We start from the raw sequence: 115,343 nt of genomic DNA, 5'->3' as shown, positions 1-115,343 counted from the left end.
CCGCGCCGCCGACGGGCGATCGCGCAGGAGAAGCGCGATATTGGTCAGCGGCCCGAGCGCGAGGATATCGAGCGTGCCAATCGGCGCGGCCTCGAGCTGCTCCGCGAGCCAGGTGACCGCATCGCCCCTGGCGGGGACGAGCGGCTCGGGAAAGCCGACGCCCCCGAGCCCGTCATCTCCGTGAATTTCCGCGGAATCGAAACCTGTCCGCGACAGGGGAGCAGATGCGCCGGCCACCACGGGGATGTCGCTTCTTGCCGCCAGGGCGAGAATGCGCCCCGCATTCCTCGTGGTCGTCTCGATGCCGATATTGCCCGCCACGGTGGTGAGTCCGACGATGTCGAAGGCAGGCGATGCGAGCGCGTAAAGGATCGCGACCGCGTCGTCTATGCCCGGATCGGTGTCGATTACGGCGCGAATTGCGGCGTCGGTCATTGCGGCTATTCCACTCATCGTTGCTGCTTCGCTTCGCGACTAGGCCGATCTTAGATCGTCGCCGCGTCTATACGCGCCATCTCCGCCTTGAAAGCGCCGGCGATCTGCAGCGCGTCGCGCATCACCTTCTTGCGTTCGAGCGTCAGCACCTCGCGCTCGCGCATGACCCAGCGCCCGGCCACCATCACGTCGCGGACATCATCCGGCATCGCCGAGAAGACCAGCGTGGCATAGGGATCGTAGACAGGCTGCATGCGTGTCGCCGCAAGGCTGATACGGATCAGGTCCGCCTGCTTGCCGGGCTCGAGCGAGCCGATGCGGTCGTCCATGCCCAGCACCCTCGCCCCCTCCAGCGGGCACCTCGCGGCCGGGCATCGGCTTGCGACTGTGTCCGAGAAGCTTCTGGAGCATGCTGACCGGCGCGAATTGCGAGATCAGATCGAGCGTGTTGCCGCTCATCGGCCCGTCGGTGGCGATGCCGACCGGAATTCCGGCCGCACGCATCGCCCCCACCGGCGCTATGCCGCGTCCGGCCTTGGCGTTGGAGCGCGCATTGTGCGCGACGCAGACCTGCGCATGCGCCATCTTCTCGATGTCGCTGCCACTGACGTGCAGGCAGTGCGCACAGATCAGCCCCTTGCGCAGGAGCCCGGCCTTCTCGACCACTTCGACCGGCCGCAACCCGTGGTTCTTCGCGCACCATTCCATTTCCGAATCCATCTCGGCGAGATGGATCTGCACCGGCACCTCCGGATGGTCGTCGGCGAAGCGTGCAACGCGCTCCATGACCGCTATGTCGGTGGAATAAGGCGCATGTGGCGCGATCGACGGCGTCACGCGCGGATGGCCTGAAAATTCCGAAACGAGCTCGTCGACGAGCGCGAAGCCGGCGTCGATCGTCTTGTGGTCGGGCGGGTCGAAATCGGCGATCGTCTGGCCAACGACGCCGCGGATCCCCGCCCGATCCAGCACCCGGCCGACCTCCGTTTCGAAGTAGTACATGTCCGCCACCGCGGTCACGCCCGCCTCGATCAGTTCGAGCGTGCCGAGCGCTGTTCCGACCCTCACCATTTCCGGCGTGACGAATTTGCGCTCCATCGGAAGCACGTAGCGGTAGAGGCGGTCGTCGACGTCCTCACCAAGCCCGCGAAACAGCGACATGGCGATGTGGCAATGCGGATTGACCATGCCGGGCATGACGATATCGCCGCCGGCATCGAGGATTTCGGCTCCCTCGATCCGCGGCGGCTCGCCGGCGCCAATCTCGGCGATCGTCTCGCCCTCGATGCGGACATAGCCGCCTTCGATCACCTCCATGTCCGGCGTGCAGGGCAGGAGCGTCGCGTTGGTGACGAGAACGGTCATGATCTACATCCGCTTGTCTTCATTCCGGACGCAGGATGCAGCACTGATCCGGCACCGGGACCAGCCTCGCGGTCGAACCGGACTCGAGCGGCGCGGAAAGCGCGCCATTGGCAAGCAGATGGCCGGCCGGCGTCTCGCATTGATATTGATAGGCGCGGCCGAGATAGGTGCGCAGGCCGAGTGTCGCCGGAATGCCATCGGCCTGCGGATCTGCATCGACGACGAGGCCGTCGGCACGCGTCCCCAGCACGAATTCGTCCGGGATTTCGCCGAAGCGCGCCTGCGACAGCGTCAGCGTCACGCCTCCCGCCGCTTCGGCCGTCACGTTCTCGCCCTCGCGCCTCGCGACCTTCATCGCAATGAGGTTCTCGAAGCCGACGAAGCGCGCGACGAAGGCATTGGCCGGACGCTGATAGAGCGCTTCGGGCGTGTCGAGCTGCATGATGCGGCCCTGGTTCATGATCGCCACGCGGTCGGAGATCGAGAAGGCTTCCTCCTGATCATGCGTGACATAGACCGAGGTCGTGCCGTTGGCACGCTGGAGCTGACGGATCTCGACCCGCATGTCGATGCGCAGCTTGGCATCGAGATTCGACAGCGGCTCATCGAACATCAGGAGCGGCGGTTCGATGACCAGCGCGCGCGCCAGCGCGACGCGCTGCTTCTGTCCACCGGAAAGCGCGCCCGGCAACCGGTCCGCAAGCTCGGCGAGGCCGACGCGCTCCAGCATGGCGCCGGCGCGCCGGTTGCGCTCCTCGCCGGCTACGCCGCGCTGCTTCAAGCCGAAGGCAACATTGTCGCGCACGCTCAGATGCGGAAAAAGCGCATAATTCTGGAAGACGAGTCCGATATGGCGCTTATGGGCCGGCAGCTTGGTGAGGTCGCGTCCGCCCAATGTGATCGAGCCCGAGGTCGGTTCCAGGAAGCCGGCGATCAGGCGCAGCGTCGTGGTCTTGCCGCAGCCCGACGCGCCGAGGAGGGAGACGAGCTCACCGGCTGCGACGTTCAGCGAGAGATCGTCCAGAACCTTGGAGGTTCCGTAATGGGCGGTCAGGTGTTCGACAGTCAGCGGATAGGTCATGGGCAGAAAATCTACTTGGCGAGGAAGGTGAGGCCGAGCGTGCGCTCCACGATCGCCATGACGGCGACCGTCAGCAGCATCAGGAGCACCGACACGGAGGCGATGGTGGGATCGAAGAATTGCTCGACATGGGCGAGAATCTGGATCGGCAGGGTCGAAATGCCCGGCCCGGTCAGGAAGAGCGATACCGAGACGTCGTTGATCGAGGTGATGAACGCCAGGATGAAGGCGGCTATCACACCCGAGCGCACATTCGGCAGGACGATCGTGAAGAATGTCTTCGCCGGTGGACTGCCAAGACTGACCGCCGCCTCCTCGATGGAAAAGTCGAAGCTCGCCAGGCTCGCCGAGATGACGCGCACGCAATAGGGCAGGACAAGCAGCGTATGGCCGATAAGCAGCGCGAGGAAGATCGGCACCGATGCGTCGACGGCGACCGAGCGCAGCAACGAGAAGCCGAGCACGATCTCCGGCACCAGGATTGGTAGCACGAAGAGCGTCGACAGCCACGCCGGCAACTGGATGCGGTAGCGGTTGAGCGCATAGGCGGCGGGAATGCCGATGACGAGCGCGATCGCGGTTGCCAGGAAGGCGATCTGCAGGCTGGTGACGATGGTGCGTCGGAAGGCGCTGATCTCGAAGATGTTCTGGAACCAGTGCAGCGTCAGGCCCTGCGGCGGGAAGGTCAGATAGGTGGTATCCGACAGCGCCGCACCGAAGACGATGACGAGCGGCCCCATCAGGAAGAGATAGACGAGGATCGTAAACCCGATGAGGGCTGGGTGGAGGCGGTTTGTCATGTCAGGTCGCCATCGGGTTCAGGCGGCGCGCGGTGCGCGTCATGATGAGGACGACGGCGACCGTCACGGCCACCATGATCGTCGCGATCGTGGAAGCCCCGACCCAGTCGAACGCCACCATGGCGCGTTGGTACATCAGTGTTCCCATCACCATCTGCCGCTCGCCGCCGAGAAGCTGCGGCGTGGCGTAGGAGGTGAACGAGCCGGTGAAGACGAGTACCGCGCCGACGATCAGGCCGGGCACGGCGAGCGGGAAGATCACTTGGCGGAAGGTCGCGAAAGGCGAGGCGCCGAGCGAAGCGGAGGCCTGGACCACGTCGTCGGGAATGTTCTCCAGCACGCCGACGAGGGTCAATACCATCAGCGGCACGAACAGGTAGACCATCGCAACCACCACCGACCATTGCGTGTAGAGCATGGCGAAAGGCTGGTCGGTCACTCCGATCCAGACCAGGAAATTGTTGAGTATGCCGTTGCGACCGAGAATGATCAGCCAGGCGAAGGAGCGAACGACGACACCGGTGAGCAGCGGGAAGACCGCGGCGATGATGAGCAGGCTCTTGATCCTGCCGGGCGAGCGCGACACGACATAGGCGGTCAGGAAGCCGACGACGACCGAGATTGCAGTCGTGGCAAGCGAGATTTCGAGCGTGCGCCACAGGACGGCACGCCGGAAGCCGCTGGAGAAGAACGCCACATAAGGTGCAAGCACACCGCCGTCTTCGGCGAATGTCGAGGCGATCGTTATGGCAACCGGGACGATGAGAAACAGAACGACGGCCAGCGTCGCGGGGGTCGAGAGCCCCCATCCGGCAAAGCGTTTCAAAGCATTTCGCACTTGCATACCCTGTGTAGGATCGGGTCCGGCGGTACCGGGCACGTTTTTTTCGGCGCATCGCGCGGCATCAACCGCGGACTGCCTCCAGTGGCCGAAAGCGGCGGAGTTGTCGACGCCGCCGCTTTCCCGAAGGCATTGTTGGCGCCGGCTTCACGCCTGGCGCAACACCTTTACATGCCGAACACTTCGCTCCAGCGTTCCAGCCATTCGTCCTTGGCCGCGTTCATTTTCTCGTAATCGATGCGCTTCAGCTTCGAGATCATCTCGGTGCCGTAGGTCCATTGCGCGGCGGCTTCCGGAGCGAGTTCCAGATTTTCGACCACCGGGGCGTCGACGCCGTTCTCGGCCAGCTTCTTCTGCACCTCGGGATCGAGGATGAAGTTGATGAACTCGTGCGCCAATTCGACATTCTGCGCGTTCTTCGGGATGTTGACCGTGTTGAGGACGGCGATGTCGCCCTCATCGAGATCGGCCCAGGCGATGCTCGGCACAGCGGCCCGCAACTGCGCGAGCGTGAAATCTTGGGTGATCGACGTGGTGATTTCGCCGGTGGAGAAGAGATTGATCATCTCCGAGCCGGTATTGTAGTTCTTCACTACGTTCGGGCGCAAATCCTCGAGCGCCGAGAAGGCCGGATCGGCGTTTTCGAAGGCATCGGTTTCGGCCTTGTCGCCGGCGATCATGACGACCATCGGCCCGGCGGTGGTGGTTATGCCCGGCAATGAGATCGAACTCGCCAGATCCTCGCGCCACAGATCGCTCCACGAAGTAATTGCCGGGTCGACCTTCTCGGCATCATAGACGATGCCGATGCGGCCGATCGTGTAGGCCGGTCCGAAATCACCCTGCGGCGCCTTGGCGATATCGTAGAGACCCTCGATGTTCGGCACCTTGGCGCGGTCGACCGGCTGGAACAAATCCTCGGCGACGCCGATCTGCGAGAAGGCGTCGGTCAGATAGATGACGTCGACGCCGCCGCGCATGCGCACGCGATTGAGGCGATCGGCATTGTTGCCGGTCTCGAATACGAGCTCGCAGCCGCATTTTTCCTGAAAGGGCTGGACGACATATTCGTTGAGCTTGTCGCCGTTGAAGCCCCACCAGGAAACGGTGAGCGTCTCGGCGCCGGCCGATGCCGTGGCTACGAGGCCGCAGACGGCTGCCAGGATCAGGGTGCGGATGGGTTTCATTCGGATGTGCCTCTTCATTGGCGTTTGGCTGCCGCGCAGGCGCGCGAGTTAGCCGGAACTTATTTTCGCGGCACCAAAGCCGCAAGTTCAAAGAATCGGCAAATCTCACACAATATGGGCAGACCACAGGAAAAAACGGCGAGGCGAGCGCCTCGTCGTCGTGTTTTCAGACGTTTCCGAGCCACCGGCACCGGCAGGCCGGGCAAAAATCAGACGGTAGGATATAAACCGGAACGATCGGAGATAAGCCTTGGCCCCTCCCTTCCCTAACGTGATCTGCCGGCCGCGGGTTGTCTGGTTTCCTGCCGACGCACCGCCGGCAGTTGTCATGGGAGGATTGACATCATGAAATTGAAACTGATCTGCACAGTCGCGGCGCTCGCCATTTTGGCGCCCGCGGCAGCCATGGCCGCGGATACGATCAAGATCGGCCTGATGGCACCTCAGGAAGGCGTTTTCACCGAACCCGGCAATGACGGCATTCGCGGCTTCAAGCTGGCGCTCAACAAGTACAATGGCGAGATCAACGGCAAGAAGATCGAATGGGTGCTCGGGCCCACCGACGCCACGCCCGACACGGCCAGCCGCATCGCGCGCAAGCTGATCGAGCAGGACAAGGTCGATTTCATCATCGGACCGCTGTCGGGCTCGGAAGGCATCGCATTGCGCGACTACGCCAAGACCATTCCCGAAAAGACGATCATCAATTCGGCGTCAGGCGCGCTGGAGACGACCTATGTCGATCCCGCGCCGAACTTCTTCCGCTTCCATCCCGACGGCGCGCAGTGGGGCTATGGCCTCGGCAGCTACGTCGTCAACGAAAAGGGCTGGAAGCGCGTGGCGACGATCGCGGCCGACTATTCCTTCGGCTACACCAATTTCATGGGCTTCGCCGTCGATTTCTGCAAGGCGGGCGGCGAGATCGTCGAGAAGTTCTGGCTGCCGCTCGGCAGCGGCGATTTCGCCTCGATCATCGCGGCTCTTCCCGACGACGTCGACGCCATCTATCTCGGCGTGGGCGGCACCGACGCGATCAACTTTCTCAATCAGTATGAACAGGCAGGCGGCGACACCAACATCATCGGCGGGACGATCATGGTCGACCAGACCGTGCTGACGGCCCGCGGCCGCGCCAAGGAAATGCTGGTCGGCACGCCGAGCTCCGGCCCGCAGGCCGACGATTGGGAGGACGCCGGCTGGCAGGCCTACGTGAAGGACTACCAGGAGACGTTCCCTGAAAACGAGCGCTTCCCCTCCCCGTCCCTGTTCGCGACCAATTATTACGGCGCGACGCTCGCGGCGATGATGGCACTGGACAAGATCGGCGGCGAGTTCGACGAAGGCCAGAAGAACTTTCATGCAGCGCTCGCCGGGCTCGAATTCGATACGCCGAACGGCCATATCAAGCTCGACGACAACCGCCAGGCGATCGGCTCCATCTTCATCACCGAAGTGGTCGAGGAAGCAGACGGCGGCCTCCACAATACCTTCAAGGCCAAGGTCGACGACGTCAACCAGACACTCGGCATGTCGAAGGAGGAATTCGACAAGATCGGGCTGCCCTCACGCGACACGCCGGACTGTGCGGCGCTTCAGCCCGGCTAGGCGCCATCACGGAGGCACGGTCGGACGACGCAGGGCCCCGGCCGAGCCGTCGCACAATGCCCCGATCAGTGGTGGGCGGCGGTTCCGTGGAACGGCCGCCCAGCGAGAGGATGTTGTGATGTCGCTGATCAGCTATGTGACAAAAATCCACTTCGCCGAAAACCTCCTCGAGGATGCGATCGAGGTGGAGCTGGAGCTTCTGGGGCTGCGCCGCCCGTTGATAATTTCGGACAACGGCGCAGGCCGTCGCGGCATCGTCGACCGGTTGCTGGAGACGATCCCACGTTCGGTATCGGCGCTGCTGTACGAAATCCCCGCCGGCCGGGCCACCGAGGAAGCATGCCTCGAGGCAGCGACGCTTTTCGCCGACTGGGAGGCGGACGGGGTGATCGGCTTCGGCGGAGCGTCAGCCATCAATCTCGCCAAGGCCGTCACGCTCTGCATCGGCCATTCCGGCCCGCCGCATAAATATGCCGGGTTGGGCGGAAGAAGCGCAAGCACTCGCCAGACGGTGCCGCCCGTCATCGCCGTTCCGACGATCGCCGGCTCCTGCTTCGAAACGGTCAGCGTCGCCATCCTGTCGATGCGCGACGGACGTGTCATGTCGCTCGTCAATCCGCTGATCATGCCCCGCGTGGTCATCTGCGATCCGACCCTGACGCTTGACCTGCCGGCGCGACAGACCGCCGGAGCGGGCATGGACGCCCTGACGCATTGCATCGAGACCTACATCGCCACGGCCTACAATCCTCCGGCCGACGGCATCGCTCGCGACGGGCTGCGACGCGTGATCGCCCACATCGAGCGCGCCGTGGCGGACGGCTCCGATCTCGCGGCGCGACGCGAGATGATGGCCGCAGCGCTGAACGGCGCCCTCGCGCACCAGAAAGGCCTCGGCGGCGTGCATGCGATGAGCCATGCCCTGGGCGGGCTGGCCGGCAAGAGCCTCGAGCACGGCGCCGTAAATGCCGTCCTCCTGCCACTGGTGCTCGAGTTCAACGCGCCCGCCGTCGCCGCGCGCTACGACGAGATCAAACAGGAATTCGGCCTGCCGCCCCGCGCCGATCTCTGCGAAGCCATCATCCGGCTTCGCGAACGCATCGCCCTGCCCGCCTGCCTTGGAGACATGGGGATCGAGGCAGGCGACCTGGAACGCGCGGCGGTCAGCGCGGAAGCCGACTATTCCAACCGTACCAATCCGCGGCACGCGGCGGCCTCCGACTACCTCTCTATGCTTCAGGCAGCCTTGTGATGGGAAGAAAGAGAAGAGAAATGAAAAGCTTACAACAAGACTGGACAGGACCAATGGCTGGGTTAGACTGAAAAAATAAACCGCATCTTCAAGAATTGCGGAAGGGGAGGAGAATGAGTACTGCGCTCGCGGTGCATCACGGCCCCTTTGGGCGCGTGACCTTGTACAATCTCGATCGCTCGATGGCGCTCCATGCGCACAGGGAAGGTCACCTGATCTTTCACGTGCAGGGCCCGGAGGCTTCGATCAGGATCGACGACGACATCTATCCGATGTTCGGAAGGCAGGCCGTTGCCATAAGCCCCTGGCAACTGCACAACTACATGTCGCTTGATCCTGGTCAGCCGTCGCTTTTTCTCACCCTCTACATAAAGCCGTTCTGGTTTCTCGAGGCGAGCCGGCAGCCGAACGCTTCGCTGCGTTTCGGACGCAACCAGATCGAGGTGACGGAGCCGATCGCGCGGCTGGTCTATCTGCTCGCCTCCGGCATGCTGGAGGATGCCGACGATTCCTTCATCGCCGGGTATCTCTGCGAACTGACCCAGGCCTGTTTCGATCAGTCGTGGCAATGGGTGGCCGACGGCGCGACCTTTACGCGCTGCGCGCCGCCGGTGCGGGATTTCCGCGTGCGCAACTCGGTGAAGCTGATGCAGAACCGTGTGAGCGAACGCATCGTGCTCGACAACATCGCGCGCGATTCCGGCCTGTCGCGGCCGCATTTCTACAAGCTCTTTCGTCAGCAGATCGGCATAACGCCGAACATCTACCTCAACACGCTGCGGATGGAGACCGCGATCGACCGGCTGACGACGACGCACGATCCGGTGACCGACATCGGTCTGGACCTGGGCTTCTCATCGCAGGCCAGCTTCACCCGCTTCTTCATCGCGAATGTCGGGATAGCGCCGAGCGATTATCGCCGCGTCGTGCATTTCACCGGCACCGCCTGATCGCGGTCGGTGGCCGCGGCACGCGTTTTTTGGCGATGATCGGCGACGGCATGAGACTGTCGGGTATGCGCAATCGTCGGCAATGCGATTAGCTTGCAAATGATGGGCGGGATCGTCGCACGTTCCACCCCGTCGCGATGCGGCTTCGACGGGAGGAGTGAGCCGGCATGATCGACAATGTAACAGGCCCTGGAGCATCGGACCGAAAAACGGGATACGGTTTTCGGAGGGCAGTGTGAACGGTTTCGTTCATCGCCATCCGGTCTGGACGCTGCTTGTGGTGCTGGCGGCCGCACTTGTCCTGTGGGCCCTCATTGCGCCGTGGCCCGACGGCATGGAGGCCGTGTTCGGACGCAAGCGCATCTTCCTCAACGCCGTCTTCAACGGCATCACGCTCGGAGCGCTTTATTTCCTGGTCGCGAGCGGCTTCACGCTGATCTTCGGCCTGATGAAGAACGTCAACCTGGCGCACGGCTCGCTCTATCTGCTCGGCGGTTATCTCGGCTACGAGGTTGCCGAGGCGACGGGCCTCTGGCTCGGCGCGTTCGTCGTCGTCTTCGTCGCGGTGGGATTGCTGGGAATCCTCCTGCAATTCTTCGTCTTCCGCCGCATGGAAGGCGAAGACCTGCGCCAGACGCTGGTGACGATCGGCATTTCGATCGTGCTCGCCGACGTCATGCTGTGGATATGGGGCGGCCAATCCTATCAGATCCTCACGCCCGAGTGGCTGAGCGGCCCGGTCAGGCTGCCGTTGGTCACCGGCATGCGGGGAGAAGGCGAACTCGTCTATCTCACCTTCCCGGCCGTGCGTATCGCCATTCTCGTCGCTTCCATCGCGCTCGGCGTGCTGATGTGGCTGGCGCTGAACCGGACACGGATCGGCATGCTGATCCGCGCCGGCGTCGATGACCGCGACATGCTGGCCGCCTCCGGCGTGCGCGTTCAATATGTCTTCGTCATGGTGTTCGCGTTCGGCGCGGGGCTCGCCGGCATGGCCGGCATCGTCGGCGGCACGTTCCAGTCGATTGTGGCCGGCGAGGACATGCGCTTCCTGCTCGCCTCGCTCGTGGTGGTGATCGTCGGCGGCATGGGCTCGATCCTGGGAGCCGCGCTGGGCGCGGTGCTCATCGGGTTGGCCGAGCAGCTCGGCTCCGTCTACGCACCGACCTATTCGGTCGTGCTCACCTTCCTGATCATGGCGCTGGTGCTGGCTTTCAGGCCGCAGGGTCTGCTGGGGCGCTGAGCGATGGCGGCCGTCGATCATCCAAGCGCTCGAGACGGATTGGCCGGCAAGGCACGGCCCGCCTCCGACGTGCCGGCCTGGCTGGTCGGAATGCCGCTGAGCTACTGGGTCGTGGGCATCGTCCTCCTTTTCATGCCCGTCCTCGCCAACGATTTCGTGCTCTTCCAGATTCTCGGCTGGTCGTTCATCCTCGGCATGATCGCGCTCAGCCTCATGTTCCTCGGTGGCTATGGCGGCATGGTCAGCCTGGCGCAGATGTCGATCGCCGCACTCGCCGGCTACATGGTCGCCATTCTGGGAACGAGCGGCGTGCAGGCCATCAGCCTGCACTGGCCCTGGTGGCTCTATGTTCCCGTCGCCATCATCGTCGCCGCGATCTTCGCCACCATGATCGGCGCGCTGGCCGTGCGCACCGAAGGCATCTACACGATCATGATCACGCTGGCGATCGCCGCCGCCTTCTTCTACTTCACGCGCCAGAACTACACGATCTTCAACGGCTACAGCGGCTTTGCCAACGTTGTCCCGCCGGAACTGTTCGGGATAAACTGGCGACGACCGATCCCGTTCTACTATCTCGCGCTCTTCTGCGCCGCGATCTCCTATCTCGTGGTGGTCTATGTCTCGCGCTCGCCCTTCGGGCTGGCGCTGCAAGGAGTTCGCGACAATCCCCGCCGCATGGCCGCGCTCGGCTTCAACGTGGTGATGCACCGCGTCGTCGCCTACACCTTCGCCAGCGTCATCGCAGCCGTCGCAGGCATCCTTCTCGTCTGGCAGAACGCGCAGATATCGCCCGGCACGGCGGGTCTGCCGGCGGTGATCGACATTCTCGTCATAGCCATCGTCGGCGGCCTCGCCAGGCCGATCGGGCCGTTCATCGGCGCGCTGATCTACGTGCTGCTGCGCACCTTCTCGCCGGATGTGCTGCTGACGCTCGGATTGCCCGGCGACCGCTTCAAGCTCATGATCGGCCTCGGCTTCCTGGCGGTGGTCTATTGGTCGCCCGACGGTGTGCTCGGACTCTGGGATCGCTGGCGCACGCATCGCCGCAAGGCCGCCGACCCGCTGACCGGGCAAGGAGGCGCACCGTGAGCCTGCTCGAAGCCCGCCGCAACATAGGCGACATGCTGGGCGCAGCCGGCACGGGCAACGCGTTGGAATTGCGCGGCGTCACCCGCATGTTCGGCGCCCTCGCTGCCCTTACGGACGTCACCTTGAGCGTGAAATCCGGCGAGAGGCGCGCCGTGCTCGGCTCCAACGGCGCCGGCAAGACCACGCTGTTCAACTGCGTGACCGGAGATTTCCTGCCAACCTCGGGCACCATCCGTCTGTTCGGCGAGGACGTGACGAAGTTTCCGCCATACGAGCGCATCAGGCGCGGCCTGCGGCGGACCTATCAGATTTCGCTGCTCTTCAACGGGCTCTCCGTCCTGGACAATGTTTATCTTGCCTGCCGCGGCGTCTCGCGCGGCCGCTATTCGCTGATCCGGCCGCGCCGCAACGACGCGCTGATGCAATCGGCCTTCGAGCTGATCGAGGCGGTGCATCTCGGCGAGGTCGCCGAGACGAAGGTGGCCGAGCTCTCCTACGGCCAGCAGCGGCAGCTCGAAATCGCCCTGGCGCTCGCGGGCGCGCCGCGCTTCATCCTCTTCGACGAACCTGCTGCCGGGCTGTCGCCGACGGAGCGCTCGGAACTTGTGCAGATCCTCACCAGCCTGCCCCGCCATATCGGCTACATCATCATAGAGCACGACATGGACGTGGCGCTGCGCGTCGCCGACAGCGTTTCGATGATGCACAACGGTCGCATCTTCAAGGAAGGTCTGCCGAGCGAGATCGAGAACGATCCGGAGGTGCAGCAGCTCTACCTCGGAGGCGGCCATGGCTGAGCGCAGGCGCATCGGCTCCCCCGCCCTCGAGGTTCGCGGCCTCAACGTCTATTACGGCGCCTCGCATGCCCTGCAGGGCGTCGACCTGACGCTCGACGGCGGCGTTATTTCGGTCGTCGGCCGCAACGGCATGGGCAAGACGACGCTGTGCAAGGCGATCATGGGCCTCGTGCCCGTCTCCAGCGGTTCGATCACCTTCAACGGCGAGCAATTGGTGGGTCGCTCGCCCGCCCAGATATCGCAACTGGGCATCGGTTATGTTCCGCAGGGACGCAGGCTGTGGCGCTCGCTCACCGTGGACGAGCATCTGCGCATGGTCGGCGCCGGCCATAAGGGCGCGTGGACGGCCGACCGCATCTACACGACATTTCCGCGGCTTGCCGAACGCAGGAACAATGGCGGCGGCCAACTTTCCGGCGGCGAGCAGCAGATGCTCGCCATCGCCCGCGCGCTCCTCGTCAACCCGAAGCTGCTCGTCATGGACGAGCCGACCGAGGGCCTCGCGCCCGTCATCGTCGCCCAGGTGGAGGAGCTCCTCTTGAGGATCGGCGAGGAGGAAGGCATCGACGTCCTCGTCATCGAGCAGAATATCGGCGTGGCAACGACCGTCGCCACCCAGGTCAGCATCATGGTCAACGGCCGCGTCAACCGGGTGATCGAATCCGGCCAGCTCGCCGCCGACCGCGACCTGCAGCAGCGCCTTCTCGGGGTCGGACGCCATTCGGAGGACGACGGCAGGAGGCAGGACGTCTCCGCGGAGCAACGTGGAGAACGAGCGGCCGCGCCCGCGCAGAATGCCGTGGGCAAGATCTACATGTCCAACCCGACGCCGCCCACACGCTGGTCCAAGCCCACCCCGATGCGACAGATCCTCCAGTCCGCGCGCACGATGACGAGCGGTAGCGCGGGCGCGGCGACGCCGATCAGCATAGCCAATCCGGAATTGCGCCCACTTTCCTCATCCGGGGAGCAGGTGGTGCTTGTCGCCGGAACACTCGACACCAAGGGCGAGGAGCTGCGCTTCGTCCGCGACATCATCCGCAATGCCGGCCTTGCCGTGCGCATCGCCGACCTGTCGACATCGGGCAGCCATTCGGGCGCGGAAATTCCGGCTCATCAGATCGCCGCCTATCACCCGCGCGGAGCGAGCGGCGTCTTCGTCGGCGACCGCGGCGAGGCCGTCGCCGGCATGACGCTCGCCTTCGAGCGATGGACGAGCCGCCAGAGCGGCATTGCCGGCATCATCGCCGCCGGCGGCTCGGGCGGCACGGCGATAGCGGCGCCCGCCATGCGCGCGCTGCCCGTCGGCGTGCCCAAGCTGATCGTCTCCACCATCGCGTCCGGTGACGTCGGAGCCTATGTCGGCCCTTCCGACATCACCATGATGCACTCGGTCGCCGACGTTCAGGGACTCAATTCCATAACCCGCGAGGTGCTCGCCAATGCGGCCAACGCGATGGTTGGCATGGTGCGGGCAAGGCGCGACGCCGGCCGGCAGGGCATCGGCGCCCAGGAGAGGCCGACCGTTGCCCTCACCATGTTCGGCGTGACCACCCAATGCGTGCGCCAGATCACCGGCGCGCTGGAAGCGGATTACGACTGCCTCGTCTTCCACGCCACCGGCATCGGCGGCCGTTCGATGGAGAAGCTGGTCGACTCTCGGCTGGTGCAAGGCGTCATCGACATCACCACGACTGAGATTTGCGACATGCTCGTCGGTGGCATTTTCCCGGCCACCGAGGACCGTTTCGGGGCGATGATCCGTGCCCGCATGCCCTATATCGGCTCCTGCGGCGCGCTCGACATGGTCAATTTCGGCGCCTACGAAACCGTGCCGCAGGCGTTCCACGCGCGCAATCTCTACCGACACAACCCGCAGATCACGCTGATGCGCACCACTGCGGAGGAAAACGCGGCTATGGGAAAATGGATCGGCGACCGGCTGAATCTTATGGAAGGTCCGGTACGCTTCTTCCTGCCGGAAGGCGGTGTCTCCGCGCTCGACGCACCGGGCAAGCCCTTCCACGATCCGGCAGCCGACGATGCGCTCTTTCGCGCGCTCGAATCCACCGTGCGGCAGACCTCGGCGCGCCAGCTCATCCGCCTGCCTCACAACATCAACGATCCCGAATTTTCAGCGGAGATCGTCAAGTCGTTCATCGCGCTCAACGGCGGCGGCAGGCCGCGGCGCCGAGCATCGGGGAGATAGAGCCATGGCGATCGCCCGGGCGGCAATCCTTGAAAAGTTCCGAACGATGATCGCGCGCGGCGAGCCCATCATCGGCGGCGGGGCGGGCACCGGCCTCTCCGCCAAGTGCGAGGAGGAAGGCGGCATCGACCTCATCGTCATCTATAATTCCGGCCGCTACCGCATGGCCGGACGCGGCTCGCTCGCAGGCCTCCTCGCCTATGGCGACGCCAACGGCATCGTGGTCGACATGGCGCGCGAGGTGCTGCCGGTCGTCAGGCACACACCGGTGCTTGCCGGCGTCAACGGCACCGACCCGTTCCGGATCATGGACGTGTTTCTCGACGAGTTGAAGCGCATCGGCTTTTCCGGCGTGCAGAACTTCCCGACCGTGGGGCTCATCGACGGCACTTTCCGCGCCAATCTCGAGGAGACTGGCATGTCCTACGGGCTCGAGGTGGACATGATCGCCAAGGCGCACGCCAGGGACATGCTGACGACGCCTTACGTCTTCAACGAGGGCGAGGCGGAAGCGATGGCGAAGGCCGGAGCCGACATCGTCGTCTGCCACATGGGTCTCACCACCGGCGGCTCGATCGGCGCCGAGACGGCGTTGAAGCTTCAGGATTGCCCGGCGCTGATCGACGCCTGGGCGGAAGCCGCGCTGAAAGTGAACCCGGACGCGATCATCCTCGCCCATGGCGGGCCGATCGCGATGCCGGACGACGCCGACTTCATCATGAAGAACACCAGGAACTGCCACGGCTTCTACGGCGCCTCCTCGATGGAGCGGCTACCGACGGAAGCCGCGCTCACCGAGCAGACCCGGCAGTTCAAGCGGATCAAGGGAAAATGACATGCCGAAGCACTTCATGACATCGGCGACTTCGCGGGAGGGACGCAAATGACCGGGCAGATCATCGGCCAGCTCATCCTATGGCTCATCGCGGCCGTCATCGTCATCGCCATCATCTATTGGGTGATGACATGGCTCTACCGCCGCTCCACCAAGGAGATCGCCTTCGTGCGAACCGGCTTCCTCGGGGAGAAGGTGGTGATCGACGGCGGCGCTTTCGTATGGCCGATCGTCCACGATATCACGCCGGTCAACATGAACACGCTCGCGCTGGAGGTCGTGCGCAACAAGGATCAGGCATTGATCACGCGCGATCGCATGCGCGTCGACGTCGAAGCGGAGTTCTACGTCCGCGTGCGCCCGGCCCGCGAGGCGGTCTCGATCGCCGCCTCGACGCTCGGCCGGCGCACCCTCGACGCCAAGAACCTCAACGAGCTTCTGGTCGGCAAGTTCGAGTCCGCGATGCGCGCCGTCGCCGCCGAGATGTCGATGGGAGAGATGCATGAGCAGCGCGGCGTCTATGTCTCGCGCGTTCGCGAAGCGGCACAGGAGGACCTCTCGCGCAACGGGCTGGAGCTCGAATCCGTCGCCATCGTCGACATCGACCAGACCGCGCTCGAATATTTCAACCCTTCCAACCGTTTCGACGCGGAGGGTCTGACGGCCCTGATCAAGGACATCGAGGAACGCCGCACGCTTCGCAACGACATCGAGCAGGAGGCGATGATCCAGATTCGCGCCCGCAATCTGGAGGCCGAGAAGCAGTCGCTGGCGATCGAGCGCGAAAGCGAGGAGGCCCGGCTGGAGCAGGAACGCGATGTCGAGTTCCGCCGTGCCCAGCAACGCGCCCAGCTCGCCCGCGAACGCGCCGAGCGCGACACGGAAGCGGAAAGCGCCCAGATCACTGCCCGCGAGGCGATCGAGCGCGCTCGCATCGTCAACGAGCAGTCCATCGCCGAAAGCCGCATCGCATCGGAGCGCGAGATAAGGCAGCGCGAGATCGAGCGCCAGAAGACCATCGATGCCGTCGAGATCGCCACCCGGGAGGAGATCGAGAAGGCACGCATCGCTCAGGAACGGGCGGTGAAGGAAGCGCGCATCGCCAACGAGCAGGAAACGCAGACGCGCGAGATCGAACGCCAGCGCGAGGTCGAGCATGCCGAGATCGCCGCAAAGGAAGCGACCGAAAAGGCACGCATCACGCAGGAACGCGTGATCGCCGAGAGCCGCATCGCCAACGAGGAAGAGATCCGTCGCCGCGAGATCGAGCGCAGCCGCGCCATCGAGGAGGCGGAGATCGCCTCGCGCGAGGCAACCGAGAAGCTGCGCATCCTCGAGGCCGCCAACACCAATGAGGAGCGCATCCAGAACGACCGCAAGATTCGCGAGATGGAGATCACCAAGCAGAAGGCGCTGGAAGAGGCCGAGATCGCCGCCGGCCAGGCAACGGAAGCGGCGAGGATCGCGCGCGAGAAGAAGATCGCCGCGGAGCGCATCGCCTACGAGCAGGAAACCCGCGAGCGCGAGATCGCGCGCAACCGCGCCGTCGACCAGGCCGATATTTCGGCCCGCGAGACGATCGAGAACGCGCGCATCGAGGTCGAGGCCAAGCTCGACCGCGAACGCATCGCGGCGGAACGGGAAACGCGCGAGCGCGACATCGAGCGCCGCCGAATGCTGGACGAAGCACAGGTTGCAGCCGACGAAGCCGTCGAGGCGGCACGCATCGCGCAGCGCAAGATGCTCGACTTCGAGCGCATAGCCGCCGAGCAGGAGACCCGCGAGCGCGAGATCGATCGCGAGCGCGCGGTCGACGAGGCGAGCGAGGTAAGGGCTATCCGGCTTGCGGCGAAGAAGAGCGAACGCGCCGAAGCCGACGCGAAGGTCAAGCAGACCGAGATCGCGGCGCAACGCGACGTCGAAAAGACGGATATCTCCCGTCAACAGGCGCTCGACGCCGCCAAGCTGGAGCGCCAGCGCGCGCTCGAACAGCTCGAGATCGCCCGCGTGCAGACGCTGCGCGAGGCCGAGATCGCCTCGAAGGAAGAGATCGAACGTGCCCGCATCGCCTCCGAACGCGGTCTCGACGAGGCCCGCATCGGCCACGAAACGGAACGCCGCCGACTGGAGGTGGATCGCGAGCGCAATGTCGAGATCGCCCAGATGGAGAAGGCGATCGCACTCTACAGGAAGTCGCTCGAGGAATCGGCGGCCCATGCCGAGGCCGACCTTGCCCGCGCCCGTGCCGCCGAGGCGGAAGAGCGCGTCAAGACGGCGCGCGAGACCGAGGAGGCGAACCGGCGCAAGAGCGTCGACGTGCTGATGGCCGAGAAACGGGCACAGGAGGAGCGCATCGCGGCCGAGGCCGAGAAAGTGCGTCGCGCCGTCGAGGCCGAAGCACAGAAGCTGCTCAACGAGGCCGAGAACGTGCTTACCGATCCGGCGCGCCATTCGCTGTTCCGGCGCAAGCTGCTGGAACATGTCGAGGGCATCGTCTCGGCATCGGTCAAGCCGTTGGAGAAGATCCAGGACATCCGCATCATGCAGCTCGACGGCATTTCCGGCGGCAATGGCGGCGAGCGCGCCAACATGACCGACGAGGTGATCAATTCGGCGCTGCGCTACCGGGTGCAGGCGCCGCTGGTCGACAGCCTGCTTGCCGACATCGGCATCGAGGGTGGAAATCTCACCAAGCAGGGCGGATTGATCCGCGAGGCGTCGGACATGACGCGGATCGCCGGAGAGCTATCCAAGCAGCAGCACTCGGGCGGCGAATCCGGCGGAGGCGGAGCAAGTGACGGTTCCAAGCCCGCCTCCGGTTCGCGCTCGAAGAAATAGAGGAACGCCATGCCGAGAGTCTTCGTTTCCAGCGTCATCGACGCGCCGGCCGCCAAGGTGTGGGAGCGCGTCCGCGACTTCAACGCGCTGCCGCGCTGGCATCCCCGCATCCGTGAGAGCCAGATCGAGAACGGAGAGCCTTCCGACAAGATCGGCTGCGTTCGCGACTTCACGCTGCAAAACGGCGACCGCCTGCGCGAGAAGCTGCTCGGCCTGTCGGATTACGACACGTTCTGCACTTATGCGATGCTCGAAGGGCCGATGCCGCTCACCGACTATGTGGCGACACTGCGGCTGACGCCGATCACCGACGGCGATCGGACATTCGCCGAATGGAGCGCGGAGTTCGAGTGCGCCGACGAGGTGGCGGACGATCTCGTCAGCGGCATCGGCACCAATGTCTTCCAGGGCGGCTTCGACGCGCTCAAGCGGCATTTCGGCAGGTAGGCCATGACACCCGTGATAACCCTCCCCCCTCCGCCATGCTTCGCATGGCCTTCCTCTCCCACTTCGCGGGGGAGGAACCGGGGTCGTGGCCGGCCGCAAGGTCCGATCCTCCCCTGTTCGCGAGGGAGGAGGATCGCCGAAGGCGGTGGAGGGAGCGCCGCCTCATGGTGAAGATCGCCAAGAGCACCGTCGTCGAAGCCCCGGTGGAAGCCGTGTGGGAGGTGCTGCGCGATTTCAATGGCCACGACCAGTGGCATCCGGCCGTCGCCGACAGCCATATCGAGCGCGGCCAGGCATCGGACCGGATCGGCTGCATCCGCCGCTTTCATCTTGCCGATGGCTCGGAGCTGCGTGAGCAGTTGCTGACGCTGTCCGACATCGACATGGCGTTCAGCTATTGCCTGCTCGACACCCCGATCCCGCTTTTGAACTACGTCGCCCATGTCCGCCTGATCCCCGTCACCGACGGGGACATGACGTTCTGGCAATGGGAATCGCGCTTCAACACACCCGCCGGCCGCGAAGCGGAACTGAAGAAGCAAGTCGGCGAGGAAATCTACGAGGGCGGCTTTCGCGCCGTCCGCGAGTTCATGGGGCTCGCCCCGTCACGGATCGGAGGCGGATGATGCCGGTGAGAGTGGAGACTTATGAAAGGCTGGACGAGGCGGCGCGCGCGCTGGCGTCGAGTCGAACGGCCAGGTTCCTCGGCGGCGGCACGCTGATCATGCGCGCGGTCAATGCCGGTGACCAGTCTTTCGACACGATCATCCGCGCGCGGGACGCCAATTGGAGCGCGATCCGCGCCGAGGGCGACGGCTTCGTCATCGGCGCGGGCGTGACGATGGCAGCGGTCGTCGCCAGCCGCGACCTTGTCTTTCTGGCGCCCGTGGCGCGCTCGGTCGGCGGGCCGGCGATCCGCAACATGGCGACCATCGGCGGCAATCTCTTCGCGGCCTCGCCCTACGGCGATTTCGCCGCCGCTCTGCTGGCGCTGGGCGCCACCGTCAATCTCGCCGGCAGCAGCGGCCGCGGCATTCCGATCGACGATTTCCTGCGCGACAGGGAGCGTCACGCGACCTCGCTGGTGCAGTCCGTCAGCGTGCCCCGCCCGCGCGACGCGTCGGCCTTCCGCTTCGTCAAGGTAAGCCGGGTCAAGCCGAAGGGCATTTCGCTGATGTCGATCGCCGCGCTCCTGCCGCAGATGGGCGGGCGGCTGCAGGGCGCACGCATTGCCTATGGAGCGATGGCACCGACGCCGATCCGCGTTACTGCCGTGGAACGCGCACTCGAGGGCCAGTCGCTCGACATCGCGACGATCGAGCGCGCGGCGGCCGTGGCGACCGAGGGCATCGATCCGCCCACCGACGCCCTCGCCTCATCCTGGTATCGCCGCGAAGTGGCGGGCGTGCATCTGAAACGTCTCCTGTCGGCCGAACGGAGGTAGCAATGGCAAAGAAACCCGTTCGCTTCCATCTGAACGGTTCCGAGAAAGCCGTGTTCGTCGAGGACGGTCAGAACCTGCTCGACATGCTGCGGCGCGGCATCGGCGACCTGACCCCGAAATATGGCTGCGGACAAGGCACATGCGGCACCTGCACGGTGCTGATCGACGGCGAACCGCATCTGTCTTGCCTGACGCTGGCGGAAACCGTCGAAGGGCGGCAGCTCACCACCACCGCCGGTCTTGCCAGCGGCAACCGGCTCCACGCGCTGCAGGCGGCTTTCATGGAGGGCTTTGCCGCGCAATGCGGCTATTGCACGCCGGGCATGCTGATGGCGGCGAAGGCGCTCCTCGACCGTAATCCCAACCCGTCGCGGCAGGAAGTGGTGGAGGCGATCTCCGGCAATATCTGCCGCTGCACCGGTTACGAGCCGATCATCAACGCGATCCTCGAAGCCGCCAAGTCCGGCGATGCGCGGCACTATGGGTGAGGTGAGGTCATGATCGAGTTTCGCAAGGAATACTTCGCCGACGAACGCGACGACAATCTCAACGAGATCGGCAAGCCGACCCAGCGGCAGGACGCGCTCGGCCACGTCACCGGCCGCTCGCCCTATTACGACGACCATCTCTTCGACGGCCTCCTGCACATACGCTGCGTCCGCAGCCCGCATCATCATGCTCGCGTGCGCCGCATCGACACCAGCGAGGCCGATCGCATGCCCGGCGTCGTGCGCATCGTGCTCGGCAAGGACGTGCCCCAGAACTTGAACACGCTTCTGAGCCTGCTCGATTTCGGTCTCGACGACGAGCCGTTGATTTCCGAGAAGAAGGTCTCCTACAAGGGCGAGCCGGTGGCAGCCGTGATCGCCGAGAGCGACCGCGCGGCGCGCGACGCGGTCGCCAAGGTCCGCGTCGACTGGGAGGAGCTGCCTGCCGTCTTCGACGTGGAGGACGCCGTCAAGCCGGGCGCCCCGGTCGTCAACGAGATCTATCCCGGCAATCTCTTCGTCTACCACGGCAAATATGACCACCAGAAGCTGCGCTTCGGGGACGTGGAGGCCGGCTTCCGCCAGGCCGACCGCATCATCGAGGGGCGCTACCAGATGTCGCCGATCGAGCAGGCGCCGACCGAGACCTGCGGCGCGATCGCCGCGCCCGAGACCAACGATCGCTATGTCGTCTACACCTCGACGCAGGCGCTGTTCTTCTCGCTCGACACCACGTCCAAGCTGCTCAAAATGCCGTCGAACCGGCTGCATTTCATCGGCGGCACCGTGGGCGGCGGCTTCGGCGGCAAGGTGGATTCCCTGCACGAGCCGATGGCGGTGCTCGGCACCGTGCTGACCGGCAGGCCCTGCAAGTACATGTTCGATCGCGAGGAAGAGATGCAGGTCGGCGCGCCGCGCGGGGCGGAGCGCTGGTACATCAAGGATGGGGTCATGAACGACGGCCGCATCGTCGCGCGCAAGTTCATCGGCTATTTCGATTCAGGCGCCTACACCCGCCTTTCGAGCTACGCCATCATCAAGGGCGTCGGCCATCTGCCCGGTCCCTACACCATCCCCAATGTCTATGCCGATGTCTATTGCGTCTTCACCAACCGAACGCCGGCAACCGCCATGCGCGGCTTCGGCATCACCGGCGTCGACTTCGCCATCGAGGCGCATATGGACAAGATCTCCTACGAGGTCGGCGTCGACCCGATCGAGCTGCGCATCCTCAACGCCTATCGCGACGGCGATATGAAGGCGCATCGCCGCCTCGCCAAGAACACGGCGCTGATCGAATGCTGTCAGGTGGCTGCGGAAAAGGCGAAATGGCCGCTGAGCCGCCAGGCGCAGCAGGCCTCTTCCCTTCGCGATGGCGGGGGAGCGCGCGCCGAAATGCCCCCGCATACCGCGATCGATCACAATGGCGCGGTCACCGGCTTCACCGCCGGGAGCTATGCGCGCGGCAACAAGAAGCCGGGTCAGGCGCAGCCCGTTTCCATGCCGCAAATGCCGCGACACGAGACGGCGCCGGTCACGCCGCGCTACGAGCCGGCGGCAAGACCTCAGCCGCAACCCGCCCCGGTCGCCACGCAGCCCGCGCCTCCGCCACCCGCGCAAACCGCCGCCGACGCACGACGGACCCGCTTTTCTTCCATCTCCGGCCTGAGGAGACGCTGACATGGCCCTGCATCGTGGACGCGGCTTCGCCTCGATCAATTATCCCATCGGCATGAATCTCGGCGGCGACCCCAGCCAGGCGCTGGTCCATTCCAATCCCGGCGGCAAGTTCATGGTGGCGCTCTCATCGATCGACCTCGGCCAGGGCATGAAGTCGGTGACGCGGCAGATCGCGGCGGAAACGCTCGGTGTTCCGGTCGAGGACGTCTATGTCGATACCGCCGATTCCGACACCGGCCCGCACTGCATGGGTTCCTTCGCGTCGCGCGGCACGCATCGCGTCGGCAATGCGGTCATCCAGGCCGCGCTGGAGGCGCGGTCGGTCATGCTGGAGGCAGCGGCCGAGGAGCTCGAGGTGGATCCTGCCGACCTCGTCACCGACGGCAAGGGCAACATCCACGTGAAGGGCGCGCCGTCGAAGTCGATCACCACGGCGGAGGCCTGCGGCGCGGCGCAGTTCAAGCAGGGCCGCACGGTTTCGGGCCGCGGCATCTTCCTGATCCCGCTTTCCGAGGTGGACCCCGAAACCGGCGAGATGACACCGGTGTCGTGCTTTGCGCATGCCGCGCTAATCGTCGACGTCGATGTCGACGACGAGACAGGCGAGATCGACGTCGTGCAGATGAACAGCGCCTATGAACTCGGCCGCGCGCTCAATCCGCGTCTCGTCGAGCAACAGCTCATCGGAGGCGCCTGGATGGGCATGAGTCATGCCGCCTGGGAGACGACGGAACCCTACTATCCCGAACGCAGTCACGGGCCGCTGGACTTCAATGAATATCTGATGCCGGGGCCGGGCGACATCGCCCCTCACGACATCGCGATCCTCGAGCGCCCGGCCCCCGACGGTCCCTTCGGCGGCAAGGGACCGGGCGAGATGTGCGCGAACCCGGTTCTGCCCGCGATGGTGAATGCCGTCTTCAACGCGGTCGGCGTGCGCATAGACGAGTTGCCGATTACGCCGGAAAAGATATTGCGGGGGATCAGGGCCAATGGCGGCGCGCGGCCGCCGGCAAGGCGGAATTGAGGGGATTCAGCAGGATGAAGGTCCGGCGCGCCACCTCCTCCACCATGCTTCGCATGGTCCCCCTCCCCCGCTCCGCAGGGGAGGAACCAACGTTGCGGCCGGCAGCAAGCCGGGTCCTCCTCCGTTTACGGAGTAGGGGGACCACCGAAGGCGGTGGAGGGGGCGTGCTTTGGGACTTCCACTGGAGCGCCCGATGCCCATAAGGCGCTCGATCGTTGGCATAGACAGCCCGGACCGGCTCGCGACCGCGCTGCGCGACGCGCAATATCTCGCCGATGACAGCCTTTCCACGGCCGCCTATCTGGCACTGGCGCTCGGCAAGCCGCTGCTTCTGGAAGGCGCGCCGGGTGTCGGCAAGACCGAGGGCGCGAAAGCTATCGCCTCGATCCTCGGGCGCCAGCTCGTGCGGCTGCAATGCTACGAAGGCATCGATTCGGCGCACGCGCTCTACGAGTGGAACTATCCACGCCAGATGCTGGCGATCCGGCAGGCCGGCGACGAATACGTCAACATCTATGCCGACGATTTCCTGATCTCGCGGCCGATGCTGGAGTCTTTGCGGCATCCGCGCGACACCGTGCTGCTGATCGACGAGATCGACCGCGCCGACCATGAATTCGAGGCTTTTCTGCTCGAATTCCTCTCGGATTTCTCGATCTCGATCCCCGAGCGCGGAACGATCCGCGCCGAGGAACACCCGGTCGTGGTGCTCACTTCCAACCGCACCCGCGAGCTGCACGAGGCCCTGCGCCGCCGCTGCGTCTACCACTGGATCGGCTACCCCGATCCAGCTCGCGAGGCGGAGATCGTGATGATGCGCGCCAGCCAGGTCGCCCGCGACACGGCCTACAAGGTGGTCGCGGCGGTCGGGGCGCTGCGGGGCGAGCCGCTGGCGAAACCGCCGGGCGTGGCGGAAACGGTCGAATGGGCCGAAGCCGCCACCCTTCTCAACGCTCAGGGAGCGCCATGGCCAACGGCCTTCAAACGGGCGATCGGCGTCGCGCTGAAGGACCAGGACGATCTGATGTTCATGGAGCCCCGACTCGACGAAATCCTGCGGGAGGCCGCAGCATGAGCAGTTCCATCACGAAAAGGCTGAGGACGGATACTCCCACTCCTTACCGCTCGCTGGGAGGGGGAGGGGAATTCTGCATCGCCGCCGCTCTTGATCAGCCGGTTTTCGATCATGTTGCGGCAACGTCGGTGTCCCCCCTCCCCCTTGTGGGAAGGGGTAAGGGGTGGGGGTACTGTTGGAGTCGAGCGGAGAGAGAGGTCCGATGACCCCGCTCCCCCGCCCTCTCCTGCCCTTCATGGAATTCTCCGCTCTTCTGCGCGCCAACGACTTTTCGGTCGCGCCGGAACAGACGCAATCCTTTATCGCCGCCGTGGGCCTCCTCGGGCCGCGCACGATGGAGGACATTCACCGCGCCGCGCACGCCACCATCGCGCCTTCGCCGGAACGCCGCGACGAGTTCGATGCGCTGTTCCGTCTCGCCTTTCTCGGACAGTCGCTGCCGGCATCCGCGCCAGGCGAGCCCGACCAGGACGAGGTCGAGGCTTTCGACGACCGCGACGGCGGCGCCGAGCCGCCCGAGACGGAGGAGGCGGAAGAGTCCGGCGGCGCGCCGACCGGTGCCGAGCGCCTCTTTGCCCGGCAGTTCGCCAAGGCCGGCGAAAGCGAGGCGTTACGCCGTTTCCGCCGCGCGGCGCCTCGGTCACTGCCCCGCCGCAAGTCGCGCAGGCTCATGCCGGCCAAGGGGCGAGGACGGCTCGACATGCGCCGCGCCCTGCGCGACGCGGTCAAGCGCGATGGCGAGGTCATTCGCCTGCCCGCGCTGACCAGACGCGAGCGACGCAGGCGCATCCTTCTGCTGATCGACATCTCGGGCTCGATGAAGAACCAGACCGATACATATCTGCGTTTCGGCCACACGCTCGCGCAGGCGAGCGATCGGGTGGAGGTCTTCACGCTCGGCACGCGGCTCACCCGCATCACCCGGGCGCTCCGCCGCCGCAACCCGGATCAGGCGCTCGGCCTCGCCTCGACGCTCGTCGCCGACTGGGACGGCGGAACGAGGCTGGGCGATGCACTCCAGGCTTTTCTTTCCGTGCCGCGCTTCGCCGGTTTTTCGCGCGGCGCCCTCTGCGTCATCCTATCCGACGGGCTGGAGCGCGGCGACCATGTCGCCATGACCGACGCCGTCGAGCGCCTGTCGCGGCATGCCTGGGCGCTCCTGTGGCTCTCGCCGCTGGCGGGAGAGAACGGTTACGCGGTCGAGACGGCCGCGCTGCGGTCGGTCCTCGGCCATATCGACCGGCTCGGCGACGGTTCCAGCGCGGCGCGCGTCTGCGCCGAGGTTCTCGGCTTCGAACGGAGAATTGCCTGATGAAGATCATCGACGCCCATCACCATATCTGGCGGCAGACCGACCTGCCCTGGCTGTTGGGGCCGACACAGCCGCGCATCTTCGGCGCATATGACGCTATCAAGCGCGACTATCCGATCGAGGAATTTCTGGACGACATCAAGGGCACCGGCGTCGAAAAATCGGTCTATGTGCAGGCCAACTGGGCACCGAACTGGGCCGCGGACGAGGTGGCCTGGGTGCAGGAAACCGCGAACCGCACGGGCTGGCCACATGCCATCGTCGGCTATTGCGACATGACTGTTCCGGATGCGCGGCCCGCTCTGGACAGGCTGGCAAAACATCCCCTCATGCGCGGCATTCGCCAGCAGTTCCACTGGCACGAGAACGAGCTCTATCGCTTCGCCAAGTCGCCCGACCTCTGCCGCGAGGGCAATGTCCAGCGCAACATCGGCTATCTCGCCGACTATGGCTGGAGCTTCGACCTGCAGGTATTCGCCGGTCAGATGGAAGGTGCCTGCGAGCTTGCCGACGCCTGCCCCAAGGTGACTTTCGTGCTCCAGCACGCGGGCATGCCGGAAGACCTTTCCGACGAAGGACGCGCTCATTGGAAAGCGCGGATGAAGGAGCTGGCGAAGCGCGAAAACGTCGTCTCCAAGCTCTCTGCCTTCGGAACCTTCATCCACCGCAACGACGAGGCGCATATCGAGCGCATCCTGCACGACACGATCGCTATCTTCGGCGCCCGGCGCTGCCTGTTCGGCTCGAATTTTCCGATCGAGAAGCTGTGGACGAGCTATGGCGAGCTGATCGGCGCGTTTCTCAAGGCGGCGGGAGACCTCAGCACCGGCAGGCAGCAGGCGATATTCCACGACACGGCAAAGCGGGTCTACCGGCTCTGAGGCAACCGGGAACGAAGCGGGCAACCAAGGAGGGAGGTGAGCATGGCGCTCGAGATCAAGATACTGGACTATGGCGACATCGAGCTTGAATCGAGCTTCCTGGTGCTCGGCCGCAATTGCGGCCGCACGGCGCGCGTCTACACCTACGGCTTCCTGATACTGGGCGGACAGTATCCGATCCTCGTCGACACCGGCTTCCGCGACAATGCGATCATGGAAACGCTCGGCATGCGCGGGCTGCAGTCCCACGACCACATGATCGAGAATCAGCTCGCCCGCCATGGCGTGAAGGTCGGCGACATTCGCTACATCTGCCACACGCATCTGCATATCGACCACGCCGGCAAGGACGACCATTTCCCGATGAACACCACCGTGGTGGTCAACCGACGCGAGATGGAGTGCTCGGTGTCGGGGCTCATGCACCCGCAATATCCCAAGCCCGACATCATGCATCTGGTGGAGCGGCTGCACACTCCCGGCGCGCTGCGCTTCGAGGATCTGGAGCTTTCAGGACCGGTCGAGCTCATCCCCGGAGTGGTCCTGGAAGCGGCCAATGCCCACACCGAGGGCTCGATGAACATCCATGTCGAGACGGAGGAAGGCCGCGCCACCATCTGCGGCGACGTCATCTACGACATCCACAACCAGGTGCTGGAACCATTCCACCAGATTCACGCCGACGAGCCGCAGGTGACCGGCAATCATGCCGGATCGAAGCGTTCCGAGAAGGCGGCTATCAAGAAGCTGCTGAACTCTTCGAAATTCCTGCTGCCCGTGCACGACAAGCCGGCAAAGGTGGAGAATGGTCAAGTCGTCGGGCGACTCGACATGGCGGTGCCCGGACCCGTCAGCCAGAGCGTTCCGCGGCGCAACTGGTTTCCGGCTTGAGCATCATGGCGCCGATGGATTGAGGGGAGGATAACATGGCCCATGAAGCGCTACGGCCCGAATTCCGCGACCTGATCGACGAGAACGCTCCTGTTCGCGAGATCGGTTCGGGATTCATCTTCACCGAGGGGCCGATCTGGCATCCGGTCGAGCACTACCTTCTCTTCTCCGACATGCCGGGCGACGTGCGCCGGCGCTGGGACCAATCGGGCATAAGCGAAGTCGCGCGGCCTTCCAACAAGGGCAACGGCATGACTTACGATGCCGAGCTCAACCTGATCGTGTGCGAGCATGCCACCTCCAGCCTCGCGCGCCTGAAGCCGGGCGGCGCGCGCGAGGTCCTGGCCTCGCATTTCGAGGGCAAGGAGCTGAACAGCCCGAACGACGTCTGCGTCCGCTCCGACAGCTCGATCTACTTCTCCGACCCCTGGTATGGCCGCATGCCGCATTACGGCGTCGAGCGCCCGCGCCAGCTCGGCTGGCAAGGCGTCTTCCGCGTGCGGCCCGGCGCGACGAACGCCGGGCCGCAACTGCTCGTCGACAGATATCTCTTCAGCCAGCCCAACGGGCTCTGCTTTTCGCCCGACGAGCGGCTCCTCTACATCAACGACACCGAACAGTGTAACATCCGCGTCTTCGAGTTGCGCGACGACGGCACGCTCGGCAACGGCCGCGTCTTCGCCTCCGGCATCAGGGACACCCTCAAGCCGGGCGTTCCCGACGGGATGAAATGTGACGCGCTGGGCAATGTCTGGGTCACCGCGCCGGGTGGATTGTGGATCTACAACCCATCGGGCCAGCTCGTCGGCAAGGTCGCCATACCCGAATTGCCCGCCAATCTGCATTGGGGCGGCCCGGACTGGCGCACGCTTTTCATCACCGCTTCCACCTCGATCTACGCGATGGACGTGAAGGTCGGCCCGCGCACCGAACCGTTCATGCGGGCCGACGCCCGCGCGCCGGGCAAAACCGCGGGTTCGGCAGGGACCTCCCACGACGGCTTCAGGCTCGAAGCAGGCCGCTGCGCGCTGATCATCCAGGACATGCAGAACGACGTGGTGATGGAAGGCGGCGCCTTCGCCGCTTCCGGCTCGCCCCAGCATTGCAGGGAGCAGAACGCGATCGAGAACGTCCGCCGTCTGGCCGAGCGCTGCCGCGCGCTCGGCATACCGGTCATCCACGTCTGGTTCGAGGTACCGGAAGGCGGCAAGGGCGTTACCCTGAACGCGCCGCTCTTCGAGAACACGCTTCAAGTCAACGCATTGATCAAAGGCACATGGGGGGCAGAGCCGGTTCCGGGGCTTGACGCCAAGCCTGGCGACCATGTCGTCTCCAAAATGCGCATGAGCGCCTGGGAGGGCACCAATCTCGAGACGATCCTCAAGGCGGAGGGCCGCGACATCGTCATCGAGACAGGCGCCTGGACCAATATGTCGATCGAACACACCGCACGCACCGGCGCCGACAAAGGCTACATCATGATCGTTCCAGAGGACGGATGCTCGACGATGAATGCCGATTGGCACCGCGCCTCGGTCGACTACGCGATGCAGAACGTGGCGGCGGTGACGACCACCGACGATGTGCTCCGGGCGCTCGGCTAAGGCTCATTTGCCGGTACGCGCATCCGCACGCCATGGCTCTCGTCCCAGCCGGCTGCGACATCTTCCGGGATACCGTGGCGAATGAAATCCACGAAGGCGCGCAGCTTCGGCAGCGCCTGCGTCCGGCTCGGATAGTAGAGGAACAGTCCCGGCGAGGCCGGCCAGTACTCCTCCAATACGCCGACCAACCTCCCTTGTCGCAGATGATCCGCGACCAGCGGCTCGGCGGTGTAGGCAAGACCCGCTCCGCGCAGAGCGGCGGCTAGCATGAGCGCGGTGTCGTTGACGATCAGCGAGCCGTCTACGTCGATCTCGAACTGCCGCTCGCCCTTCTCCAGTTCCCATCGATAGATGGTGCCCGACGTGGCATGGCGGAAACGGATGCAGTCGTGCCGGCGCAGTTGCTCGGGCGTGCGCGGCTTGCCATGCCGCGCGAGATAGTCCGGCGCGCCGACGACGGCGAAGCGGAAGGGCGGCGTCAGCCTGAGCGCGATCATATCCGGGCGAAGCAGTTCGCCGAGCCTGATGCCGGCATCGAACCCGCCCTCGACGATATCGGCGAAACCGTCATCGGCGAAAAGCTCGATCTTCACCTGCGGGTGAATCTGCCGGAAACCCTGGAGAATCGGATCGAGCAGGAAGGGCAGAACGCCGCGCGAGGCGTTGAGCCTCAGAAGGCCCGAAGGCGCGCCGCCATATGCCTCGATGGAGGCGAATGACGCCTGCAGCGCCTCGATCGCCGGCCGCGCCTGCTCCAGGAAAAGGCTGCCCGCCTCGGTGAGATTGACGCTGCGCGTCGTGCGGGCCAGCAGCGCGACGCCAAGGTCCTGCTCCAGCGCCTTGATCGTCTGGCTGAGCGCCGAAGGCGACACGCCGAGCGCGGCGGCGGCCGCACGGAAGCTGCGCCGCTCCGCCACGCAGAGGAAGGCGAGGACGCCGTCGAGCCGCCGTCGGGTGATTGTGAAGTTATGCTTCATTGGTCGTCGCGATAATAGGATATTATCTAAACAATCTAGCCCGCTTACCTTGTTCTGCACAAGCGTTTGCAAAGCGAGGCAGCTCATGGCCAGCATGACATTGAGGGTGAACGGCGAGGCGATCGATGTCGAGCTCGACCCCGCGAAGCCATTGCTGTGGGTGCTGCGCGAGGAGCTTGGGCTGACCGGCACCAAATATGGCTGCGGCGTCGCAGCATGCGGGGCGTGCACCATCCATCTCGACGGCCGGGCGGTACGCTCCTGCATTCTGCCGGCGGATGCGGCCGAAGGCGCCGAGATCACGACGATCGAAGCCGTATCGGGAGGAGCGGCAGGGGTAGCGGGCCAGCTTGCGCAGCAGGCATGGATCGAGATGCAGGTGCCGCAATGCGGCTATTGCCAGTCCGGCATGATCATGGCGGTCGCCGCGCTGCTCGGCGAAAACCCGAACCCTTCCGACGACGAAATCGACGCAGCGGTCACGAATATATGCCGCTGCGGCACCTATCCGCGCATCCGCAAGGCCGTGCATGCTGTCGCGCGCCATATGGAGACGGCATCGTGAGACGGCGCACCTTCCTCCTCGGTGCGGTCGCGACGGCAGGCGGCGTCATGATCGGCTATCGCTCCTGGTCAGGCAGTTTCGAGCGGGCGGCGCGAAGCCAGGTCGAGGGACCCGGCGAACATCTGCTCGCAGGCTGGATCAAGATCGGGGCCGACGACATCGTCACCGTCCAGGTGCCCCATATCGACATGGGACAAGGCGTGCATACCGCGCTGGCGATGATGGCCGCCGAAGAGCTCGACGCCGACTGGTCGAAAGTACGCACCGAACGCGCGCCCGGCGAAAAGACCTTCGCCAACCGCTTCCTGGCGCGCGGCTGGATCATGCAGAACCGTGCCGTGCCGGCCTTCGCCGACGGTATCACCGACATGGTGTTCACCGAGGCCGCCCGCTTCATCGACCTGCAGATCACCGGCGGGTCGACGGCCGTTCGCTTTACCGGGCGCGCAGGCATGCGCATCGTGGGGGCCGCCGCCCGTGGCATGCTCGTCGAAGCCGCGGCACGGCGCTGGAACGTACCGGGCGTAAGGCTGGCGGCGCGCGACGGCGTCGTCACCGACCCCGCCACGGGCAGGTCAGCACGTTTCGGCGAGCTTGCCGAGGAAGCGGCACAGCTTTCCGTGCCTGCCAATCCACGGCTGAAGGAGCCGCGCGAATGGCGCATCGTCGGCACCTCGCCGACGAGGTTCGACATTCCGGCCAAGACCGACGGCAGTTTCGCCTACGGCATCGACCTCGCGCTGCCCGGCATGGTGCATGCCGCGATACGCGTCGCGCCGGTGCATGGCGAACGCCTGCTTCGGGTCGATACCGGCCCTGCCGAAGCGATGACCGGCGTGGAGCGCGTCCTGCCGCTCGATCACGGCGTCGCGGTCGTGGCGAAGAGCTGGTGGCAGGCTAACGAGGCCATGCTCGCGCTGGAGCCGGAGTTTTCGACGGAGGGCCAGATGGTGCTCTCGCAGGCGGACCTGGAGCAAAGACAAGATCAGGCGCTCGGTTCGGAAGGTTCGTCCGCCCATGCGCAAGGCGATGCCGACGCGGCGCTGGAAACGGCCTCCGCCGAGCGGATCGTCGAAGCCGTCTACCGCGTACCCTATCTCCACCACGCGGCGATGGAGCCTATCAACGCCACGGCGCAATTCGCCGACGGCGTCCTCACCTTGTGGGCGGGCGAGCAGGACGCGCTCGGCGCCAAGGCGCTGCTGGTCGAGCTTTCCGGGCTCGGTGCCGACAATGTGATCGTGCGCGGCCTTCCCGCGGGCGGCTCGTTCGGCCGCCGCATCGCGCCCTCGGCGGACTATCTGCGCCGTCTCGTGCCGATCGCCCTTGCGATGTCGCCGCGTCCGGTGAAGCTGATCCTCAGCCGCGAGGAGGAATTCACGCACGGCGCATACCGTCCCGCGCTTGCCACGCGCGTCAGGGCAGCGCTGGGCGAGAACGGCTTGCCGACGGCATGGTCGCAACGCTTCCTCGCAGCACCGACCCGCAACGAGGCGTTCGTCCTCCCCTACGCGATCGAGAACCAGTCGCTGCGCTCGATCGATTTTGCGACGCATGTCCACACCGGCACATGGCGCGCGGTGGCGCATACCCAGCATGCCTTCTGGACCGAGAGCTTCGTCGACGAGCTGGCGCATGCCGCCGACCGCGACCCGTTCGTATATCGGCGCGACATGCTGCCGGAAGGCTCGCGTCAGCGCAGGGTGCTGGAAACCGCGGCCGAGCGCGCCAGCTGGGGTACGCCCCTGCCGGCCGGAACGGGCCGCGGCATCGCGCTCCATGAATGCTACGGCACCTGGGTGGCCGAGGTGATCGAGGCTTCGCTTGGCGAGGATGGCGGGCCCCGTGTCCACCGTGTGGTGGCGGCGGTCGATTGCGGCGGCCTCGTCCATCCGGATACCGCCCTGCAGCAGGTGGAAGGCGGCATCATCATGGGCCTGAGTGCTGCCCTGCGCGAAAAGATCACGCTGGAGGACGGCCGGATCGTTCAGACCAACTTTCACGACTACGACGTGTTCAAGCTGGAGGATACGCCGAAGATCGAGGTCCATTTCCTCGAAAGCGATGCGCCATGGGGTGGCCTTGGCGAACCGGCGCTGCCGCCGGTGGCACCCGCCCTTGCCAATGCGCTTTTCGCCGCCACCGGCAGGCGCATCCGCCGGCTGCCGATAGCCGACGCACTCGCGGAGACGGCCTGAGCCATGGACCCGCTCGCCACCCTGCTCGCTTCGGCCGCGGTCCACGGATGCCTCGTACTGTTCGGGCTTGCCTTTGCCGAGCGGATGATTCCGGTGCTTCCCTCTTCCGCCCTGCTTGTCTCGATGGGCGCGGGCGCGGCGGCTGGAGCCTGGACGCTGCAGGCCGCACTGCTTGCGAGCATTCTGGGCGGGATGGCCGGCAGCGTGTCCTTCTATTGGCTGGGCGCCAGGGTCGGAGAAGCACGACTGATGCGTGTTCTCGGCCTCATGCTTGTACCTCCGGCATTATCCGCGAGGTTGAAGGCCAGCCTGGCCGCGAACGCCGGCGCACTGGCATTCGGAGTACAGCTCGTGCCGACCGCCCGCCTCATCGCACCGGCGGTCGCGGGGATGCTCGCCATCCGACTTCCGCTGTTCCTGCTTACGACGACCGCGGGCATCATGCTGTGGAACGCCGCTTTCATCGTGCTCGGCTACTCGACCGTGTCCGGATTCGCCGCCGGGACAAATGCGACGCTCATCGTGATGGCCGCGCTGGCGGGCGTCGGCTGCCTCCAGATGATTGCCCTGACCATGCTGGGACCGCGAAGGGCTCAGGGAAGCCGAACCGCGAGAGAGCAATAGAGATTGCCGATATCCGATTGGGATGATAGACAGCCGCCTCTCAGCACAACAGTCATTGCCGGAAAGACCCATGGGAACGAAATCGTCAGACAGATAAGCCGCAACGACCTCGTCGTTGCGGCCGTCTGCCCGTTTCAATCCCATAGTCGATAGGAAGGCAGATCGCCGCCGAATGTCATTCATTTGAGCGGATATTTTCCTATGCCTTCTCGAAACCCCCGGGCGTGGAGTTACGCCCTGCCGGCAGCACTGCTGCTGATGGCACCCTTCAACATACTGGCCTCGCTGGCCATGGACATCTACCTTCCGATCGTGCCTGCAATGCCCGGCCTGCTCGGAACGACGCCTGCAGTCATCCAGCTCACGCTGAGCCTCTACATGATCGTGCTCGGCGTCGGCCAGATTCTGTTCGGCCCGCTTTCCGATCGGATCGGCAGGCGACCTGTCCTGCTTGGCGGGGCGATCCTGTTCACCGTCACCTCGCTGCTGCTGGCCGCCACTTCCACGGCCGCGATCTTCGTGGCGATACGCCTGCTGCAGGCGATCGGTGCCTCGGCGATGCTGGTCGCGCTCTTCGCGACGGTCAGGGACGTCTATGCCGACCGACCGGAAAGCGCGGTGATCTACAGCCTGTTCAATGCGATGCTGGCTTTCGTGCCGGCATTGGGGCCGATCGCCGGCGCGGTCATGGCCGACCTGTTCGGCTGGCGGGCAATCTTCATCGCGCTTGCCGTTTCGGCTGCGGCCGCCACTCTCTACGCCACGCCGAAATGGCACGAGACACGGCCGGACGGTGATGCGGTTCGCGGCGCATCCTTCGTCCCGGTCCTGAAGAGCCCCGTCTTCTGGACCTATACGCTGGCCTTCAGCACGGCGATGGGAGCATTCTTCGTCTTCTTCTCGACGGCGCCGCGCGTCCTGATCGGCCAGGCCGGTTTTTCCGAGCTCGGTTTCAGTCTCGCCTTCGCGACGGCCGCGCTGGTGATGATCGTCACCACGCGTTTCGCAAAGCGCTTCGTGGAACGCTGGGGCATCGCCGGCAGCGTCGTCCGCGGCATGGCGATGCTGCTTTCCGGTGCGGCATTGCTGGCCGCCGGACAGGTGTTCCTCGACCCGTCGTTCTGGAGCTTCGTCCTGCCGATGTGGGTGATCGCGGTCGGCATCGTGCTCGCCTCGTCGGTGACGGCGAACGGCGCGCTCGAAGAGTTCGGCGCTATCGCCGGAACGGCGGTGGCGCTTTACTTCTGCATCCAGAGCCTCGTTGTCGGCATCGTCGGAACCCTGATGGTGGTCTTCCTCGACGGCGAGACCGCCTGGCCTCTGGCCGGCTTCTGCACGCTGATGGCAACCGTGACGCTCGTCGCCTTGCTGCACCTGCGCAAGCGCGGCAAGGCGCGCTGATGTTGGAAGCCGCCCGCGCAAATGCGGGCGGCTGCCTATTGCAGCCGCGTCAAGAGCCCGGCGACGAACTTCGCCCGCTCGACCAGGCTGTCGATCTCGATATGCTCGCCGAGCGTGTGCAGGCCCTTGCCGCGCACGCCGATAGAATCGAGTGTCGGGATGCCGAGCGCGCCGGTAAAATTACCGTCCGATCCGCCCCCGGCGCTGCCATGGGTCAGGTCGAAGCCGATCTCCTTCGCGATCTCACGGGCGATTTCGTACATGGCCATCGTGCCCGGCTGCTCCGGCTTCCATACCGGACGGGTGACGCCGCGCGTCACCTCGAAGACGACCTCGTTCTCCTCCCCGGCGAGCGCGAACATCGCTTCCACGCCGCGATCGAGATCCTCTTGGCGCTTCGCCATGCTCAGCGCTTCCGCATGACAGGTCGAGGAGACGCAATTGACCCACTGGCCGGCGCGGATGACGCCGACCGAGAAAGTACAGTCCTCGGTGGTCATCTTCTCGATTTCGAGCACCTTCCTGGCCATGGCGGCGATGGCCGAACGACCCTCCGAAAGCGCCCAGCCGGCATGGCTCGGTCGTCCTTCGGTCTTGAGATTGAAGCGCGCGATGGCGTAGCGGCCGGTCACCGCCCCGCCATCCGGACGGGCAGGCTCCGGCACGAGCACGTATTTGTGCTGGCGCGCCTCCATCTCGATCAACTCGCGCGTGCTCGGCGTGCCGACCTCCTCGTCGGGCGTGAACAGGACGGTCACCGGCAGCGGCGTCTCGATGCCCGCCAAAGCGAGCCGGCGGATCGCTTCGAGGCTGACATAATTGCCGCCCTTCATGTCCATGATGCCCGGCCCGTAGCATTTGCCGTTCTCGATCCGCCAGGGAAGCACATCGAGCGTGCCGACCGGATGGACGGTATCCATATGGCCGGCGATCAATATGCCGGGCTTGCCCTGATCCTTGTGCGGAAAGCGCGCGCGGACCGATCCGCCGAACCCCATGCGGCCAGGAATGCGCTCGATCGTCGCCCCCGCCGCCACCAGATCATAGGTTGCGAGGTCCATCATCCGGTTGACGGCGGCCGCGTCGAAGGTCGGACTTTCGCATTCCACCCACGGCTTCAGCCCGGCGAGCATTTCCTCGGTGTCGAAAGGCAGACTGTCGATATTCATGGAAACTGTATCCTTGTGGTGTCGGGCGGGGATCAGAGCGGCAGGCGCTTCTCGACGATGCGGGCCATGATGCTTGCCCCCACGGGCAGGATCGCGTCGTCGAGGATGAAGCCGGGATTATGCAGCGGCACGCCGCCCGAATGGCCGAGCGTGCAGTGGGCGCCGGGCACGACCTTCAGCATGTCGGCAAAATCCTCGCTGCCGGTGAAGACTTCCTTGGTCTCCGTCACGCTCTCCTCGCCGACGATATCGCGCGCCGCATCGAGATAGGCATTCGCAAGATCGGGATCGTTGACGAGGACGTCGAAGATTTCGCGCAGGTCGACGTCGATCTTGACGCCGTAGCTCTTCTCGAAGCCTGCGCACAGGTCCTTTATCCGCTCGTGGATGAGGTTCTTCACCTCTTCTTCGAAATAGCGGATGGTCCCGCCGATCGTGGCCCTCTCGGGAACCACGTTGTAGGCGGAGCCGGAATGGATCTGCGTAACCGACAGGACGGCCGGCTTCGTGGGGCCGACATTGCGGCTGACGATCGACTGCAGGTTCTGCACCAATGAGGTGACGATGACGATCGGGTCTTTCGACTGGTGCGGCATCGCGCCGTGGCTTCCGACTCCGTGGACGACGATGTCGAAGAAGGTAGCCCCCGCCATGGACGGCCCCGGCTTCACGCCGACCGCATTCGGCTTGTTCATCGGGTCGTTGTGCATTCCATAGATCTCGTCGCACGGGAAGCGCTGGAAAAGCCCCTCGGCGAGCATCCTGCGCGCACCGCCCAGCCCCTCCTCGGCCGGCTGGAAGATGAAGACGGCGCGGCCGTCGAAATTGCGCGTCTCGGCGAGATAGCGGGCGGCTCCGAGCAGCATCGTCGTGTGCCCGTCATGACCGCAGCCATGGAACTTGCCGGGAGACGTCGAACGGTAGGGCAGGTTCGTCATCTCCTCCATCGGCAACGCGTCCATGTCCATGCGCAGGCCGATCGCGCGCGTCTTAGAGCCCTTTCCCTGCAGGACGCCGACCACGCCGGTTCCGCCGATGCCGGTATGGACCTCGATTCCCCAGGATTTCAGAAGATCGGCGACGATCTTCGATGTGCGCTCCTCCTCGAAGCCGATCTCGGGATGGGCGTGGAAATCATGGCGGATCGCGATCAGCTCGTCGCGATATTCTTCAATCTTCGGCATCACCGGCATGGTCGTCTCCTTTATCTGTCCGGAAAGCTCAGACGGCTTCCAATTCGCGGAAATTCGCAAAGTCCCATGCGCGGCCGGGCGCGGCCTCGATGAGCGAGCGTGTGTAGTCGTCCCTGGGTTGGGAAAGCACGTTGGCGGCGGTATCGTGCTCGACGACGCGGCCGCGCTGCATCACCACGACATCGTCGCAAATCTGGGCCGCGACCCTGAGATCATGGGTGATGAAAAGGATTGCAATGCCGAGCTTCTGCTGCAGCTCGTCGAGCAATTGCAGCACCTGCGCCTGAACCGAGACGTCCAGCGCCGAGACCGCTTCGTCGGCCACCAGCACATCCGGCCGCATGGCGACGGCGCGGGCAATCGCGATACGCTGGCGCTGCCCACCTGAAAACTGATGAGGATAGCGACCGAGCGCGTCCTTCGGCAGTCCGACGAGTTCGAGCAGCTCCGCGGCATGCGCGAGGGCTTCCTTGTGCGGCATGCCGTAGTTGATCGGACCTTCCGTCAGGCTCTTGCCCACCGTCCAGCGCGGATTGAGCGATCGGAACGGGTCCTGGAAGACGATCTGGATGTGCTTGCGGTGAGGTCGCAACTCGCCACGCGACAGGCCGGCGATCTCCGTGTCGGCGATGCGTATCTCGCCCGCTGTCGGATCGATCAGGCGCATGATGCAACGGGCGACGGTCGATTTGCCGGAGCCGCTTTCGCCGACGATGCCCAGCGTTCGTCCGCGTGGAATGACGAAGTTCACATCCTGCGCGGCATGAACCGACGGCGTGCGCGTGAAGATGCCGGTGCCATGGTAGAGCTTGTCGAGCCCCGAGACGGACAACGCGTCCTTCGTCGCATCCATCGGGCGCGGCGGCCGCGGCACGAGGCTCGGGACCGCCCGCAGGAGCCGGCGCGTGTATTCCTCCTTCGGTTCGCGCAGCAAACGCTCGACCGGCGCGTTCTCCACCACCTGACCTTCCTTCATCACATAGACCGTGTCGGCGATCTCGGCGACGACGCCCATGTCGTGCGTGATGAACAGCACCGCCGTGCCGTGGTCTTCCTGCAGCTTGGCGATCAGGCTCAGAATCTGCTTCTGCGTGGTCACGTCGAGCGCGGTCGTCGGCTCGTCCGCGATCAGCAATTGCGGCTCCAGGACGAGCGCCATCGCGATCATGATGCGCTGGCGCTGGCCGCCCGAAAGCTGGTGCGGATAGGACCGGTATATCCGCTCGACATTGGGGAGCTGGACCTGTTCCATGATGTCGAGCACGCGTTGCCTGGCTTCGCGGCTCGATATCTTCGTGTGCGTGTTCAGCACCTCGGCGATCTGGTCGCCCACCCGCATGACCGGGTTGAGCGCCGTCATCGGCTCCTGGAAGATCATCGAGATGCTGCGCGCGCGCATCGCCCTTATGCCTTGCGGCGAAAGGCCGATCAGGTTCTTGCCCTGGAGCTCGATCGAACCATTGGTCACCTCCAGCGCGCCCTTCGGCAAAAGCCCCATGATCGCCAGCGAGGTCACGGATTTGCCCGAGCCGCTTTCGCCGACGAGGCAGACCGTCTCGCCCTTGCGGATGCGGATCGACACCTTGTCGAGAACCTCGAGCCCGTTGCTGGCGAGGCCGACTGAAAGGTCGCGTATCTCGAGGATCGCCGGCGCGTCGTCGAAGCTGCGTTTCTTGAACAACATGCTCAAACCTCCCGCTTCTTCAGCCGCGGATCGAGCATGTCGCGCGCAGTGTCGCCGAGCAGGTTGATGGAAAGGATGCAGAGCGACAGCATCAGCCCTGGCCAGAAGATCAGCGAGGGCATGAGCTGGAAGTAGTTGCGGCCCTCGGCCATGATGTTGCCCCAGGTTGGAATTTCGGTGCTCACCCCAGCTCCGAGGAAGGAGAGAATAGCCTCCGTCAGGATCGCCGAGGCGCAGATATAGGTGCCCTGGACGATCAGCGGCGCGAGGGTATTGGGCATGAGATGGCCCCACAATATCTTCGGCATGCTGGAACCGACAGCGATCGCGGCCTCCACATAGGGCTCCTCGCGGGCGGAAAGCACGACCGCGCGCACGAGGCGGACGACACGCGGGATTTCGGGAATGGTGATCGCGAAGATGACCGACCAGATGCTCGGCCCGTTGAGAGCGACCAGCGCGATCGCTAGCAGGATGGCGGGAATCGCCATCAGGCTGTCCATGATGCGCATGATGATGGCGTCGGCCCAGCGGAAGAAACCGGCCACCAGGCCGATCAGAAGGCCGATGAAGACGCTGATGATGGCCGCGCCGATGCCGATCAGCAACGACACCTGCCCGCCGACGAGGACGCGCGAAAAGAGGTCACGCCCGTAAGCGTCGGTACCGATCCAATGTTCGGCGCTCGGTCCCTTGAGGCGCTGCAGCGCATTCATTGCGAGTGGATCGTGCGGAACGATGAGATAGGCGCATGCGGTGACGAGCACGATCGCGAAAAGCACGCCCGCCGCGATCATCGGTCCGATACCGACGCGCAGGTTCCGCGGCAGGGAGAAAATGCCAAGCACCGTCTGCATGGCCGACATGGGCTGCGGGGCTGCGGCCATCAGTAACGGATCCTCGGATCGATGAAGGTGTAGGACAAGTCGATGATCAGGTTGACGAAGACGTAGATGAAACTCGTGAGCAGGATCATTCCCTGAATGACCGGATAGTCGCGGGCGAGGATCGCGTCGACCGTCAGGCGACCGATGCCGGGAATGTTGAAGACGCTTTCCGTCACCACCACGCCGGAGATGAGAAGCGCGAAGCCGGTACCGATGATCGTCATGATCGGCACGGCCGCGTTGCGCAGCGCGTGACGGAAAAGCACGACCTTCTCCTTCACGCCCTTGGCCCGGGCGGTGCGAACATAGTCCTCGCCCAGGACCTCGAGCATGCTTGCGCGTGTCATGCGGGCGATCAGCGCGACGTAGATCGTCGCCAGCGTCAGGCACGGCAGGATTGCGCGCTGCAGGAACGGCCACAGCCCTTGCGAAGGCGGCGCGTAGCCCTGGACCGGCAACCAGCGCAGCTCGATCGAGAAAATCTTGATGAAGATGTAGCCGATGACGAAGACCGGGATCGAAAAGCCGAGCACCGAAAAGCTCATCACCGCGGAATCGACCCATGTGCGGTGGCGCCAGGCCGCGATCACGCCCATCGGCACTGCGATCAGCACGGACAGGATGATCGTCAGCACCGCGATGTTGATCGTCGGCCAGAGCCGCTGCCCGATCATCGTCGTGACCGGCGTGTTGGAGATGAGCGAGGTGCCGAGATCGCCCTGCAGGAGCAGCCCGACCCAGGTGACGAACTGGATGTGCAGCGGTTCCGTCAGGCCGAGGGATTCGCGTATGCGCTCCAGCCGCTCGGGCGTCGCCATGTCCCCGGCGATGATCGCCGCCGGATCGCCCGGCGACAGCCGCAGCAGGAGGAAAACGAAAATGGCGACGATGGTCATGACCGGGATCACGGCCAGAATGCGCCTGATGATATATCCAAGCATGGGGTATGCCGACCTTTTCGTGGCGATGTCGCGCTGCGTCCGGGAGGCGCGCCCCCCGGACCATGTCAGGCGCGTGCTATTCCGACTTCTCGATGTTCCAGAACACGGGAACCGGAGAAGGGAGCATACCCGTCAGCTTCTTGCTGATGACCTGCGGCGCGGCATACTGGCCGAGCGGAACATAGATGACGTTCTCCAGGGTGTAGGCCTGGATGCGGCTCGCCACGTCCTTTTGCGCCTCCGGCGTCGAGGCTGCGATGAATTCCTCGCGCAGCGCCTCGAGCGCGTCGTCCTTCGGCCAGCCGAACCATGCCTCGTCGCCGCGACCGTTGAGCATCGGACTGATCAGCGGGGAGTTGATCTCCGGCACCATCCAGTTGGTGAAGAACATGTTCCACCCGCCCTCGGCCGGCGCGCTCATGCTCGCGCGGCGCGTGACCAGCGTCTGCCAGTCCATCGCCTGCATGTCGACGGTGAAGCCGGCTTCGCGCAGCGCTTGCGCGGCCACCACGGGCTGCGCGGCGAGGGTGGTGACGTCCGTCGGCTGCATGAGGACGACCGGCGTGCCATCATAGCCGGCCTCCTGAAGAAGCGCCTTGGCCGCTTCCTTGTCGCCGCCAGAGGTCAGCGTCTCGGATCCGGTATCGTCGGCAAGCGGCGTGCCGCAGCCGAAGATCGCGCCGCAGACGGAGTAATATTCCGGATTGCCGATAAGCGCGGCCAGCACGTTTTCCTGGCTGAGCGCCTTCAAAGCCGCCTGGCGGATCTTCGGGTTGTCGAACGGCGGATGCTTGAAGTTCATCCGTCCCATCGTCTGGTAACCCAGCTCGTCGCGCACCTCGACGGTGACGTCGGGTGACGAAGCCACGATCGGCAGCAGATCGACCTGCGGCGCCTCGATATAGTCGATCTCGCCCGACATGACGGCGTTGATGGCGGTCTGCGCGTCCGGCATGGTCACCCAGCGCACGCGTTCGACCTTCACCACCTTGCCGCCGGCCATCCAGCTCGGCGGCTCCTCGCGCGGAACGTAGTCGTCGAACTTCTCGTAGGTGACGCTGACGCCGGGCTGGTATTCGCTTTCCACGAAAACGAAAGGACCGGAGCCCACATATTCGGTAATCGCCTGGTCCGCCGAGGTGCTGGCGATCCGCTCCGGCATGATGAAGGGCGGCACCGCCGATTGCTTGCCGACCGTTTCCAGAAGCGCGGGGAACGGCTTGCTCAGCTTCCAGGTGATGGTCTTTTCGTCTGTGGCTTCCAGGCTCTCGGTCACATCGAAGATGAGCTGTCCGCCGGAATCGCGCTCACCCCAGCGTTTCAGCGAGGCAACCGCGTCGGCTGCCGTCACCGGGGCGCCGTCATGAAATGTGAGGCCGTCGCGCAAGGTGAAGGTGTAGACCAGATTGTCGTCGGAGATTGCCCAATCGGCCATCTGCGGATGCGGCTTGAAGTCCTCGTCGACCGCCACCAGCACGTCGTAGATCATGTAGCCGTGGTTTCGCGTGATGTGCGCGGTGGTGATGATCGGGTCCAGCACGCGCAGGCCGGAATGCATGACGGCGGTGATCGTGTCGGCGTCCGCATGCGCGGGGACGGAAAATGTCAGCGCCGTTCCCGCAAGGAATGCGCCGGCAAGCAGGCCGGAAAGCCGCCTCGAACGGGATGCGGGCCGTGACCTGGCTTCGATTTCTTGAAACGTCTGCTTGGTTCGGTTCCTGTCGAATTTCAGCATTTTTCTTTCCCTCTGTTTTTGCTGGAGCACGTCTCGTGTTCTCGTTTTTTCGTTGCGCGCTGATATCCTTCAGCTTCGCAAAAGCTGCGACAGCTTCTCCTTGTGACTATTCTCCCACTGCTTTTCTCGCCGGATCTTCCCGAGACAGGAAGGCCGGACCGTTTGGCGACAAGCGCATTCCCGGCGCGAGCCGGGTCCACGGGAGGTCTGCCGGATCGAGCGGCATCGGCCCGGGCGCGACGCCCACCAGGATCGTCTCCGCGATCGGCTCGAAATCGGCGCGGAAATGCACCGAGCTCTTGTTGACGAGGATTGCCTGTTCGGTCGGCTCGATGCCGACGAAACGGAACATCTGCTGGTCCGCCAGTTGCGCCTTGTAGGTCGCCACGACCACGCGGACGCCGCCGATCACGAGGCAGGCCGATGGCCCGAGATTCATCGACGCGCCGCCATAATAGGGGCCTGGCGCATCGAAGCGGCCATCGGACAGCCGTTCGACAGTGAAAGTCGCTTCAAGAGGGGCGTCGCCCTCTATGCCGGAATGGCCTCCGAGCGCGAGTGTCACTTCCGCCCCCTCGCCCGCCTCATGGGCGATGCGCGCAGCTTCCGGATCGACGATCAGGCCGATCGCCGCCCTTTCGGCATCGTTGCGGATCAGCGCGCGAAGCATGCCGGTGGTATCGGAATTCCCGCCCGCGCCGGGATTGTCCTGGGTGTCGGCAATGACGACCGGCTTCGACGCGCCGCGGGCGATGCGCATCGCCTCGCGCACTGCCTCGTCGGCGGGATAGGCGCTGCCGGCAAAGGCGCTCTCGCTTCGCATGACGAGATCGAAGATGCGGTCGGCCGCCGCATCGGCCGCCTCCCGGGTATCGCCATACGCGAGCACGGTCGGTGCGCACTCCTCGAAATCGGCGGCCGGAAATCCGGTAAGGAAGGAGGTGCTGGCGACCTGACCGCCCTCCAGATCCGCGACCAGATGATAGATCGACCGCGCAGGTTCGAGCGAAGTGCATTGCCAGGCGATCGGGATCAGGTAAGGCAAACGCCGAAACGCCTTCGCATGTGGCCTTCCGCGCGCCATCAGCGCATCGAGCTGGACAGCTGTGCGCCTGCCGGTTTCCGCCATGTCTATATGCGGGTAGGTGCGGAAGGCGACGAGCGCGTCGGCATGCTCCATCATCCTTTCGGTGACGTTTCCATGCAGGTCGAGGCTCGCCGCGATGAAGGTGTCCGGGCCGACGATTTTTCGGACATTCTCGATGAGATGGCCCTCGCCGTCGTCGAGATGCTCGCAGACCATCGCGCCGTGCAGGTCGAGATAGATGCCGTCGAGCGAACCCGCGCCGGCGATTCCGTCGAGGATTTCGCCGGCGATCCTTTCATAGGCGTCCTTCTCAACGTGGGCGGAAGGAATGGCGCCGGACCACAGGATGGGCACGAGCTCCCAACCCTGTTCCCCGGCATGTTCCAACACGCCGGAAATGCCCAGGTTGATGCCGCCGCAGCGCTCCAGGATCTCCCGGACGCGGCTGAGCGGCAGATATCCGCCACCCTGCTGGAAATTGGCAAAATTGGCCCGGGAAGGTGCGAAAGTGTTGGTTTCGTGAAGAAACCCCGCGAGCGCTACCCTCCGCTTCAACGCCGCCTGCTCCCGATGCCGGTGGCGACTGCCGGGAGACCGGAAACCGTCGATGACATGAGCCTCCAGCGAAAACGAGCGGGCACCGTTTTGCACCTCCAACTTTGACGGACCCGCCTTGATTCAGGTCCGGTTGGCATGTATCGGCTAGCGATAGTTAGGTATCGAAAGCTAGACTAGTTGTGCTAGGTTGAAGCTGTCAACGTGTTTTCGGAAAACTTATGTTGCGAAGCATACTAAGGGCCGAGTCGGGGCTGCGGCCGACGACCGAGGCACATCATAACGACCCGTTGTTCGTTCAATCCATTGCCCGGGCCATGCAGGTTCTTTCGGCGTTTCACCATGCCGACAGGCCGCTCACGCTCGCCGAGATCGCACAGGTGTCGGATATGGGGAAGAGCGCTGCCCAGCGCGTCGTCCACACCTTGCGGGAGCTCGGCTATATCGATCGTGATCCCGACAATCGCGGCTATATACCCGGCATACGCATCCTCGATCACACGCTGGATTATCTGAGACTTTCGCCGCTCATCGAGCGGGCGACGCCGGTTCTCCTCGAGCTCAGGCGCAGCGCCCGCGAGCGCGTCGACCTTAGCCTCTGGGACGATCTGCGGGTGGTCTATTCGGTGCGGCTCCAGAGCAAGCGAGAGAGCTTCTTCGCCACGCTCGTTGGGCACAGCGTTCCAGTCTTCTGCACCTCCGGCGGCCGTGCGATCATGGCTCGTCTGACCGATGGCGAGGTGGACGGCATCATCGAGCGTTCCGACAGGCGCCCCTTCACCACAAAGACGATCTGCGAGCCCGACGAAATCCGCGCCAAGGTGAGCGAGGCCCGCGAGTTGGGCTACGCCTATACGATCGGGGAAGTGCTCGTGGGGGAGATCGCGCTCGGCGCCGCGGTCGTCGGTCCAGACGGACGGCCACTGGGCGCGATCCACATCGCCGGTTCGCTCAGCGAATGGACCGCCGAGGATTTCTGCCAGCGCTTCGCGCCGCTCGCAACGGAAGCGGCGCGCGCGATCAGCATGTTCTGAGCGGCCGGCCTCGCCTGCCTCCGGAGGCCTAGGAACTCAGGCGACGCTTTTCTGCGTCGAACCACCGAGGAACAGCTGGCCCACCCTGGGGTCGGCGAGCAGCTTGTCAGCGCGGTCGTGCATGCGCGTCTGCCCCAATTCCAGCACGATGCCGTAGTCCGACATGGCGAGCGCCGACTTCGCGTTCTGCTCCACCATCAGGACGGTGACGCCGTTGTCGCGAAGCCTGATCAGCGTCTGAAACACCTCCTGCACCAGGTTCGGCGACAGGCCGATGGAAGGCTCGTCGATGAGGATCAGCTTCGGATCGAGAAGCAGCGCGCGGGCGATCTCGAGCTGCTTCTGCTGGCCGCCCGACAAGGCGATCGCCTGCTGGTTCCGCTTCTCGCGCAGGATCGGAAACTGGTCCATGACCATCTCCATCCTCCGCCTGACCATGCCCTGGTCCCTGGCGGTGATCCCGCCTAACTCCAGATTGTGGAAGACGGAGAGCTGCGGGACGATGTTGCGGCCCTGCGGCACGTAGGTCACGCCGTGCGAGATCATCTGCGCCGGCGTCTGGCGGGTGACGTCCTTGCCGTCGAGCAGGATCTGGCCCGAATGGATGTTGAGCAGGCCGAAGATCGCTTTGAAGACGGTCGACTTGCCTGCCCCGTTCGGGCCGATGACGGTGGTAATGGTGGCCTTGTCGATCTTGAACGAGACGCCGTTCAGGATCGTCATCTTGCCATAGCCGCCGTAGAGGTCCTTGAGTTCGAGCATGTCAGCCCCCCAGATACGCTTCGATGACTTCGGGATTGCTGCGGATTTCCGCAGGTGTCCCCTCGGCGATGATCCTTCCGCCGGCCAGCACAAGGATACGCGTGCACAGCGACATGACGAAATCCATGTTGTGCTCGATGACGACGAAGGTCGAACCACGTTCCCGGTTGAAGGCGACGAGGCGTTCCTTGAGGTTCTCCAGCATGGTGAGGTTCACGCCGCCCGCCGGCTCGTCGAGGAGCACGAGGCTCGGCCCCGCCATGAAGGCCATGGCGGCGTCGAGCAGCTTCTGCTGGCCGTAGGACAGCGACCCGGCAAGCTCGTCGCGAAGATGGCCCAGCCGGAAGAAGTCGATAAGCTTCGCCGCCTCTTCCGTAAGTCCCGCGTCCGACGGGCCGAAAAGCCGGGTGAACATCGTGCCCTGGTGTTCCTGCCCGGCGAGGATGATGTTTTCGAGCACCGTCATCTGCGGGAAGACCTGCAGCATCTGGAAGGTACGGCCGACGCCGAGCTTGTTGAGGTCGCAGGCACGCTTGCCGGCGACCGACTGGCCGTTGACGCGCACCTCGCCCTGGTCCGGCTTCAACTGGCCGAGAATGCAGTTGAAGAGCGTCGACTTGCCGCTGCCGTTCGGGCCGATCAGGCCAAGTATCTCGCCCGAGTTCACGTCGAAGGAGACGTCGTCGACCGCCTTGATCCCTCCGAACGCCTTGGAGATGTTGCGCACGCTGAGCACGGAGGCACCGGCATCGGCGGCGTTTCGGACATGTGCCGTCATAGCTTTGCTCCCTCCTTTAGGTCGCCGCGTACGCTGCGGCCCTTGAATTGCGAGGCGAACTTTCTGCCGAGCCCGATCAGTCCGGTCGGGCAGACGATCATCAGCACGAGAACCATCGCCGCGTAGATCATCAGATAGTAGCCCTCGGTGAAGCGCAGGAATTCGGGCATCACGATCACCAGACCGGCGCCGAGGATAGGGCCGAAGAAATACCCCGAGCCGCCGACGACCACCATCAGCAGGATCTTCAGCGAATGCATGAGCGAAAAGGCCGGCGGGTCGATGAACTGCACCAGCGGCGCTGCAAGCGCACCGGCAAGCCCACCGAGCGCGGAGCCGATCGCGAACGCCAGAAGCGTCATGCGACGGATGTCGACGCCGAGGCTGTTGGCACGGATCGGATTTTCGCGCAGCGCCTTGAACGCGCGGCCCCAGGGGGAATGCACCAACCCCCAGAAAAGCAGCGCCACGAGAACGAAAACGGCAAGCGTGAAATAGTAGAAGTGAAGCTGCGGCATGGTGTCGAAGCCGAGGAATTTCGGCCGCATGATGCCAACGAGGCCGAGCGAACCGCCGGTCAGCCACTCCTCGTTGCGCAGCACCAGGAAGGTGAGCGTGCTGAAGGCCAGCGTCACGAAGGCGAGGAAATGGTGCTGCACGCGCAGCGCCGGATATCCGAGCACCAGTCCGATGACGAAGCACAGGACCATCGCCGCCGGCGCGGCGAAGATCCAGTGCACGCCGGCCATGGTCAAAAGCGCGGTGGTGTAGGCGCCGATCCCCATGAAGGCTGCCTGGGCCAGCGAAACCTGGCCGGCATAGCCGAGCGTGAGATTCAGGCCCATCGCGGCGATCGAGAAAATCAGCCAGGAGCACAGGACGTAGATGACGTAATTGCCCTGCCCGAGCGGCGCGGCGATGAGGGCCGCGATGCCGACGAGCACGAGAATGAGATTGCGAGAGTTCATCAGACGGCCCTCCCCTCGGCCTTGCCCAACAGGCCCTGCGGACGAACAAGGATGATGACGATCAGCAGGATCAGCGGAACGGCGGCGCGATACTGCGCGGAGACATAGATGGCCGCCAGATTGTCGACCACGCCGATGAGCAGCCCACCCACGAGCGCGCCCCTGATCTGGTTGAAACCGCCGACGATCGCGGCGATGAAGGCAACGAGGCCGATCGGCTCGCCATTCGAGAACTTGGCGAGATAGATCGGCGAGATCAGGAAGGAGGCGACCGCCGCAAGTGCTGCGTTGATCAGGAAGGTGTAGAGCACCATCCGCTTGATGTTGACGCCGAGGATCTCGGCGACCTGCGGATTCTGCGCGGTCGCCTGCATGGAGCGGCCGGTGCGGGTGCCGCTCAGGAAGAATTGCAGCGCGACCACAACCAGCATTGAAACCACGAGATTCAGAATATCCTGTGTGGAGACCGCCGCGCCGAAAAAGTCGAGCGTCCGGTCGGCCACCAGCGAGGGATAGGGCTGCGCCTCGGCGCTGTAGAATTCCTTCACCGTCTCCTTCATCAGAATGCCGAGCGCGATCGTGGCCATGACGATCGGCAGCGTGCCGTGCGGCAGCATCGGCTCGATGACGAACTTCTTGAAGATGACCCCGAGCAGGATCAGCGATAGGATCAGCGCGAAGATCATCGCGGCGATCAGAGGCATGCCGAGGACATGCATGCCGATCAGCACGAAGAAGGCCGGCAGCATGACGAACTCGCCTTGCGCGAAATTGATGGTTTGTGAGGCCTGCCATAAAAGCGTGAAGCCGATCGCCGCCAGCGCGTAGATCGATCCCGTCGCCAGCCCCGATAAGACAACCTGCAAGAATTCAGTCATCCTGCTCCTCCAAATGATGGTCGCCGTCACGGCGTCCAGGTAACGCCGTCGGCAGGCACGTCCTTGCGACGTTCGCAATGATTTCCGGGTAGGCTGCGGGATGTCCGGCATCCCTGCCGGACATCCTACATCGGACGGAAACCGATTGTCCGGTTAGTTTGCGGGCAGCGTCGCCTTCACGGTCTGCTTGCCGTCCTTGACCTCGACAAGGTAGCTCTCGCGCGAAACCTCGCCGGTTTCATCCCAGGAGATGTCGATCAGGATGCCAGGGTTCTCCGCTGCCTTGAGCGTCAGCCCGTGCAGCTTCTCGGCAACCTTCTGCGAATCGAGCTCGCCCACCGCTTCCGTGGCGTATTTGATCGCATAGGCGCCGATATAGCCCTTGATGGCATTGTGGTCGGCCCGATACTTGTATTTTTCCTCGAACTTCTTGGCCATTTCCTGCACGGCCGGCACCGGTGCGTCGGGCGTGAGGCTGACATGGCCGAGGGCGCCGTTGGAAGCTTCGCCGGCAAGATCGATGACCTTCTGGCCGATAAGCGTCGTCTCGCCGACGAGCGGGACGGAAATGCCCTGTTTTCTGGCTTCACGCAGGAAGCGCGCGCTCTCTTCCTCGGTGAGATAGACGAAGATCGCTTCCGCGCCGGAACCCTTGAGCTTCACCACGTCGGCAGCGAAGTCGGCCTGGGCGTTCTCGCTCGGCACGTCGGCGACGATCTCGATGCCCCGTTCCTTCATCTCGGCGACGAACGCGTCGTGGCCGCCCTTGCCGAATTCCGTGTTGACCCAGGCCACGGCCACTTTCGTCACCTTCATCTCGTCCTGCAGATAAGCGGCGATCTTCGGCATGGATTTCTGCGCGCCGAACGAGGTGCGGAAGATATATGGATTGCCGAGCTGCGTGATCTTCGGCGCTTCCGAACCCGTCATCTGCGGAATGCCCGCCTGTTGCGCGACGAGCATGTTGACGATGGTGGAACCGGAATAGACGGTTCCGAGCAACGCGAACGCGCCTTCGTCGATCGCCTTCTGCACCATGGCGCGCGACGTCTGGGCGTCGCTCTGGGAATCATATTGCGAAAGCTGAACCTGCTTGCCGAGAATGCCGCCGCCGGCGTTGATCTCCTCGATCGCCATGGCCGCGCCGTCGCGCCAGTTGACGCCCGAAGTGGCGCCCGGTCCGGAAAGTTCCGAGATATTGGCGATCTTGACCGTCTCCTGCGCGAATGCCGGCGCGGAGACGGAGAGCAGCAACGCTGAAGCTGCCAAAGCAAAAACATGTCTGCGGTTCATCAGATTTCCTCCCTAGTGAAACAGTCCGGCGTTATTTTGCGCCGTCTCCCGTCGGCACCGCCACTGTCAGTTCGATTTATGCAGGAGACTTGAATTTGTCGGCAAATACCAAGATTTCGAGGGTGCATAACCTCAGGTTATCTCCTCATTGCCCTGCGGGCGTTTCGCGGTCGTCATGACGGCTCGCCCGCCGCCTCGATACCGAGAATGCGGTCCACCAGGAGATCGGCCTGCGCGTTGAACATTCCCGCACCCGTCATGGTGCCGCAGCCGAGCGAACGGGCATGTTCCACCAGAGGCGACACTTCCGGCTTGGTGATCACGTCTGCAACGAACTGACCGGAAGAAAGACCGCTCGCATCGACCGGAAGCGGATCGCCGGGCCTCATGCCGGCCGGCGTTGCGTTGGCGACCAGATCGAAGCCGCGCGGATCGGCGCTGCCCGTTACGGCGCGGTCGGGGAAGCACTTCGCCAGTTTCGCCAGGAGGCGGTCGCGGCGATCGGCATCCGCGTCGTGAACGGCGAGCAGCGAGGCGCCGCGCGCCAGTATCTCGAGCGCGATCGCCGAACCGGCACCACCGGCGCCCACCAGCAGCGCCTTCTTGTCCCTTACCGAAAAGCCCTCCTTGGCGATGCCGTCCAGATAGCCGACGCCGTCGGTGTTGTCCCCGACCCAGCGGCCGTCCGGCAGTCTGCGCATGACGTTGACCGCGCCGACGAATTTCGCGCGCTCGCTCGGCAGATCGCAATAGTCGAGCGCGGCGATCTTGTGCGGCACCGTCACGACGATGGCGTCGAGGTTGCGCATCAGACGCACCGATTGCATGAAGGCGGGCAGGTCCTGCGCCGTCACATGAGCCGGCGCGACAATCGCGTTGACGCCGCGCCTGGCGAGGATGGTGGTGAGGTTTCCGGGCGACTTCACCTGAGCGATCGGGTCGCCGATAATCAGGCTGATCCTGGTTTCGCCGTTCAATCCGAGGTTCATTCCTTCCTCCTTCGCTTCATGCCGCGCGGTAATGGGCGAGCGTGCGTTCGATACCTTGCGCAAGCCCGGTCACGGAAAGCGCCGCAAGGAAATCCGGCCGCTCGCCGATTTCAAGGTCGGAGGCGATCAGCAATGGCTTGCCGCTGGCGCTCACCCGCGCCGAGGGCACGAGACGGCGCAGCTCGCGCAGGAAATCGTCGATCGTGGCGACCTCGCCGACCAGATTGTGCGCCTCGGCGCCGGCCAGCTCGACATCCGCCGTTGCCGCGAATGCCTCGGCAACGTCCTCGACATGGACCATGCCGACGCGGCCGGTGAAGAGTATCTCGGCCTCCTCGCCGCGCGACGCCGCCCTGCACGCGATGCTCGGTCCCGCACTGATGCCGGACCCCACGCCAGGCCCGTAGATGATGTAGGGCCGGAAACCGATGCTAGGCAGGCCATGATCCACGAAATAGGCCCGCGCGCAGCCTTCCACGGCCAACTTCAGCGCTCCGTAGTGGGTCGCCGGCAGCGGCCGGGTGCCGTCCTCGGGTCCATAGATACCGGCGGTGCTGACATAGGCGACCTGCCGCATGCCTCCTGCCAGCGCCGCTTCGAAGACGTTCAGGCTGCCGATGAGATTTATGTTGGCGGCGCGTAGCGGATCGCGGCGGCAGTCGACCGTCATGATGCCGGCGAGATGGATGACGGAATCACAATCTTTCGCCGCCTCGGCGACGTCCGACTTGTTCGTCACCTCGCCGGCAACAATCTCGATCTCGCGTGACAGACCCGGCTGGACGAATTCAAGATGATCGTTTGCAGGCCGGAAATCGAACACGCGCACGTCGTGACCGCGGCGACGCAGTGCGCGCACCACCCAGCCGCCGAGAAATCCGCAGCCGCCCGTGACGAGAACGGCGCTCATTCGACGCCGCGCTCCGCCGCATGCTTGCCGGCGATGTAGCCGAAGGTGATGCCGGGGCCGATCGTGATGCCGGGACCCGGATAGACCCCGCCCATGATCGAGTGCATGTCGTTTCCGACCGCGTAAAGGCCTTCAATGACGGTACCGTCCCCGCGCAGGACACGCGCATTCTCGTCGGTGACCAGGCCCATCGCGGAGCCTATATCGCCCGGATAGAGCCGCACCGCGTAGAAGGGCGCCGTGCCGATCGTCCCGAGCGTCGGGTTTGGCCCGTGCGTCGGGTCGCCGTTCGCCTTCTCGTAGACGGTGGTGCCGCGACCGAATTCCGGGTCGACGCCCGTCTTCGCATATTCGTTCATGGAAGCGACGGTGGCTTTCAGACCGTCCGCGTCGATGCCGAGTTTCGGCGCGAGCTCGCCGAGGGTGCTTGCCTGGGTGAGATAGCCGTCTTCGAGGAACGGCTTCAACCCGCGTCCGCCCGGGCGGACCATGCCGAGCCCGTATTTGCGCAAGCCCTCGCTGTCGGTGATCAGATAGGCCGGAATGGTCGAGCCGTCCTCGTTCGTCGCGAACATGGCGCTGACGAAGAGATGATAGGACGTGCTCTCATTGACGAAACGCCTGCCGTCACGCCCGACCGAGACCGTCCCGGGCTTGCTGCGGTCGAAGACGAAATGCGGGAACACGGCCGTCGACCCGTCGGGACGGCGGCGAACCGAACACGGCGCCCAGAAGCAATTCTGGTAAGCGCCCTCGCCGTGGTGCGCGCCAAGCTTCAACGCGAGATCGTGGAGTTCACCCGTATGTCCCGGCGCCGACGGGCTGTGGTCGGGAACGGGCTTCGGCAGGTATTCCTCGCGAAGCCGGGGATGGCGCGAGAACCCGCCGCTCGCCAGCACCACGCCGCCGGAAACGGCGATCCGGCGGGTCACGTCCTTCTGCTCGACGATGAGGCCCGCGACCTTTCCGTCGTCCTCGACGAATTCGCGTACTCTGGCATCGACCGCAATCTCGATGCCGAGCTCGCGCGCCGCCTGCAGCATCCGTCCGATCAGCGCATTGCCCATGACGAGCCGGGTGCCGCGCGGGTGACGCAGCCTGTCGAGGAGATAACGGCCGATGAGGCGCGCGGAATAGGCTGCGGATTTCAGCGACGAGGTCATCTTGAGGAGATGCGCAATGTCGTCGCGATCAACCATCAGGCCGCCAAGGATGGTGAACTCGGGGATCGGCGGGCGGATGAGCTCGAAATCCTCTCCAAGTTCCCTGCCCTCGAATGGATATGGTTCGAGCGCGCGACCGAAGGACGTCGCTCCTTCCAACTCATAGAGATAATCGGGATGGAAGGGCCTCGGCCGGAATTTCACCTTTGCGCGATCCTCGATCAGCCGGATCGCATCCGGACCGGCCCTCAGAAACGCGTCACGCAAGCTCTTCGGCGAGCGATTGCCGACCGCGCGATCGAGAAAGGTGCTCGCCTTCTCGAAACTGTCGTCAGCGCCGATGGCCGCCGAATGATGGGTGTTCGGAATCCAGGTGGTCGCCGCCGAGTAGGCCGAGGAGCCACCGAGATATTGCGTCCGCTCGATGAGGATGACGCGCGCGCCGTGGAGCGCGGCGAAGATCGCGGCAGCCATGCCCGCAGCACCCGCGCCAAGCACGGCAACGTCATATTGCGCACCGTCCGGCAGGTTCGCCAGCACCGTCCCCGCTCGGTTCATACCCGGACTCCCCGGCGGAGACATCCGGCGACAACCGTAACGGCAGCAGCCAGCCGCCCAAGCGCGCAAGTTTCTGACAATCTCTTCTCCCTGCCCCGTCGCTTCGATGCGATCCGGACTGCGGGCGCTTATAACAGAATTGGAATGCTATTCAAGAATGAAATCACCTTTCAAAATTTTTCCATTTGGTTTATGCAGATGCCCGCCGCCGGAAAAGATCGGCCGGCGCAAGGAGTGGAAACGACGGGATGGCGGACGTGAATATCGGCATAGTCGGCGCAGGCATCATCGGCCTCACCCATATCGAGACCATCAGGCGCACGCCCGGTTTCCGCCTGTCCGGAATAGTCGACCCCGGCCCGCGCACCCCTGAAATCGCGGCGGCCCAACAGGTGCCGCTTTTCGAAAACGTGGAGGCGATGATCGCCCTCGGGAATGTCGACGGCGTGATCGTCGCCACGCCCAACGAGCTTCACGTCCCGGTCTCGACGACGCTGATCGAGGCCGGAATTCCAGTGCTTCTGGAAAAACCCATCGCCAACACGGTGGAGGAAGCGCTTCAGCTCCTCGCCGTTGCGGACCGCACCGGCATCCCGCTCCTCGTCGGCCATCACCGGCGCCACAATCCGATCATCCGCGCGGCGAAGAAGGCAATCTCGGAAGGCTCGATCGGCAGGCTGGTGACCGCTTCGGTCATCTGCACGCTTTATAAGGGCGACGACTATTTCGGCGCTGCCTGGCGCGTGCAGCCGGGCGTCGGCGGGCCGCTGCTCATCAATCTCATCCACGAGATCGACCTGATGCACCACTTCTTCGGCGACGTGGCCTCGGTCAGCGCGGCAAGCTCCAACGCCATGCGCGGACTGGCGGTCGAGGATACGGCTGCCGCGATCCTGCAATTCGAAAACGGCGGCATCGCCTCTCTCGCCGTGTCGGACACCGCGGTCGGCCCATGGGCCTGGGATCTTTCGGCCGGCGAAAACACCGAGCGCTTTCCCGCTCATCCCGTGCAGTCGCATTTCCTTTCGGGCACCGAGGGCGGGCTCAGCCTGCCGGACCTCGCCCATTGGTCGCACGCCGGTGAGAAGAGCTGGAACCACGAACTGCGCAGAAAGATCCTTCCTCTTGCAGCGGAAGACCCCTATGGCGCGCAGATCCGCCATTTCGGCGCCGTCATAGCCGGCAAGGAATCGCCGCTGGTTTCCGGTCTCGAGGCGACCAAGAATCTCGCCACGATCGACGCGATCCGCAAGGCGGCCGAAAGCGGATGCGTCACGCCCGTGCGAAGCTTCGCCAAAGACCAGCCAGCCGGACGGGAGGCGTCGTCATGACCAGCGTTCTCGAACGTTCCCTCGGCATATTGGAGCTGCTTTCGGAAGAGCCCGACGGCCTCTCCGTCAGCGCGATTGCGACCCGCCTCGACGTCCCGCCGAGCGCGGCGCACCGCCTGCTGAACGAGCTGGCGCGTTTCGGCTATGTGCGGCAGGACCGTGCGCAGGGAGACTATTCCCTGACGATCAAGCTCGCCGCGATGGGCATCAATTTTCTCGGGCAGAGCGGGGTGACCGACGTCGCCCAGCCGATCCTTGATCGGCTCGCCCAAACCACCGGCGAACTTATCCGCCAGAGCGTGCTTGACGGACGGCAACTCGTCTGGGTCGGCGTGGCGCAAGGGGCGACAAGCGGCCTGCGCTACGATCCCGGCCGCGAGCAGGGCGTGCTCATCCACTTCGCGTCTTCCGCCGGCGGACAAGCCTATCTTTCGACGCTCAGCGACGAGGACGCGCTGATGCTGGTCGCCGAGCAAGGCTTCACCTCCAAGGTCGAGCCGCTTGGCCCGAAGGCGCCCAAGACCGCCGCCGAGCTCTTGAAACGCCTCGAGGAAACTCGCAAGCGCGGCTATTCGATAGCCATCGACAGCTACATCGTCGGCATGGCGGCGATGGCCGTTCCGGTGCGCTACGGCAGCCGCGAGACGGTCATCGGCACGCTCAGCGTCGCCGGCCCCGCCGCGCGCCTGACACCGGAGCGCATGGCCGATTTCGCCGCGCCGCTCACCAAGGCGGCGGAGGAACTGGGCCAGGCCAGCAAGGCCTCCCGCTTCTTCCAGCGCGCCAGGAGCAATGCGCTCGCCGGCTCCGAAGTTTGAATCCCCTCATGCACGTCACCCGCGACATGATCGATGAATGCGATGTCCTGATCGTCGGCTCCGGCGCGGCCGGCCTCTCCACGGCGGTTACCGCCGCCTTCCACGGCCTGAAGGTGGTGGTCGCGGAGAAGGAACCGTTGATCGGCGGAACGAGCGCATGGTCGGGCGGTTGGCTGTGGATACCGCGCAACCCCCTGGCCCGGCGTGCCGGCATCGTCGAGGACCCGGAAAGTCCACGCGAGTATCTCGCCAGCGAGTTGAAAAACCGCATCGGCGACGAGCGCATCGAGACGTTCCTGGAAAACGGCCCGGAGATGGTCGATTTCTTCGAACGCAACACGGCCGTGGAATTCATCGCCGGCAACGCCATTCCCGATTTTCACGCAACCCCGGGCCACGCGCGCGGCGGTCGCTCGGTCTCCGCCGCGCCCTATGACGGCCGTAAGCTCGGCCCGTGGATGGAAAAGCTCAAGCCGCCGCTCGACGTGGTCAGCCTCGCCGGCATGGGCATTGCCGGCGGCGCGGACATGGCGCATTTCTTCAAGGCCACCCGCTCGCTGCCCTCTGCGTTCCATGTCGCCTCACGGCTGGCACGCCATTTCCGCGACAGGCTCGTCCATGGCCGCGGAATGCACCTCGTCAACGGCAACGCTCTGGTTGCCCGCCTGCTGCGCAGCGCCCTCGATCTCGACGTGACGATACTGGTCTCGGCTCCGGTGGTGCGACTCGAGGAGAGAAACGGTGCTGTTTCCGGAGCCATCCTGCGCCAAGACGGCATCGAGAGACGGATAACGGCCAGGCGGGGCGTGGTGCTGGCAGCCGGCGGCTTTCCCCATGACCGCAGGCGCATCGCGGCGATGTTCGACCATGCGCCCGACGGATCGGGGCATTATTCCGCCGCGCCCGAGACCAATTCCGGCGACGGGCTCGCATTGGGCGAAGCAGCCGGCGGAACCGTCGCCGACGATCTCGTCAATGCCGGCGCCTGGGCGCCGGTATCGCTGGTCCCGCGCAAGGACGGCACCGCCGGCCGGTTCCCCCATCTGGTAGAACGCGCCAAGCCCGGCTTCATTGCGGTCGATTCACGTGGACGCCGCTTCGTCAACGAGGCCGATTCCTATCACGATTTCATCAGCGCGCTGCTCGAGGTCACGCCGGCCGGCACACCGCCCGTTGCCTGGCTGATCTGCGACCGCCGCGCCCAGCGACGTTACGGGCTCGGCTGGTCCAAACCCTTCCCCTTCCCACTCGGACCGTATCTCCGCAATGGCTACCTGACGGAAGGCAGGACGCCGGCCGAACTCGCCCGAAAATGCGGCATCGACCCGGACGGGCTTTCGGCAACCGTCGAAAAGTTCAACCGCGATGCAGCGAAAGGCGAGGACCCGGAATTCGGCCGCGGCCGCTCGCCCTACAACCGCGTCCAGGGCGACGGCGAGCACAAGCCGAACGCCTCGCTCGCGCCGCTCGAAAACGGCCCCTTCTACGCGGTGAGGATACTTCCCGGCAGCCTCGGCACCTTCGCCGGTCTCAGGACCGATGCCAGGGCGCGGGTGCTCTCGGCGAAAGGCGAGCCGATCAGCGGCCTCTTCGCCGTCGGCAACGACATGTCCAGCATCTTCGGCGGCAACTATCCGAGCGGCGGCATCACGCTCGGCCCCGCCATGACCTTCGGATACATCGCCGGCCGAACGTTGGCCGGGCAGCCGGTCTCCGGGCCGCTCCAGCAGAAAGGAACAGCAGATGAAACTCTATGAATTGGCGACCCTGCGCACGGTGATCTTCGGGGCCGGCAAGGCAGCCCCGGCGATAAAGGACTACGTCTCGGCGCCGGAAGCGAAGGGCAAGCTGCTCGGCGCCTGGGCGTCCGATATCGGCCGGCTCAACGAGGTCTTCATTCTGCGCGAATTCGACAGCCGCGTCGACCTCGATGCCGAACGCGAGCGCGCGCGCCGCTCATCCAACCCGTTCGGCTGCGCGGAATTGCTTACCGGCATGGACCTCGACAGCTACGCGCCGCTGGGCTTCCTGCCTCCGGTCGAGACCGGCGATTTCGGCCCCTTCTACGAAATTCGCACCTATCGGATGAAGCCGAACGGCCTCGGCCCGACCGAGGAGAAGTGGCGGGACGCGGTGCCGACGCGAACGGGCTATTCGCCGCTGACGATCGCCATGTACTCGATCGACGGCGGATCGCGCTTCACCCAGATCTGGCCCTATCGCAGCCTCGAGGAGCGCGGGACCGCGCGCGGAAAATCAGTGGCCGACGGCGTTTGGCCGCCAAAGGGCGGCCCCGACTGGCTGACGCCGGACATGTATTCGACCATCGCGATGCCGCTCGCCTTCTCGCCGCTGAAATAGCCCACCCGGAGAGCGCATCCATGCCGCACAAATTCTCGCTCGCCTTCCTGACGCTGTTCGATTGCGGACCGCTCGAGGCCATCCGCGCCGCTGCAGAGAGCGGCTACGACATGGTCGGCCTCCGGCTCTTGCCGGCGGCGCCGACCGAACCGCCCTACCCGCTGATGACCGACCCATCGGTGCTGCGGGAAGCCGCACGGACATTGAAGGAAACCGGGGTCGCGATGGCCGATGTCGAGATCGCGCGGCTCAAGCCGGAAACGAAAGCCGCCGACTTCGAGCGGTTTCTCGAACACTCCGCCGAGCTCGGCGCGCGCCACGTGCTCGTCGCCGGCGACGATCCGGAGATGGCAAGGCTGACGGAGACCTTCGCCTCCTTCTGCAGGCTCGCCCGAAACTATGGGCTCACCGCCGACCTCGAATTCATGCCGTGGACGAAAGTGCCCGATGCGAGCGCTGCCCGCGCCATCGTCGAGGCGGCGGGAGAAACCAACGGCGGCGTGCTGATCGACGCACTGCATTTCGACCGCTCGAAGACGACGCTGGACGATATCCGCCACATGCCGCGCCGTCTCGTCAACTACGTCCAGTTTTGCGACGGTCCGGCCGACTACGATCCGAGCGACGAAGGGCTGATCCACATCGCCCGCTGCGCCCGGCTGATGCCGGGCGCCGGCGGCATCGACATGGTTGGGCTCGCGCGATCGATCCCGGACGATGTGACGATCAGCGTCGAGGTCCCCAATCACGAGATGGCACGGACGATGGCGCCGGCGGAGCGTGCACGCTCGGCACTGGAGGCGACGAAGCGCGTGCTCGCCGCCGCCGGGCGATAGACCATGATCCCCGCCGTCGATTCCTATTCCTATCACCGCTTCTTCGGCCATCACTATCCCGGCCTCGAAGCCGATCCAGGCCGCCGCATGACGATCGCGGAGTTTCTCGATCGGGTGAGTGAATACGGCGCGCGCGGCGTTTCGCTGGAGAGCTGCTTCTTCGACGATTTCGGCGAACGAACGATCGTCGCGCTGAAGGCTCAGCTCGACCGGCTCGGGCTGGAACGGGTCTGGGCCTGGGGTCATCCGCGCGGGCTGGAATCCGGAAGAAGCGCGGAAGCCCTCGACGATCTGATCTCGCATATACGCATCGCGGCTGCGCTCGGCGCGAGCGTGATGCGGATTTGCGCGGGCGGGCGCGGAAGCCGGCCCGAAAGCTGGAGCGAGCACAAGGCGGGCCTCATTCCCATGCTCCGCCGAGCGGCGGCGGAAGCCGGCGAGCACGGAATCGTGCTCGCGCTCGAAAACCACATCGACCTCTACGCCGACGAGATCGTCGAAATCATGGAGACCATTGCCTCGCCAGCGCTCGGCGTCTGCCTCGACACCGCCAACAATCTTCGGCTCTTCGAACACCCTCTGGAGGTCGCGCGCAAGCTCGCGCCGTGGACCCGGGCCACGCATCTGAAGGACATCGCCGCACATCGCGGCGATCCGCGCAGTTTCGCCTTCTGGCCGAGCGTTCCGCTGGGCGATGGCGCGGTGGAGATCGACGCCATCTTGGACCTGCTCGAAAGAGCGAACTATCCCGGTCTGCTGGCGATCGAGATCGACCTTCTTCATCCTTTCTACGCGGGCGAGGACGAGGCGGTCCGGCTGAGCCTCGATCGGCTGAGAAGCCGGCTGGATCAAGCTCCGCCGGTCCTTATCTCACGCTGAACCGTACCGGCGCGGTTATGGTCTTGCTCACGCCCGGCGGCGGCGCTGGAACTGGCGAGGCGCGGCGGACAAGCGACAGCACCTCCGCGTCGAGTTCCGGATAGCCCGACGAGCGAGCGAGCGTCGCCGAGAGCACGTTGCCGGCATCGTCTATACCGAAGCGCACGTAAGCCGTACCCTGCTCGCCGCGCGATCTCGCGCTGGAGGGGTAGCGCTTGCGCCGTTCGAGATGCGCCATCAGGCGAGACTGCCATTTGGCCGGGGTCACGGAGGAGGAAAACAGACCCGATGAGGACTGGCGGGCAGCGTTGCGGTTGGAACGCGAGACCTGGGCCTGTGCCTGGACCGCTGATTTCGATGCGGTGCTCGGCTGCTGGCGCGGCCTTCTTTTCGGCTCTTCCTTTTTCACGATCTCCCGCTTCTTTTCGAGCGGCTTCGGCCTCGCAACCGGGATCGGCACCTCGGCCGCGTCGAGCTCGGCGATCTCCCTCTCGACAGGGCTTTCGTCATCGGCGATCTCTTCGATGGGTCCAGCCTCCGGCTCGGTTTCCACGACCTCCTCGATCGGTTCCTCCTCGGGCATCTCCACCACCTCCGCCGGGCTGCTTTCCTGAGCCGCCTCCTGATCGGGCGAGATCTCGTTCTCCTCGGTGAGGACGGCTTCCGGCTCCGGCGCCAAATCGACCATGATGGCGGGTGGCGGCATGTTGTCGGCCGGCTCGATCGGCCGCTCGCGCAGGAGCCACGCGGCGGTCCCCACATGGGTGGACAGCACGATTAGGCCGGCGCCCGTCCACAAAGCCAACTCGGCGATCCTGTCGCGGCCGACCGGACCGCCCCAATCATTCATGCGACGGATGCTCCCTCGCACCGGGCTGCCCGGACGCGGTTCGGTCGCGCCGCGACATAGCCGGCGCAGCCGAGCACCAAACCGGCCACCAGGGTCGCCAGCCATGCGGCCGGCTCGACCGTCAACCAGAACAGCGCATAGCCTGCCGCCATGCCGCCACAAGCCATCAGTTTCGCGGCAAACGGCATCGCACCAGTCGCACTCCAGTCCCGCAGCACGCGGCCGAAGCGGGGATGATCGAGCATCCACGCTTCCAGCCGCGGCGACGAACGCCCGAAGCACCATGCCGCCAGGATAAGGAAGATCGTCGTGGGCATGACCGGCAGCAGGGCGCCGATTATGCCGAGCAGAAGCATGAGGCAGCCGAGCGCGATATAGCCAGCCTGCCGCGCTTCATCCAACGATACGGAGAAGTCGAACGGCTTGCTGATCCCGGTTTCCGCCCCGCAATCGCGGATCGAGGCCCGCGGGGCCGAGACCGGGAAGATTTGCGGTCGGACCATCATCCGAAAACCTCGCCGACAAGCTGGCGCACACGCGTGAAGGCGGCATTGGCCCCGGCCATCATGCGTCGCTCCTCGTCGTCGTCGAGCGCCGCCGCATCGAGCGCGGCGGTGAACGTCCTCCAGTGCAGGCCGCGTCCCTCGGGCGCGCCGGCGAGATGCCGCGCGCCGAAGTTTTCCGACAGGCCCAGCTTCGCAGCCTCCTTGAGCAGGAATGCAGCGCCGAGATTGGACCCCTCCGCCACATAGAGCCAGCCGAGCGCGACCGGAATGTCCGGCGCGTCGCCTGCCGCGAATGCCGGCGGCGTAACCGCTCCGGTGTCCTCGATGCCGAGATCGGCAAGATCCCGTTCGATCAGCCCGAGACGCCGTCGCCCCGCGAGATCGGGCAGGATGCGGTCCAGCACGGGATCGGCGTAAAGTGCGTCGATATCGCGATGGAACTGGTGCTGCACCTTCAGGAACATGCCGTAGCGTGGACGGCTCTCAAAGGGATTTCCCGCCATGATCGCCTTGTCCAACCGATCATGCGTGGCATGCGTTTCCGCCTTCAATCGCTTGGCGCGGCCAAGCACGATAGCTTCTTCAATGTCGATCATCGTCATTCGAATTACCCCAAGCACTCGAAGTGCGCCGGTCCCGCCTTTGCGTTCCGGATGTCCCGCGCATCGCCCTGCGCTCCTCTTGCACTTGACGTTGCGGGAAGCCAGATCCGGAAAAAATAGTTGAGCCTTTTTCACAAGTTTTGCCCCTCGGGCGGATCGGACCACGCTACCGTTAGAATCTCGCGGTCAGCGAAGCGTGGAAGGAACGTCCCGGTCCCGGCTGAAGCACGAGGCTCAGCGGGTCCACATAGAACTGGTCGGTCAGGTTCTGGATGCGGAAATCGGCCTTGAGATTGTCGTTGATCTGGTACTCGGCAAAGACGTCCACGAGCGTGTAGGGTTTCCAGTCGATCAGCGCGATGAATTGGGAAGCGCCCTGCGCGGTCGCGTCGCCATGGCCGATGGCGCGCGGGCCGACATGCGACACCCTCCCGCCCAAGGTGAGCGCGTCCTCCATGAACTTCTGCGAAAGGGTGAGGTCTACGGAGTATTCCGGCGGCACATGGTTGGTGGCGTAGTCGGCATAGAGCGACTTGTTCTCGCAGGTGTCCGCGGTGCGGCAGAATTCCACATCGAGGTAATAGTTCGCCGACAGCTCCGCCGTGAACCCACCGATTTCGTAGCGGCCGGAGAGTTCCAGACCTGAAAAGCGCGCACGATCCATATTGAAGATGTGCATGCCCCACCACCCTTGCTGAGACTGATGCCACTCGCGGCCGATATAGTCCTTCACGTCCCAGTTGAAGTAGCCGAGCTTGAGCATGCCCCGATCGTCATCACGAAACAGGCCGTCCCGGCGCAGATTGGTGCCGATCTCCCAGTTGCTGGAACGTTCCGGCTTGAGGCTTGAATTGACCTCCATGCTGAAGGCCGAGACCGTTTCCATGATGCTCGGGGAGCGCATGGCGTTCGAATAGTTCACGTAGAGCTGGGCGCCGTCGAAGGGCTCTATCGTCACGCCCAGCGCCGGGCTGAGGCCACCGTCATTGAAGGATGCGTCGTAGTCGTAGTCCCGATCCAGGAAAGGGTCGTTGCGATCCTGCGACCAGTAGTGCTGATAGCGCAAGCCGCCATTGAAGGTAAGCCAGTCGACCGGCTTCCATGCGGCCTTGGCGAAGCCGGCGGCCTCGTGCCTGATGCCGTCGCGCAGGTCGAGCCAGGTCTCCGCCTCCCTCGTTCCCGGGCTGGGACGCGTGTCCTCGCCGCGATAGGACAGACCATAGGTGAGGTCGAGCGGACCGTAGCCCGTATCCAGCTTCGACAGGTTGGTGACCTCCGTGCCCCACATATTGGTGTCCGATCCCGAGCGGAAATCGCCGGGCTTGGGCGGCATCCAGCCGCTGCGCAGCGGATTGCGCATTTCAAGCCGGCTGAACCAGAGATTGGCCTTGAGATCCACGAGATCGTTGCCGTCCGGGTTCCAGCGATAGCGCAGCGTTCCGGTGTCGAGCTGCGTGCCGACGGTCTGCGCCTGCTGTATTGCCTGCCCGGTGTCGCCCGTCAGCCGCGAGGCCAGGCGATCGCCCGCCTCACTGCGAAAGCCGTTATAGCCGAGCTGCAGACTCTGCCCGTCGCCGAACCGGATGGTTCCCTTCGTGATCCAGGATTCGGTCTCGAGCTGCGTGTTGAGGACTTCTTCACCCGCGCGATAGTTCGCGATACCGCCGTTCTCGACATAATCGAGAAAATTCCAGGGCATGCAGACCCCGCTGGAATAGCAATCGGGTCGTGGACCCGTCCACACCGGCTCGGCATGAGGACCATGGGTGCCTGCGTGATAATTGCCCTGCTTGCGATAGGCATATCCCGCGATCAGGTCGAAATTCTCCTCCTTGAAAGCCGCGACCAGGCTGCCCGATCCGCTCGTGGGCTCCAGAAATGGCGGGCGGTCCATGCCGTCCGCGGAGGGCGTCGCGACGCCGACCTGGTTGGGCGTGTTGCGGTAGGAATAGCCGGCAACCGCGCCGTCCTTCGGCTTCGACGTGTTCGTGCCGAAACCGCCCTTCAGCCGCATGCCGAATTTCCTGCCCTCCTCCACGATGTCGCCGGCATCGAGCGTCCGCATCGCCACGGTTCCGGCGATGCCGTTGGAAGCGACGTCGGAACCCTTGATGATGTCGACGCCCGCCAGAAGATCGGGATCGACGAAAGTGCGGTTGGAAAGCCCCTGATATCCCTGATAGACGGTGGTCGCGTTTTCTGCTCCGTCGACCGTGACGGCGACGCGGCCCATCCCCTGCATGCCGCGGATGTTCACATCGATCGAGCCTGCGCCGTTGCGGGCCTCGCCCGACATGACGCCGGCCGTGCCGCGGAACATGTCGGCCGGGCTGCCGCCACGAAAGCGCTCGATCGTCTCCTGCGGGATGTGGGCCGCGGGCGCCGCCGTCTCGTAGGGAGTGTCCACCGCGCTGACGCCGCCGCGGCCGGTCACGTTGATGACGTCGAGCAGCAGCGATCCGTCGGCGTTCGCCGGCGCGTGAGCGCTGGAGACGCTATCGCCGAGCGTCACCGTGCCGGCACTGGTAAAGCGGTAAGTGAGACCGGTGCCGGAGAGCAGGCGGCTCAGCGCTTCCTCGCGCGTCATCGAACCCGAAACACCGGGCGAGCGCTTGTTGCGAACGAGGTCGGCCGGATAGAGAACCTGAAGATCGGAGCTGTCGCCGAAGCGCGATATCGCCGTGCCGAGCGGCCCGGCCGGGACTGAATAGTCGAGCGTCGCCGATGCCTGCTGCGCTTGCGCGGGCCCAATGATCGCAAGCGAGGCGCAAATCGCCGTCGACGCCAGCAGCGCCAGACCCAAACCGCCAATCCTGACGCCCGCCCTCGCGGATACCCTGCCCCCAAACCCCTTTGTCATGACTCGCCCGAACTCCTGTCTTTCCCGTGTCTCGACAGACGCGAACGCGTCCGTCCGACCCAAAGACGAATCCGGAGACCGATCACCTCACCATAAAGTTGAAATTTTTTGTCAGGATTTTATTCGCCGAGCCAAATCAGCCGTGCCGATGCCCATCAGGCAGGCCGCAAGAGCACGAGATAGCGGGTGAGCTCGAGCGTACGGACCGGCAACGTGCCGCGGATCGCGTCGAGCACGCCGTCGGGATTGCCGATGTCGAAAATGCCGCTGACCCGCATGGCGAGGAGGCGATCGTCAGTGACGCGGATCGTGCCGGAGCGGTAGCGGTTGACGTCGGCGATGACCTGCCGCAGAGGCCTGTCCTCGAAGATCAGCTTGCCGCGCCGCCAGGCCAGTTCCGCTTCGACATCGTTCGACCGCACCCTTCCGAGGCCCTGATCACCGTAGGAAACGCCCTCGCCGGCGTTGATCCTGACCTCGGCACCGCCGGGCGCCACGATCGCAACGGCACTTTCCTGCACCGAGACGGTAACGGCGCCGGCCCATTCGTGGACGACGAAGCGCGTGCCGAGCGCGGTGACGCTGCCGCCGGCCGCGCTCACGGAAAATGGGCGGACGTCCTTCGCCACGTCGAAGAATGCGCGACCTCGCAGGAGCCGCACGCCGCGTACCGCGTCGGTGAAATCCAGCGCGATGGCCGAATCCGCGTCGAGCTCCACGCCGGTGCCGTCGGAAAGGGTCACGCTGTCCTGCTCGCCCGTCCCGGTCGCATGATCGCCGCCCAGGAAAGCGGACGGTCCGGCGACCGCAATCAGGCCGGTGGCTGCGAATGCCGCCGCACCCCCGGCAAGGAAAGCACGCCGTGAGGCCCGGCGCCGACCGACAGACGGAGCGAGGCTGATTGCGCGCGGATCGGGAATCCGGTCGAGATCGGACCAGATGTTGCCGAGCTTGGCGTATTCGGCGCGGTTTAGCGGATCGGCCGCCATCCAGGCCGCATGCGCGACCCTTTCGGCTTCGCTCGCCTCTCCGGAATGGATGCGCACGAACCATGCGATGGCTTCGTCTCGGGATTTTCGATCAGGATCGTTATTGGCTCGTGCCATCAGGTCACCGGCTAACTGCGCGCGAAACGGGGCCGATCGCCTCCGAACCGGGCATCCGCAACAATAGACGGGTCGGACCGGGCGCCACCTCATCCCCCTCGCGCGGAATTTTCAACTTTTCCAATCGATGAGATCGCCGAGCCGGTCACGGCAATGCGCCAGCGCCTTCATGACGAGCTTTTCGACGGCGCTCCGCGTGATACCCAGTTCCGCCGCGATCTCGGCATGGCTCATTCCGTCGAACTTATGCATCAGGAAGACCTGCCTCTGTCGATCCGGAAGTTCCGAGACCGCCTGTTCCAGCCGGGCAAGCCGCTGGCGGTAGTCGACGGTGCTTTCCGGCGACGGGGCCTCGTCCGCTGAATCGAAGGTTTCCTCCTGGGCGAAATAATGCCCACGGCTCCGCTGGCCGCGAATATGATCCAGCGCCAGATTATCGGCCATGCGAAACAAATAAGAGCGCGGATTCTTGATGGCGGCGTCCGCGGGAATTCTATGAACCCGGAGAAATGCATCCTGAAGGATATCGTCGGCGTCCGCTTCTTTTCCAACGCGTCGGATCAGGTGCCTGAACAAATCCCCATAACTTGCAGCAAAGATATCAAGTATACTTCCCTTTCCTCTGCCAGCCATTTCTTAAAACCGTTCTAAATTTCTGGCCGTACGTTTCCGGGCAAGTATCTATACGGATCGACATTCTTCTTTCGCGGCGCACCATAGTGCAAGCTTTCCCACCTCGCAATTTGAGTTTTCGAAAACCAGGACATGAATATGGAGCCGGTCGGACCGTTCGGCCGAACGCATTCAAACCGGCCGTGTTTCATATCGGAAACGACCCGTTTAATTTTGATCATATATGTGAAAGCGTTGCTTGTCTCATGGCTTTCGGTCTATAGAGACCGACCAGGAAAATGGCCGGAAGGCCTTGTTGTCAGGCAGGTGCCGGATGGACGTACCAGCGATCGACGAAGCTCTCGAAAAGCTTCCGTCACATGAAGCCACCTATCGGCGCCTGCGCGACATGGTGCTCTTCGGCGAGCTGGCGCCGGGACAAGCCGTTACGATACAAGGGCTTACCGAAAAGCTGGAATCCGGCATGACGCCGGTGCGCGAGGCGATCCGCCGACTGACGGCCGAAGGCGCGCTCGAATTCCAGGACAACCGGCGTGTCTGCGTTCCCCGCCTGACCGCCGCCCAGCTCGAGGAACTCGCTTTCGCCAAGCTTGCGCTCGAGCCTCATCTGACCTGCCTTGCCCTGCGCAACGCGACACCGCAGTCCATCGCGCATGTCGCGGCAATCGACGCCGAGCTCGACACCGCCATAGCGGCCGGCGACGTAAGCGGCTATTTGCGGCATAACTACCGGTTTCACTTCGCGATTTACGACATTGCCGACGCTCCGATCCTGACCGCGATCGCCCAGTCGCTGTGGTTGCGCTTCGCGCCCTCGCTTCGCGTCGTGTGCGGACGGATCGGGACCGACAACCTCCCCGATCAACACACGGAGGCCGTAGCGGCGATGCGCGCGAACGACGCCGACGCGCTGCGCCAGGCGATCATCGAGGACATGACCCAGGGAATACAGCAGGTGCGGCTCGCGCTTGCCAACGGAAAAATATGATCAAATTTTCTTGACAGCGTGACGTTCCCTCATATGCTTGGCGGATCGAAATCCCGTGCGTGGGATGCACCTTGCGCATCCGCGCTCCCGCCGAGATGAAGGACGAAAATGCCGACGATCACCAATCACCTGCCGACCGCGGAACTGCAGGCACTTGACGCGGCACATCATTTCCACCCCTTCACCGCCAACAACGCGCTGGCGACCAAGGGTGTTCGCGTCATCACGCGCGCCGACGGCGTCTATCTGACCGACAGCGAGGGGCACCGCATTCTCGACGGCATGGCGGGCCTGTGGTGCGTCAACATCGGCTACGGGCGCAAGGAACTGAGCGACGCCGCAGCCCGCCAGATGCAGGAACTGCCGTTCTACAACACCTTTTTCCAGACCACCCATGCGCCGGCAATCGCTCTGGCGGCAAAGCTCGCGGAACTCGCCCCGGGTGATCTCAATCACGTCTTCTTCGCCGGATCGGGTTCGGAAGCCAACGACACCAACATTCGCCTCGTCCGCCACTACTGGGCGACAAAGGGCATGCCGGAACGCGACGTCATAATCGCGCGTCGCAACGGCTATCACGGCTCGACCGTAGGCGCCGGCAGCCTCGGCGGCATGGCGGCGATGCATGCGCAGGGCGGCATGCCGATCCCCGGCATCGTCCACATCGAGGAGCCTAACTGGTATGCCAAGGGCGGCGACGAGACGCCGGAAGCGTTCGGCCTATCCTGCGCCCGACAGCTCGAGGAGAAGATCGTCGAACTCGGTGCCGGAAGGGTAGCTGCCTTCATCGGCGAGCCGATCCAGGGCGCGGGCGGCGTCATCGTTCCGCCCTCGACCTATTGGCCGGAGATACAGCGCATCTGCGACAAGTACGGCGTGCTTCTCATCGCCGACGAGGTGATCTGCGGTTTCGGCCGCACCGGCAACTGGTTCGGCAGCGAGACCTTCGGCATACGCCCGCACATCATGACCATCGCCAAGGGCCTTTCCTCCGGCTATGCGCCGATCGGCGGCTCGATCATCTGCGACGAGATCGCCGAGGTAGTGGGACGGACCGAATTCAATCACGGTTATACCTATTCCGGGCATCCGGTCGCGGCGGCGGTGGCGCTCGAAAACCTCCGGCTCATGGAAGACGAGAACATCCTCGATCACGTCCGCAATGTCGCGCATCCCTATCTGGCGGAGCGTTGGGCGAAGCTCGCCGAGCATCCCCTCGTCGGCGAGACAAAGCTCGTCGGCCTGATCGGCTCGATCGCGCTGACACCCGACAAGGAGCGGCGCGGCAAGTTCGCCTCCGATGAAGGCACGGTCGGCTATATCTGTCGGGAAAAGTGCTTCGCCAACAATCTCGTCATGCGCCATGTCGGCGATCGGATGGTCATCGCACCGCCGCTCGTCATCACGCCCGAAGAAATCGACGTCATGATCGAGCGCGCGACCCTTTCGCTCGACCAGACCTATGAGGCGATCCGCAGCGAAGGCCTGCTGAAGGCAGCCTGAGGGCGAAATCCTGAATCAAGGCGGCCGCTTCGGAAACAGCGGTGTGCGGACCCCACGGGGCACGAATTGACCAATCCGAACGCGATCGAAGAAGCGCTGTCCTGGCTCGAGGGTCAACCGCAAATCGACAGCCTGCGCACGGCCGTCTGCGATCTGAACGGCATATTGCGCGGCAAGAGAATTTCGTCCGGCCAGGCGCGCAAAGCGCTGGAAGGGGGCATGCGCATGCCCTTCTCGCTCGTCGGACTCGACATCTGGGGCGAGGACATCGAGAACGACGAACAGGTCTTCGGGAACGGCGATGCCGACGCGATCTGCCAGTGGACCGGACGCGCCATCGCGCCGATGAGCTGGACGGCGCGGCCAACCGCGCTGCTGCCGGTCTGGCTCGCGCATGACGAGGCAACGCCCTACCTCGCCGACCCGCGCCGGGCGCTTGCCGCCATCCTCGCCCGCTATGCGCGGCTGGGGCTCACACCGGTGGTTGCGACCGAGCTGGAGTTCTATCTCGTCGACCCCGGTTCAAGGCGTCCGGTGGGCCCTATTTCTCCCATCACGGGCCAGAACCTCGCCACCGACGCGGCATTGTCCATCGACGAGATCGACGCGTTCGAAGCCTTCATCAGCGACGTTTACGCTTCCTGCGCCGAACAAAGGATACCCGTCGATACGGCAATCTCGGAGAACGGCGTCGGCCAGTTCGAGATCAATTTGAACCATGTGCCGGACGCGCTGCAGGCGGCTGACGACGCGGTGCTGTTCAAGCGCACGGTGCGCGGCATCGCCCGCAAGCACGGCTTTGCCGCCACCTTCATGGCCAAGCCCTATGGCGACCGCGCCGGCAGTGGCCTGCACCTGCATTTCAGCCTGCTCGACCGCGACGGCCGCAACGTTTTCGACAATGGCCGCGATGACGGCAGCCAGACGATGCGCCACGCGGTGGGCGGGTTGCTTGCCGCGATGCCGGAGAGCGCGCTCGTCTTCGCGCCGCACTTCAACTCGTTCAGGCGGCTACGGCCGAATTCCTACGCACCGACTGTCGCGGCTTGGGGCTATGAAAACCGCATGGTCGCGATCCGCATTCCGGGCGGATCACCCAAGGCGCGCCGGATCGAGCACCGCGTCGCCGGCGCTGACGCCAATCCCTATCTGGTGATGGCCGCCGTCCTCGGCGCGGCACTCATCGGCATCGAGCGTGAGATGGACGCGGGCGATCCCGCCGCCAGCGGCACCGCCGCGCAGGACCGCCGGAAGCTGCCTTGCGACTGGGCCTCCGCGATCGCCCATTTCGAGGAAGGCGCGCTGATGTCGGAGATTTTCGCGACTGAACTGCGTCACTCGCTCATCGCCTGCAAGCAGCAGGAAATGAACACCTTCGCCCGACATGTGAGCGATTTTGAGATCGACGTTTACCGCGACACCGTATAGCGCTCGCTAGCCGCGTTGGCGGCACGGGTTCGGGCGCCAGGCGAGGTTTGGACAAGATGACAGCGGCCACTTGCGTTTCAGCCCTGCACTTCTATCCGCTCAAGTCCGGCGCGCCGGTCGACCTGCGTTCCGCACGGATCGGCAATGAAGGACTTAAGGGCGATCGTCAGATGATGGTGGTCGACGAGGCGGGAAAATGCATCACCGCGCGGGCCAATCCGCGGCTGTTTTCGATCCACACCGTTTTCGACTTGAACGAGACGACGCTTCTCGCCGACGGCGTGGGCCACGTCACCTTCCGCCGCGACGGCCTGACGCCGATGCCGGTCAATATCTGGGGAACGGACGTCGTCGCACTTGATGCCGGCGACGAAGCCGCCGATTGGCTGAGCGCTCATCTGAAGGTCTCCTGCCGTCTCGCAGTGAAAGGCGAACGGAGCCACCGACCGCTGACGCTGACGCCGGGCGGCGAGATGAGCTTCGCCGACACGGCGCCGCTTCTCCTGACGAACAGCGCCTCGCTTGAAGACCTGAACCGCTACCTCGAAGAGCCCGTCCCGATGCGGCGGTTTCGCCCGAACCTCGTGATGGACGACGCGGAGGCTTTCGCGGAGGATGGCTGGGGAAGGATCCGCGTCGGCGAGGTGGAATTCATCGTCGCTGGCCCCTGCGATCGCTGCATCATGGTGACCCAGGATCCGGCCACCGGCGTTCCGGCCAAGAACGTGGAGCCGCTAGCGCTTCTCGGCAAGCAGCGACGGGGCGATGACGGCAACGTCTATTTCGGCCAGTTCCTGATCCCATGCAATGACGGCCGCATCAATCTCGGGGACTCAGTCGAGGTTCTCGAGCGCAAGACCCCCGTTTCGCTCACTCCCGGCACCGCCGTTCCCGTCCCGCGCCTTCCGTCCCCTACCGCGAAAGACGGCGGCTCGACCGCGCCGCGCGAGCGCGAACTGCGCTGCGTCGGTATCGTCGACGAGGCGCGTGACTTGAGGACTTTTCGCTTCGTTTCAACCGATGGTGCCGCAATCACCTACCTGCCGGGCCAGTTCATCACCCTGATGCCCGAAATAGACGGCGAGACGCCTCGGCGCAGCTTCACCATCTCGTCGAGCCCTTCGCGCCCGCACCACATATCCGTCACGGTGCGGCGCACGCGCGGCGGAGGGATCTCCGACTGGCTTCACAGCGAGCTGAAGCTCGGTGACACCCTGCGCGCATACGGCCCCCTCGGCCGCTTTCATCTTGCCGCCGCCAACGACTGCCGCCGCCTGCTCATGCTGTCGGCCGGCAGCGGCATCACGCCGATGATCTCGATGCTGCGCTTCATCGCCGACGCCGACCTGCCCTACGTCGTCCACTTCCACCACAGCGCCAGAACCCGCGACGATATCGGCTTCGCCGACGAGCTCTCGGTACTCGCACGCCACATGCCCGACCGGCTCAAGTTGAGCTGGAATCTCACAGCCGATGCCGTGGAGGGCCTACCCAAGGCGGAAGCGGGCAGGCTCGACGGCGCGATGCTCTCGCGCCTTTGCCCCGACATCGCGAACCGGACCGTCTTCGCCTGCGGCCCGGACGGGTTTCGCCAGATGGCGCGGCAGGCCCATGGGACGCTGGCACCGTCCGGCGGCTGGCCCTTTCTGGAGGAAGCGTTCGGCATCGATGCCGCCTCGGTGGAAGCGCTGCCCGAGATCGGGGAATGGTCCGTCGAATTCACCACTGCGGGCCGAATGATTTCAGGCCACGGCACGACGACCATTCTCGCGGCCGCGCGGGAAGCGGGCGTTGAACTGAACGCCGCCTGCGAGGCCGGCATCTGCGGCACTTGCCGCTGCCGGGTCGAAGAGGGGGAATGGCGTCTTGCCGCCAACGCGGCGGATCCCGAAAGAGGCGCGCTGAGTGCTACAGAAAAAGAAACAGGCTATGTGCTTGCATGCTCCACCACCCCCATCGGCAATATGAAGGTGGCGCTCTAGCGGCAAGGCCCAACTATGTTGACAACCCGCGAAGAAGCACCCAAATGGCATCTTCCAGGTCAGAACCAGCGCAACCCAGACGATTACCCGCAGCTTCGGCGCGAGCATCGATCCAGGCAGGCTAAGAGAGAACCTAGCTGATGATCGAAGCTCGTCCCTACCGCATATTCAATGTGAAGCTCGCGAAGCGCGAAACCCTGAGCCCGCACTTTGCCCGGCTGACCTTTGCCGGCGCCGACGTCCACGACATGACGACTTACGCGCCGGACCAGCGTATCAAGCTCTTCTTCCCCTATCCGGACGGCCGCAACCCGGACATGGACGACCGGCCCGACTGGTACACGAGATACAAGGCGCGGCCGATTTCCGACCGGGCGCCCATGCGCACCTATACGATCCGCCAATTGCGGGCCGATGCCGGCGAGGTCGACATCGATTTCGTCATGCACGCCGATGGCGGGCCAGCCGTCACTTGGGCGGCAAATGCAAAGACCGGCGATCCGCTTCAGATATCCGCGCCGAACCGTACCTTCACCGGCGAATGCGGCGGCTATGAATGGCAGCCGCCGAAAGGCGTGCAGAGGGTGCTGCTGATCGCCGACGAAACCGCCGTGCCGGCGGTCGCCGGCATTCTCGAAGAACTCGCGGCTCTGCCCTCTCCGCCTGCCACGGATGCCTATCTCGAAATCCCGACCGCCTCCGACCAGATCGACGTTGCCCGTTGGGAGGGATTGAACCTGCGCTGGCTGGCGCGCGAGGAGACCGGCACGCATGTTCATGGCGCGCTGATGGAAAATGCGGCAGCAGGCGCGATGAAACTGGACCTTGCTCATGAAGGCGCAGCTTCGGCCGCCACCGACGACGAGGAACTCATCTGGGATCGCGCATCCGAAGGCGACCCGCGCTTCTATGCCTGGTTCGCCGGCGAATCCGCCTCCATCGGCCGCATTCGCAAGCTGCTCGCCAAGGGCGGCATCGACAAAAGACAGACCACCTTGATGGGATATTGGAAATTCGGCAGGACGCTCGACTGACGCGAGCGCCCGCGCTTCTTATCCCGCCAGCGCGACCTTGATGGCGTTGAATGCCGCCAGGGTCTCCTTGGTGAAGCCGGGCACCAGATAATCCGGCCAGGACGACAGCTTGACGCCCGCGAAACCGGCTTCCGGATCGACATAGATGAACTGCCCGTAGACGCCCCGGCAGACCAGCGCCCTGCCCTTCGGATCCTCGATCCAGAATTTGTTGCGATAGCCGCCCTCGGGCATGGCGATGCGGTAATTGTCGCCGAACTTCGCATGATCGGCCGAGCGCGTTTCCTCTATCCACCCGGCGGGAATGATCTGGCGATCTCCGCGCCGGCCGCCGTCGACCAGAAGTTGCGCGATCCTGCCGAAATCGCGAAGGCAGGCGCAGAAGCCGCCGTCGGCCAGCGCCGTGCCGGCATTGTCGACGGTGATGTAGGCGTCCTCGGCGGCGCCCATCGGCTGCCAGATCTCCTCGCTCAGAAGTTCGGCGAGATGCCGGCCGCCGGCACGTTCGAGCACGAAGCCGAGCACGTCGGTGTCGATCGAGCGGTAGTTGAACCGTGTCCCGTGCTCGGCCTCCTGCTCGGTCAATTCAAGCACGAGCTCCCACATGGTGCGCGGCCAGCCGGGGCGCTTCCGCTCCTTCCAGCCGCAGGCCAGGTCGAGCTTCTGCATGTGCGAGCCCGGCGTGGTGTAGGATTCGTCAAAGACGGTGCCGCTGGTCATGTCCAGCAGGTGCTGAACGCGGGCGCCGCGATAGGCGGTGGCATCGAGTTCCGGCAGGTAGTCGGTCACGGGCGCGGAGGGATCCACCAGACCTTTGCCCGCGAGAATGCCAGTGAGAAGACCGACGATGGACTTCGTGACCGACATCGCCAGATGCTGGCCGTGCGGCCTCATGCCGTTCAGATAGTTTTCCCTGACGATCCGGCCTTTGTGGATGATCAGGAAACCGTCCGTGAAGCTGCGCTCGACGAACTCGTCTATCGTGCCGTCCTGTCCTTCGAATTGGAGGCCGCCGATATCCTGCAGGTCGGTCTCAAGCTGCATGACAGGACCGTTGCCGCGCCAGATCTGCTGGGTCGCGGTCATTTCGCGGATGTGCTGGAAGGTCCAGCGATTGTAGGGCGGCAGATCCCATTCGCCACGCGGAATTATCGGCTGTCCCGGCGCCATCGGATCACGATAGGGATACCGCGTCTGCTCTTCCATGCAACTCATCCTGGACTGGGGATATTGGCCGCCGCACCTCGACCGTTCGAACTAATATGATCTTAATTTTAGAGCGTATTTTGTCAATGTTTCCCTTGCAAAATCTATAATTTGATAAAATTATTCGTGCTGACCTCGCCCGCGCAATCGCGACATCCGGAGCCCACCATGACCGCGCATGAATTCACCCGATCCGACATCAGCCTGTCGAACTGGCGTACCCGGCCTTTTTCCACCTGGACATTCCAGAACGTCGGCGAGATCGTGCCGTCGGCGGTCATCGCAAGCGCGCGCGTCGCGGAGAATGCACCGCGACCGCTCGGCTCGTTCGCCGGTGTGAGGGCACGCACGGTGGAGGGCGCGGAACTGACGCTGCCCGAGTTTCTGCATTACAGCCACAGCGATGCATTGGTCGTCATGCGCCGCGGCGAGATCATCGCGGAATGGTATGCGCCACATGCCGATCCTTCGAAGCCGCACATCATCTTCTCGATCTCCAAATCGTTCACGGGGCTTCTTGCGGGAATTCTCATCGACAAGGGCCTGCTTTCGGCCGACGATCTCGTCTCGAAATACGTGCCCGAAAGCATCGGCTCCGCCTATGGAGACGTCACCATCCGCGATCTTCTCAACATGCAGGTCAGCATCGAATTCGACGAGGTCTATCTCGATCGCTCCGGCGCCTTCGACCGCTACCGGCGGGCGATGCTCTGGAACCCGGAGCGCAGCGACGAGGAAACGATGACCTTGCGCGCCCTGTTCCGCACGCTGCCCAAGGGCGACCACCCTCACGGCACGCGGCACATGTACCGCTCGCCCAATGCCGACATGGCGGCGATCGTCCTGGAGGAAGCGGCAGGCGAGCGCTACGCCGACATGATCAGCAAATATATCTGGCGGCCGATGGGCGCGCATTCCGATGCCTTCGTCACGCTCGACCGCGCGGGCAATCCGCGTGCTTCCGGTGGAATTTCCGTCACCGCGCGGGATCTCGCTAGGCTCGGCGAACTGATGCGCAACCAGGGCGGCGGTATCCTGCCAACATGGCAGGTGGCTGAAATTTTCGCCGGTGGCGACCGCGAGATTTGGCGCACAGGCGACCAGGGACCGCTCTATCCCGGCGGCAGCTACCGTCATTTCTGGTACGAGACGGGCGCCGGAGCAGTGGCGGGCATGGGCATTCACGGCCAATCAGTGTGGGTCGACCCCGCCAGCGAGACGGTGGTGGTGCGCAACTCCTCCGAACCGGTTCCGATCAACGATGCGCTCGACCAACGCGTCATCGCCATGCTCAAGGCGATATGCGCCGCCTGAGATTTCGCGGCTTCCGCCATTCCGGCGGCCTATTCGATGGAAAGGACCCGGTCGCTTCGACCGGGCCCTTCTTCATGCGTTGAATTTCAAGGCTATTTGCGCTTCCAAACGCCCCATGCGCGCGGCGCCGCGCCCGACCACGACACGTAATCGACGAGGTTCGGCGATACCGCCTCGATCACCGGATAATAGTAGAGGATCAGCATCGGAGCTTCCTCCTTCATCATTGCATGGAGCTCCAGAAGCAATTCCTTGCGCTTGTCGAGATCCATCTCCGTCAGCGCCTGGGTGTAGATCTCGCGCGCCTTCTCGTCGTCCCACTGGATCGTCGCGTCGGTTTCCTTGTCGCCGATGATGCGGCCGTAGACGATCAGCGGATCGGGCAGCGCCGAATAGCCGAAGGACTGCATCTGGTAGTTGCCGGAAATGTAGTTCTCGAACTGCGCCGCCCAGTCGAGAACGTCCAGTTGTATGTTGAAGCCGGCGGCGCTCAACATGGCCTGGACGAGAATGGCGTTCTCATACATGCCGATGAAACGCTGGTTGGCCTGGAGCTTGATCGGCTCACCCTTGTAGCCCGTCTCGGCGAGAAGCTTCTTCGCCAGCTCTGGATCGTAGGCCGGCCACTCCTTGAAACGATCGTCGAAAATCGCGCTCGTTTCCGGCACGCCGGACGGGTTCGCAACGGCAAGGCCCGCGGTCTTCACGGCCGTGATCTGCTCCAGGTCGATGGCATGCGCCATGGCGAGCCGAAGCTTCGGGTTCGACAGAAGCGGGTCCTTCGTCTGGAGGAGGATCGCAGATGGCGAAAGTCCCGGCGCGTGCTGAACCGTCGCGCCCATTTCGCGGACGGCGTCCATGCGCGAGGCCTGCAGGGAGGTGACGACATCGATCTGGCCGGCAAAGAGCGCGGTCTCGGCAGCCGTCTTGTCCGGAATGACGGAGAAACGCACCTCGTCGACATAGGTGGTGCGGTCGCCGCTATAGCCGGAACGCGGATGCTTGGAAGGCACGTAGCCATCGAAACGCGTCAGCGAGACGTATTGCTCCTTCCTCCACTCCTTGAACTGGAACGGACCGCTGCCGATCGCGGAGCCATCGATCCAATTGCCTTGCGCGTCGACATTCTTCGGGCTGGCGACCCAGAAATTGCAGTAGGTATTCGCGAGTTGCGTCAGGAACAACGTGTTCGGCGCGTCGAGGGTGAAGGTGATGGTTCCCTCGTCGACGACCTCGACCGTCTCCACCTTGAGGCCGCGGCTGCCATCGAACGAGCTTGCGCAGAACCAGGGCGTTCCCAATTGCTCGCCGGCGCTCATGCGGCGATCCCAGAGCCATTTGACATCGCCGGCAACGACGGGATCGCCGTTGTGGTAGACGACGCCCTCGCGCAGCTTGAAGGTGTAGGTGCGGCCATCCTCGCTGACCTCCCAGCTATCGGCGATCGCCGGCCCGACCGTCATGTCGTCGCGATAGGCGACGAACTGATCGTAGATGTGGTGCAGCACCGAATCCGTATTCGCATCGGTGCGCGACGCATCGAGCGTGCGGATGTCGGAAGTCAGGGCAAAGCCGACCACGCCGCCCTTCACCGGCTCCTCCGCCGCCATTGACGGACTGGCGAGCACGGCGCAGAGGCCGAGCATCGAGGTTGAAAACTGGTATCTCATGAGTGCTCCTTGTTTGTTTGATTGTTGAATTCCTCGTCCTCACGCCGCGCCGGCGAATTTGCGGTCCAGCAACATCGCCGCATCCAGGAGGCGTTTGGTGTAGGCGTTCCGCGGATTGTCGAAGACGTCGTCGCGATTGCCGATCTCGACGATGTTGCCGTTATCCATGACGGCTACCCTGTCGGCGACCTGCTCGACCGCGCCGAGGTCGTGCGAGACGAAGAGGCAGGCAAAGCCGTGCTTGGCCTGAAGCTTGCGGATGAGATGCAGGATCTGCTTCTGCACCGTCATGTCGAGCGCGGAGACCGGTTCGTCGGCGACGACGAAGGCCGGGTTGCGGACGATCGCCCGGGCAATGGCGACACGCTGCCGTTGTCCGCCCGACAGTTGATGCGGCAGACGGCGCATGAAATCCGGATCGAGCCCGACATCCAGGAACACCTCCTCGACCCGCGCGCGGCGCGCGGGTGGCGTCATCTCCTTGTCGAGCAACAGCGGCTCGCCGACGATGCTGCCGATACGTTGGCGCGGGTCGAGCGAGGAGTAGGGATCCTGGAAGATGATCTGGACGTCCTTGCGCAAGTCCCGCATGGCGGCCGCGCTCTCGTTCAGGAGTTCCCTGCCGAGATAGCGGATGCTGCCCGAGGCAGGCCGCACCAGGCCGATGATCGCACGCCCGAGCGTGGTTTTGCCGGAACCAGAGCCTCCGACGAGCGCCAGCGTCTCGCCGCGATTGATCGTCAGGCTGACACCCTTGACCACCCGCTTCGGTTCAGCCCGCATGAAGAAGCCGCCTCGCCCGGGATAGTCGACGACGACATCACGTAGCTCGAGCAGCGGCTCGGCATCGGCGCTCGTGTCGCGCGCGCCGCCTTCGGTCCTTTTCGGCAGCGCGTCGACCAGCCGCCTCGTGTAGCTGTGCTGCGGACTGACCAGCACATTCCTGGCCGGACCGGTTTCCACAGCACGTCCGCTATGCATCACCACGACGTTCTTCACGTAGTGCGACACCATGCCGAGGTCGTGGCTGATCAGAAGAACAGCGGTGCCGTTCTCGCTCGTCAGCTCGGCCATCAGGTCCAGCACGTCGCGCTGGACGAGCGTGTCGAGCGCGGTGGTCGGCTCGTCGGCGATCAAGAGCCGCGGCCGCGTCAGCATCACGGAAGCCAGCATGATGCGCTGGCGCATGCCGCCGGAGAATTCATGCGGATAGGCGGCGAGACATTTTTCCGGATTCTGAATGCGGATCCGCTCGAGCATCGCCAGCGAGCGATCCCGGATTTCCGCCCTGCCAAGGCCGAGATGGATGCGTTGCGCCTCCGCCATCTGACGGCCGATCGTCATGGACGGGTTCAGCGACACCATCGGTTCCTGGAACACCATGCCGATCTTTCCGCCGCGCACCTTGCGCATATGCTTGTCGGAAGCGGAGGCGAGGTCATCGCCGTCGAAGAAGATGCGGCTCGCAGGCGCGACATGCAGCGGCACGGGCAACAGGCGCAGGATCGAGCGTGCGGCCATGGTCTTGCCGGAACCGGATTCGCCGACCACCGCCAGCATCTCTCCCGAAGGGATCGCGAAGCTGAGATCGTCGACCACCTTGCGGCCAGTGCGCCCGATCTCGACGGAGAGGTTGCGAACGTCCAGCACCGGCAGCGGCTGCTCTTGATTGCTCATGTCAGGACGCCTGCATTTTGGGATCGAGCCAGTCGCGCAAGGCGTCGCCCAGCATGTTTATGCCCAGGAGCGTGAGGGAGACGCACAGGCCGGGAACGATGATCAGGTAGGGAGCCTGAACGATATGCGGGCGTGCCGCGGCCAGCATATTGCCCCAGCTCGGCGCCGGAGGCGGCACGCCGAGGCCGAGAAAGCTCAGTGCCGTCTCTGAAAGGATGACCCAGCCGAACATCGTCGTCGCCAGCACCGTCAGCGGCGCGATGCAGTTGGGCAGGACGTGACGCAGCATCGTCGTTATCTCGCGATTGCCGATGACCCGCGACGCCTCGACGAATTCGCGCTCGCGCAGCGACATGACGCTTGCCCGCATGACCCGCACGACGGCCGGAACATAGGCAAGGCCGAGCGCGATGATGATCGCTCCGACGCTCGCACCGAACACGGCCATGATGCCGAGCGCCAACAGAAGACCCGGAAATGCGAGCAGGGAATCGTTCAACAGCATCGCCAGCCGGTCGATCCAGCCGCCGGCATACCCGGCAACGGTGCCGAGCACGATTCCGATCGCCATGGCGAGGCAGACCGTCAGGACGGATATCGTGACACTGACACGGGCGCCGTGGACGACGCGGCTGAGCAGGTCGCGGCCGAACTCGTCGGCGCCCAGAAGATGGGTCGCCGAAGGCCCCTGTAGCCGCGCCATCAGGTCGAGAGCCAGCGGATCGTAGTGAACGAGGCCGGGGCCGAAAAGCGCGGCGAACAATAGCATCGCAACGACAGTTCCCCCGAACGCCGCGTTGAAATCCGGCCGGCGATGGCTACGAGCGGCAATCATCGGGCGATCCTCGGATCGAAGAAGGGATAGCAGAGGTCCACGATCAGGTTGACCAGCACGTAGATCGCGCTGATCAACAGGATACAGCCCTGGACGATCGGGTAGTCGCGCGCATAGATGGCATCGACCAGGAGCCGCCCGAGACCCGGGAGCGTGAACACCGTTTCGGTGACGGCGATGCCGCCCAGCAGGCCGCCCAGGATCAGTCCCAACAGCGTCCAGGTGGGAGCGAAGGCGTTCTTGAAGGCGTGGCGCCACATGACCGCGGCCTCCGAGAGGCCCTTGGCGCGGGCGTGGGTGATGTATTCGAGCCGCGCCACCTCGATCGCGCTTGCACGCGCCATGCGTATGATCACCCCGATCTCCACCAGCGTCAGCGTCAGCACCGGCATGACCAGGAACGTGGCTGCGCGCCACGGATCGGTCGCGAAGGAGACATAGCCGATGACCGGAAACCATTTCAGATAAAGGCCGAAGACGAGGAGAATCATCAGGCCGAGCCAGAAACTCGGGATGGAGAGCAACAGCGTCGCCAGACCGACGGTCCCGATATCGACGAAGCTGCCCTGCCGCCAGGCGGCGAGCATGCCCGCGGGTACGGCGATGAGCGTCGCGAACAACACGGCCAGAACGACGATCGATGCGGAAACGCTGAAACGTTCCAGCATCAGCGGCAGGACCGGATCGTTGGTCAGGATCGATCGCCCGAAATCTCCCGCGACGATCTGCTCGATCCATCGGACATATTGCACGATGATCGGCGCATCCATTCCCATTTGATCACGCATCGCCGCGACCTGGTCGGGCGTTGCCAGATCGCCGAGCATCACCGCGGCCGGATCGCCCGGTATCATGCGCATCATGCTGAAAACAGCGATGGAAACCACGAATATCGTGGGAATTGCCCAAAGAACTCGGCCGGCCACGAATCGTATCATGGCTTCGGACACCGAATCTGCATCATCTTTCTGAGTCCCTCTATTGGCGTGCCGGTTCCCGTCGGCAGTTATATTTGATCATATTGGAGAGAAGTTTTAACGCGCGCATCCGGCGGCCGCAACTGGGGGCGGCGTCAAAAATTTTGCCAGGTCCGGATATGACGACTTTCGCCTCGCCGCGCTCGACTAGATACGCGCCGGGGAGGAACCCGCCGACCGACGCACGATCACGCTAGCATTGCCCCGCCAGCTAACTCGCACGGTCACGCCAGCGGGATGTTCTCCCGAAAAATGATGTCCATTTTTACCGGCGCGTTCGCCTGCAACGCCGCGCCGCGCTGCAGATCGTCGAAGATGCGAAGAGTCGAGGACAACATCGCATCCGGATCGGAGTTGATGACGGCGTCCATCGTGCCGTCGATCAGGAGTTTGCGCGTGTCCGCGGTCAGCCCATGTCCGATGAAGATGATCTTGCCGGCGACACCTTTTTCGCGAAGCGCCCGCGCAATTCCGTCGGACGACCCGCCGACATTGTAGATGCCGACCAGATCCTCGTTCTGCTCGATTAGCGATGTCGCCAGCCGATAGTTTTCGTCGCGATCGTCGTGCCCTTCCCGCATGCCGACAACTTTGAGACGCGGGTGATTTTCCTCCAGCAAGCCGAGAAAGCCCATTTCCCGCTCCGCATGGGCACGGTAGTTGCGGCTGCCGGCCACGAGCGCGACGCTTCCCGCCTCGGCCCTGCAGAAGCGCCCGAGAAGATAACCGGCCGTCCGCCCGACGGCCTGGTTGTCGAGGCCGACGAAGGCGTCGCGCCCTGGAAGCGGCAGATCGGAGATGATCGTGACGACACGCCGCCCAGCCGCCGCGACCTCCTGGGTAGCCTCGCGCACGAGTGGATGGTCGATCGCCATGAAGGCTATGCCATCCGCCCAGCCGGCATGGTGCCGGATCGCACTCGCCAGGGCGCCGGCATCAAAACTCTCGATGAAATAGCAGCGCACCTGCGCATCGTCGCGCGAGGTGGTTCTTGCGAGCGCCCTCACCTTTTCCCCGAACAACCGCAGATAAGGGTTGCCGCCCATCGGCAGGAGAAACACGACGTTGGGAGGGCGCGGCCGCGAAAGACGCTCGTGCTCTGCCTCGCTCATATAACCGAGTTGAAGAGCGGCATCGAGAACGCGCTGCACCGTCCGCGCCTTCACGCCCTTGCGCCGATTAAGCACCCTGTCGACGGTCGCCAACGAAACGTGCGCGGTCTCCGCGATATCCGTCATCAGCGGCCCGGTATCGCTTCCAGAATTTGATGACACCTCAAAAAACCTCAGAAATTCAGATTTGACCTGAAGCATGTGTCTTTCTAGCATCAAGTCAAGTGGGACGCATTCGGGGAGAGGTCGAGAATGGGCCTTAGTCTGCGGACCTCAAAAAACGTCATGGGAGGAAGTGATGAAATCCAAATCGAACACCGTTGGTTCGTCTGTGTTCAACCGGCGCTCGGCTCTTGCGCTCGGTCTTGGGGCAAGTGCAACGATCATGATGCCCTATATCGCACGCGCGCAGTCGCTCACGCTGCGGTACGGGCACAACAACGAGCCCGCCAGCGTCGCGGGCGCGCAAGCCGACTGGTTCGCGGAGGCGGTGGGCAAGCATTCCGGCGGCGACCTGGCTGTCGAAGTGTTCCCGTCGTCCCAACTCGGGAAGCTGCAGGAACTGGCCGAAGCCGTTTCCCTCGGCAACATCGCGTTTTCCCATAATACCGCGGGCGGCATCGGATCGCTCTACGAGCCTTTCGCCGCCCTCGACACGCCCTATCTCTATCGCGACGTCGACCACCTCATGAAGGTGATGGACGTGAATTCGCCGGTCATGCAGGAACTCAACCAGGGCCTCATCAAAGCCGCCAATGCTCGCGTCATCTACGCGCATTATTTCGGCCGTCGAAACCTGACCGCCAACAAGGCGGTCTATAAGCCCAGCGACCTCGCCGGCCAGAAAATCCGTGCCGTGCCGTTCCCGATCTACACCACCGCCATCGAGGGCATGGGCGCGGCGCCGGTACCGGTGGACTGGTCCGAAGTGCCGACCGCGCTCGCCACCGGCGTGGTCGCGGGACAGGAGAACCCGGTCAACGTCGTCCTTTCCGTCAAGCTCTACGAGGTCCAGTCGCATCTGATGCTGACGGGTCACATGTCCAACGCCGAGGTCGTCGTGATGAACGAGGACACCTGGCAGGGCCTGTCGGACGAACACAAGGAAGCGATCAGCGCCGCCTCGCTGGAAATCCGCGATCGCGCGACCAGGACGATAATGGACAATGAAGAGAAGGATACCGAGGAACTTCGCAAGCTCGGCATGACGGTGATCGGACCGCAGGACGGGCTCGAAGTCGACGCCTTCCGCGCCTCCGTCGAGAAGCTGGTGCAGGAACGCTTCGGCGAGAAATACGGCGCGCTGTACGAGAAGATCAAGGCGATCGCCTGAACCCCACCAATTGTACGGAGAGAACGATGGGCATGGGACCCGCCGCGACCGCGGCACGGGGATTGGAGAGCTTGGCGGTTTTGTGCCGCATCCTCGCCACTCTGCTTCTCGCCTTGATGAGCGTGCTCATCTTCACTCAGGTCGTCGGGCGCAACGTCTTCAATGTGGGAATGCCCTGGGCGGACGAACTCGCCCGCTTCTGCGGCATCGGCCTGGTATATCTGACGATCCCGTTGCTTGCCTTTCGCGGGCAGCACGTTGCCGTCGACATGCTGCCGCAGCTCCTGCCGCCGCAAGGCCGCCGCGCGTTGCTCATCATAGCCGAGCTGATGGTGCTGGCTTTCGCCGCCATCATCGTCGTTGCCCTTCACTCCTTCCTCTCGCGGGCGGGAAAATTCGCCACGCCCGCGATCGGCATTCCGAACTATTTCTTCTACGCGCCGGCGGTGATCGGCTGCGTTCTCCTGGTGCTCGCCGCCGTCTCCCGCGTCCTGACGCTGCTCACCGGGCCGCTTTCCGGTCCGGAAGAAAGCCACCAACCATGAGCCTGATACTCGTCCTTCTCTTCCTGGCGGCGCTTGCCGTCGGCGCGCCCGTGGCCATCGCGCTCGGGCTTTCCTCGGCGGTCGTGATCCTCGCCTACGACCTTCCGCTCAACGTCCTTGCGCAGCGTGCGGTAAACGCGCTCGACTCGACGCCACTGCTCGCAGTGCCGCTCTTCATCCTCGCGGCAAGCCTGCTGACGGCGATGGGCGTCACCAACCACATCTTCGATCTCGTACGCCTGCTCGTCGGCCGCATCAGGGGCGCGGTCGCCCAGGTCTCGATCCTCGTCAGCCTGATCTTCTCCGGCGTTTCGGGCGCAGCGCTTGCCGACATCGGCGCGCTGGGAAAAATCCAGATCGACCAGATGACGGGCCAGGGATACACGAAGAAATTCGGCGCGGGCATTACCATCGCCGCGGCGACGATCGGGCCGATCTTTCCGCCGTCGATCCCGATCATCATCTATGCCAGCGTCACCAACGTCTCGACGGTCAATCTGCTGCTTGCGGGCATCATACCCGCGCTGCTGATCACCCTGTTCCTGATGATCCAGGTCGCCGTCATGGCGCGGATATACAAGCTTCCGCGCGACGACGTTTCGCCCTCCATCCGCGCCGTGGCCAAGAAGGCAGTCGTCTCCCTTCCCGCCCTGCTCGCACCGATCCTGCTGATCGGCGGTCTGATCGGCGGCTATTTCGGGCCGACGGAAGTGGCGGGCGTAACGGTCGCCTATGCACTTGTGATCGGTTTCGGCATCTACCGCACGCTGACGTTCCGGGCATTGTGGGAGAGCTTGCGCGAAACCGTGGAGGCGACGGCGGGAATCCTCTTCATCGTCTCGACCGCCGCGGTCTTTGCCTGGATTCTCACGCTCGATCGCGTGCCCGCATCCGCGAGCGGCTTCCTGCTCGGATTGAGTGACAATCCGCTCGTCCTCCTGCTTCTCGTAAACCTTCTGCTTCTGGTCGTTGGGATGTTCCTCGAATCGATCGCCGCGATCCTGATCATTGCGCCGATCATCGCTCCCGCGCTCCATGCAGCCGGTGTCGACCCGCTGCAGCTCGGCATCGTGTTCGTCCTCAATCTGATGATCGGTCTTCTCACGCCGCCTGTCGGGATGAGCCTCTACATGGTGTCGATCGTCGCCAAGATGCCGGTGCATGCGGTCATTCGCGGCGTGCTTCCCTTCTTCATACCGCTTCTGCTTTCGCTCCTGGCCGTAACGCTCTTCCCGGCGATTTCGACCTGGCTGCCAAACTATCTCGCACAGTAAGGAACAGATATGAGCAGGCTTCTCGGCGCAATCCGCCAGCTCGGCTATGTGGTCGACGACATAGAGGATGCGATGGCCCATTGGCACGAGGTGATGGGTGTCGGCCCTTGGTTCTACAATCCGAAGGTGCCCATCGAGGATTACCGCTACGAGGGCGAGGCCCATGAGGTGCACAATTCCGTAGCGCTCGCCAACAGCGGATTCATCCAGGTCGAGCTGATCCAGACCCGCAACGACGCGCCGTCCATGTATCGCGACTTCATGCTGGCAGGGCACCGCGGCCTCCAGCACGTGGCCTACTGGACGCAGGACTACGACCGCGACCTCGCCCGCATGGAAGCCGAAGGCTTTCGCCAGAAGATGAGCGGCAAGGTCGGCGCCAACGGACGTTTCGTCTATTTCGACCGCGAAGCCCATCCCGGCACCGTCATCGAGCTGTCCGAGGTCATGGGTCCCAAGGGGCGCATGTTCGACATGATCCGCGAAGCCTCTCAAAACTGGGACGGCAGCGATCCGGTCCGCCCCTTCCCCGATCTTTCCTCGATCTGAGGCTGCCATGAAATCCGAAACGATCACGGCAACCTACCTGTTGGAGACGCCGCTCGACCCCACGAAGGTCGCCGAGATCATGGCCGGCGAGCAGAGCAGTGGCACTTTCGTCAAGGTCGCCGGCGAGACCGACGCGTTGCGCGCGCGCGCCGCCGCAGAGGTTCTTTCGGTGGAGGAAGTCGAAGCACTGCCCTCCCCGACGCTCGCAAGCGCCTATCTCGAACGGAAGCAGATTTCCGGCCCATGGCGGCGCGCGCAGGTGAGAATTGCGTTTCCTACGGCCAATATGGCAGCGAACCTGCCGACGCTGGCCGCTACGGTGGCCGGAAATCTCTACGATCTCGGCGAGGTGACCGGGCTTCGTCTGCTGGCTGTGAACCTGCCGGAAGCCTATCGACAGCGGTTCGAGATGCCGCGGCTCGGCGTCGGCGGTACCCGCGAGCGCCTCGGCGTTTATGACCGCCCCCTCTTCGGCACGATCATCAAGCCGAATGTCGGCATGTCGGCCGATGAGATCGCCCAGCTCGTCGCGCAGCTTTGCGAGGCCGGCGTCGACTTCATCAAGGACGACGAAATCTGCGCCGATCCCGACCATGCGCCGCTCGCACAGCGCGTGCCTGCCGTGATGGAGAAGGTACGCGCCTATCGCGAGCGAAACGGGCGCGACGTCATGATTGCCTTCAACATCACCGACGAGACGGACGCAATGCGCCGCCACGCCGATCTCGTCGAGCGCGAGGGCGGTTCGTGCGTGATGGCGAGCCTCAACTGGTGCGGGCTCTCCGCCATTCAGACGTTGCGTCGCTCGACGCCGCTCGCGCTGCATGGCCACCGCAACGGCTACGGTGCCTTCGCCCGTCATCCGGCGCTCGGGATAGGCTTTGACGCCTATCAGGCGCTCTACCGCCTGGCAGGCATCGATCACATGCACGTCCACGGCATCGGCGGGAAGTTCTCCGATGCCGCCGAGGAAGTGAAAACGGCCGCGCAACGCTGCCTTCGCCCGCTCGCCGTCGACGCGCAAGATACCGACGATGCGGTGCTGCCGGTCTTCTCCTCCGGCCAATGGGCGGGAACCCTGCCGACGACGATCAATGCCATCGGCTCGGCCGATTTCATGTTTCTTGCCGGCGGGGGCATCCTCGCCCATCCGCACGGACCGGCCGCGGGCATAGCGAGCCTGCGCCAGGCCTATGAGGCGACGGCGGAAGGAACGGCGCTGAGTGACGCGGCCGAAAGCCGTCCCGAGCTGCGGGCAGCGCTCGACTTCTTCGGGAACTGATCCCGTGAGCGGAGGCGTCGAATATGTCTTCGTTGGCGACGACTTCACCGGCGCCTCAGACACGTTGGCGACGCTGGCGCGCGCTGGTCGGCGCGCGCGACTTTTCCTCGACCCGCCGGATCCATCCGCGCTCGACGAGGAAGGACTGGACGCCGTCGGCATCGCCACCGAGCTGAGGGCACTACCGGCTGGCGAGATCACCGACCGGGTCGACAGGCTGGCGCCGCTGATAAAGGCTCTGTCGCCGCGCTTCGTCCATTACAAGGTGTGCTCCACCTTCGATTCCAGTCCCGGGACCGGAAGCATCGGAGCGGCAGTCGCAACCTTGCGGCGGCATCTCGATCCGGCTTTGGTCGCCATCATCGGCGGCCAGCCGAGCCTCGGACGCTATTGCGCCTTCGCGACCCTCTTCGCCCGGGGTCCGGACGGAGGGGTCCACCGCATCGACCGGCACCCGGTTATGCGCGATCATCCGATCACGCCGATGGGCGAAGCGGATTTGCGTCTCCATCTGGCCGCGCAGGGGCTCGCCGATCTCCGCCTCGAAGCCTTTCCCGCGCTGGCCGGCGGCGCGTCGGAATTGGCAGAAAGGCTTTCAGGCGGCAAGACCGTGCCGGGCGGAGTTCTATTCGACGTGCTGAACCAGCACGACCTCGAGACGATCGGCGCCGCGTTGAGAGCATTTCAAGCCGACCGGAGACCGGTGTTGATCGTCGGCGCCAGCAGCGTCGCGGAGGCGTTGTCAGGATCGGCCGGCCGGCATGAAGGGCCCGCTCCCGAGGAACCCGGCATTCGCTCGACGGGGCGGTGCCTGATCGTCGCGGGAAGTCGGTCGGAGGTAACCGCCGGGCAGGTCGATGCCGCCCGCCGGTTCACGCGCATCGCGGTCACCGCGAGCGATCTCCTGGACGATCCTTCCATCGCCAGCCTTGCCGGGCGCTGCGCGGCGGTGCTGGGCAGCGGCGCGAACCTGCTGGTCCATCTTGCGCCACGCGAGCGCTATGATGCCAGCGGGGTGGAGTTGTCGCGCCGGCTGGCCGAGCTGGTTTCCGCCATTCTCGACCGCGAGACGGTGGCCGCCCTGGGCATAGCCGGCGGCGACACGTCCAGCATCTTGGTCCGGCATCTCGGCTTTACGAGCCTCGCCTTCGAACAACAGCTCGATGCCGGCGTCGCGATCTGCATCGCCAGTTCGCTCGTCCCGGGCCGCGACAAGATGCGGCTGATGCTCAAGGGCGGTCAGGTCGGCTCGGAGACGATATTCGATCGATTTGCTTCGGCCTCCGTCGGCTGAATCGCGGATTTTGCCGCCGTTGAATGCGGCGGGCTTACAGATCCGCAGCCCGTCATAAAGTATTCTTTCTTGCGCGGTACGAATGTTCGCGAATGCTGCCATTGGCTTTTCTGATTGCAGCGACACCGATGAGTTCGTAAGAGACAGGTGCTAACGGGCTTTTAGTTGAACGCGAGGGCGGGGTGCCTGCGTCGGCGAGTTCCAATCGACCGGCGCACGGTAGCGATCTCACGAGAAGCTATGAGGAGAACGGACCGGCCAACGTCGCTGAATTACGGGTTAGTTCATTCGGCGCGGAGGATCGAGGTCACTGAAAGGGTTGCCTCCCTATGCTCGACAAGCAGCGAATCGACGTGCTGATTCCCCATTACAACGATCTGGAAGGGCTCGTCTTGTCCCTGCGGTCGATCCACCGGCAGGATTGGTCCGGCGCGATAAGGGTGGTGATTGCCGACGACGGCTCATCACAAGAGACACGGCGCGGGCTCCACGAGCTGGCCGAGGGATATCCGCTGGAAGTAACGCTGCTCGAAAATCCCGAGAACAAAGGGCGACCATACACCAGAAACGTCCTTCTCGATGCAATCGAAAGCCCCTTGGTCGCCTGGCTCGACGCCGGCGACGAATGGTATCCCGAGAAGCTTTCCTGGCAGGTTTCCAAACTCGACGAGGTTTGCCAGTCCGGCGATGATTTCGTCTGGGTCACCTGCAACTATGACTGGAAATGGACGGGCGCCCGCGCGCGTAAATGCGCTCAGAAAACCGAGCAGGACCAGGTTCGCGCCCTGATGGTCGGGCGCGACCTGAGAGCGTATCTGTGGACATTGCTGGCACCGGCAACCGCCTTCAAGAATGTCGGATGGTTCGACGAGCGGCTTCCGCGATTGCAGGACCTGGACTTTTTCCTTCGCTTCGCGCTCAGTGGCGGACGGATCGTGTCGCCCGACACCCGCGATCCCTTGTGTGTCTACCACAAGTCCGACATCGGCCGCGACGCAGCGCAGATAAGGGAATGCAACGCCTATATCTTCGAGAAATACGGCGCCGCCTACAAGGGCTACGGCCGGAAGTTCTGCAAGGCGCGTCTCTACGAGATGGAACTTCTGTCCACCCGATTTGCATTGAAGAACAGGGACATCCCCAAGGCGCTGTATTTTCTGTCCAGGGCTTTCGTAACGAAGCCGGAGTCCCTTGCAAAGCGGGTGCTCACCAAGGGCTTGAGAGTCTAGGACGAAGCTCGGCTCACCCGGCCGGTCAAACGTCGAATTTCGAATGCCGCTCTACTCGGCTGCGATCCGCGGCTGAGCCCGTCCGGAAAGCGCATAGCCTGCCTCGGCCACCGCCTGGGATGCTCTTGCCTGTATCGTCTCGGAGACGAGAACTCCTTCCGAAAAGTCCCGATCCGAAGCATAGACGGCTGTGGGCAAGGCCAAGGCCTCGAAGAAGCCGAACAACGGCCGAAGCTGGTGCTCGACGATCAACGAATGCCGCTCGCCTCCGCCGGTGGCCAGCAGGACCACCGGCTTGCGTTTCAGCGCGGATGGATCGAGCAGGTCGAAGAAATGCTTGAAAAGTCCGGTGTAGCTACCCTTGTAGGTGGGGGTGCCGATCACCAGGAGATCGGCGCTCACCACCTTGTCGATGATCGCGCCAGCCTGGGAGTCGAGGTCGCGGGGCGATTTCGCGCCCGGAAAAGAGGGGCCGAGATCCTGTATGTCGAAAACTGACGGGAAATAGCCGAGGCTCGCGGCGGCTTCGCGCACCACATGATCGACGAAACCCCTGGTCTTGGACGGGCGGGTGAAATTGCCGGAAAATCCGACGACTGTATAGGCTGACATCAGTCTCAATGCCCTTCGATGTGGTCAGAACTGAATTCGCCTGCTCAATGCAGACCGAATTCCCTCAGAAGTTCCTCGCGATACCGGACGAACCGGGCTTCGCTGCGGTCGCGCGGGCGGGCAAGGTCGATCTCGACGAGGCGCGCTGCGGCCCCCTTCTCCCTGGGCAGGATCAGCACCCTGTCGGCCAGATAGACCGCCTCCTCGAGATCGTGCGTGACCATGATCATGGTGACCCCCTGCTCGCTCCAGATCCTCGCGAGCTCTTCCTGCATCGATATCTTGGTCATCGCGTCGAGCGCCCCCAGCGGCTCGTCGAGCAGCAATATCTCCGGCTGTACCGTCAACGCCCGCGCAATGCCGACCCGCTGCGCCATGCCGCCGGAAAGCTGTCTCGGATAGGCGTCGGCAAAGTCGGCGAGCCCGACGAGGGCGATGTAGCCGCGCGCCTTCTCCTCAGCCTGCGCCTTGGACTCACCCCGCACCTCGAGACCGAAGGCGACGTTGCCGAGAACGGTCTGCCAAGGCAGCAGCCGCGGCTCCTGGAAGATCACCGCGCGCTCCGTGCCGACGCCGTGGATGGGCCTGCCGTCGATCAGCACCTCGCCGCCGTCGGCCGTTTCGAGGCCGGCGAGCACGCGTAGGAGCGTTGTCTTGCCGGATCCGCTCGCGCCGACGATGACGAGGCATTCGCCAGGGCGGATGTCGAGGTTCAGCCCCTTCAGGACGGTCAGCGAACGGCCGTTCAGCGCGAAGGATTTGGAGAGCTCGCGGATCGTGACCTCTCCGCGACCGGCGAAATCTATCGAAACCATCTCCGGCACCTAGTTCGTGGACGTCGCGTCGGCCGGTTGGAACAGGAGATCCGCGGCCTTGAACCTGCCCTCAGGCAGGCTGCCTTCCCGCTCCAGCACCTTGATCCAGAAATCGAGGTCGCGCTCCGTCGCGCGGGCCCCCTCGCGCACGCCGAAGCCGACCCAGTGCTGGGCCAGTTCTCCGTTTTCCCCGCGCTCGTCGAGAATGCGCTTGAGCTCGGCGCGGGCTTCCTCCGGGTTTTCCCGCGCCCAGTCGGCCGCCCTGGCCGACTGCTCGACGAAATGACGCGCAGCCTGCGGATGCGCCTCGACGAAATCGCGGCGCAGGACGGCGAAGCCGCCTGCGATCTCGCCAAGCACGTCGATGTCGTCGAAGATGGCGCGTACTCCGCCGTTCTCGACGAGGACCCCATTGAAGGTGGACTGCCAATAGCCCATCGCGGCAATGTCGATCTGCTTGGAACGGAGCGTTTGTTCGAGCTGCGGGCCCGGCACCACGACGAGATTGGCCGCGTTCTGCGGCAGGCCTGCGCCGTGCAGCGCCTCGCGAACCGTATAATCTAGATGCGCGCCGAGCGTGTTCACCGCGATCGTCTTTCCGGCGATCTCCGCGATCGAACGGATGGGACTGTCCTCGAGCACATAGAAGATGCTCTTCACTTGTTCGTCGATGCCGTTGGTTGGGTAGGCGGCGACGAAGTCGTTGCCGCCGGCGATCGAGTTGATGACGGCCGAGGTTGCCGCCGAGCCTATGTCGACGCTTCGCGAGGCGAGCCCGAAGAGCGACTCCGGACCGCCGCCGGCATAGCCGACATTCTCAAGCTCGACGCCGCGTCCATCGAAATAGCCCAGCTCATAGGCCAGCTCGTGGGGCGAGATGCCGCCGCGGCTGGCGAGATAACGCAGCGTGACGGTTTCAGTCGGCTCGGCATTGGCAGGAACGGCAAGGCCGCCGACGAGAAAGCTCCAGGCGACGAGGGCCACGATGCCGGCGGAGCGGAGTGTGATTGACATGATCCTGTCCTTCGATGATGTGATAAGCGTTTCGAAAAGGCCGGAGCGGTCAGTTGACCGGTTCGCTCCAGCGGCAGAGACGCCGCTGCAGGAAGACGAGCGCGTAGTTCGCGAAGAGTCCCATGAAGGCGAGCAGGACGATCGCCGCGAACATCAGCGGGATCTGAAAATTATACTGCGCGTTCATCACCTGGAAGCCCACACCCTTGTTGGCTCCGATCATCTCCGAAGCGATCAACAGCAACAGGGCCGTGGTGGCGCTCAGCCGCAGGCCGACGAAGATCGACGGCACCGCACCCGGAAGCACCACGCGGCGGAAGACCGTAAGGCGCGAGGCCCCGTAGACGCGCGCCATTTCGATAAGCTTGGCATCGACCTCCTTCACACCGCCGATCGTGTTGAGCAGAAGCGGAAAGAGCGTCGCCCAGAAGATGACGAACACCTTGGATGCCTCGCCGAGTCCGAGAAGCAGAATGAACACCGGATAGAGCGCGAGCGCGGAAGTCTGGCGGAAAAGCTGAAGAATGGGATCGAGCGCGCTTTCGACGGCACGCACCTGCCCCATGAACAGGCCGAGCGGTATCGCCACGGCAACCGCGGCAGCGAAGGCTATGCCGGAACGCTGCAGGCTGATCGCTATGTCGTCGAGCAGCGCTCCACCGACGATCCCTCGCCACAGCGCTCCGAGAATGGCATCGAGCGGGGGAAACACCGCCGGATTGAGCCAGCCGGCGCGGCTCGAAACCTGCCACAGCACCAGGAATGCCAACAGCAGGCCGTAGCGGGAGAGGAACCCGCCAGCCCGTGACAGAGTCCTTGGCAACCACTCCCGACGTTCGCCGGCCTTGCCGTTCTGCGGGCCTATCACCACTGACCGATCGATATGCTGCAAACTCATCGCCTCGCCCTCTCGCCTCGAAGGGCAATCGAGGTGCCTGTCCGAGCGCCGACGCGTCCGTCCATCGGCTTGTCGTGCGAGGCGGGCCGGTCTTTCTGGCGCAGCGCCAGCCACCGTTCGTACGAAACGCGGAACAGGACGCCGCCCTGCGGCCAGATGCTGCTCTCTTGCGGAAGGAAAGCGCCAAATCTCATCTCACCTGCCATAAGGATCTCCCGACGTCGGCTGACAGGCGCATCTTATTAACTCTACCAATTCGATAGAGATAAGGAATTCTAAAGTTGCTCGGGACGGGGAACCGAATTTGCGTGTGACGCCAAGGGCGGCAAACCGAGGACCCGCGCACGGGTAATAAGACGGGATGCGACGCGACCATTCCAGCGAGGCGGATCACCCCTTCATCTCGCTAACGGGGAGCGCCGACGAGTGCGGCAAGAACAGGGGCCACCGGCCCATCTTTTTCCGTCTGCGATGGAACTCCCGTGGACCGGGTTCATTAAGAGACGTGGGTTGAGGTTTGCGGCGCGGGATTGTTCTTTCCTGATCGAGGAGGTAACCCCGTGCCATCGGTACCGGGACAAGACGGTTATGGCCGCGACGCTTCCAACAGCGAGATCGTGCGTCTGATTCCGGCATTGCGCGCTTTCGCCAGGACCTTCTGCCGCGACATCAACGATGCCGACGATCTCGTCCAGGAAACCCTGACCAAGGGGCTCGCCAACATCCACCAGTTCCATCCCGGCACCAGCATGAAATCGTGGCTGTTCACGATCATGCGCAACACCTTCTACACCCGCGTCAGGATCGCGGCGCGCGAGGCGCCGGGCAGCGCCGAGTGCGTTTCCAGCCGGCCCGCCACCGACGCCACCCAGGAGTGGTCGGCGCGCGGCCGCGAGATGCAGGCCGCCATCCACCGGCTGCCGCAGGAGCAGCGCGAGGTGATCATGCTGATCGGCGTGCTCGGCGTCAGCTACGAGGAGGCCTCGGAGATTTTCGACTGCCCGATGGGCACGATCAAGAGCCGCCTCAACCGCGCGCGCGCCCGGCTCCTGAAGGAACTCGACGAGGTCTCGACGCCGGCGAGCGTCGAGCGCTTCGAAAGCCACCCCGTCGCCTCGCTCAGGATCAGGATCAAATCGCGATAGACAACCATCGGGCCATCAGCCCGCATGCGCCTCCGGTTGATCCGTGTGCCGGCCGCTGTATCGCTCATCCAACTCCTTGATGACCCCCTCGCCGTCCTTCGGATCGACACGACGCAGGATCACGTCGATCTTGGCCTCGAGCCGGTCCGATCCTTCCTTGGATTGCGGCGACCCCAGAAACAGGAAAAAGGCCAATCCGCCGACCTGCCAGAGGAGTTGCAGGAATTCGGATTGCCAGTTCTCGAAAGTGTCCCGAAGAATTTCCACCATATAGGGGCCGACTTCTATCGCCTGGCCATGCGCGGTCTGCTCCTGAACGAAGGCGAACCAGCCGAATATCCAGTGCCCCGCGAGGCTGAAGAAAAACAATCCGAGCGTGATCCACGCATAGCCGTAGGCGCGCATTAAGGAGATCTTCGACATCGCCTGCTCCTGTTTTCCCCCTCGTCGGAAACGATGGAGCCCGTGCAGTGGTTCCTGTCGGAAGCAGGCTCGCAATTGCGGCTTCGAACAAGCCGTTCCTCGACCATTCGATCACGTCACGAGTGCGTTCATTCGAAACCCCGAACGCTGAACGTGCGAGCGGCGGGTCGGAACTATCTCTCGGTTTGATGGTTCACTCTTCGGAGAGGAAAATATGCTCGTTTCACCCGCTGTTTCCAATGTCCCGAATGAATTGACCGCCCCGCGGCTCCGTCTCGACGCCCCGAAGCGGCTCTCCGTTTTCCGTACCGGATCGCGGGGTATCGGGACCATATGAGGCCGCGACAGAAGCTATCGGCATTCGGCACGCTGATGCGTCGCTTCAGCCCCATCCTGACCTTGCCGATCGTCGGCTGCGCCGGCATCCAGTCGACCCTCGAGCCCGCCGGAGAGGAGGCACGGCTGGTCGCAATCCTGCTCTGGGTGATGACCGGCGCCGGCGCTGTGATCTGGCTCGGCGTCGTCGCCCTTCTGCTCTATGCCACTGGGCGGCGACGGAAAGTGCATGGCGAGAGGGAATCCGCGCGCCTGATCCTTTGGGGAGGCGCGGTCTTCCCGGCGGTAGCCCTGGTCTTGCTGCTGGCGTACGCGCTGTGGCTGATGCCCGGCTTGCGGCCCTTCGTTCAGCCGGCCGATGACGCCATGCGGATCGAAGTCACCGGCAAGCAATTCTGGTGGGACGTCATCTACCACCTTCCGGAGGGCGGTTCAGTCGCATCGGCGAACGAGATCCGACTGCCGGTCGGCGAACGCGTCGAGCTGGAACTGAAAAGCTCCGACGTGATCCATTCCTTCTGGATTCCGGCGCTCGGGGGAAAGATGGATATGATTCCCGGCAGGACCAACCGCCTGTCGCTGCTTGCCATCAAGCCCGGCATCTTCCGCGCTCCTTGCGCCGAATATTGCGGCACCTCGCACGCGCTGATGGCCTTCTCCGCGGTGGCGATGGAGCCGGATGGTTTTCGGCAATGGCTGACTGAGCGAACGCAGCCTTCCGCGACCGTCGCGGAGGCAGGCTCCGCACTCTTCCTGCGCCACGGCTGTGGCGCCTGCCATACCGTCGCGGGCACGGGGGCAGCGGGCAAGGTTGGGCCGGATCTTTCCCATGTCGGATCCCGCGAGACGATCGGTGCCGGCATATTGGCGAATACCGAGGAGAACATCGCCCGCTTCATAGCCGAACCCGACAGGATCAAGCCCAACTCGCACATGCCCCCTTTCGACATGCTGCCGGAGGACGATATCCGCGCGATCGCCGCCTGGCTGAAAGGTCTGCAATGACCGCGCCGGCCGACAAGCTGCCCGCCAAGGAACTCGAAGCCCAGACGAGGCGGCTGCGCAAGGTATGGGAGAACCCCACGGGCTGGCGCTACTGGACCTCGGTCAACAACACCCAGGTCGGCCTCTGGTACGCCTCGGCGGCGTTCATCTTCATGCTGTTCGCGGGTTGCCTGGCGCTGCTGGTGCGGGTGCAGCTCGCCGTGCCCGAGAACGGCTTTCTTACGGCGGATTTCTTCAACCAGGCCTTCACCCTTCATGGCACGGTGATGATGTTCCTCTTCGCCGTGCCGATTTTCGAGGCGGTGGCGATCTTCCTGCTGCCGCCGATGCTGGGCGCGCGCGAACTGCCCTTCCCCAGGCTCGGTGCCTTCGGTTTCTGGAGCTTCTTCATTGGCGGCGTCTTCGTCTGCGGATCGATATTCTTCAATTCGGCGCCGTCGAGCGGCTGGTTCATGTACCCGCCGCTTGCAACCGACAAGGAGATGACCGGCATCGGCGCCGATATCTGGCTGCTCGGCCTCTCCTTCATCGAGGTCGCCTCGATCGCCGCCGCCGTGGAGCTCATCGTCGGCATCATGAAATGCCGTGCGCCGGGCATGCGCATCAATTTGATGCCGCTGTTTGCCTGGTATCTGCTGATTGTCGCCGGCATGATCCTGTTCGCCTTTCCGCCGCTCATCGCGGGAGACATCCTCTTCGAGATGCAGCGAATGTTCGACTGGCCGTTCTTCGACGCGGATCGCGGCGGCGACCCGCTGCTCTGGCAGCACCTGTTCTGGATTTTCGGCCATCCCGAGGTCTACATCATATTCCTGCCCGCGATCGCGCTGATGGCGATGATCGTGCCGACCTTCGCGCAACGCCCGATCGTCGGCTATTCGTGGATCGTGCTCGCCGCCGTCGGCACCGGTTTCCTGTCCTTCGGCCTGTGGGTACACCACATGTTCGCCACCGGCCTGCCGCAGATCTCGCTCGCCTTTTTCTCGGCGGCCTCCGAAGCGGTGGCGATCCCCACTGCGGTGCAGATTTTCGTCTTCATCGCAACCATGCTCGCGGGCAAAGTCATCTTCTCGACGCCGATGCTGTTCGGCACGGGCGGCATCGCCATATTCGTCATCGGTGGGCTCACGGGCGTCATGGTGGCGCTCGCCCCGTTCGACTGGCAGGCCCACGATACCTACTTCATCGTGGCACACCTGCATTACGTGCTGATCGGCGGCATGCTGTTTCCGGTGGTGGCGGGAATCTATTATTATTATCCGCTGATCGACGGGAAACACCTGTCGGACCGGCTCGGACGGATCGCCTTCTGGCTGATGTTCGTCGGCTTCAATGTCGCGTTCTTTCCCATGCATCTCACCGGCCTGCGCGGCATGCCCCGCCGCGTGTTCACCTATCCGTCGGAAGTAGGTTGGGACTGGCTCAACCTCACCTCCACGATCGGCGCCTTCGTCTTCGCCTCGGGCGTGCTGGTCGTGGTTTTCGATGCGGTGCGCCCGAAGCGGAATCATCCGCCAGGCGAAGTCAATCCATGGCGCGCCGGTACGCTGGAATGGATATCCGAGCCCAAGGAGAACTGGGGCGTGCGTTCCGTTCCACACGTCAAAAGCCGCTATCCGCTTTGGGACCAACCGGACCTCTTCCAGGACGTCAACGACGGACGATATTATCTTGCCGATGCCGAGGAGGGCCGGCGCGAGCTCATCGTCACCTCGGTGCTGGATGCCGAGCCCATGCAGGTGCAACGGGTCGGCGGAACCGCTTATGTCCCGATCGTCTCTGCCTTCTCGCTTGGCGCCGTCTTCATCGCACTCACCTTTCACTGGTGGGCTGGTGCGGCGCTTGCCGGCGTGGCTTTCCTTTGCGCGCTGCTTTACTGGCTTTGGACCGGCACCGCGGAAATCCCCGAGAAGTCGCAGCGCGATGCCGGCCTGGGCCTGAAGCTGCCGCTCTATGCCTCGGGGCCCGATTCCACCGGGTGGTGGGCGATGTTCATCACCATGGTCGGCGACAGCACGGCGTTTGCAAGCCTCGTGTTCAGCTATTTCTTCTATTGGACGATCCATGAGGATTTCACCGCCGGCATTCAGGGTCCCGGCATTTTCTGGCCGCTGGTCGCGCTGGGACTGTTCGCCGCCGCCTGGGCCCTGATGGCGGCGGCGCGCTGGCCGAACTCCGCCGGTGCGACGCGCATCTGCCTTGTCACGGCGTTCTTGCTGACGGTCGCGGCTTCGGTCGCCGGCTTCATGGGCCCCTGGTCGAGCGCCATGGAACCGACGGAGCATGCCTATCCCGCGATCGTCTGGCTGCTCGCGATCTGGGTCATCGTCCATGCGGCGGCGGGCGCGGTGATGCAGCTCTACTGCCTGGCACGCAGCCTGGCCGGCATGCTGACGCCGGAATACGACGCCGACCTGCGGAATACCGTGCTCTACTCGCACTTCCTGTTCATCACCGCGGCGATCACCTTCACGGTCATCGGCCTCTTCCCGGAAGCGTTGTGAGGCGGCGATGCGGATCATTCCAAGACAGGTCGAAACTTTCTGGACGCTGTTCACCGGCCCGATCGTGTGGGCGCTGCATTTCCTCCTATGCTATGTCGGGGCGGCGATCTTCTGCGCCAAGCCTGACATGTTCGGAGTGAGCTTCGAGGCCGTCCGCATGGCCATTGCCGGCATCACCGTCGTGGCGCTCGCGGCGATCGCCTTTTCGGCTTTCCTTGCCTGGCGCCAATGGGGCTTCGGCAGCGACGACCCGCCCCATGACGACCCCACGCGCCGCGACCGCATTCTGTTTCAGGGCTTCGCGACCTTGCTGCTTTCGGGCCTGAGCTTCATCGCCGTCATTTATGTCGCGCTCCCGGTGCTGTTCGTTTCGGAGTGCCTGCGATGAGACGACTTGCGCTGACCGCCGGGCTTGTTCTCGCCGCCGCGATCTGGGCGGGCCTGCTGGTCTCGCCGTGGAGCGAATCGTTCACCGTCCGCATGCTCGCGCATATGGGCATGGTTGCCGTCGCTGCCCCGCTGATTTCAATCGGGATCGGCGGCACGCGCTGGGCGCGGCGCGTGGTCGGTGACACGCGAAGAACGAGCTTTCTGCTGTCCATGCCGATCATTGCTTCGCTGGTCGAGCTCATCGTCGTCTGGGGCTGGCACGCTCCCGCCCTGCGCGCGCTGGCGAAGGGCTCCGGTATCATGACGAGCGTGGAGCAGGCGAGCTTCCTCACCGCCGGCATATTCCTTTGGGTGTCGACCCTCGGCGTTGGACGCGCCTTCGCCTCCCCGTCCCACAATGCCGCGGGCGCGTTCGGACTGCTCCTGACCTCGATCCACATGACCCTGCTCGGAGCACTTCTCGCCTTGAGCCCGCGTCCGCTCTACGGGGCGGGCGAGGTGAGCTGCTTCGGGATCGTGCTCGACGCCCGTCAGGATCTCGAACTCGGCGGCGTCATCATGCTGATGGTCGGGCCGGCGACCTATCTGGCCGGCGGAGTGGCGCTGCTAGCCCGGGTGCTCAACACAGATGAAGACACCGGAAGGGCCCTGTGGTGATACGGATCAAGCCCAAACACCTGATCACCGGCCTCGCGGCGCTGCCCTTCGCTGCCGTGCTCTTCGCCTGGAGCGGGATATTCGACGTTTCCGCATCGAGCGGGCATTGGAAGATCACCGAATGGTTCCTCCATTTCGCGATGCGCTCCTCCGTTCGCACGCACGCGCTTGCCGTGAAGGCTCCCGACGAACTGCCGCGCCATGCGCTGAAACCGGCCGCGGGCCACTTCGCGCGCGGATGCGCGATATGCCATGGCGCGCCCGGAGAGCCCCGCTCGCCAGCCGCCTTGCGCATATTGCCGCCACCGCCGGACCTGGCCGGGATCGTCGACGAATGGACGGACCCGCAACTCTTCCAGATCGTGAAGCACGGCGTAAAATACACCGGCATGCCAGCATGGCCGACGCAGGAGCGCGACGACGAAGTGTGGGCGATGGTGGCTTTCCTGCGTGAATTGCCCGGCCTCGACGCGGAACGCTACAGGGAACTGGCCTATGGCGATGCCGAGCCGGCGCTCGGCCGGGCATATGGTTTCGAGGAGGCGTTGGCCGAATGCAGCCGCTGCCACGGTCGGGACGGACAAGCGGGCGGGGAAAGCGTGCCGGTTCTTGCCGGACAGAGCGAAACCTATCTGCTCGCCAGCCTGAGCGCCTATCTCGAAGGCAGCCGCCCGAGCGGTATCATGGAAATACCCGCGCGCGCCGTCGAACCGGAGTTCCTGCCCGAGCTTGCCCGGCATTTCGCGGCTCAGCCGCGCATCGTTCCAGCCCGCACCGAGGATGATTCAGCGCTTCACCGGCGCGGCGAGACGATCGCCCGAAACGGCATATCGCAGACGCGGGTGCCGGCCTGCCTCGAGTGTCATGGCAGGACCGAGCGGAATCCGCTCTATCCGAACATCGCCGGTCAGCACGAGAACTACATCGCCGGTCAGCTCGAACTCTTCAGGGACGGCATGCGCGGTGGCACGCGCTACAATCATCTGATGCGCAATGCCGCCAAGAATCTCACGGATGGCGATATCGAGGCTCTGGCCGCCTATTTCTCCCGATTGCAGGCTCCTCCGGAAAACGAAACGCCTTGACGGCGTTTGATCCTTTTGAAGCCCTGCGAGGCTGCGGTGAGGAAATTGCTGGCTGCTCTTGTCGTTCCAATCGCCATCGGTCGGCGTCGCCATCCATACCAGCGGGGCGCTTCTGGTCGCGGACGATGTCGGGAACAAGGTCTGGCGCGTGGTGCCGGGCCAAGCGAACACGTCGACGCAATGAGAATCGGCGAATGTCGCGGTCACCCGCCGTTTCTATCGCGAGATTCTTCCAATCCACTCCGACACGGCTTTCGTGAGCGTTGTCATGTGATCGGCCTCCGAAAAGCCGGAGATGGTCTTTCGCGGCTTGAGGTCGTGGTCGCCGTCCTCGAGCCAGAGGAATTCGATATTCTCCGATAGCCTGTAGCCCGTCACCTCGTCGCGGCTGCCGAACTGGTCGCGCGTTCCCTGTACGATCAGCGCAGGCGTTTTCAGGTCGACGAGATGGGCGGTGCGCAGTTGGTCGGGTTTGGCGGGTGGATGAAAAGGATAACCCAGGCACAGCAACCCGGCGATGCTGCCGGACGCGTGGAGATCGTCGGCGACCATGCTCGCCACGCGCCCGCCCATCGATTTTCCGCCGATGACAAGCGACCCCTCCGCGGCAAGCGCATCTATCGCAGCCAGATATTCCCCGCGCAGCGTATCCGCACGCGGCGGCGGTTTCCGACCTTCCCCCGTTCGCCGGCTTGCCATGTAGCCGAATTCGAAGCGGGCGACGCGCGATCCCGACGCCGCCAGCGCCTGCGCGCTTTTCGTCATGGAAGCGGAGTCCATCGGAGCACCCGCGCCATGGGCAAGCAGTATCGTATGACTGGCCGTGTCGGAACCGTCGAATAGGAACATGGTCACCAGCTGACGCTCATCCTCGATCGCAAATCGTCCGTCGATTTGTAGCATCGCGGCTTCAACGGAGGAACCGAGCCCGTCGAACGATGCATGTCCGTGTCTTCATGCCCGACATCGGCCGCCCGCGTCGAAGTCGAGCCAACCCCCGTTTCGATGTTGCGAGAATACACACTATGTGACTGCGGGTATCTTTCTAACCCCAATTGTTTCGGTTTAGAGCATCCTGGCCGTTCATGGCAGATTATCTACGAGGATACTAATGAAAGCTTCATTTCTTGCGCTGACCATTGCCCTGATTGCTTCCCCCGCTCTTGCTTGCACCGCCGAGGATGCGCAGTCGAAAGCGACGGAGCTCTCCACGAAAATGCAGGAACTGGCGACGAAGGATCCCCAGAAGGCCGCGGAACTCGCTCAGAAGCTCTCCGCAGCCCAAACGCAGGCGGTCTCCGACCTCGAAGGTGCCTGCAAGCTCTATGACGACATGCTCGCGGAACTGAAATAAGCGCAGCTCGGAACGTTCGCGAAGCTCGGCCGGCGCCACCGCGCCGGCCTTTCGACGTCGGCAAGCCGCCATCCAAGCCTTTGTCCGACCCCAATTGCCATTCCCGGCATTTGAAAATCCTGATCTGAAGGAAGCATTAACCAATCGGTTCCTATTCCTCGGGAAACGGCTCGCCGACGATTCTCGAGTATCGAATCCATGCAACTTCCCCGATCGAACCTCTCCTTCCCAATTACGAGCGCCGAGGATCGGACAGACCGACCCGGCGGCGCTGCGGCGAACATGCGGTCACAGCCTGGTTCCGTTCCGGTGCGCCAACCTCAAAAGGGCCAACCCACGACCGCCGTGCACAGCACCGAGACAAGTGCAACGGATGCCGACCTCTTCGCCAGGCCCCAAGCAAACGCGATGGGGAATGCCGCCGGTGCAAGTACCGGTTTGAAAACCGGTCGGCACGATCGCCCCGGACACCCCAAATACCAGGATTATTTTTTCCTTGCGCCCAATGTGCGTTTCACCCGCACGCCGGAAAGCGATCTCGAAAAGCGCCGCTCGCCGCAGGAAGGCGAAGACAATGTCGAGGGCGACGCAATCCGAGCCGGCCAGGCTTCATCGCGGCCGGTGCCCGTGAATACGGGACCGGTAGCCACATCTCTCGCGCCTTCCAGTGTCCCCGCGCCGCCGACGAGGATTTCCGCGAGCCGCCATCCCGGTGGAAAAATCGTCGCTGCACCGCTCGGCGCCATCCCCGTTTCATCCCCGGCGCCGCTCGCGCCGGCACGTCTGCCGGCTGTTCCGGAAACGGCGGATTTCAACGAACTCGAGGCGGAGCTCAAGGCGGTTCTGTCGACTGACGATGCCGTGCGCATGTCTACGCCATACGAAAGCAGACAGCACGACGACACCGTGCATTGGCCCTATCTGTCGGACCATGCCTTCTTCGAGCTTGCATCGCCCGACGACATTCCCCCGATCACGGTGGAAAGTCCGGCTCCGATCGCCTCGACCCGAATACCGGCAGTGCCGCATGTCGCCGCAAGGGTTCGAGTTTTCCCCGTTCCCGTCGTCCCGGAAGAAATCACGTCGCTGTTCCGGGTGATCGAATGTCATGGCGGCATCGAGCCCTCCACCGACCCGCTGGCTGATGCGCAGGCCGCCGTTGCAGCCGATCCGCGCGCGCCAGCGAGCCCGCCGCTCGAAACGACCCCCGCAGCAATTACGAGGAAGATAGAAGTCGGGCCGCAGCGCACGGAAGCCGCCGCGCCGCTCACGGCAATGCGGTCGTCCTCGCCGCAGCTTTCCGTCGGCGTTGCCGCGCGACCTGCCGATTCCGGCGACTATGAGTTCCCGTCGCAGGAGCTCCTGCAGGAGCCGCCGCAGGGCCAGGGCTACTACATGACGCAGGAGCAGCTCGAGCAGAACGCCGACCTCCTGGAAAGCGTGCTCGAGGATTTTGGCGTACGCGGCGAGATCATTCATGTTCGGCCGGGGCCCGTGGTCACGCTCTACGAATTCGAGCCGGCGCCGGGCGTGAAATCTTCCCGCGTGATCGGCCTCGCGGACGACATCGCGCGCTCCATGTCGGCAGTTTCGGCGCGCGTCGCCGTCGTGCCCGGCCGCAACGTGATCGGCATCGAACTGCCCAACGAGACGCGCGAAACCGTCTATTTCCGCGAGCTGATCGAATCCGGCGGCTTCCGCGAGACGAGCTGTAAGCTGGCGCTCTGCCTTGGCAAGACCATCGGCGGCGAGCCGGTCATCGCCGAGCTGGCCAAAATGCCTCACCTGCTCGTCGCCGGCACGACCGGCTCGGGCAAGTCGGTGGCGATCAACACGATGATCCTGTCGATCCTCTACCGGCTGAAGCCGGAGGAATGCAGGCTCATCATGGTCGATCCGAAGATGCTGGAGCTTTCCGTCTATGACGGCATCCCGCACCTGCTGACCCCCGTCGTCACCGATCCCAAGAAGGCGGTGACGGCGCTGAAATGGGCGGTGCGCGAAATGGAGGACCGCTATCGCAAGATGGCGCGCCTCGGCGTACGCAACATCGACGGCTACAACCAGCGTGCCGCCGCCGCCCGGGACAAGGGCGAGACCGTGGTGATGCAGGTGCAGACCGGCTTCGAGAAGGGCACCGGCGAGCCGCTCTTCGAGGAGCAGGAGATCGACCTCGCGCCGATGCCCTACATCGTCGTCATCGTCGACGAGATGGCCGACCTGATGATGGTCGCCGGCAAGGAGATCGAGGGTGCGATCCAACGCCTTGCGCAGATGGCGCGGGCAGCCGGCATCCATCTGATCATGGCGACGCAGCGCCCTTCGGTCGATGTGATCACCGGTACGATCAAGGCAAACTTCCCGACACGCATCTCCTTCCAGGTGACCTCCAAGATCGACAGCCGAACGATCCTTGGCGAGCAGGGTGCCGAGCAACTGCTCGGACAGGGCGACATGCTCTACATGGCCGGCGGCGGGCGTATCGCCCGTGTGCATGGCCCCTTCGTGTCCGACGAGGAGGTCGAGCAGGTGGTGGCACACCTGAAGGCGCAGGGCCGCCCCGAATATCTCGAAACCGTCACGGCCGATGGCGAGGACGAGGAGGCCGAGGCCGACCAGGGCGCCGTCTTCGACAAGGGAGCGATCGCGAGCGAGGACGGCGACGATATCTACGATCAGGCGGTCAAAGTGGTGCTGCGCGACAAGAAGTGCTCGACCTCCTACATCCAGCGGCGCCTCGGCGTCGGCTACAACCGTGCCGCCTCGCTGGTCGAGCGCATGGAGAAGGAGGGGTTGGTCGGCGCGCCCAACCATGTCGGCAAGCGCGAAATCATGGCCGGCCGCCCGGACAAAGCCATGGATTGATCGCGTGCGACTGGACGGCCCCGCCTAGAACCTCACCGCCAGGTTCGCCTTGAAGCCGTGGTCCCGCGCGCCCTCGGCGATCTGACCCGCATAGGAAAGACCGAGCGTGGCGGCCGGCGCGATGGCGAGGTCCAGGCCCGCCTCGATCGCGAGCGTGTCCCGGGCGATCGGCAGGCCCTCGATCTCGAAGGACGAACCTCCCGCAAAGGCGAAGCTCGATGTCGGCACCGTGTCACCGAAGGCGTGACGCCAGCCGAGCGTGCCGCGCGCGGTGACGCCGAGGCTTCCAACGTCGAAATCGGTGGCGGCATGGAGGCCGAGCGTGGTGAAGGTGACGGCGGTGGTCGAGGCAGCGGCGCTCATGGCCGTGTTGCTTCCCGATTCCGTGAAGCCGTCCGCCCGCACATTTGCATGGGCAAGGCCGATGAAAGGCTCGAGGCGCAGGTTTCCGGCGGAGATGCGGTAGCCCGCCTCGCCGAAGATCTGCGCGGTTCCGGCATCGTAATCGGCTATCCCGGCGCTGCTGAACTCGTAGCGGTAGCCGAAGAAACTCCGGTCGCGGCGGGTCTCGACATTGTGCCACGTATAGGCCGCGCCGCCGCGAAGCGCGAGCGCGCCCCATTCACCGCCGCCGTAAAGGCCGAGATGGATGTTTTTCGCCGAGCCGGAGGCGGCCGCCGCGCGGCTGTCGAAGGTGGTGTGGCTGTAGCCCCCGAAAGCACCGAGGCGCCAGAAGTCGCCGATAGCCGCGTCGCCGCCGAGGAGCACGCCGCCGGTCGAATGGTCGAGTCCGGCGGCTTCCGTCGTGCCGTCGCGCCTGCCCCAAGTGCCGAGGGCCTGGCTCCAGACCGTGAAGCGGTCGGTCGTCGCGGGCGCAGGCTCCAGGCCGCCGGGGCCATAGGCCATCACGGGCAAAGCGGGCGCGGCGGCGTCCGCGAAGGCGGAACGCAGGCGCGAGGAAACGGCGCTATCGATAAGGCTGCTTTGCGTGGCGAGAAGCCCGGACAACGACGGATGGACCTCGCCGTTAAGCTGGCTGAAGGTGAAGGACGCCTCCTCCGGGCTCAGCGTCAGAATGATGTCGTGGAGCAGGTTGCCGACACCCAGGCTCTCGACCCCGCCCGCGACCGCCGCGCCGTTGCGGTTGGCGGCGACATCGGCGAAAGCAACGCCGTTGCGCGCAACATCGAGATAGACGTTGGTCGGGTCGTAGGCGAGGCCGAAATCGAGGAAGGCATAGCAGTTGCAGACTTCGTCGAAGCGTCCGGTGACGCCGTTGTCAGCGGTCAGGATCGTGTGGCGCGCGTCGCCGCTGTAGCCGCCCGGATCGAATATCACATCGACCGTGCCGCCTTCGATCGCGGCGGTTCCGGTAACGTCGAGACGGCTGGTGCCGTCCGGAGCACCGAGCTCCACGACCATCCATGAATCCTCGCGCTGGCGATAGTCGCCGTCGATGGTCAGCGTGCCGCCGTCGCGGCTCCAGCCGGCGTAGACCGCGCCGCGATTGTCCACGTCGCCGAAGACCGTACCGATGCCCGCGAGCGTGCCTTCCTGTTCCACGAAGGTGTCGGAGGCGATGCTGCCGCCGATGGCGAGAACGCCGCCATCGATGCGGGTATCGCCGAGATAGGTGCTGTTGCCCCAGAGGGAAAGTGAGCCGTCACCGGACTTGATCAGCCCGCCGTCGCCGGTGATGTCATTGTTCCAGACACTCTGTCCGCTTTCGATAACGGCATGGAAATCGCCCCAGTCGAACCTGCCGGGACCGCCGACCGCGCAGCCCGCACAGACAAAGCCGTAACCGTAGACATCGTCCACGCCGGGATCACCGATATCGATTGCGGTGCCCAGCAAGACCTGACGAACCTGTTCGGGAGTCATATAGGGAAACATCTGCGCAACCAGCGCAGCAGCGCCGGCGACATGCGGTCCCGCAAGCGAGGTGCCCGACGGGCTCCAATAGCCGCCACCGGATTGAGCTGAGTAGACGTAGTTCGACGGTGCTGCGAGGCACCAGTTTTTCGCGACGCCGCATTGGTTGGCATATGGATCGTTATAACCGGTGACGGCTATCCATCCCTGTTCCAGCTCCGGCAAGAGATAGGGCAATCCAGATTCCAGGTTGGCGTCGGTGCGGCCGCCATTGTGCGTTGGAACAATGAGAATGCTGCCCGTCCCGACGGCGTGGCGGAAGGCATCCAGCCACACGGGGTCGAGATCATCCGGATCTACTTCGGGGGCGGTCAGCTCCACATAGCCCCATTCGAGGAGAATGAAAGGCACCCCCTGGTCCGCGAGCCAGGTTATTCCTGTGGGAATGAGATCCGTATCACGCTCACCATGTTTGTTTCGAAGCGGCGCGACGAACAGGCTGGCTCCCGGTGCGACACCATGCATGCCCTGGTCGTCCCGCTTGCCAATAATAACCGCCGCGACTGCGGTACCATGCCCGTTAACGTCACTTGACCAATCGGTATCGGCCCAGTTCACTCCCTGAATATCCTGGCCGGCAAATTCGGGATGGTCCATGTCGATTCCGCTATCGACCAGCCCGATTTTCACTCCGCTCCCGTCCACCCCCCTGGCATACGCCTGATCGGCATAGGTGTAGTCGAGTCCATACTGCGCCATGAATTCCGGCGTTCGCCATGTCACTGGATCGGTCGGGTCACCGGTCGTCTGCGCATGAGCGATACCGACGAACAAGCCTGCGACGGCCGTCGAGGCCAACAGCCCGCCAAGGCGGGTGCCGCGGTTTTCGCTTTTCATGTGGTCTGCCCTCGTCCTGATAGTGCCGTCGCGCGTGTTGGTTGCATGAAGGATAGAAAGGGAGCCGTCCCGCCTAAATACGGCAGATGCCGTATTTCCGCCCGCGCTACACATGCTGCTGTGCCAGAACGAGGCCGAGCCCGACGAGGATCGAGCCGCAGGCTTTCGGGACGATCCATCCGGCCCCGCCCTGAGCGAAGCGCGCCAGCGTCATCGAGGCGAGGCCCACTGCCGTGAGGTCGGCCATGGAGAAAACGAGATTGACCACGATGCCGAGGATCAGGAATTGCAGCCCGATCGGGATCGCCGACGAGGCATCCACGAACTGCGGCAGGAAGGTCAGGAAGAACAGCGCCGTCTTGGGGTTGAGCACCTCGACGACGATGCTGTCGCGGAACGTGTTCGGCACCGGCTGGCTATCGTCGTCATTCTTGCGGTTCCAGCCGAAGAACATGGCAAGGCCGAGCGAAACCAGATAGGCCGCGCCGGCGAACCTGATCGCCGAAAAGACAACCGGCGCATGCTCCATCAGCGAGGCGAGCCCAACCGCGGCGGCGGCTATGTGCACATAGCAGCCGAGATGAACGCCGAGCGCCGCCATGATGCCCGCCTGACGGCCGTGCGCCACCGTCTGCGCGGTCATGTAAAGTATGGCGGGACCAGGCACGCAGGCGAAGGCAAGCGTCGCGAGGACGAACGGAACCCACAGTTCCAGCGAAGGCATGGCGGTTCCTCCCATGAGATCCGGCAGCCGCCGAGAGGCGGCTTCCAGCGGAACCGATGACGCGACCGGTCACCGGTGGCGGGGAGGGATAGGCCCGGTTTCGCGATGAAGACATACGGCAGATGCCGTATTTCGATCGACTTCGGCACCGGCTAATTTTGCGGTGGTTAAGGAGAAGTTAGCGTGCTGACGCCGGTGGGCGATACGCGTTAGCCCGCCGGCAGTCCCAGGCGGACGGCATAGGCCGTGAGCTCGGCCGCACTGTGGAGGTTCAGCTTGCGCATCAGGTTTTCTCGATGCTTGCGCGCCGTCAGCGGACTGATGCCCAACCGTTCGGCGACGTCGCGCGCCGTCAGGCCCTGGGCGACCAGCAGCAGGATCTGTCGCTCACGCCGCGTCAACGGGATCGGCGAGACGATTTGCGCCTCGTCCGGGAATTGGGCATGACGCGTGGGCTGGTCGATCGCGAAGCGGATGGACCGGGCGAGATAAATCTCGCCCTTCCGAACGGCCTCAATGGCGTCCGCGAGTTCGGTCGGATCACCGTCCTTCGTCAGATAGGCGTCAACGCCGGCATCGAGCGCGGCACGCACCGTTCTCGGCTCGATATTCGCCGTCAGGACGATGATCTTCAACCGAGACGCCAGCGCGCGAATGTCGGAGATGAATTGAATGCCTGCGACGCCCGGCATGCCGAGATCAAGTATCAGCAGATCGGCCCGGCTGCCTTTCACGAGCCTGAGCAGCGTCTCGCCGTCCGCCGCCTCGGCGACGGCCGATACACCTTCCATCGCCGAGATCAGAAGCTTCAGCCCCTCGCGGACGATGGCGTGGTCATCCGCGAGAATCGCGGTCAGCGGGCGGTGCATTCGGTCATCTTCCTTCAAGCGGCGGCATATGGCGTTTGATCGTCAATTTATGAAAAACAGGTTGCACCGGAGAGAAGTGCTTCTTACGCCTGGCCCGGGAAAGCATGGGGGGGACACGATGCAGGAAGACAAGATAAAAGAGGCCCTCGTCGAGCTTCTCTACCGCAATTCCTATGGCGTCGTCGCCTCCAATGTGGGTGTTTCGCTTGCCGCAGTTTTTGTGCTCAGGGATGCCGCGCCCGCCGGTTGGCTGGGCGCTTGGGTCGCGGCGCTGTATCTGCTCATTCTCGCGCGTGTTCTCGTTGCCCGCCGCTTCTTCCACCGACGGAGGGAATCAGGTCCGCTTACGGGGTGGGCGTGGCTGGCAGCCGGTTTCTCCTGGGTGTCGGGCCTCCTGTGGGGAATCCTCGGCTGGATCGGTTTCCTGCCCGAGGAACCGTTCCTGCTTTCCTTCACGATCGTCGCCCTGACCGGGCTCATCTGCGGCACCGTGCCCTCGCTCTCCGCCTTCCCGCCGGCGCTCGTCGGTTCGATCCTCGCGACGATCGCGCCGGTGGCGCTTCGCATGATCGAGATGCCCGGCGAGATCTCATACGCCTATCTCTTCCTGCTCGCCTGTCTCGTGACCATCAATTTCTATTATTGCCGCGTCACCTATCGCATGCTGCGCGAGACGGTGCGGCTGCGGCTCGAAAATGTCGAACTGATCAGCGATCTCGAGGAGGAACGTGATCGCGCGCAGGCGGCCGACCGCGCCAAGACGCGTTTTCTCGCAGCCGCCAGTCACGACCTGCGTCAACCGATTCATGCACTGAGCCTCCTGGTCTCGGCCCTTGCCATGCTGGCTAGGCGCGGCGACGTTCCTTCGAGCGAGGCAAGCGATCTGGCCGGCAAGGCGAAGTCCATCGTCGGCAATCTCAGCGGCCTGCTGAATGCCTTGCTCGACATCTCGAAGCTCGACGCCGGCGTCGTCACGGTCGCACGGCAGAGCGTGGATCTGCGCGAACTGCTTCGCAATCTCCGCAGCGAATTCGCGGCCTCGGCTATGAAGAAGGGTCTCGAATGGAGGGTGGTCGAATGCGACCTACGCGTCGACACCGACCCGATGATGCTGAAGCGCATCCTCGACAATCTCCTGACCAATGCCTTCCGCTACACCCAAAGCGGCCGCGTGCTGTTGGGCTGCCGTCGACGCGGCGCCTCGGTCGAGATTCAGATATGGGACACAGGTCCCGGCATCCCGCACGACAAGCACGCGGCTATATTCGAGGAATTCGTGCAGTTGCAGAACCCGTCGCGCGACCGCGCGCAGGGCCTGGGGCTCGGTCTCGCCATCGTGCGCCGCACCGCCGAACTGCTCCGGCACAAACTGAAGCTCAATTCCGTCCCGGGGCACGGCTCGATGTTCTCCATCACGGTTCCGGTGCTTCGCAAGGCGCCGGCGCCGGCGCCCGTTGTTTTGGGACCGGGCAGCGCCGAGCCGCTCGGCATCATGGTGATCGAGGACGAGCAGGACATTCTCGATGCAGTCGTCCGGCTGCTCACGCTCGACGGCCATCGCGTTTATGCCGGCGGTTCCGTCGCCGAGACCATGCGGGTCCGTTCCACCGCCGAGCGGACCGGCGAGGCGAGCATCGATCTCATCATCGCCGACTATCGCCTCAGGCATGGTGCCACAGGCCTGGAGGCGATCGAGGCGTTGCGCGCGCATCTCGGCTATGCGGTCCCGGCCATCGTCGTCACCGGCGACACATCACCTTCGCGCCTCAAGGAGGTTTCGGCCGGCAAATGCCTCCTCCTGCACAAACCGGTCAGCGGGGAACAGCTTCAGGACGCTATCAATCAGGCGGTCGCTGACGGACGCTCTCGCCGCGCTTCCAGAAGCTGACCGCGGGCATTGGCGGATCGGCGCCGCAGCCGCGGCAATGGCTCTATGCGACCCCTCCTCCGTCGAGGATCTCACGGAATCTGAGCGCGAAATCCCTGGAAGCGGCGAGCTTTGGGTGCAACTCGTCGTTCCACCTGCCATTGCAGATGCCTCGCAGGTCGACCAGGGTCACGTTCCTTTTCCGCCTCTGGACGGTGTCGAGCATCGAGTGGAACCGATCGACGAGATGCTTCAGGATGGCCGCGATCAACTGCTTGTCGGTCCGCAGGTCATAGCCCCTCGACTGGAAGGGACGGCCGATCCAGACGCCGTCGCCGCGCGGGATCGGGTAATCGTAGCCGTGGACCAGCATCCGCGTTCGGCCCGACGATTTCGCCCGCACGTCGTCCGCGATCTCCATGTAGCCGTCGCGCAGCCTGTCAAGTGTCTGCTTCAGGAGCGTAGTGAAAAGATATTTCTTCGGGTCGGTCGATCCCCCTCCATCGGCTTTCCAGCGCAGGAGCTCGACAAGTGCGCCGCCGCCCAGCACATCGTTGCCGCCACCGGAGAAGATGAAGAAGTCGAAAATGCCGGACTGGATGGGCTGGCGATAATCCTTCTCGGCGAGCATCTGCTGGAAGGTATCGCCGGGATAGGCGACATCGGTCGTCCGATACCGCTCCTGCAGCACGTCGAAGAAGGTTCTGTGATGCCCCAGCGCCGCCGAGAGCGGCCAGAGGATGTTGATCCACGAATCTCCGTCCGCGCACAGTTTCGAACCGGCGGCGCTGCGTAGCGTCCGCCGCCTGAACGCACCGCGATCCTCTTGCAGATACCGTTCCATCATCTCCCGCCGCGGGACCAGCCGCCCTTTTTCGTCGTAGACGTCGTAGACGAGGCAAACGGACGGGTTCTTCTCCAGCCGGACGGACACCGGCTGCGAGCTACGCGGGACTTTCGCTTTCCTGGCGATTTCCTGCATTGCTTCCTCCCCTCATCGGAAGGGGAAGAATATATAGGATTTCACCGTCGCTTGGTATTTGAATCCGGCGTGCTGGGCGGCCGGCGGAGCTGGAAGCGTCGAACGAGCTATGCCGGCTTTTCGGCCGAGATCGCGTAACGGTGCTGGACACCGCGGGCGAGCCCCTTCAGCAGGTTCCAGTGTTTCGCCTGGGCGCGATGGATGGCGCGCAGGTCGGTATCGACGGCGACCCGCTCGAACCCCGTTTCCCGAAGCATGGCGGCGACGGCCTCGGCTCGCGCCCCGTCGGAAAAATAGACCCTTGAAACGATGCTCTTGTGCGTTTCCATGAGTTCCGCCGGAGCATGCAACGGGTCCGGCTTCAGCAGCCCGAGCCGCTGCAGCCTGTCGGCAAGACGCTTCAACAGTCTTTCGGCAAGGCCGACATTCACGAAGTCGCCGTCGATGATCAGCAGTCGCCCGCCCGGCTTCAGGACACGCAGCCATTCGGCGAAGGCCGCTTTCGGATCGACGAGGGTCCAGACCAAATGGCGGTTCACGATCACGTCATAAGCGTTGTCGTTCTCCATGGTGTTTTCGGCGTCTCCGAGGCGGAAGCTGATCAACCGTTCCCGCTGCCGCGCTTTTGCCTTCGCACGCTCCAGCATCGGCTCCGCCCAGTCGAGACCGGTCACGCGATAGCCGAGATCGTCCATCAGGTGGGAAAAGACACCGGTTCCGCTGGCGAGATCGAGAGCGTCCCTGCCCTGCCCCTCGCCGAGATGCTTCAGCACCAGCCGCCGCCACGCCTCCCGCTCCGTTTCCGAAAAAATCTCATGGCCTGGCGAGAGGTCGAAGGTTGCCGCGCGCGCCGACCAGTAGGTCTTGATCTCGTCGCGCAGACCGTAGTTTTTCCCGTTTTCATTGATATCGACCATCGCATCCAACCTTGGCGCTCGTCACCTTCGAACCGCTCTAAAAGATAAAACTTGACTGCGCCATTCACAAAATAATAGAGCGCCCGCAGTTCCCATCGGAGAAAATCACGATGCGCTTTACCGGCAGATCAACCGTCCTTGCAATGGCCCTCGTCGTGTCGACGGCATGGCCCACCCTGGCCGACGAAATCACCGTAACGGACGTGACCGGGCGCGAGGTCCAGGTCGACGCGCCGGTAAAGCACATGATCCTCGGCGAAGGCCGGCAGATCTACTTCCTGGCCGCCCTCGACAAGGAAGCACCTTTTCAACACGTGGTCGGCTGGCGCGACGATCTGGCAAAGGCGGACCCTGAATCCTACGAGGCCTACCTCGCCAAATATCCGGACATCGCCAAGCTGCCCACTTTCGGCGGCATGAAGGAAGGCACCTTCGACATCGAGCAGGCCGTCGCGCTCAAGCCCGACGTCATCCTGATGAACATCGACGCCAAGACGGCAACGGAGGAATCCGGCTACATCGAGAAGCTCGCCAAGGTCGGTATTCCGCTCGTTTATGTCGACTTCCGCGAAAAGCCGATGGAGAACACCGAACCGAGCATGCGCATCATGGGCAAGCTGATGGGCAAGGAGGGCGTGGCCGAGGAATTCATCAAATTCCGCGCCGACGCCATCAAGCGCGTCACCGACGTTCTCGAAAAGGAGAACCCGAAGAAACCGCTCGTCTTCGTCGAGCGGGCGGGCGGATACTCGGACGATTGCTGCATGTCCTTCGGCAACGAGAATTTCGGCAAGATGGCCGAGATCGCCGGCGGCATCAACATGGCCAAGGACATCATTCCGGGCACTTTCGGCACGGTGAATCCCGAGCAGGTCATCGCGTCCAACCCGGATCAGATCATCATCACCGGCGGCAATTGGGATGGTTACGTGCCGGGAGGAGACTGGGTGGGCGTCGGCTACGGTGCCGACCTGAAGGAAGCCCGCCGCAAGCTGGAGAACCTGACCAAGCGACCGGCCTTCACCGGTGTGAAGGCCGTGGAGGACGGCAACGTCCACGCCATCTGGCACCAGTTCTACAACAATCCCTATCAGTTCGTCGCAATCCAGGAGATCGCCAAATGGCTGCATCCGGAACTGTTCGAGGATCTCGATCCGGAGGCGACCTTCAAGGAACTGCACGCCCGCTTCCTGCCGCTCGAATACAAGCCGGGATACTTCGTCTCGCTCAGGGACGAATGAGGCATGGCCAGCGAGGCTATTCCTGCGGAGGTGACGGGGCGCGATCAGTATCGCGCCCTTGCCTTTAGACGCATCGTCATTCTTGCCCTGCTTACCATAGCGCTCGCGGCCAGCGTCGCCGTCGACATGGCGCTCGGACCCGCCAACTACCGGTTGAGCGAGGTTCTTTCCGCGCTGTTGGACCCGGCTACCGCCGGCAACCAACTCAGGGTCGTCATCTGGGACATCCGCATGCCGATCGCGCTGATGGCCGTGACGGTGGGTGCCTCGCTCTCGGTGGCCGGCGCGCAGATGCAGACCATCCTGTCGAACCCGCTCGCCAGTCCCTTCACGCTCGGCATTTCCGCCGCGGCGAGCTTCGGCGCCGCGCTCGCGCTCGTCGCGGGCGTAGCGATCCTGCCCGGCGCGGTGCAGTACATGGTTCCGCTCAACGCCTTTCTGATGGCGATGGCGGCGGCAATGTTCATCCACTTCGCCTCCACGATGCGCGGCGTCAGCGTCGAGACCATCGTGCTGCTCGGCATCGCGCTGGTCTTCACCTTCAACGCCGCGCTCTCGCTGCTCCAATACCTTGCCTCCGAACAGGCGCTTGCCGCGGTCGTATTCTGGACCATGGGTAGCCTGACCAAAGCGACCTGGCCGAAAGTTTGGTTCACCGGCGCGATCCTGATCGCCGTCGTACCGCTGTTCATGCGCAATGCCTGGGCGCTGACGGCGCTGCGCCTCGGCGACGACAAGGCTGCCAGCATGGGCGTCAACGTCCGCCGGCTGCGGCTCGAAACCATGATGCTCGTTTCTCTGCTGGCCGCCATCCCCGTTTCCTTCGTCGGTACGATCGGCTTCGTCGGCCTCGTCGGTCCGCACATCGCCCGCATGCTGGTCGGCGAGGACCAGCGCTTCTTCCTGCCGGGCTCCGTCATCTGCGGCGCGCTTCTGCTTTCGACGACGTCGGTCGTCAGCAAGATGCTGATCCCCGGCGCCGTCCTGCCGATCGGCGTCATCACCGCGCTCGTCGGCGTGCCGTTCTTCTTCATCCTGATCTTCAGCAACAGGAGACGGGCATGGTAGGGCTCGCCCTCAAGGACGTCGGCGCCAAATACGGACGCAGGACCGTCCTCGCCGATGT

General features: G+C 64.2%; 102 protein-coding genes (2 of these 102 cut by a window edge). 56 read left to right on the top strand and 46 right to left on the bottom strand.

Annotated elements, in window-relative coordinates:
* The 7 genes from XW59_RS16815 to XW59_RS16790 form a co-directional block, all read right to left on the bottom strand.
* Positions 1-435 carry the start of a nucleoside hydrolase gene (locus tag XW59_RS16815; RefSeq protein ID WP_047146523.1) on the bottom strand. The gene continues 492 nt to the left of window position 1, outside the view, so 435 of the gene's 927 nt are visible here — the first part of the coding sequence; it begins with the start codon at positions 433-435; its stop codon lies beyond the left edge, outside the window.
* 50 nt (positions 436-485) lie between these two features.
* A complete protein-coding gene (locus XW59_RS29810) occupies positions 486-752 on the bottom strand; it encodes an amidohydrolase family protein (protein WP_281406235.1) in 267 nt (88 codons plus the stop codon).
* The gene (locus XW59_RS16810; RefSeq protein ID WP_281406232.1) at positions 634-1,800 is read right to left on the bottom strand and encodes an amidohydrolase family protein; all 1,167 of its coding nucleotides are present in this window, start codon (positions 1,798-1,800) and stop codon (positions 634-636) included. The genes XW59_RS29810 and XW59_RS16810 overlap by 119 nt, the downstream gene beginning before the upstream one ends.
* 19 nt (positions 1,801-1,819) lie before the next feature.
* Positions 1,820-2,881: an ABC transporter ATP-binding protein gene (locus XW59_RS16805; RefSeq protein WP_047146524.1), complete on the bottom strand. Its 1,062-nt coding sequence runs from the start codon at positions 2,879-2,881 to the stop codon at positions 1,820-1,822.
* 11 nt (positions 2,882-2,892) lie between these two features.
* Complete coding sequence (locus XW59_RS16800; protein WP_047146525.1) at positions 2,893-3,681, bottom strand: ABC transporter permease; 789 nt, start codon at positions 3,679-3,681, stop codon at positions 2,893-2,895.
* Position 3,682: 1 nt separating this feature from the next.
* Positions 3,683-4,507: an ABC transporter permease gene (locus XW59_RS16795; protein ID WP_047146526.1), complete on the bottom strand. Its 825-nt coding sequence runs from the start codon at positions 4,505-4,507 to the stop codon at positions 3,683-3,685.
* A gap of 182 nt (positions 4,508-4,689) precedes the next feature.
* A complete protein-coding gene (locus XW59_RS16790) occupies positions 4,690-5,709 on the bottom strand; it encodes an ABC transporter substrate-binding protein (RefSeq protein ID WP_047146527.1) in 1,020 nt (339 codons plus the stop codon).
* A 345-nt stretch (positions 5,710-6,054) separates the two neighbouring features.
* Here XW59_RS16790 and XW59_RS16785 point away from each other — a divergent pair, with 345 nt between their 5' ends.
* The 20 genes from XW59_RS16785 (at position 6,055) to XW59_RS16690 (ending at position 29,379) form a co-directional block, all read left to right on the top strand.
* Entirely contained in the window at positions 6,055-7,314 is a 1,260-nt protein-coding gene (locus XW59_RS16785) for an ABC transporter substrate-binding protein (protein ID WP_047146528.1), read from the top strand.
* A 118-nt stretch (positions 7,315-7,432) separates the two neighbouring features.
* Positions 7,433-8,566 carry an iron-containing alcohol dehydrogenase gene (locus XW59_RS16780; protein ID WP_047146529.1) on the top strand — a complete coding sequence of 378 codons (1,134 nt, stop codon included), beginning with the start codon at positions 7,433-7,435 and terminating at the stop codon, positions 8,564-8,566.
* Between the two features lie 113 nt (positions 8,567-8,679).
* Positions 8,680-9,516 carry an AraC family transcriptional regulator gene (locus XW59_RS16775; protein ID WP_047146530.1) on the top strand — a complete coding sequence of 279 codons (837 nt, stop codon included), beginning with the start codon at positions 8,680-8,682 and terminating at the stop codon, positions 9,514-9,516.
* A 235-nt stretch (positions 9,517-9,751) separates the two neighbouring features.
* Positions 9,752-10,759 (top strand): branched-chain amino acid ABC transporter permease, encoded by a 1,008-nt coding sequence (locus XW59_RS16770; RefSeq protein ID WP_047146531.1) that lies wholly within the window; start codon positions 9,752-9,754, stop codon positions 10,757-10,759.
* Positions 10,760-10,849: 90 nt separating this feature from the next.
* Complete coding sequence (locus XW59_RS16765; protein WP_246666121.1) at positions 10,850-11,851, top strand: branched-chain amino acid ABC transporter permease; 1,002 nt, start codon at positions 10,850-10,852, stop codon at positions 11,849-11,851.
* Positions 11,852-11,883: 32 nt separating this feature from the next.
* Positions 11,884-12,648, top strand: coding sequence for an ABC transporter ATP-binding protein (locus XW59_RS16760; protein ID WP_047146658.1), 765 nt, complete (start codon positions 11,884-11,886; stop codon positions 12,646-12,648).
* On the top strand, positions 12,641-14,857 hold the full coding sequence (locus tag XW59_RS16755) for an ABC transporter permease (RefSeq protein ID WP_047146532.1): 2,217 nt from the start codon (positions 12,641-12,643) through the stop codon (positions 14,855-14,857). The genes XW59_RS16760 and XW59_RS16755 overlap by 8 nt, the downstream gene beginning before the upstream one ends.
* A gap of 4 nt (positions 14,858-14,861) precedes the next feature.
* Positions 14,862-15,692, top strand: a complete 831-nt coding sequence (locus XW59_RS16750; RefSeq protein ID WP_047146533.1) for a phosphoenolpyruvate hydrolase family protein — start codon at positions 14,862-14,864, stop codon at positions 15,690-15,692.
* A gap of 48 nt (positions 15,693-15,740) precedes the next feature.
* On the top strand, positions 15,741-18,530 hold the full coding sequence (locus XW59_RS16745) for a flotillin family protein (RefSeq protein WP_047146534.1): 2,790 nt from the start codon (positions 15,741-15,743) through the stop codon (positions 18,528-18,530).
* Positions 18,531-18,539: 9 nt separating this feature from the next.
* A complete protein-coding gene (locus XW59_RS16740) occupies positions 18,540-18,977 on the top strand; it encodes an SRPBCC family protein (protein WP_047146535.1) in 438 nt (145 codons plus the stop codon).
* Between the two features lie 164 nt (positions 18,978-19,141).
* A complete protein-coding gene (locus tag XW59_RS16735) occupies positions 19,142-19,603 on the top strand; it encodes an SRPBCC family protein (protein ID WP_047146536.1) in 462 nt (153 codons plus the stop codon).
* A complete protein-coding gene (locus XW59_RS16730) occupies positions 19,603-20,421 on the top strand; it encodes an FAD binding domain-containing protein (RefSeq protein WP_047146659.1) in 819 nt (272 codons plus the stop codon). The genes XW59_RS16735 and XW59_RS16730 overlap by 1 nt, the downstream gene beginning before the upstream one ends.
* Before the next feature lie 2 nt (positions 20,422-20,423).
* Positions 20,424-20,909, top strand: coding sequence for a (2Fe-2S)-binding protein (locus tag XW59_RS16725; RefSeq protein WP_047146537.1), 486 nt, complete (start codon positions 20,424-20,426; stop codon positions 20,907-20,909).
* A gap of 9 nt (positions 20,910-20,918) precedes the next feature.
* Positions 20,919-22,589 carry a molybdopterin cofactor-binding domain-containing protein gene (locus tag XW59_RS16720; protein WP_047146538.1) on the top strand — a complete coding sequence of 557 codons (1,671 nt, stop codon included), beginning with the start codon at positions 20,919-20,921 and terminating at the stop codon, positions 22,587-22,589.
* Between the two features lies 1 nt (position 22,590).
* Positions 22,591-23,616 carry a molybdopterin cofactor-binding domain-containing protein gene (locus tag XW59_RS16715; RefSeq protein ID WP_047146539.1) on the top strand — a complete coding sequence of 342 codons (1,026 nt, stop codon included), beginning with the start codon at positions 22,591-22,593 and terminating at the stop codon, positions 23,614-23,616.
* A 193-nt stretch (positions 23,617-23,809) separates the two neighbouring features.
* The gene (locus tag XW59_RS16710; protein WP_047146540.1) at positions 23,810-24,691 is read left to right on the top strand and encodes a MoxR family ATPase; all 882 of its coding nucleotides are present in this window, start codon (positions 23,810-23,812) and stop codon (positions 24,689-24,691) included.
* Between the two features lie 202 nt (positions 24,692-24,893).
* Entirely contained in the window at positions 24,894-26,003 is a 1,110-nt protein-coding gene (locus XW59_RS16705) for a VWA domain-containing protein (protein ID WP_047146541.1), read from the top strand.
* Entirely contained in the window at positions 26,000-26,884 is an 885-nt protein-coding gene (locus tag XW59_RS16700) for an amidohydrolase family protein (protein ID WP_136068289.1), read from the top strand. The genes XW59_RS16705 and XW59_RS16700 overlap by 4 nt, the downstream gene beginning before the upstream one ends.
* A 42-nt stretch (positions 26,885-26,926) precedes the next feature.
* A complete protein-coding gene (locus XW59_RS16695; RefSeq protein ID WP_047146543.1) occupies positions 26,927-27,775 on the top strand; it encodes an N-acyl homoserine lactonase family protein in 849 nt (282 codons plus the stop codon).
* A 35-nt stretch (positions 27,776-27,810) separates the two neighbouring features.
* Positions 27,811-29,379 carry an isochorismatase family protein gene (locus XW59_RS16690; RefSeq protein WP_047146544.1) on the top strand — a complete coding sequence of 523 codons (1,569 nt, stop codon included), beginning with the start codon at positions 27,811-27,813 and terminating at the stop codon, positions 29,377-29,379.
* On the opposite strand, the gene XW59_RS16685 is transcribed toward XW59_RS16690, so the two are convergent.
* A complete protein-coding gene (locus XW59_RS16685; RefSeq protein ID WP_047146545.1) occupies positions 29,376-30,356 on the bottom strand; it encodes a LysR family transcriptional regulator in 981 nt (326 codons plus the stop codon). The two genes, XW59_RS16690 and XW59_RS16685, sit on opposite strands and share 4 nt — an antisense overlap.
* A gap of 85 nt (positions 30,357-30,441) precedes the next feature.
* Between XW59_RS16685 and XW59_RS16680 the strand changes: the two genes are divergently transcribed.
* The 4 genes from XW59_RS16680 (at position 30,442) to cml (ending at position 35,144) form a co-directional block, all read left to right on the top strand.
* A complete protein-coding gene (locus XW59_RS16680; protein WP_206077718.1) occupies positions 30,442-30,921 on the top strand; it encodes a (2Fe-2S)-binding protein in 480 nt (159 codons plus the stop codon).
* Entirely contained in the window at positions 30,918-33,119 is a 2,202-nt protein-coding gene (locus tag XW59_RS16675) for a molybdopterin cofactor-binding domain-containing protein (protein WP_052958208.1), read from the top strand. Before XW59_RS16680 ends, XW59_RS16675 begins: the two co-directional genes overlap by 4 nt.
* A gap of 3 nt (positions 33,120-33,122) precedes the next feature.
* A complete protein-coding gene (locus XW59_RS16670) occupies positions 33,123-33,743 on the top strand; it encodes a VTT domain-containing protein (protein ID WP_052958209.1) in 621 nt (206 codons plus the stop codon).
* Between the two features lie 201 nt (positions 33,744-33,944).
* On the top strand, positions 33,945-35,144 hold the full coding sequence (cml, locus tag XW59_RS16665; RefSeq protein WP_047146546.1) for a CmlA/FloR family chloramphenicol efflux MFS transporter: 1,200 nt from the start codon (positions 33,945-33,947) through the stop codon (positions 35,142-35,144).
* A gap of 35 nt (positions 35,145-35,179) precedes the next feature.
* On the opposite strand, the gene XW59_RS16660 is transcribed toward cml, so the two are convergent.
* From XW59_RS16660 to XW59_RS16630, 7 genes are all read right to left on the bottom strand, one after another.
* Positions 35,180-36,313 carry a M20/M25/M40 family metallo-hydrolase gene (locus XW59_RS16660; protein ID WP_047146547.1) on the bottom strand — a complete coding sequence of 378 codons (1,134 nt, stop codon included), beginning with the start codon at positions 36,311-36,313 and terminating at the stop codon, positions 35,180-35,182.
* Between the two features lie 32 nt (positions 36,314-36,345).
* A complete protein-coding gene (locus XW59_RS16655) occupies positions 36,346-37,506 on the bottom strand; it encodes a M20 aminoacylase family protein (protein WP_047146548.1) in 1,161 nt (386 codons plus the stop codon).
* 28 nt (positions 37,507-37,534) lie between these two features.
* Positions 37,535-39,190 (bottom strand): ABC transporter ATP-binding protein, encoded by a 1,656-nt coding sequence (locus tag XW59_RS16650; protein WP_047146549.1) that lies wholly within the window; start codon positions 39,188-39,190, stop codon positions 37,535-37,537.
* A 2-nt stretch (positions 39,191-39,192) separates the two neighbouring features.
* On the bottom strand, positions 39,193-40,077 hold the full coding sequence (locus XW59_RS16645) for an ABC transporter permease (protein WP_047146550.1): 885 nt from the start codon (positions 40,075-40,077) through the stop codon (positions 39,193-39,195).
* On the bottom strand, positions 40,077-41,018 hold the full coding sequence (locus XW59_RS16640) for an ABC transporter permease (protein WP_047146551.1): 942 nt from the start codon (positions 41,016-41,018) through the stop codon (positions 40,077-40,079). The genes XW59_RS16645 and XW59_RS16640 overlap by 1 nt, the downstream gene beginning before the upstream one ends.
* A gap of 76 nt (positions 41,019-41,094) precedes the next feature.
* Positions 41,095-42,753, bottom strand: a complete 1,659-nt coding sequence (locus XW59_RS16635) for an ABC transporter substrate-binding protein (protein ID WP_082137654.1) — start codon at positions 42,751-42,753, stop codon at positions 41,095-41,097.
* A 106-nt stretch (positions 42,754-42,859) separates the two neighbouring features.
* Positions 42,860-44,395, bottom strand: coding sequence for a M81 family metallopeptidase (locus XW59_RS16630; RefSeq protein WP_047146664.1), 1,536 nt, complete (start codon positions 44,393-44,395; stop codon positions 42,860-42,862).
* 221 nt (positions 44,396-44,616) lie between these two features.
* On the opposite strand from XW59_RS16630, the gene XW59_RS16625 reads away from it, so the two are divergent.
* Positions 44,617-45,429, top strand: a complete 813-nt coding sequence (locus XW59_RS16625) for an IclR family transcriptional regulator (RefSeq protein WP_047146552.1) — start codon at positions 44,617-44,619, stop codon at positions 45,427-45,429.
* A gap of 36 nt (positions 45,430-45,465) precedes the next feature.
* Here XW59_RS16625 and XW59_RS16620 read toward each other — a convergent pair whose 3' ends face one another.
* From XW59_RS16620 to XW59_RS16585, 8 genes are all read right to left on the bottom strand, one after another.
* Complete coding sequence (locus XW59_RS16620; RefSeq protein ID WP_047146553.1) at positions 45,466-46,191, bottom strand: ABC transporter ATP-binding protein; 726 nt, start codon at positions 46,189-46,191, stop codon at positions 45,466-45,468.
* Position 46,192: 1 nt separating this feature from the next.
* Positions 46,193-46,969 carry an ABC transporter ATP-binding protein gene (locus XW59_RS16615; protein ID WP_047146554.1) on the bottom strand — a complete coding sequence of 259 codons (777 nt, stop codon included), beginning with the start codon at positions 46,967-46,969 and terminating at the stop codon, positions 46,193-46,195.
* The gene (locus tag XW59_RS16610; RefSeq protein ID WP_047146555.1) at positions 46,966-47,937 is read right to left on the bottom strand and encodes a branched-chain amino acid ABC transporter permease; all 972 of its coding nucleotides are present in this window, start codon (positions 47,935-47,937) and stop codon (positions 46,966-46,968) included. The genes XW59_RS16615 and XW59_RS16610 overlap by 4 nt, the downstream gene beginning before the upstream one ends.
* Positions 47,937-48,815 carry a branched-chain amino acid ABC transporter permease gene (locus tag XW59_RS16605; RefSeq protein ID WP_047146556.1) on the bottom strand — a complete coding sequence of 293 codons (879 nt, stop codon included), beginning with the start codon at positions 48,813-48,815 and terminating at the stop codon, positions 47,937-47,939. Before XW59_RS16605 ends, XW59_RS16610 begins: the two co-directional genes overlap by 1 nt.
* 153 nt (positions 48,816-48,968) lie before the next feature.
* Entirely contained in the window at positions 48,969-50,108 is a 1,140-nt protein-coding gene (locus XW59_RS16600; protein WP_047146557.1) for an ABC transporter substrate-binding protein, read from the bottom strand.
* Positions 50,109-50,281: 173 nt separating this feature from the next.
* The gene (locus XW59_RS16595) at positions 50,282-51,097 is read right to left on the bottom strand and encodes a shikimate dehydrogenase (protein WP_047146665.1); all 816 of its coding nucleotides are present in this window, start codon (positions 51,095-51,097) and stop codon (positions 50,282-50,284) included.
* A gap of 16 nt (positions 51,098-51,113) precedes the next feature.
* Positions 51,114-52,007 carry an NAD(P)-dependent oxidoreductase gene (locus tag XW59_RS16590; RefSeq protein ID WP_047146558.1) on the bottom strand — a complete coding sequence of 298 codons (894 nt, stop codon included), beginning with the start codon at positions 52,005-52,007 and terminating at the stop codon, positions 51,114-51,116.
* A complete protein-coding gene (locus tag XW59_RS16585) occupies positions 52,004-53,728 on the bottom strand; it encodes an FAD-dependent oxidoreductase (protein ID WP_047146559.1) in 1,725 nt (574 codons plus the stop codon). Before XW59_RS16585 ends, XW59_RS16590 begins: the two co-directional genes overlap by 4 nt.
* Before the next feature lie 248 nt (positions 53,729-53,976).
* Between XW59_RS16585 and XW59_RS16580 the strand changes: the two genes are divergently transcribed.
* From XW59_RS16580 to XW59_RS16555, 6 genes are read left to right on the top strand one after another with little or no spacing between them, the layout of a single operon-like run.
* The gene (locus XW59_RS16580; protein WP_047146560.1) at positions 53,977-55,059 is read left to right on the top strand and encodes a Gfo/Idh/MocA family oxidoreductase; all 1,083 of its coding nucleotides are present in this window, start codon (positions 53,977-53,979) and stop codon (positions 55,057-55,059) included.
* A complete protein-coding gene (locus XW59_RS16575) occupies positions 55,056-55,877 on the top strand; it encodes an IclR family transcriptional regulator (RefSeq protein ID WP_047146561.1) in 822 nt (273 codons plus the stop codon). Before XW59_RS16580 ends, XW59_RS16575 begins: the two co-directional genes overlap by 4 nt.
* 8 nt (positions 55,878-55,885) lie before the next feature.
* Positions 55,886-57,634: an FAD-dependent oxidoreductase gene (locus XW59_RS16570; protein WP_137327045.1), complete on the top strand. Its 1,749-nt coding sequence runs from the start codon at positions 55,886-55,888 to the stop codon at positions 57,632-57,634.
* A complete protein-coding gene (locus tag XW59_RS16565) occupies positions 57,621-58,238 on the top strand; it encodes an NIPSNAP family protein (protein ID WP_137327044.1) in 618 nt (205 codons plus the stop codon). Before XW59_RS16570 ends, XW59_RS16565 begins: the two co-directional genes overlap by 14 nt.
* 20 nt (positions 58,239-58,258) lie before the next feature.
* Positions 58,259-59,074, top strand: a complete 816-nt coding sequence (locus tag XW59_RS16560) for a TIM barrel protein (protein WP_047146564.1) — start codon at positions 58,259-58,261, stop codon at positions 59,072-59,074.
* A 3-nt stretch (positions 59,075-59,077) separates the two neighbouring features.
* Entirely contained in the window at positions 59,078-59,953 is an 876-nt protein-coding gene (locus XW59_RS16555) for a sugar phosphate isomerase/epimerase family protein (protein WP_047146565.1), read from the top strand.
* Here the strand turns inward: XW59_RS16555 and XW59_RS16550 are convergent.
* From XW59_RS16550 to XW59_RS16525, 6 genes are all read right to left on the bottom strand, one after another.
* Positions 59,940-60,803, bottom strand: coding sequence for an energy transducer TonB (locus XW59_RS16550; protein ID WP_047146566.1), 864 nt, complete (start codon positions 60,801-60,803; stop codon positions 59,940-59,942). The two genes, XW59_RS16555 and XW59_RS16550, sit on opposite strands and share 14 nt — an antisense overlap.
* Complete coding sequence (locus XW59_RS16545; RefSeq protein ID WP_082137655.1) at positions 60,800-61,306, bottom strand: YbaN family protein; 507 nt, start codon at positions 61,304-61,306, stop codon at positions 60,800-60,802. The genes XW59_RS16550 and XW59_RS16545 overlap by 4 nt, the downstream gene beginning before the upstream one ends.
* Positions 61,306-61,911, bottom strand: a complete 606-nt coding sequence (locus tag XW59_RS16540) for a biliverdin-producing heme oxygenase (RefSeq protein WP_047146567.1) — start codon at positions 61,909-61,911, stop codon at positions 61,306-61,308. Before XW59_RS16540 ends, XW59_RS16545 begins: the two co-directional genes overlap by 1 nt.
* Before the next feature lie 172 nt (positions 61,912-62,083).
* Positions 62,084-64,771, bottom strand: coding sequence for a TonB-dependent receptor (locus XW59_RS16535; RefSeq protein ID WP_047146568.1), 2,688 nt, complete (start codon positions 64,769-64,771; stop codon positions 62,084-62,086).
* A 155-nt stretch (positions 64,772-64,926) separates the two neighbouring features.
* Positions 64,927-65,877, bottom strand: a complete 951-nt coding sequence (locus tag XW59_RS16530) for a FecR family protein (protein ID WP_047146569.1) — start codon at positions 65,875-65,877, stop codon at positions 64,927-64,929.
* 111 nt (positions 65,878-65,988) lie between these two features.
* Positions 65,989-66,510: an RNA polymerase sigma factor gene (locus XW59_RS16525; RefSeq protein ID WP_047146570.1), complete on the bottom strand. Its 522-nt coding sequence runs from the start codon at positions 66,508-66,510 to the stop codon at positions 65,989-65,991.
* Between the two features lie 313 nt (positions 66,511-66,823).
* On the opposite strand from XW59_RS16525, the gene XW59_RS16520 reads away from it, so the two are divergent.
* The 5 genes from XW59_RS16520 (at position 66,824) to XW59_RS16500 (ending at position 73,445) form a co-directional block, all read left to right on the top strand.
* Positions 66,824-67,498, top strand: a complete 675-nt coding sequence (locus tag XW59_RS16520; RefSeq protein WP_047146571.1) for a GntR family transcriptional regulator — start codon at positions 66,824-66,826, stop codon at positions 67,496-67,498.
* A 108-nt stretch (positions 67,499-67,606) separates the two neighbouring features.
* The gene (locus XW59_RS16515) at positions 67,607-69,001 is read left to right on the top strand and encodes an aspartate aminotransferase family protein (protein WP_047146572.1); all 1,395 of its coding nucleotides are present in this window, start codon (positions 67,607-67,609) and stop codon (positions 68,999-69,001) included.
* Between the two features lie 66 nt (positions 69,002-69,067).
* The gene (locus XW59_RS16510; RefSeq protein WP_047146573.1) at positions 69,068-70,429 is read left to right on the top strand and encodes a glutamine synthetase family protein; all 1,362 of its coding nucleotides are present in this window, start codon (positions 69,068-69,070) and stop codon (positions 70,427-70,429) included.
* 56 nt (positions 70,430-70,485) lie between these two features.
* The gene (locus XW59_RS16505; RefSeq protein WP_047146667.1) at positions 70,486-72,411 is read left to right on the top strand and encodes an MOSC N-terminal beta barrel domain-containing protein; all 1,926 of its coding nucleotides are present in this window, start codon (positions 70,486-70,488) and stop codon (positions 72,409-72,411) included.
* A 140-nt stretch (positions 72,412-72,551) separates the two neighbouring features.
* On the top strand, positions 72,552-73,445 hold the full coding sequence (locus XW59_RS16500; RefSeq protein ID WP_047146574.1) for a siderophore-interacting protein: 894 nt from the start codon (positions 72,552-72,554) through the stop codon (positions 73,443-73,445).
* A gap of 18 nt (positions 73,446-73,463) precedes the next feature.
* Here the strand turns inward: XW59_RS16500 and XW59_RS16495 are convergent, their stop codons facing one another.
* Positions 73,464-74,651: a serine hydrolase gene (locus XW59_RS16495; RefSeq protein WP_047146575.1), complete on the bottom strand. Its 1,188-nt coding sequence runs from the start codon at positions 74,649-74,651 to the stop codon at positions 73,464-73,466.
* Positions 74,652-74,819: 168 nt separating this feature from the next.
* On the opposite strand from XW59_RS16495, the gene XW59_RS16490 reads away from it, so the two are divergent.
* On the top strand, positions 74,820-75,965 hold the full coding sequence (locus tag XW59_RS16490) for a serine hydrolase (RefSeq protein ID WP_047146576.1): 1,146 nt from the start codon (positions 74,820-74,822) through the stop codon (positions 75,963-75,965).
* Between the two features lie 92 nt (positions 75,966-76,057).
* Here XW59_RS16490 and XW59_RS16485 read toward each other — a convergent pair whose 3' ends face one another.
* The 5 genes from XW59_RS16485 to XW59_RS16465 all read right to left on the bottom strand — a co-directional run bounded on the left by XW59_RS16485 (position 76,058) and on the right by XW59_RS16465 (position 82,362).
* Positions 76,058-77,635, bottom strand: coding sequence for an ABC transporter substrate-binding protein (locus tag XW59_RS16485; RefSeq protein WP_047146577.1), 1,578 nt, complete (start codon positions 77,633-77,635; stop codon positions 76,058-76,060).
* Between the two features lie 39 nt (positions 77,636-77,674).
* On the bottom strand, positions 77,675-79,312 hold the full coding sequence (locus XW59_RS16480) for a dipeptide ABC transporter ATP-binding protein (protein ID WP_047146578.1): 1,638 nt from the start codon (positions 79,310-79,312) through the stop codon (positions 77,675-77,677).
* Between the two features lies 1 nt (position 79,313).
* Positions 79,314-80,147, bottom strand: a complete 834-nt coding sequence (locus XW59_RS16475) for an ABC transporter permease (RefSeq protein WP_047146579.1) — start codon at positions 80,145-80,147, stop codon at positions 79,314-79,316.
* Positions 80,144-81,085 (bottom strand): ABC transporter permease, encoded by a 942-nt coding sequence (locus tag XW59_RS16470; protein ID WP_047146580.1) that lies wholly within the window; start codon positions 81,083-81,085, stop codon positions 80,144-80,146. The genes XW59_RS16475 and XW59_RS16470 overlap by 4 nt, the downstream gene beginning before the upstream one ends.
* Before the next feature lie 263 nt (positions 81,086-81,348).
* Positions 81,349-82,362 carry a LacI family DNA-binding transcriptional regulator gene (locus XW59_RS16465; RefSeq protein WP_047146581.1) on the bottom strand — a complete coding sequence of 338 codons (1,014 nt, stop codon included), beginning with the start codon at positions 82,360-82,362 and terminating at the stop codon, positions 81,349-81,351.
* Between the two features lie 172 nt (positions 82,363-82,534).
* Between XW59_RS16465 and XW59_RS16460 the strand changes: the two genes are divergently transcribed.
* The 7 genes from XW59_RS16460 (at position 82,535) to XW59_RS16430 (ending at position 89,742) form a co-directional block, all read left to right on the top strand.
* The gene (locus XW59_RS16460) at positions 82,535-83,569 is read left to right on the top strand and encodes a TRAP transporter substrate-binding protein (protein ID WP_047146582.1); all 1,035 of its coding nucleotides are present in this window, start codon (positions 82,535-82,537) and stop codon (positions 83,567-83,569) included.
* A 26-nt stretch (positions 83,570-83,595) separates the two neighbouring features.
* Positions 83,596-84,114 (top strand): TRAP transporter small permease, encoded by a 519-nt coding sequence (locus tag XW59_RS16455; RefSeq protein ID WP_052958211.1) that lies wholly within the window; start codon positions 83,596-83,598, stop codon positions 84,112-84,114.
* On the top strand, positions 84,111-85,388 hold the full coding sequence (locus XW59_RS16450) for a TRAP transporter large permease (RefSeq protein ID WP_047146583.1): 1,278 nt from the start codon (positions 84,111-84,113) through the stop codon (positions 85,386-85,388). Before XW59_RS16455 ends, XW59_RS16450 begins: the two co-directional genes overlap by 4 nt.
* Before the next feature lie 9 nt (positions 85,389-85,397).
* Positions 85,398-85,937, top strand: a complete 540-nt coding sequence (locus tag XW59_RS16445; RefSeq protein WP_047146584.1) for a VOC family protein — start codon at positions 85,398-85,400, stop codon at positions 85,935-85,937.
* 7 nt (positions 85,938-85,944) lie between these two features.
* Positions 85,945-87,219 carry a ribulose-bisphosphate carboxylase large subunit family protein gene (locus XW59_RS16440; protein ID WP_047146585.1) on the top strand — a complete coding sequence of 425 codons (1,275 nt, stop codon included), beginning with the start codon at positions 85,945-85,947 and terminating at the stop codon, positions 87,217-87,219.
* Between the two features lie 4 nt (positions 87,220-87,223).
* Positions 87,224-88,513, top strand: coding sequence for a four-carbon acid sugar kinase family protein (locus XW59_RS16435; protein WP_047146586.1), 1,290 nt, complete (start codon positions 87,224-87,226; stop codon positions 88,511-88,513).
* A 329-nt stretch (positions 88,514-88,842) separates the two neighbouring features.
* Complete coding sequence (locus XW59_RS16430; RefSeq protein ID WP_052958212.1) at positions 88,843-89,742, top strand: glycosyltransferase family A protein; 900 nt, start codon at positions 88,843-88,845, stop codon at positions 89,740-89,742.
* Positions 89,743-89,793: 51 nt separating this feature from the next.
* Here XW59_RS16430 and msuE read toward each other — a convergent pair whose 3' ends face one another.
* The 4 genes from msuE to XW59_RS16410 are packed head-to-tail and all read right to left on the bottom strand — an operon-like array spanning position 89,794 to position 93,081.
* A complete protein-coding gene (gene msuE, locus XW59_RS16425) occupies positions 89,794-90,354 on the bottom strand; it encodes an FMN reductase (protein ID WP_047146587.1) in 561 nt (186 codons plus the stop codon).
* 44 nt (positions 90,355-90,398) lie between these two features.
* The gene (locus tag XW59_RS16420; RefSeq protein WP_047146670.1) at positions 90,399-91,169 is read right to left on the bottom strand and encodes an ABC transporter ATP-binding protein; all 771 of its coding nucleotides are present in this window, start codon (positions 91,167-91,169) and stop codon (positions 90,399-90,401) included.
* A gap of 9 nt (positions 91,170-91,178) precedes the next feature.
* Entirely contained in the window at positions 91,179-92,183 is a 1,005-nt protein-coding gene (locus tag XW59_RS16415) for an ABC transporter substrate-binding protein (RefSeq protein ID WP_047146588.1), read from the bottom strand.
* 49 nt (positions 92,184-92,232) lie between these two features.
* Positions 92,233-93,081, bottom strand: coding sequence for an ABC transporter permease (locus tag XW59_RS16410; RefSeq protein WP_047146589.1), 849 nt, complete (start codon positions 93,079-93,081; stop codon positions 92,233-92,235).
* A gap of 560 nt (positions 93,082-93,641) precedes the next feature.
* On the opposite strand from XW59_RS16410, the gene XW59_RS16405 reads away from it, so the two are divergent.
* A complete protein-coding gene (locus XW59_RS16405; RefSeq protein WP_047146591.1) occupies positions 93,642-94,226 on the top strand; it encodes a sigma-70 family RNA polymerase sigma factor in 585 nt (194 codons plus the stop codon).
* A 15-nt stretch (positions 94,227-94,241) separates the two neighbouring features.
* On the opposite strand, the gene XW59_RS16400 is transcribed toward XW59_RS16405, so the two are convergent.
* Positions 94,242-94,649, bottom strand: coding sequence for a DUF6766 family protein (locus XW59_RS16400; protein WP_206077716.1), 408 nt, complete (start codon positions 94,647-94,649; stop codon positions 94,242-94,244).
* A 333-nt stretch (positions 94,650-94,982) separates the two neighbouring features.
* Here XW59_RS16400 and coxB point away from each other — a divergent pair, with 333 nt between their 5' ends.
* From coxB to XW59_RS16375, 5 genes are read left to right on the top strand one after another with little or no spacing between them, the layout of a single operon-like run.
* Positions 94,983-95,990, top strand: coding sequence for a cytochrome c oxidase subunit II (coxB, locus tag XW59_RS16395; protein ID WP_246666116.1), 1,008 nt, complete (start codon positions 94,983-94,985; stop codon positions 95,988-95,990).
* Positions 95,987-98,494 carry a cytochrome c oxidase subunit I gene (gene ctaD, locus XW59_RS16390; protein WP_047146592.1) on the top strand — a complete coding sequence of 836 codons (2,508 nt, stop codon included), beginning with the start codon at positions 95,987-95,989 and terminating at the stop codon, positions 98,492-98,494. Before coxB ends, ctaD begins: the two co-directional genes overlap by 4 nt.
* Before the next feature lie 7 nt (positions 98,495-98,501).
* Positions 98,502-98,882 (top strand): hypothetical protein, encoded by a 381-nt coding sequence (locus XW59_RS16385; RefSeq protein ID WP_047146593.1) that lies wholly within the window; start codon positions 98,502-98,504, stop codon positions 98,880-98,882.
* Positions 98,879-99,541, top strand: coding sequence for a cytochrome c oxidase assembly protein (locus XW59_RS16380; protein ID WP_047146594.1), 663 nt, complete (start codon positions 98,879-98,881; stop codon positions 99,539-99,541). Before XW59_RS16385 ends, XW59_RS16380 begins: the two co-directional genes overlap by 4 nt.
* Positions 99,538-100,626: a c-type cytochrome gene (locus XW59_RS16375; RefSeq protein WP_052958223.1), complete on the top strand. Its 1,089-nt coding sequence runs from the start codon at positions 99,538-99,540 to the stop codon at positions 100,624-100,626. The genes XW59_RS16380 and XW59_RS16375 overlap by 4 nt, the downstream gene beginning before the upstream one ends.
* Positions 100,627-100,842: 216 nt before the next feature.
* On the opposite strand, the gene XW59_RS16370 is transcribed toward XW59_RS16375, so the two are convergent.
* On the bottom strand, positions 100,843-101,484 hold the full coding sequence (locus XW59_RS16370) for an alpha/beta family hydrolase (protein ID WP_136068291.1): 642 nt from the start codon (positions 101,482-101,484) through the stop codon (positions 100,843-100,845).
* Between the two features lie 253 nt (positions 101,485-101,737).
* Between XW59_RS16370 and XW59_RS29370 the strand changes: the two genes are divergently transcribed.
* Positions 101,738-101,980, top strand: a complete 243-nt coding sequence (locus XW59_RS29370) for a hypothetical protein (RefSeq protein ID WP_047146595.1) — start codon at positions 101,738-101,740, stop codon at positions 101,978-101,980.
* A gap of 408 nt (positions 101,981-102,388) precedes the next feature.
* The gene (locus XW59_RS16365; protein ID WP_052958213.1) at positions 102,389-104,845 is read left to right on the top strand and encodes a DNA translocase FtsK; all 2,457 of its coding nucleotides are present in this window, start codon (positions 102,389-102,391) and stop codon (positions 104,843-104,845) included.
* A 24-nt stretch (positions 104,846-104,869) separates the two neighbouring features.
* Here XW59_RS16365 and XW59_RS16360 read toward each other — a convergent pair whose 3' ends face one another.
* The 3 genes from XW59_RS16360 to XW59_RS16350 form a co-directional block, all read right to left on the bottom strand.
* A complete protein-coding gene (locus tag XW59_RS16360; protein ID WP_170990167.1) occupies positions 104,870-107,617 on the bottom strand; it encodes an autotransporter serine protease in 2,748 nt (915 codons plus the stop codon).
* A 106-nt stretch (positions 107,618-107,723) separates the two neighbouring features.
* Entirely contained in the window at positions 107,724-108,341 is a 618-nt protein-coding gene (locus tag XW59_RS16355; protein WP_047146677.1) for a LysE family translocator, read from the bottom strand.
* A gap of 209 nt (positions 108,342-108,550) precedes the next feature.
* On the bottom strand, positions 108,551-109,210 hold the full coding sequence (locus XW59_RS16350; protein WP_047146678.1) for a response regulator transcription factor: 660 nt from the start codon (positions 109,208-109,210) through the stop codon (positions 108,551-108,553).
* 118 nt (positions 109,211-109,328) lie between these two features.
* Between XW59_RS16350 and XW59_RS16345 the strand changes: the two genes are divergently transcribed.
* On the top strand, positions 109,329-111,098 hold the full coding sequence (locus XW59_RS16345) for a hybrid sensor histidine kinase/response regulator (protein ID WP_047146596.1): 1,770 nt from the start codon (positions 109,329-109,331) through the stop codon (positions 111,096-111,098).
* 43 nt (positions 111,099-111,141) lie between these two features.
* On the opposite strand, the gene XW59_RS16340 is transcribed toward XW59_RS16345, so the two are convergent.
* Both XW59_RS16340 and XW59_RS16335 read right to left on the bottom strand, forming a co-directional pair.
* Positions 111,142-112,059 (bottom strand): hypothetical protein, encoded by a 918-nt coding sequence (locus XW59_RS16340; protein WP_047146597.1) that lies wholly within the window; start codon positions 112,057-112,059, stop codon positions 111,142-111,144.
* 107 nt (positions 112,060-112,166) lie between these two features.
* Entirely contained in the window at positions 112,167-112,976 is an 810-nt protein-coding gene (locus XW59_RS16335) for a class I SAM-dependent methyltransferase (protein WP_047146679.1), read from the bottom strand.
* A 110-nt stretch (positions 112,977-113,086) separates the two neighbouring features.
* Here XW59_RS16335 and XW59_RS16330 point away from each other — a divergent pair, with 110 nt between their 5' ends.
* The 3 genes in view from XW59_RS16330 to XW59_RS16320 are tightly spaced (at most 3 nt apart) and all read left to right on the top strand, a layout consistent with a single transcriptional unit that may run on beyond the window.
* Entirely contained in the window at positions 113,087-114,217 is a 1,131-nt protein-coding gene (locus XW59_RS16330; protein ID WP_047146598.1) for an ABC transporter substrate-binding protein, read from the top strand.
* A gap of 3 nt (positions 114,218-114,220) precedes the next feature.
* Positions 114,221-115,285 (top strand): iron ABC transporter permease, encoded by a 1,065-nt coding sequence (locus XW59_RS16325; protein ID WP_047146599.1) that lies wholly within the window; start codon positions 114,221-114,223, stop codon positions 115,283-115,285.
* A protein-coding gene (locus XW59_RS16320; protein ID WP_047146600.1) for an ABC transporter ATP-binding protein crosses the window boundary here: on the top strand, positions 115,279-115,343 show its start. Its footprint extends 688 nt past the window's final position; only the first 65 of its 753 coding nucleotides appear in the window; the start codon lies at positions 115,279-115,281; its stop codon lies beyond the right edge, outside the window. The genes XW59_RS16325 and XW59_RS16320 overlap by 7 nt, the downstream gene beginning before the upstream one ends.

This window comes from Aquamicrobium sp. LC103, from assembly GCF_001014615.2.
Lineage (GTDB): Bacteria > Pseudomonadota > Alphaproteobacteria > Rhizobiales > Rhizobiaceae > LBCQ02.
Note: the sequence above shows the minus strand (reverse complement) of the source record. Positions and strands in the feature narration are given on the sequence as shown.

What these genes read in the sequence shown, in the direction of transcription:
- XW59_RS16810 (WP_281406232.1), bottom strand. Translation starts at nt 1,800, where the DNA reads ATGACCGTTCTCGTCACCAACGCGACGCTCCTGCCCTGCACGCCGGAC.
- XW59_RS16805 (WP_047146524.1), bottom strand. Translation starts at nt 2,881, where the DNA reads ATGACCTATCCGCTGACTGTCGAACACCTGACCGCCCATTACGGAACC.
- XW59_RS16800 (WP_047146525.1), bottom strand. Translation starts at nt 3,681, where the DNA reads ATGACAAACCGCCTCCACCCAGCCCTCATCGGGTTTACGATCCTCGTC.
- XW59_RS16790 (WP_047146527.1), bottom strand. Translation starts at nt 5,709, where the DNA reads ATGAAACCCATCCGCACCCTGATCCTGGCAGCCGTCTGCGGCCTCGTA.
- XW59_RS16785 (WP_047146528.1), top strand. Translation starts at nt 6,055, where the DNA reads ATGAAATTGAAACTGATCTGCACAGTCGCGGCGCTCGCCATTTTGGCG.
- XW59_RS16780 (WP_047146529.1), top strand. Translation starts at nt 7,433, where the DNA reads ATGTCGCTGATCAGCTATGTGACAAAAATCCACTTCGCCGAAAACCTC.
- XW59_RS16775 (WP_047146530.1), top strand. Translation starts at nt 8,680, where the DNA reads ATGAGTACTGCGCTCGCGGTGCATCACGGCCCCTTTGGGCGCGTGACC.
- XW59_RS16765 (WP_246666121.1), top strand. Translation starts at nt 10,850, where the DNA reads ATGCCGCTGAGCTACTGGGTCGTGGGCATCGTCCTCCTTTTCATGCCC.
- XW59_RS16760 (WP_047146658.1), top strand. Translation starts at nt 11,884, where the DNA reads ATGCTGGGCGCAGCCGGCACGGGCAACGCGTTGGAATTGCGCGGCGTC.
- XW59_RS16755 (WP_047146532.1), top strand. Translation starts at nt 12,641, where the DNA reads ATGGCTGAGCGCAGGCGCATCGGCTCCCCCGCCCTCGAGGTTCGCGGC.
- XW59_RS16750 (WP_047146533.1), top strand. Translation starts at nt 14,862, where the DNA reads ATGGCGATCGCCCGGGCGGCAATCCTTGAAAAGTTCCGAACGATGATC.
- XW59_RS16745 (WP_047146534.1), top strand. Translation starts at nt 15,741, where the DNA reads ATGACCGGGCAGATCATCGGCCAGCTCATCCTATGGCTCATCGCGGCC.
- XW59_RS16740 (WP_047146535.1), top strand. Translation starts at nt 18,540, where the DNA reads ATGCCGAGAGTCTTCGTTTCCAGCGTCATCGACGCGCCGGCCGCCAAG.
- XW59_RS16735 (WP_047146536.1), top strand. Translation starts at nt 19,142, where the DNA reads ATGGTGAAGATCGCCAAGAGCACCGTCGTCGAAGCCCCGGTGGAAGCC.
- XW59_RS16730 (WP_047146659.1), top strand. Translation starts at nt 19,603, where the DNA reads ATGCCGGTGAGAGTGGAGACTTATGAAAGGCTGGACGAGGCGGCGCGC.
- XW59_RS16725 (WP_047146537.1), top strand. Translation starts at nt 20,424, where the DNA reads ATGGCAAAGAAACCCGTTCGCTTCCATCTGAACGGTTCCGAGAAAGCC.
- XW59_RS16720 (WP_047146538.1), top strand. Translation starts at nt 20,919, where the DNA reads ATGATCGAGTTTCGCAAGGAATACTTCGCCGACGAACGCGACGACAAT.
- XW59_RS16715 (WP_047146539.1), top strand. Translation starts at nt 22,591, where the DNA reads ATGGCCCTGCATCGTGGACGCGGCTTCGCCTCGATCAATTATCCCATC.
- XW59_RS16710 (WP_047146540.1), top strand. Translation starts at nt 23,810, where the DNA reads ATGCCCATAAGGCGCTCGATCGTTGGCATAGACAGCCCGGACCGGCTC.
- XW59_RS16705 (WP_047146541.1), top strand. Translation starts at nt 24,894, where the DNA reads ATGACCCCGCTCCCCCGCCCTCTCCTGCCCTTCATGGAATTCTCCGCT.
- XW59_RS16695 (WP_047146543.1), top strand. Translation starts at nt 26,927, where the DNA reads ATGGCGCTCGAGATCAAGATACTGGACTATGGCGACATCGAGCTTGAA.
- XW59_RS16690 (WP_047146544.1), top strand. Translation starts at nt 27,811, where the DNA reads ATGGCCCATGAAGCGCTACGGCCCGAATTCCGCGACCTGATCGACGAG.
- XW59_RS16685 (WP_047146545.1), bottom strand. Translation starts at nt 30,356, where the DNA reads ATGAAGCATAACTTCACAATCACCCGACGGCGGCTCGACGGCGTCCTC.
- XW59_RS16680 (WP_206077718.1), top strand. Translation starts at nt 30,442, where the DNA reads ATGGCCAGCATGACATTGAGGGTGAACGGCGAGGCGATCGATGTCGAG.
- XW59_RS16670 (WP_052958209.1), top strand. Translation starts at nt 33,123, where the DNA reads ATGGACCCGCTCGCCACCCTGCTCGCTTCGGCCGCGGTCCACGGATGC.
- cml (WP_047146546.1), top strand. Translation starts at nt 33,945, where the DNA reads ATGCCTTCTCGAAACCCCCGGGCGTGGAGTTACGCCCTGCCGGCAGCA.
- XW59_RS16660 (WP_047146547.1), bottom strand. Translation starts at nt 36,313, where the DNA reads ATGAATATCGACAGTCTGCCTTTCGACACCGAGGAAATGCTCGCCGGG.
- XW59_RS16655 (WP_047146548.1), bottom strand. Translation starts at nt 37,506, where the DNA reads ATGCCGGTGATGCCGAAGATTGAAGAATATCGCGACGAGCTGATCGCG.
- XW59_RS16650 (WP_047146549.1), bottom strand. Translation starts at nt 39,190, where the DNA reads ATGTTGTTCAAGAAACGCAGCTTCGACGACGCGCCGGCGATCCTCGAG.
- XW59_RS16645 (WP_047146550.1), bottom strand. Translation starts at nt 40,077, where the DNA reads ATGGCCGCAGCCCCGCAGCCCATGTCGGCCATGCAGACGGTGCTTGGC.
- XW59_RS16640 (WP_047146551.1), bottom strand. Translation starts at nt 41,018, where the DNA reads ATGCTTGGATATATCATCAGGCGCATTCTGGCCGTGATCCCGGTCATG.
- XW59_RS16635 (WP_082137654.1), bottom strand. Translation starts at nt 42,753, where the DNA reads ATGCTGAAATTCGACAGGAACCGAACCAAGCAGACGTTTCAAGAAATC.
- XW59_RS16625 (WP_047146552.1), top strand. Translation starts at nt 44,617, where the DNA reads ATGTTGCGAAGCATACTAAGGGCCGAGTCGGGGCTGCGGCCGACGACC.
- XW59_RS16620 (WP_047146553.1), bottom strand. Translation starts at nt 46,191, where the DNA reads ATGCTCGAACTCAAGGACCTCTACGGCGGCTATGGCAAGATGACGATC.
- XW59_RS16615 (WP_047146554.1), bottom strand. Translation starts at nt 46,969, where the DNA reads ATGACGGCACATGTCCGAAACGCCGCCGATGCCGGTGCCTCCGTGCTC.
- XW59_RS16610 (WP_047146555.1), bottom strand. Translation starts at nt 47,937, where the DNA reads ATGAACTCTCGCAATCTCATTCTCGTGCTCGTCGGCATCGCGGCCCTC.
- XW59_RS16605 (WP_047146556.1), bottom strand. Translation starts at nt 48,815, where the DNA reads ATGACTGAATTCTTGCAGGTTGTCTTATCGGGGCTGGCGACGGGATCG.
- XW59_RS16600 (WP_047146557.1), bottom strand. Translation starts at nt 50,108, where the DNA reads ATGAACCGCAGACATGTTTTTGCTTTGGCAGCTTCAGCGTTGCTGCTC.
- XW59_RS16595 (WP_047146665.1), bottom strand. Translation starts at nt 51,097, where the DNA reads ATGAACCTCGGATTGAACGGCGAAACCAGGATCAGCCTGATTATCGGC.
- XW59_RS16590 (WP_047146558.1), bottom strand. Translation starts at nt 52,007, where the DNA reads ATGAGCGCCGTTCTCGTCACGGGCGGCTGCGGATTTCTCGGCGGCTGG.
- XW59_RS16585 (WP_047146559.1), bottom strand. Translation starts at nt 53,728, where the DNA reads ATGAACCGAGCGGGGACGGTGCTGGCGAACCTGCCGGACGGTGCGCAA.
- XW59_RS16580 (WP_047146560.1), top strand. Translation starts at nt 53,977, where the DNA reads ATGGCGGACGTGAATATCGGCATAGTCGGCGCAGGCATCATCGGCCTC.
- XW59_RS16575 (WP_047146561.1), top strand. Translation starts at nt 55,056, where the DNA reads ATGACCAGCGTTCTCGAACGTTCCCTCGGCATATTGGAGCTGCTTTCG.
- XW59_RS16570 (WP_137327045.1), top strand. Translation starts at nt 55,886, where the DNA reads ATGCACGTCACCCGCGACATGATCGATGAATGCGATGTCCTGATCGTC.
- XW59_RS16565 (WP_137327044.1), top strand. Translation starts at nt 57,621, where the DNA reads ATGAAACTCTATGAATTGGCGACCCTGCGCACGGTGATCTTCGGGGCC.
- XW59_RS16560 (WP_047146564.1), top strand. Translation starts at nt 58,259, where the DNA reads ATGCCGCACAAATTCTCGCTCGCCTTCCTGACGCTGTTCGATTGCGGA.
- XW59_RS16555 (WP_047146565.1), top strand. Translation starts at nt 59,078, where the DNA reads ATGATCCCCGCCGTCGATTCCTATTCCTATCACCGCTTCTTCGGCCAT.
- XW59_RS16550 (WP_047146566.1), bottom strand. Translation starts at nt 60,803, where the DNA reads ATGAATGATTGGGGCGGTCCGGTCGGCCGCGACAGGATCGCCGAGTTG.
- XW59_RS16545 (WP_082137655.1), bottom strand. Translation starts at nt 61,306, where the DNA reads ATGGTCCGACCGCAAATCTTCCCGGTCTCGGCCCCGCGGGCCTCGATC.
- XW59_RS16540 (WP_047146567.1), bottom strand. Translation starts at nt 61,911, where the DNA reads ATGACGATGATCGACATTGAAGAAGCTATCGTGCTTGGCCGCGCCAAG.
- XW59_RS16535 (WP_047146568.1), bottom strand. Translation starts at nt 64,771, where the DNA reads ATGACAAAGGGGTTTGGGGGCAGGGTATCCGCGAGGGCGGGCGTCAGG.
- XW59_RS16530 (WP_047146569.1), bottom strand. Translation starts at nt 65,877, where the DNA reads ATGGCACGAGCCAATAACGATCCTGATCGAAAATCCCGAGACGAAGCC.
- XW59_RS16525 (WP_047146570.1), bottom strand. Translation starts at nt 66,510, where the DNA reads ATGGCTGGCAGAGGAAAGGGAAGTATACTTGATATCTTTGCTGCAAGT.
- XW59_RS16520 (WP_047146571.1), top strand. Translation starts at nt 66,824, where the DNA reads ATGGACGTACCAGCGATCGACGAAGCTCTCGAAAAGCTTCCGTCACAT.
- XW59_RS16515 (WP_047146572.1), top strand. Translation starts at nt 67,607, where the DNA reads ATGCCGACGATCACCAATCACCTGCCGACCGCGGAACTGCAGGCACTT.
- XW59_RS16505 (WP_047146667.1), top strand. Translation starts at nt 70,486, where the DNA reads ATGACAGCGGCCACTTGCGTTTCAGCCCTGCACTTCTATCCGCTCAAG.
- XW59_RS16500 (WP_047146574.1), top strand. Translation starts at nt 72,552, where the DNA reads ATGATCGAAGCTCGTCCCTACCGCATATTCAATGTGAAGCTCGCGAAG.
- XW59_RS16495 (WP_047146575.1), bottom strand. Translation starts at nt 74,651, where the DNA reads ATGGAAGAGCAGACGCGGTATCCCTATCGTGATCCGATGGCGCCGGGA.
- XW59_RS16490 (WP_047146576.1), top strand. Translation starts at nt 74,820, where the DNA reads ATGACCGCGCATGAATTCACCCGATCCGACATCAGCCTGTCGAACTGG.
- XW59_RS16485 (WP_047146577.1), bottom strand. Translation starts at nt 77,635, where the DNA reads ATGAGATACCAGTTTTCAACCTCGATGCTCGGCCTCTGCGCCGTGCTC.
- XW59_RS16480 (WP_047146578.1), bottom strand. Translation starts at nt 79,312, where the DNA reads ATGAGCAATCAAGAGCAGCCGCTGCCGGTGCTGGACGTTCGCAACCTC.
- XW59_RS16475 (WP_047146579.1), bottom strand. Translation starts at nt 80,147, where the DNA reads ATGATTGCCGCTCGTAGCCATCGCCGGCCGGATTTCAACGCGGCGTTC.
- XW59_RS16470 (WP_047146580.1), bottom strand. Translation starts at nt 81,085, where the DNA reads ATGATACGATTCGTGGCCGGCCGAGTTCTTTGGGCAATTCCCACGATA.
- XW59_RS16465 (WP_047146581.1), bottom strand. Translation starts at nt 82,362, where the DNA reads ATGACGGATATCGCGGAGACCGCGCACGTTTCGTTGGCGACCGTCGAC.
- XW59_RS16460 (WP_047146582.1), top strand. Translation starts at nt 82,535, where the DNA reads ATGAAATCCAAATCGAACACCGTTGGTTCGTCTGTGTTCAACCGGCGC.
- XW59_RS16455 (WP_052958211.1), top strand. Translation starts at nt 83,596, where the DNA reads ATGGGCATGGGACCCGCCGCGACCGCGGCACGGGGATTGGAGAGCTTG.
- XW59_RS16450 (WP_047146583.1), top strand. Translation starts at nt 84,111, where the DNA reads ATGAGCCTGATACTCGTCCTTCTCTTCCTGGCGGCGCTTGCCGTCGGC.
- XW59_RS16445 (WP_047146584.1), top strand. Translation starts at nt 85,398, where the DNA reads ATGAGCAGGCTTCTCGGCGCAATCCGCCAGCTCGGCTATGTGGTCGAC.
- XW59_RS16440 (WP_047146585.1), top strand. Translation starts at nt 85,945, where the DNA reads ATGAAATCCGAAACGATCACGGCAACCTACCTGTTGGAGACGCCGCTC.
- XW59_RS16430 (WP_052958212.1), top strand. Translation starts at nt 88,843, where the DNA reads ATGCTCGACAAGCAGCGAATCGACGTGCTGATTCCCCATTACAACGAT.
- msuE (WP_047146587.1), bottom strand. Translation starts at nt 90,354, where the DNA reads ATGTCAGCCTATACAGTCGTCGGATTTTCCGGCAATTTCACCCGCCCG.
- XW59_RS16420 (WP_047146670.1), bottom strand. Translation starts at nt 91,169, where the DNA reads ATGGTTTCGATAGATTTCGCCGGTCGCGGAGAGGTCACGATCCGCGAG.
- XW59_RS16415 (WP_047146588.1), bottom strand. Translation starts at nt 92,183, where the DNA reads ATGTCAATCACACTCCGCTCCGCCGGCATCGTGGCCCTCGTCGCCTGG.
- XW59_RS16410 (WP_047146589.1), bottom strand. Translation starts at nt 93,081, where the DNA reads ATGAGTTTGCAGCATATCGATCGGTCAGTGGTGATAGGCCCGCAGAAC.
- XW59_RS16400 (WP_206077716.1), bottom strand. Translation starts at nt 94,649, where the DNA reads ATGTCGAAGATCTCCTTAATGCGCGCCTACGGCTATGCGTGGATCACG.
- coxB (WP_246666116.1), top strand. Translation starts at nt 94,983, where the DNA reads ATGAGGCCGCGACAGAAGCTATCGGCATTCGGCACGCTGATGCGTCGC.
- ctaD (WP_047146592.1), top strand. Translation starts at nt 95,987, where the DNA reads ATGACCGCGCCGGCCGACAAGCTGCCCGCCAAGGAACTCGAAGCCCAG.
- XW59_RS16385 (WP_047146593.1), top strand. Translation starts at nt 98,502, where the DNA reads ATGCGGATCATTCCAAGACAGGTCGAAACTTTCTGGACGCTGTTCACC.
- XW59_RS16380 (WP_047146594.1), top strand. Translation starts at nt 98,879, where the DNA reads ATGAGACGACTTGCGCTGACCGCCGGGCTTGTTCTCGCCGCCGCGATC.
- XW59_RS29370 (WP_047146595.1), top strand. Translation starts at nt 101,738, where the DNA reads ATGAAAGCTTCATTTCTTGCGCTGACCATTGCCCTGATTGCTTCCCCC.
- XW59_RS16365 (WP_052958213.1), top strand. Translation starts at nt 102,389, where the DNA reads ATGGGGAATGCCGCCGGTGCAAGTACCGGTTTGAAAACCGGTCGGCAC.
- XW59_RS16360 (WP_170990167.1), bottom strand. Translation starts at nt 107,617, where the DNA reads ATGAAAAGCGAAAACCGCGGCACCCGCCTTGGCGGGCTGTTGGCCTCG.
- XW59_RS16355 (WP_047146677.1), bottom strand. Translation starts at nt 108,341, where the DNA reads ATGCCTTCGCTGGAACTGTGGGTTCCGTTCGTCCTCGCGACGCTTGCC.
- XW59_RS16350 (WP_047146678.1), bottom strand. Translation starts at nt 109,210, where the DNA reads ATGCACCGCCCGCTGACCGCGATTCTCGCGGATGACCACGCCATCGTC.
- XW59_RS16345 (WP_047146596.1), top strand. Translation starts at nt 109,329, where the DNA reads ATGCAGGAAGACAAGATAAAAGAGGCCCTCGTCGAGCTTCTCTACCGC.
- XW59_RS16340 (WP_047146597.1), bottom strand. Translation starts at nt 112,059, where the DNA reads ATGCAGGAAATCGCCAGGAAAGCGAAAGTCCCGCGTAGCTCGCAGCCG.
- XW59_RS16335 (WP_047146679.1), bottom strand. Translation starts at nt 112,976, where the DNA reads ATGGTCGATATCAATGAAAACGGGAAAAACTACGGTCTGCGCGACGAG.
- XW59_RS16330 (WP_047146598.1), top strand. Translation starts at nt 113,087, where the DNA reads ATGCGCTTTACCGGCAGATCAACCGTCCTTGCAATGGCCCTCGTCGTG.
- XW59_RS16325 (WP_047146599.1), top strand. Translation starts at nt 114,221, where the DNA reads ATGGCCAGCGAGGCTATTCCTGCGGAGGTGACGGGGCGCGATCAGTAT.